The sequence below is a fragment of the Microbacterium limosum genome (genome assembly GCF_036324365.1).
Lineage (GTDB): Bacteria > Actinomycetota > Actinomycetes > Actinomycetales > Microbacteriaceae > Microbacterium > Microbacterium limosum.
Window position 1 is genome coordinate 1 of the sequence record NZ_CP137080.1, and the last position, 112608, is coordinate 112608.

The 112608-nt window shown below is 70.7% G+C and carries 106 protein-coding genes and 3 tRNA genes; 59 read left to right on the plus strand and 50 right to left on the minus strand.

Going from position 1 to position 112608, the window contains the following annotated elements; translation table 11 throughout:
• Positions 1-157: 157 nt before the first annotated feature.
• The 7 genes from dnaA (at position 158) to RYJ27_RS00035 (ending at position 10162) form a co-directional block, all read left to right on the plus strand.
• Entirely contained in the window at positions 158-1600 is a 1443-nt protein-coding gene (dnaA, locus tag RYJ27_RS00005; RefSeq protein ID WP_330170767.1) for a chromosomal replication initiator protein DnaA, read from the plus strand.
• Between the two features lie 443 nt (positions 1601-2043).
• Positions 2044-3192: a DNA polymerase III subunit beta gene (dnaN, locus tag RYJ27_RS00010; RefSeq protein WP_330170768.1), complete on the plus strand. Its 1149-nt coding sequence runs from the start codon at positions 2044-2046 to the stop codon at positions 3190-3192.
• A gap of 50 nt (positions 3193-3242) precedes the next feature.
• On the plus strand, positions 3243-4412 hold the full coding sequence (gene recF / locus RYJ27_RS00015) for a DNA replication/repair protein RecF (RefSeq protein ID WP_330170769.1): 1170 nt from the start codon (positions 3243-3245) through the stop codon (positions 4410-4412).
• Entirely contained in the window at positions 4405-4890 is a 486-nt protein-coding gene (locus RYJ27_RS00020; protein ID WP_330170770.1) for a DciA family protein, read from the plus strand. The genes recF and RYJ27_RS00020 overlap by 8 nt, the downstream gene beginning before the upstream one ends.
• A 122-nt stretch (positions 4891-5012) precedes the next feature.
• Positions 5013-7046, plus strand: a complete 2034-nt coding sequence (gene gyrB / locus RYJ27_RS00025; protein ID WP_330170771.1) for a DNA topoisomerase (ATP-hydrolyzing) subunit B — start codon at positions 5013-5015, stop codon at positions 7044-7046.
• A 134-nt stretch (positions 7047-7180) separates the two neighbouring features.
• The gene (gene gyrA, locus RYJ27_RS00030) at positions 7181-9754 is read left to right on the plus strand and encodes a DNA gyrase subunit A (RefSeq protein WP_330170772.1); all 2574 of its coding nucleotides are present in this window, start codon (positions 7181-7183) and stop codon (positions 9752-9754) included.
• 3 nt (positions 9755-9757) lie between these two features.
• Positions 9758-10162, plus strand: a complete 405-nt coding sequence (locus tag RYJ27_RS00035) for a DUF3566 domain-containing protein (protein ID WP_330170773.1) — start codon at positions 9758-9760, stop codon at positions 10160-10162.
• A 16-nt stretch (positions 10163-10178) separates the two neighbouring features.
• Here RYJ27_RS00035 and RYJ27_RS00040 read toward each other — a convergent pair whose 3' ends face one another.
• On the minus strand, positions 10179-10901 hold the full coding sequence (locus RYJ27_RS00040; RefSeq protein ID WP_330170774.1) for a VIT1/CCC1 transporter family protein: 723 nt from the start codon (positions 10899-10901) through the stop codon (positions 10179-10181).
• A 110-nt stretch (positions 10902-11011) separates the two neighbouring features.
• Here RYJ27_RS00040 and RYJ27_RS00045 point away from each other — a divergent pair.
• The 3 genes from RYJ27_RS00045 (at position 11012) to RYJ27_RS00055 (ending at position 11668) form a co-directional block, all read left to right on the plus strand.
• Positions 11012-11085: transfer RNA gene (locus tag RYJ27_RS00045), tRNA-Ile, on the plus strand.
• A 14-nt stretch (positions 11086-11099) separates the two neighbouring features.
• Positions 11100-11175 (plus strand) — tRNA-Ala (locus RYJ27_RS00050).
• 70 nt (positions 11176-11245) lie between these two features.
• Positions 11246-11668 (plus strand): NUDIX hydrolase, encoded by a 423-nt coding sequence (locus tag RYJ27_RS00055; RefSeq protein WP_330170775.1) that lies wholly within the window; start codon positions 11246-11248, stop codon positions 11666-11668.
• Between the two features lies 1 nt (position 11669).
• Here the strand turns inward: RYJ27_RS00055 and RYJ27_RS00060 are convergent, their stop codons facing one another.
• Together RYJ27_RS00060 and RYJ27_RS00065 are read right to left on the minus strand one after the other, a co-directional pair.
• Entirely contained in the window at positions 11670-12158 is a 489-nt protein-coding gene (locus RYJ27_RS00060) for an aminoacyl-tRNA deacylase (RefSeq protein ID WP_330170776.1), read from the minus strand.
• Positions 12151-12741: a DNA helicase gene (locus RYJ27_RS00065; protein ID WP_330170777.1), complete on the minus strand. Its 591-nt coding sequence runs from the start codon at positions 12739-12741 to the stop codon at positions 12151-12153. The genes RYJ27_RS00060 and RYJ27_RS00065 overlap by 8 nt, the downstream gene beginning before the upstream one ends.
• Before the next feature lie 105 nt (positions 12742-12846).
• Here RYJ27_RS00065 and RYJ27_RS00070 point away from each other — a divergent pair, with 105 nt between their 5' ends.
• Entirely contained in the window at positions 12847-13404 is a 558-nt protein-coding gene (locus tag RYJ27_RS00070; RefSeq protein WP_330170778.1) for a peptidylprolyl isomerase, read from the plus strand.
• A 6-nt stretch (positions 13405-13410) separates the two neighbouring features.
• Positions 13411-14238, plus strand: coding sequence for a rhomboid family intramembrane serine protease (locus RYJ27_RS00075; RefSeq protein WP_330170779.1), 828 nt, complete (start codon positions 13411-13413; stop codon positions 14236-14238).
• Positions 14239-14305: 67 nt separating this feature from the next.
• Here RYJ27_RS00075 and RYJ27_RS00080 read toward each other — a convergent pair whose 3' ends face one another.
• Complete coding sequence (locus RYJ27_RS00080; RefSeq protein WP_330170780.1) at positions 14306-14539, minus strand: cell division protein CrgA; 234 nt, start codon at positions 14537-14539, stop codon at positions 14306-14308.
• 54 nt (positions 14540-14593) lie between these two features.
• Between RYJ27_RS00080 and RYJ27_RS00085 the strand changes: the two genes are divergently transcribed.
• Genes RYJ27_RS00085 through RYJ27_RS00095 form a run of 3 tightly spaced genes read left to right on the plus strand, consistent with a single transcriptional unit; the run spans position 14594 to position 16232 of the window.
• Positions 14594-15433, plus strand: a complete 840-nt coding sequence (locus RYJ27_RS00085) for a class E sortase (RefSeq protein WP_330170781.1) — start codon at positions 14594-14596, stop codon at positions 15431-15433.
• Positions 15433-15588 carry a hypothetical protein gene (locus tag RYJ27_RS00090; RefSeq protein ID WP_330170782.1) on the plus strand — a complete coding sequence of 52 codons (156 nt, stop codon included), beginning with the start codon at positions 15433-15435 and terminating at the stop codon, positions 15586-15588. The genes RYJ27_RS00085 and RYJ27_RS00090 overlap by 1 nt, the downstream gene beginning before the upstream one ends.
• On the plus strand, positions 15555-16232 hold the full coding sequence (locus RYJ27_RS00095) for an anthranilate synthase component II (protein WP_330170783.1): 678 nt from the start codon (positions 15555-15557) through the stop codon (positions 16230-16232). Before RYJ27_RS00090 ends, RYJ27_RS00095 begins: the two co-directional genes overlap by 34 nt.
• Before the next feature lie 17 nt (positions 16233-16249).
• Here the strand turns inward: RYJ27_RS00095 and pknB are convergent, their stop codons facing one another.
• The 7 genes from pknB to RYJ27_RS00130 form a co-directional block, all read right to left on the minus strand.
• Complete coding sequence (pknB, locus tag RYJ27_RS00100; protein ID WP_330170784.1) at positions 16250-17959, minus strand: Stk1 family PASTA domain-containing Ser/Thr kinase; 1710 nt, start codon at positions 17957-17959, stop codon at positions 16250-16252.
• A 68-nt stretch (positions 17960-18027) separates the two neighbouring features.
• Complete coding sequence (locus RYJ27_RS00105; RefSeq protein WP_330170785.1) at positions 18028-19821, minus strand: serine/threonine-protein kinase; 1794 nt, start codon at positions 19819-19821, stop codon at positions 18028-18030.
• Positions 19818-21275: a peptidoglycan D,D-transpeptidase FtsI family protein gene (locus RYJ27_RS00110; RefSeq protein WP_330170786.1), complete on the minus strand. Its 1458-nt coding sequence runs from the start codon at positions 21273-21275 to the stop codon at positions 19818-19820. The genes RYJ27_RS00105 and RYJ27_RS00110 overlap by 4 nt, the downstream gene beginning before the upstream one ends.
• On the minus strand, positions 21272-22675 hold the full coding sequence (locus tag RYJ27_RS00115) for an FtsW/RodA/SpoVE family cell cycle protein (protein ID WP_330170787.1): 1404 nt from the start codon (positions 22673-22675) through the stop codon (positions 21272-21274). Before RYJ27_RS00115 ends, RYJ27_RS00110 begins: the two co-directional genes overlap by 4 nt.
• A complete protein-coding gene (locus RYJ27_RS00120; protein ID WP_330172068.1) occupies positions 22672-23913 on the minus strand; it encodes a PP2C family protein-serine/threonine phosphatase in 1242 nt (413 codons plus the stop codon). Before RYJ27_RS00120 ends, RYJ27_RS00115 begins: the two co-directional genes overlap by 4 nt.
• A 4-nt stretch (positions 23914-23917) precedes the next feature.
• Positions 23918-24448, minus strand: coding sequence for an FHA domain-containing protein FhaB/FipA (locus tag RYJ27_RS00125; protein ID WP_330170788.1), 531 nt, complete (start codon positions 24446-24448; stop codon positions 23918-23920).
• Positions 24445-25191 (minus strand): DUF3662 and FHA domain-containing protein, encoded by a 747-nt coding sequence (locus RYJ27_RS00130; protein WP_330170789.1) that lies wholly within the window; start codon positions 25189-25191, stop codon positions 24445-24447. The genes RYJ27_RS00125 and RYJ27_RS00130 overlap by 4 nt, the downstream gene beginning before the upstream one ends.
• Positions 25192-25340: 149 nt before the next feature.
• Here RYJ27_RS00130 and RYJ27_RS00135 point away from each other — a divergent pair.
• A tRNA-Leu gene (locus RYJ27_RS00135) sits at positions 25341-25424 on the plus strand.
• Between the two features lie 369 nt (positions 25425-25793).
• On the opposite strand, the gene RYJ27_RS00140 is transcribed toward RYJ27_RS00135, so the two are convergent.
• The 6 genes from RYJ27_RS00140 to RYJ27_RS00165 all read right to left on the minus strand — a co-directional run bounded on the left by RYJ27_RS00140 (position 25794) and on the right by RYJ27_RS00165 (position 31827).
• On the minus strand, positions 25794-26285 hold the full coding sequence (locus RYJ27_RS00140) for a GNAT family N-acetyltransferase (RefSeq protein WP_330170790.1): 492 nt from the start codon (positions 26283-26285) through the stop codon (positions 25794-25796).
• Between the two features lie 31 nt (positions 26286-26316).
• Positions 26317-26961 (minus strand): GntR family transcriptional regulator, encoded by a 645-nt coding sequence (locus RYJ27_RS00145; protein WP_330170791.1) that lies wholly within the window; start codon positions 26959-26961, stop codon positions 26317-26319.
• Between the two features lie 111 nt (positions 26962-27072).
• Positions 27073-29142: a bifunctional lysylphosphatidylglycerol flippase/synthetase MprF gene (locus tag RYJ27_RS00150; RefSeq protein WP_330170792.1), complete on the minus strand. Its 2070-nt coding sequence runs from the start codon at positions 29140-29142 to the stop codon at positions 27073-27075.
• Positions 29143-29152: 10 nt separating this feature from the next.
• On the minus strand, positions 29153-29830 hold the full coding sequence (locus RYJ27_RS00155) for an HAD hydrolase-like protein (protein WP_330170793.1): 678 nt from the start codon (positions 29828-29830) through the stop codon (positions 29153-29155).
• Positions 29831-29862: 32 nt separating this feature from the next.
• Positions 29863-30558, minus strand: coding sequence for an endonuclease NucS (nucS, locus tag RYJ27_RS00160; protein ID WP_330170794.1), 696 nt, complete (start codon positions 30556-30558; stop codon positions 29863-29865).
• Between the two features lie 9 nt (positions 30559-30567).
• Complete coding sequence (locus RYJ27_RS00165; RefSeq protein ID WP_330170795.1) at positions 30568-31827, minus strand: MFS transporter; 1260 nt, start codon at positions 31825-31827, stop codon at positions 30568-30570.
• Positions 31828-31926: 99 nt separating this feature from the next.
• Here RYJ27_RS00165 and RYJ27_RS00170 point away from each other — a divergent pair, with 99 nt between their 5' ends.
• The 7 genes from RYJ27_RS00170 (at position 31927) to mnhG (ending at position 39323) form a co-directional block, all read left to right on the plus strand.
• Positions 31927-32994, plus strand: a complete 1068-nt coding sequence (locus tag RYJ27_RS00170; RefSeq protein ID WP_422732845.1) for a LacI family DNA-binding transcriptional regulator — start codon at positions 31927-31929, stop codon at positions 32992-32994.
• A gap of 112 nt (positions 32995-33106) precedes the next feature.
• Entirely contained in the window at positions 33107-36031 is a 2925-nt protein-coding gene (locus RYJ27_RS00175; protein ID WP_330170797.1) for a Na+/H+ antiporter subunit A, read from the plus strand.
• A complete protein-coding gene (locus tag RYJ27_RS00180) occupies positions 36031-36552 on the plus strand; it encodes a Na(+)/H(+) antiporter subunit C (protein WP_330170798.1) in 522 nt (173 codons plus the stop codon). The genes RYJ27_RS00175 and RYJ27_RS00180 overlap by 1 nt, the downstream gene beginning before the upstream one ends.
• Positions 36549-38102 carry a Na+/H+ antiporter subunit D gene (locus RYJ27_RS00185; RefSeq protein ID WP_330170799.1) on the plus strand — a complete coding sequence of 518 codons (1554 nt, stop codon included), beginning with the start codon at positions 36549-36551 and terminating at the stop codon, positions 38100-38102. The genes RYJ27_RS00180 and RYJ27_RS00185 overlap by 4 nt, the downstream gene beginning before the upstream one ends.
• The gene (locus RYJ27_RS00190) at positions 38099-38683 is read left to right on the plus strand and encodes a Na+/H+ antiporter subunit E (RefSeq protein ID WP_330170800.1); all 585 of its coding nucleotides are present in this window, start codon (positions 38099-38101) and stop codon (positions 38681-38683) included. Before RYJ27_RS00185 ends, RYJ27_RS00190 begins: the two co-directional genes overlap by 4 nt.
• Positions 38680-38946: an MrpF/PhaF family protein gene (locus tag RYJ27_RS00195; protein ID WP_330170801.1), complete on the plus strand. Its 267-nt coding sequence runs from the start codon at positions 38680-38682 to the stop codon at positions 38944-38946. The genes RYJ27_RS00190 and RYJ27_RS00195 overlap by 4 nt, the downstream gene beginning before the upstream one ends.
• A complete protein-coding gene (gene mnhG, locus RYJ27_RS00200) occupies positions 38943-39323 on the plus strand; it encodes a monovalent cation/H(+) antiporter subunit G (protein WP_330170802.1) in 381 nt (126 codons plus the stop codon). The genes RYJ27_RS00195 and mnhG overlap by 4 nt, the downstream gene beginning before the upstream one ends.
• A 174-nt stretch (positions 39324-39497) precedes the next feature.
• Here the strand turns inward: mnhG and ald are convergent, their stop codons facing one another.
• The gene (gene ald / locus RYJ27_RS00205) at positions 39498-40595 is read right to left on the minus strand and encodes an alanine dehydrogenase (protein WP_330170803.1); all 1098 of its coding nucleotides are present in this window, start codon (positions 40593-40595) and stop codon (positions 39498-39500) included.
• A gap of 115 nt (positions 40596-40710) precedes the next feature.
• Here ald and RYJ27_RS00210 point away from each other — a divergent pair, with 115 nt between their 5' ends.
• Positions 40711-41220: an Lrp/AsnC family transcriptional regulator gene (locus tag RYJ27_RS00210; protein WP_330170804.1), complete on the plus strand. Its 510-nt coding sequence runs from the start codon at positions 40711-40713 to the stop codon at positions 41218-41220.
• A 24-nt stretch (positions 41221-41244) separates the two neighbouring features.
• Here the strand turns inward: RYJ27_RS00210 and argG are convergent, their stop codons facing one another.
• Both argG and RYJ27_RS00220 read right to left on the minus strand, forming a co-directional pair.
• A complete protein-coding gene (gene argG, locus RYJ27_RS00215) occupies positions 41245-42687 on the minus strand; it encodes an argininosuccinate synthase (protein ID WP_330170805.1) in 1443 nt (480 codons plus the stop codon).
• A 10-nt stretch (positions 42688-42697) separates the two neighbouring features.
• A complete protein-coding gene (locus tag RYJ27_RS00220; RefSeq protein ID WP_330170806.1) occupies positions 42698-43441 on the minus strand; it encodes a Pr6Pr family membrane protein in 744 nt (247 codons plus the stop codon).
• Between the two features lie 97 nt (positions 43442-43538).
• On the opposite strand from RYJ27_RS00220, the gene RYJ27_RS00225 reads away from it, so the two are divergent.
• Positions 43539-44825 carry an adenylosuccinate synthase gene (locus tag RYJ27_RS00225; RefSeq protein ID WP_330170807.1) on the plus strand — a complete coding sequence of 429 codons (1287 nt, stop codon included), beginning with the start codon at positions 43539-43541 and terminating at the stop codon, positions 44823-44825.
• Positions 44826-44827: 2 nt separating this feature from the next.
• A complete protein-coding gene (locus RYJ27_RS00230; RefSeq protein WP_330170808.1) occupies positions 44828-46018 on the plus strand; it encodes a lactonase family protein in 1191 nt (396 codons plus the stop codon).
• A gap of 18 nt (positions 46019-46036) precedes the next feature.
• On the opposite strand, the gene RYJ27_RS00235 is transcribed toward RYJ27_RS00230, so the two are convergent.
• A complete protein-coding gene (locus tag RYJ27_RS00235) occupies positions 46037-47140 on the minus strand; it encodes an AI-2E family transporter (RefSeq protein ID WP_330170809.1) in 1104 nt (367 codons plus the stop codon).
• A 41-nt stretch (positions 47141-47181) separates the two neighbouring features.
• On the opposite strand from RYJ27_RS00235, the gene RYJ27_RS00240 reads away from it, so the two are divergent.
• The 4 genes from RYJ27_RS00240 to RYJ27_RS00255 all read left to right on the plus strand — a co-directional run bounded on the left by RYJ27_RS00240 (position 47182) and on the right by RYJ27_RS00255 (position 52129).
• Complete coding sequence (locus RYJ27_RS00240) at positions 47182-47493, plus strand: chorismate mutase (protein ID WP_396662891.1); 312 nt, start codon at positions 47182-47184, stop codon at positions 47491-47493.
• Between the two features lie 279 nt (positions 47494-47772).
• Entirely contained in the window at positions 47773-49152 is a 1380-nt protein-coding gene (locus RYJ27_RS00245) for an aminomethyl transferase family protein (protein WP_330170810.1), read from the plus strand.
• A gap of 69 nt (positions 49153-49221) precedes the next feature.
• Complete coding sequence (locus RYJ27_RS00250) at positions 49222-51051, plus strand: PEP-utilizing enzyme (protein ID WP_330172070.1); 1830 nt, start codon at positions 49222-49224, stop codon at positions 51049-51051.
• Between the two features lie 28 nt (positions 51052-51079).
• On the plus strand, positions 51080-52129 hold the full coding sequence (locus RYJ27_RS00255; protein ID WP_330170811.1) for a PEP/pyruvate-binding domain-containing protein: 1050 nt from the start codon (positions 51080-51082) through the stop codon (positions 52127-52129).
• Positions 52130-52150: 21 nt separating this feature from the next.
• On the opposite strand, the gene RYJ27_RS00260 is transcribed toward RYJ27_RS00255, so the two are convergent.
• Complete coding sequence (locus tag RYJ27_RS00260; RefSeq protein ID WP_330170812.1) at positions 52151-52930, minus strand: IclR family transcriptional regulator; 780 nt, start codon at positions 52928-52930, stop codon at positions 52151-52153.
• A 71-nt stretch (positions 52931-53001) separates the two neighbouring features.
• Here RYJ27_RS00260 and RYJ27_RS00265 point away from each other — a divergent pair, with 71 nt between their 5' ends.
• The 8 genes from RYJ27_RS00265 (at position 53002) to RYJ27_RS00300 (ending at position 59885) form a co-directional block, all read left to right on the plus strand.
• The gene (locus tag RYJ27_RS00265; protein WP_330170813.1) at positions 53002-53844 is read left to right on the plus strand and encodes an HAD-IIA family hydrolase; all 843 of its coding nucleotides are present in this window, start codon (positions 53002-53004) and stop codon (positions 53842-53844) included.
• A 78-nt stretch (positions 53845-53922) separates the two neighbouring features.
• Positions 53923-54873: an AraC family transcriptional regulator gene (locus RYJ27_RS00270; RefSeq protein WP_330170814.1), complete on the plus strand. Its 951-nt coding sequence runs from the start codon at positions 53923-53925 to the stop codon at positions 54871-54873.
• Positions 54874-54980: 107 nt separating this feature from the next.
• Positions 54981-55754 carry a 2-keto-4-pentenoate hydratase gene (locus RYJ27_RS00275; protein WP_330170815.1) on the plus strand — a complete coding sequence of 258 codons (774 nt, stop codon included), beginning with the start codon at positions 54981-54983 and terminating at the stop codon, positions 55752-55754.
• 15 nt (positions 55755-55769) lie between these two features.
• On the plus strand, positions 55770-56711 hold the full coding sequence (locus RYJ27_RS00280; RefSeq protein ID WP_330170816.1) for an acetaldehyde dehydrogenase (acetylating): 942 nt from the start codon (positions 55770-55772) through the stop codon (positions 56709-56711).
• On the plus strand, positions 56708-57769 hold the full coding sequence (dmpG, locus tag RYJ27_RS00285) for a 4-hydroxy-2-oxovalerate aldolase (RefSeq protein WP_330170817.1): 1062 nt from the start codon (positions 56708-56710) through the stop codon (positions 57767-57769). The genes RYJ27_RS00280 and dmpG overlap by 4 nt, the downstream gene beginning before the upstream one ends.
• Complete coding sequence (locus tag RYJ27_RS00290) at positions 57766-58551, plus strand: 2-keto-4-pentenoate hydratase (protein ID WP_330170818.1); 786 nt, start codon at positions 57766-57768, stop codon at positions 58549-58551. The genes dmpG and RYJ27_RS00290 overlap by 4 nt, the downstream gene beginning before the upstream one ends.
• 51 nt (positions 58552-58602) lie before the next feature.
• On the plus strand, positions 58603-59655 hold the full coding sequence (locus RYJ27_RS00295; RefSeq protein WP_330170819.1) for a VOC family protein: 1053 nt from the start codon (positions 58603-58605) through the stop codon (positions 59653-59655).
• A 14-nt stretch (positions 59656-59669) separates the two neighbouring features.
• The gene (locus RYJ27_RS00300; RefSeq protein ID WP_330170820.1) at positions 59670-59885 is read left to right on the plus strand and encodes a 2-hydroxymuconate tautomerase family protein; all 216 of its coding nucleotides are present in this window, start codon (positions 59670-59672) and stop codon (positions 59883-59885) included.
• Positions 59886-59910: 25 nt separating this feature from the next.
• Here the strand turns inward: RYJ27_RS00300 and purU are convergent, their stop codons facing one another.
• The 4 genes from purU to RYJ27_RS00320 all read right to left on the minus strand — a co-directional run bounded on the left by purU (position 59911) and on the right by RYJ27_RS00320 (position 63025).
• Positions 59911-60804, minus strand: a complete 894-nt coding sequence (gene purU / locus RYJ27_RS00305; protein WP_330170821.1) for a formyltetrahydrofolate deformylase — start codon at positions 60802-60804, stop codon at positions 59911-59913.
• 177 nt (positions 60805-60981) lie between these two features.
• The gene (locus RYJ27_RS00310) at positions 60982-61668 is read right to left on the minus strand and encodes a hypothetical protein (protein WP_330170822.1); all 687 of its coding nucleotides are present in this window, start codon (positions 61666-61668) and stop codon (positions 60982-60984) included.
• Entirely contained in the window at positions 61665-62624 is a 960-nt protein-coding gene (locus tag RYJ27_RS00315) for an ABC transporter ATP-binding protein (RefSeq protein WP_330170823.1), read from the minus strand. Before RYJ27_RS00315 ends, RYJ27_RS00310 begins: the two co-directional genes overlap by 4 nt.
• Positions 62621-63025 carry a GntR family transcriptional regulator gene (locus RYJ27_RS00320; RefSeq protein WP_330170824.1) on the minus strand — a complete coding sequence of 135 codons (405 nt, stop codon included), beginning with the start codon at positions 63023-63025 and terminating at the stop codon, positions 62621-62623. The genes RYJ27_RS00315 and RYJ27_RS00320 overlap by 4 nt, the downstream gene beginning before the upstream one ends.
• Before the next feature lie 314 nt (positions 63026-63339).
• Between RYJ27_RS00320 and RYJ27_RS00325 the strand changes: the two genes are divergently transcribed.
• The 3 genes from RYJ27_RS00325 (at position 63340) to RYJ27_RS00335 (ending at position 66655) form a co-directional block, all read left to right on the plus strand.
• Positions 63340-64680, plus strand: a complete 1341-nt coding sequence (locus tag RYJ27_RS00325; RefSeq protein WP_422732846.1) for a quaternary amine ABC transporter ATP-binding protein — start codon at positions 63340-63342, stop codon at positions 64678-64680.
• Positions 64680-65663 (plus strand): ABC transporter permease, encoded by a 984-nt coding sequence (locus tag RYJ27_RS00330; RefSeq protein WP_330170826.1) that lies wholly within the window; start codon positions 64680-64682, stop codon positions 65661-65663. The genes RYJ27_RS00325 and RYJ27_RS00330 overlap by 1 nt, the downstream gene beginning before the upstream one ends.
• 80 nt (positions 65664-65743) lie before the next feature.
• Positions 65744-66655, plus strand: a complete 912-nt coding sequence (locus RYJ27_RS00335) for a glycine betaine ABC transporter substrate-binding protein (protein WP_330170827.1) — start codon at positions 65744-65746, stop codon at positions 66653-66655.
• Between the two features lie 281 nt (positions 66656-66936).
• Here the strand turns inward: RYJ27_RS00335 and RYJ27_RS00340 are convergent, their stop codons facing one another.
• From RYJ27_RS00340 to purL, 4 genes are read right to left on the minus strand one after another with little or no spacing between them, the layout of a single operon-like run.
• On the minus strand, positions 66937-67842 hold the full coding sequence (locus RYJ27_RS00340) for a hypothetical protein (protein WP_330170828.1): 906 nt from the start codon (positions 67840-67842) through the stop codon (positions 66937-66939).
• A gap of 38 nt (positions 67843-67880) precedes the next feature.
• Positions 67881-68915: a hypothetical protein gene (locus tag RYJ27_RS00345; protein WP_330170829.1), complete on the minus strand. Its 1035-nt coding sequence runs from the start codon at positions 68913-68915 to the stop codon at positions 67881-67883.
• 53 nt (positions 68916-68968) lie between these two features.
• Positions 68969-69100, minus strand: a complete 132-nt coding sequence (locus RYJ27_RS00350; RefSeq protein WP_330170830.1) for a hypothetical protein — start codon at positions 69098-69100, stop codon at positions 68969-68971.
• Positions 69101-69108: 8 nt separating this feature from the next.
• Entirely contained in the window at positions 69109-71484 is a 2376-nt protein-coding gene (purL, locus tag RYJ27_RS00355) for a phosphoribosylformylglycinamidine synthase subunit PurL (RefSeq protein WP_330170831.1), read from the minus strand.
• Positions 71485-71763: 279 nt separating this feature from the next.
• Between purL and RYJ27_RS00360 the strand changes: the two genes are divergently transcribed.
• Together RYJ27_RS00360 and RYJ27_RS00365 are read left to right on the plus strand one after the other, a co-directional pair.
• Entirely contained in the window at positions 71764-72126 is a 363-nt protein-coding gene (locus RYJ27_RS00360; RefSeq protein WP_330170832.1) for an ArsR/SmtB family transcription factor, read from the plus strand.
• Between the two features lies 1 nt (position 72127).
• Positions 72128-73105: an SRPBCC family protein gene (locus RYJ27_RS00365; protein ID WP_330170833.1), complete on the plus strand. Its 978-nt coding sequence runs from the start codon at positions 72128-72130 to the stop codon at positions 73103-73105.
• Positions 73106-73174: 69 nt separating this feature from the next.
• Here the strand turns inward: RYJ27_RS00365 and sufU are convergent, their stop codons facing one another.
• The 5 genes from sufU to RYJ27_RS00390 are packed head-to-tail and all read right to left on the minus strand — an operon-like array spanning position 73175 to position 78907.
• Positions 73175-73615 carry a Fe-S cluster assembly sulfur transfer protein SufU gene (gene sufU / locus RYJ27_RS00370; protein ID WP_330170834.1) on the minus strand — a complete coding sequence of 147 codons (441 nt, stop codon included), beginning with the start codon at positions 73613-73615 and terminating at the stop codon, positions 73175-73177.
• Positions 73612-74895 (minus strand): SufS family cysteine desulfurase, encoded by a 1284-nt coding sequence (locus RYJ27_RS00375; RefSeq protein ID WP_330170835.1) that lies wholly within the window; start codon positions 74893-74895, stop codon positions 73612-73614. Before RYJ27_RS00375 ends, sufU begins: the two co-directional genes overlap by 4 nt.
• A 38-nt stretch (positions 74896-74933) precedes the next feature.
• Complete coding sequence (locus tag RYJ27_RS00380) at positions 74934-76148, minus strand: amidohydrolase (RefSeq protein ID WP_330170836.1); 1215 nt, start codon at positions 76146-76148, stop codon at positions 74934-74936.
• A gap of 9 nt (positions 76149-76157) precedes the next feature.
• Entirely contained in the window at positions 76158-77177 is a 1020-nt protein-coding gene (locus RYJ27_RS00385; protein WP_330170837.1) for a LacI family DNA-binding transcriptional regulator, read from the minus strand.
• A 41-nt stretch (positions 77178-77218) separates the two neighbouring features.
• Positions 77219-78907 (minus strand): glycoside hydrolase family 13 protein, encoded by a 1689-nt coding sequence (locus RYJ27_RS00390; RefSeq protein ID WP_330170838.1) that lies wholly within the window; start codon positions 78905-78907, stop codon positions 77219-77221.
• A gap of 222 nt (positions 78908-79129) precedes the next feature.
• Between RYJ27_RS00390 and RYJ27_RS00395 the strand changes: the two genes are divergently transcribed.
• Complete coding sequence (locus RYJ27_RS00395; protein WP_330170839.1) at positions 79130-79654, plus strand: adenine phosphoribosyltransferase; 525 nt, start codon at positions 79130-79132, stop codon at positions 79652-79654.
• 12 nt (positions 79655-79666) lie between these two features.
• Here RYJ27_RS00395 and hpxO read toward each other — a convergent pair whose 3' ends face one another.
• Genes hpxO through uraD form a run of 3 tightly spaced genes read right to left on the minus strand, consistent with a single transcriptional unit; the run spans position 79667 to position 81731 of the window.
• Positions 79667-80860 (minus strand): FAD-dependent urate hydroxylase HpxO, encoded by a 1194-nt coding sequence (gene hpxO, locus RYJ27_RS00400; protein ID WP_330170840.1) that lies wholly within the window; start codon positions 80858-80860, stop codon positions 79667-79669.
• A 23-nt stretch (positions 80861-80883) separates the two neighbouring features.
• Positions 80884-81222, minus strand: coding sequence for a hydroxyisourate hydrolase (gene uraH, locus RYJ27_RS00405; protein WP_330170841.1), 339 nt, complete (start codon positions 81220-81222; stop codon positions 80884-80886).
• Positions 81219-81731 carry a 2-oxo-4-hydroxy-4-carboxy-5-ureidoimidazoline decarboxylase gene (uraD, locus tag RYJ27_RS00410; RefSeq protein WP_330170842.1) on the minus strand — a complete coding sequence of 171 codons (513 nt, stop codon included), beginning with the start codon at positions 81729-81731 and terminating at the stop codon, positions 81219-81221. The genes uraH and uraD overlap by 4 nt, the downstream gene beginning before the upstream one ends.
• Before the next feature lie 82 nt (positions 81732-81813).
• Between uraD and allB the strand changes: the two genes are divergently transcribed.
• From allB to add (RYJ27_RS00480), 14 genes are all read left to right on the plus strand, one after another.
• Positions 81814-83217: an allantoinase AllB gene (allB, locus tag RYJ27_RS00415; protein ID WP_330170843.1), complete on the plus strand. Its 1404-nt coding sequence runs from the start codon at positions 81814-81816 to the stop codon at positions 83215-83217.
• Positions 83214-84419 (plus strand): acetamidase/formamidase family protein, encoded by a 1206-nt coding sequence (locus RYJ27_RS00420; protein ID WP_330170844.1) that lies wholly within the window; start codon positions 83214-83216, stop codon positions 84417-84419. Before allB ends, RYJ27_RS00420 begins: the two co-directional genes overlap by 4 nt.
• The gene (locus RYJ27_RS00425) at positions 84416-86038 is read left to right on the plus strand and encodes an AtzH-like domain-containing protein (protein WP_330170845.1); all 1623 of its coding nucleotides are present in this window, start codon (positions 84416-84418) and stop codon (positions 86036-86038) included. Before RYJ27_RS00420 ends, RYJ27_RS00425 begins: the two co-directional genes overlap by 4 nt.
• Entirely contained in the window at positions 86035-87264 is a 1230-nt protein-coding gene (locus RYJ27_RS00430; RefSeq protein ID WP_330170846.1) for a pyridoxal-phosphate-dependent aminotransferase family protein, read from the plus strand. The genes RYJ27_RS00425 and RYJ27_RS00430 overlap by 4 nt, the downstream gene beginning before the upstream one ends.
• On the plus strand, positions 87261-88565 hold the full coding sequence (locus RYJ27_RS00435) for an allantoate amidohydrolase (RefSeq protein ID WP_330170847.1): 1305 nt from the start codon (positions 87261-87263) through the stop codon (positions 88563-88565). The genes RYJ27_RS00430 and RYJ27_RS00435 overlap by 4 nt, the downstream gene beginning before the upstream one ends.
• Positions 88566-88589: 24 nt before the next feature.
• Complete coding sequence (locus RYJ27_RS00440) at positions 88590-89963, plus strand: amidohydrolase family protein (protein WP_330170848.1); 1374 nt, start codon at positions 88590-88592, stop codon at positions 89961-89963.
• Between the two features lie 176 nt (positions 89964-90139).
• Positions 90140-91210, plus strand: coding sequence for an ABC transporter substrate-binding protein (locus tag RYJ27_RS00445; RefSeq protein WP_330170849.1), 1071 nt, complete (start codon positions 90140-90142; stop codon positions 91208-91210).
• A 28-nt stretch (positions 91211-91238) separates the two neighbouring features.
• On the plus strand, positions 91239-92063 hold the full coding sequence (locus tag RYJ27_RS00450) for an ABC transporter ATP-binding protein (RefSeq protein WP_330170850.1): 825 nt from the start codon (positions 91239-91241) through the stop codon (positions 92061-92063).
• Positions 92053-92949 (plus strand): ABC transporter permease, encoded by an 897-nt coding sequence (locus RYJ27_RS00455; protein WP_330170851.1) that lies wholly within the window; start codon positions 92053-92055, stop codon positions 92947-92949. Before RYJ27_RS00450 ends, RYJ27_RS00455 begins: the two co-directional genes overlap by 11 nt.
• An 8-nt stretch (positions 92950-92957) precedes the next feature.
• Positions 92958-93833: an ABC transporter permease gene (locus RYJ27_RS00460; RefSeq protein ID WP_330170852.1), complete on the plus strand. Its 876-nt coding sequence runs from the start codon at positions 92958-92960 to the stop codon at positions 93831-93833.
• 65 nt (positions 93834-93898) lie between these two features.
• On the plus strand, positions 93899-94933 hold the full coding sequence (gene add / locus RYJ27_RS00465; protein WP_330170853.1) for an adenosine deaminase: 1035 nt from the start codon (positions 93899-93901) through the stop codon (positions 94931-94933).
• Between the two features lie 9 nt (positions 94934-94942).
• Positions 94943-95557, plus strand: coding sequence for a helix-turn-helix domain-containing protein (locus RYJ27_RS00470; RefSeq protein ID WP_330170854.1), 615 nt, complete (start codon positions 94943-94945; stop codon positions 95555-95557).
• Complete coding sequence (gene add, locus RYJ27_RS00475) at positions 95542-96705, plus strand: adenosine deaminase (RefSeq protein ID WP_330170855.1); 1164 nt, start codon at positions 95542-95544, stop codon at positions 96703-96705. The genes RYJ27_RS00470 and add (RYJ27_RS00475) overlap by 16 nt, the downstream gene beginning before the upstream one ends.
• The gene (gene add / locus RYJ27_RS00480; RefSeq protein ID WP_330170856.1) at positions 96605-97654 is read left to right on the plus strand and encodes an adenosine deaminase; all 1050 of its coding nucleotides are present in this window, start codon (positions 96605-96607) and stop codon (positions 97652-97654) included. Before add (RYJ27_RS00475) ends, add (RYJ27_RS00480) begins: the two co-directional genes overlap by 101 nt.
• 4 nt (positions 97655-97658) lie before the next feature.
• Here the strand turns inward: add (RYJ27_RS00480) and RYJ27_RS00485 are convergent, their stop codons facing one another.
• The 10 genes from RYJ27_RS00485 to RYJ27_RS00530 all read right to left on the minus strand — a co-directional run bounded on the left by RYJ27_RS00485 (position 97659) and on the right by RYJ27_RS00530 (position 110344).
• Positions 97659-99218 carry a GMC family oxidoreductase gene (locus RYJ27_RS00485; RefSeq protein ID WP_330170857.1) on the minus strand — a complete coding sequence of 520 codons (1560 nt, stop codon included), beginning with the start codon at positions 99216-99218 and terminating at the stop codon, positions 97659-97661.
• Positions 99218-99832, minus strand: coding sequence for a thiamine pyrophosphate-dependent enzyme (locus RYJ27_RS00490; protein ID WP_330170858.1), 615 nt, complete (start codon positions 99830-99832; stop codon positions 99218-99220). Before RYJ27_RS00490 ends, RYJ27_RS00485 begins: the two co-directional genes overlap by 1 nt.
• A complete protein-coding gene (locus RYJ27_RS00495; RefSeq protein ID WP_330170859.1) occupies positions 99829-100329 on the minus strand; it encodes a thiamine pyrophosphate-binding protein in 501 nt (166 codons plus the stop codon). The genes RYJ27_RS00490 and RYJ27_RS00495 overlap by 4 nt, the downstream gene beginning before the upstream one ends.
• A 106-nt stretch (positions 100330-100435) precedes the next feature.
• Complete coding sequence (locus RYJ27_RS00500; protein ID WP_330170860.1) at positions 100436-101827, minus strand: NtaA/DmoA family FMN-dependent monooxygenase; 1392 nt, start codon at positions 101825-101827, stop codon at positions 100436-100438.
• Positions 101824-103329, minus strand: a complete 1506-nt coding sequence (locus tag RYJ27_RS00505; protein WP_330170861.1) for an aldehyde dehydrogenase family protein — start codon at positions 103327-103329, stop codon at positions 101824-101826. The genes RYJ27_RS00500 and RYJ27_RS00505 overlap by 4 nt, the downstream gene beginning before the upstream one ends.
• A gap of 31 nt (positions 103330-103360) precedes the next feature.
• Positions 103361-104782, minus strand: a complete 1422-nt coding sequence (locus RYJ27_RS00510) for an amidohydrolase (protein ID WP_330170862.1) — start codon at positions 104780-104782, stop codon at positions 103361-103363.
• A 63-nt stretch (positions 104783-104845) separates the two neighbouring features.
• The gene (locus RYJ27_RS00515; RefSeq protein ID WP_330170863.1) at positions 104846-105913 is read right to left on the minus strand and encodes an ABC transporter substrate-binding protein; all 1068 of its coding nucleotides are present in this window, start codon (positions 105911-105913) and stop codon (positions 104846-104848) included.
• A 127-nt stretch (positions 105914-106040) separates the two neighbouring features.
• Positions 106041-106643: a helix-turn-helix domain-containing protein gene (locus RYJ27_RS00520; protein ID WP_330170864.1), complete on the minus strand. Its 603-nt coding sequence runs from the start codon at positions 106641-106643 to the stop codon at positions 106041-106043.
• A 90-nt stretch (positions 106644-106733) separates the two neighbouring features.
• Positions 106734-109508, minus strand: coding sequence for a molybdopterin-dependent oxidoreductase (locus RYJ27_RS00525; RefSeq protein WP_330170865.1), 2775 nt, complete (start codon positions 109506-109508; stop codon positions 106734-106736).
• The gene (locus RYJ27_RS00530) at positions 109505-110344 is read right to left on the minus strand and encodes an FAD binding domain-containing protein (protein ID WP_330170866.1); all 840 of its coding nucleotides are present in this window, start codon (positions 110342-110344) and stop codon (positions 109505-109507) included. The genes RYJ27_RS00525 and RYJ27_RS00530 overlap by 4 nt, the downstream gene beginning before the upstream one ends.
• Positions 110345-110446: 102 nt before the next feature.
• On the opposite strand from RYJ27_RS00530, the gene RYJ27_RS00535 reads away from it, so the two are divergent.
• On the plus strand, positions 110447-110575 hold the full coding sequence (locus RYJ27_RS00535; RefSeq protein WP_330170867.1) for a hypothetical protein: 129 nt from the start codon (positions 110447-110449) through the stop codon (positions 110573-110575).
• 7 nt (positions 110576-110582) lie between these two features.
• On the opposite strand, the gene RYJ27_RS00540 is transcribed toward RYJ27_RS00535, so the two are convergent.
• Both RYJ27_RS00540 and RYJ27_RS00545 read right to left on the minus strand, forming a co-directional pair.
• On the minus strand, positions 110583-111368 hold the full coding sequence (locus tag RYJ27_RS00540; protein ID WP_330170868.1) for a nucleoside phosphorylase: 786 nt from the start codon (positions 111366-111368) through the stop codon (positions 110583-110585).
• Between the two features lie 99 nt (positions 111369-111467).
• On the minus strand, positions 111468-112568 hold the full coding sequence (locus tag RYJ27_RS00545; protein WP_330170869.1) for an XdhC family protein: 1101 nt from the start codon (positions 112566-112568) through the stop codon (positions 111468-111470).
• Between the last annotated feature and the right edge of the window lie 40 nt (positions 112569-112608).

Genomic DNA, 112608 nt, shown 5'->3' on the forward strand with positions numbered 1-112608 from the left:
GGATCCACAGGATCGTGGAAGTGACACGCCTCGCCGTCCTATGGTGGATTTTGCGCCGCGGGGGCGCGTGGCTAGCGTGACCCGCGGCAGTTATCCACAGGTTCCGACGGTGTGCACGTCCCTGTGAGCCGATTCGCGATCCGACCCCGGGGGGCCCATGTCTCAGCACGATGTTCCAGATGTCTCCGTCTGGTCGGCTGTGCTGGATGTGCTGGCCTCGGACGAGCGCATCACCCCGCAGCTGCAAGGATTCCTCAATCTGGCCGTGCCGCAGGGAGTCATGGGCGGAACCCTCTATCTCGACGTCCCGAACGACCTGACGGCGGCGCAGTTCAACAAGCGAATGCGCACCTCCATCATGGAGGCCCTCGCGCACGTGGATCACAACACGGGCGCCGCGAGCTTCCGCGTCGTCGTCAACCCGGAGCTCGCGGACATCCACGTCTCGACGCGCGACAGCGACCCGGATCCGGAGCCCGCACCGGCGCCGGCCGCGGCACCCCCCGCGGTCGGCGGTCTGCGCGCCTACGTCGACGCTCCGAGCGAACCCGCCTCGACATCGCGCAACGACACCCGCCTCAATCCGAAGTACACCTTCGACAACTTCGTCATCGGCCAGTCCAACCGATTCGCCCACGCCGCGGCCGTCGCGGTCGCCGAGGCACCGGCGAAGGCGTACAACCCGCTGTTCATCTACGGCGACTCGGGCCTCGGCAAGACCCACCTGCTGCACGCGATCGGCGACTACGCCATCAACCTCTACACCGGCATCAAGGTGCGGTACGTCTCGAGCGAAGAGTTCACCAACGACTTCATCAACTCCATCGCCAACAACCGAGGGTCCGCCTTCCAGGCGCGCTACCGCGATGTCGACATCCTGCTCATCGACGACATCCAGTTCCTGCAGGGTCGCGCCGAGACCCAGGAGGCGTTCTTCCACACCTTCAACACGCTCCACGACCATGACAAGCAGGTCGTGATCACGAGCGACGTGCCCCCCAAGCACCTCACCGGCTTCGAGGACCGCATGCGGAGCCGGTTCGAATGGGGGCTCATCACAGACGTGCAGGCGCCCGACCTCGAGACCCGCGAGGCCATCCTCCGCAAGAAGGCGCAGAGCGAGCGGCTCCACGTCCCCGACGACGTGCTCGAATACATCGCCACGAAGGTCTCGAGCAACATCCGGGAGCTGGAGGGCGCACTCATCCGCGTCTCCGCCTTCGCCAACCTCAACCGCTCGCCCCTCGACGTGCAGCTCGCGCAGACCGTGCTCCGGGACATCGTCGACCAGGATGACGCGAACGTCGTCTCCCCGACCGACATCATCACCGCGACCGCGCAGTACTTCCAGCTGACCGTCGACGACCTGTACGGATCGAGCCGTTCGCAGGCGGTCGCCACCGCACGCCAGATCGCCATGTACCTGTGCCGCGAGCGCACGAACCTCTCGCTCCCCAAGATCGGGCAGCTCTTCGGCAACCGCGATCACACGACGGTCATGTACGCGTACAAGAAGATCAGCGACCTGATGAAGGAGCGACGCTCCCTCTACAACCAGGTCACCGAGATCACGACGCAGCTCGGCCGCAACGCCCGCTGAGAGCCATCGCCCTCGCGGCATCCGGAAGCCTCGCGCTTCGTCCCCCGTGGTGCGTCCCCACCCTCCCGGGCCACTATGATCGCGCGACTCAATGGTGTGGATAACTTGTGGATAGATTCCCGGAACGCCGGAATCAGTGTGCACATCGGGGTGTGTCCTGTGGATAAACCGGCACGGCGACCGATCGTCCACAGGTCGTCCCACCACAGATATGCGAACCCGTTCCACATGTCACACGCGTGTAGTTCCCTACTCGCTCCGGCACTCGCGACGGTTGTCCACAGTTTCCACAGCTGTTAACACCGTTAACGAGAGAAGTCTTTAGGTAAGGGATTCCCATGACCTCCAGTCGGGGGGCTCGAGCCTCGCGCCCCGCGTAACAGCACTCGCAACACGGCACTAGCATGGGTAAGCCCACCCCCAGGACGACAAGGGAGCGCCCCGTGAAGTTCCACGTCAACCGCGATGTCTTCAGCGAAGCGGTCTCCTTCGTCGTGAAGCTGCTTCCCCAGCGCAACCCCCAGCCGATCCTGGCCGGTGTGCTGATCGAGGCATCCAGCGACGGGCTCTCGCTCGCCGCGTTCGACTACGAGGCATCCGCTCGCACCGTCATCGAGGCGACGGTCGATGAGCCGGGCACGATCCTCGTGCACGGGCGCCTGCTCTCCGAGATCGCCAATCGCCTTCCCAACGCGCCGATCCAGGTCTCTCTCGACGACGAGGGCGGAATCCTCGTCACGTGCGGTTCCGCACGGTTCACCCTCCCCGCGATGCCGGTGCAGGAATACCCCGCCATCCCCGAGGTCTCGGCCGAGCCCGGGCTCGTGCCGTCGGAGGACTTCGCGACCGCGATCGCCCAGGTGGCCTTCGCGGCGTCGCGCGACGACGTGACCCCGGTCCTGACGGGTGTGCAGCTCGAGGTCACCGGAACGACCCTCAGCCTCGTCGCGACCGACCGCTACCGCGTCGCGCTGCGCGAGATCCCCTGGGACGGCGGCTCGGCGGTCGCCGAGGACGCCGCAGCCCTGGTGCCCGCACGTACCCTGCAGGAGGTCGGCAAGACCTTCGCCCACGGCAGCGACATCCGCATCGCCTTCTCCGGCTCGGGCGACCGGGAGATCATCGCCTTCTCCTCGGGGGAGCGCACGGTGACCTCGCTGCTCATCAAGGGCAACTTCCCGCCCGTGCGCCGGCTCTTCCCCGAGCAGAACGACCACTACGCCGTCGTGAACACGGCCGAGCTGGCCGAAGCCGTGCGCCGCATGCAGATCGTGCTCGACCGCTCCGCCCCGCTGCGCTTCACCTTCGGGCCCGACGGCGTGACGATGGATGCGTCGGGCGGCGACCAGGCACGGGCCTCCGAATCGGTGGACTCGCACCTGCAGGGCGAGGAGGTCGTGCTCGGCCTGAACCCGCAGTACCTGCTCGAAGCCCTCGCCGCCGTGCGCAGCGAGTTCGTGCGGATCACGTTCACGGCATCCGAGAACGCGAACAAGCTCTCGCCCGTGCTCATCACGAGCCAGACGTCGGTCGACCAGGCCGGCGGCGACACCTTCAAGTACCTGCTCCAGCCGAACCTGTTGCTGCGCTGACCGCGGGCGCAGGCCGGTGCGGCGTCGTCGCACGTCGTTAGGGTTGATCCGTGATCGTGGAGCATGTCAGCCTCGTCGACTTCCGCAACTATGCGGTCGCCGACGTCGCACTCTCCCCGGGCGCGAACCTCTTCGTCGGAAGCAACGGCCAGGGCAAGACGAACCTCGCCGAGGCGATCGCGTTCGTCGCCACCCTCGGCTCGCACCGCGTGTCGAGCGACCAGCCGCTCGTGCGCGCCGGCTCGGACGCCGCGATCCTTCGTGTGAGGGTGGCCCACGCGGGCAGGAGTGTCCAGCTCGAGGCGCAGATCAACAGGCAGGGAGCCAATCGGGCCCGCATCAACGGATCCGATGTGAAGCCGTCCGAGCTGCCGAGGTATGCGCAGGTCGTGGTGTTCGCGCCCGAAGACCTCGGCATCGTCCGGGGCGACCCCTCGGCGCGCCGCCGCTTCGCCGATCAGCTGCTCATCCAGCGCGCCCCGCGGATGTCGGCGGTCATCGCCGACTACGAGCGCGTGCTCCGGCAGCGGGGTGCGCTGCTCAAGTCCGCGCGTGCGCGGGGCATCCGGGGCGACGCGCTGTCGACGCTCGACGTCTGGGACGACAAGCTCGTCGCCCTCGGCTCCCAGCTGATCGACGCCCGGATCTCGCTCGCCGCCGACCTCGCGGGCCCGCTCGCCGCGGCCTACCGGCAGATCGCCGGCGAAGACCACGGTGCGGCAGCGGCGTGGGCGCTCTCCATCCGGGGGGGTGACCCGGAGGAGGGGGACGATGCGTCGGCCGATTCCGGCGAGGGCGCCACCCCCGACCTGTTCCGCCGAGCCCTCGCCGCCAAGCGCTCCTCGGAGCTCGAGCGCGGCGTGAATCTCGTGGGACCCCACCGCGACGACCTCCTCCTGCAGATCCGGGGTCTTCCGGTCAAGGGCTACGCCTCCCACGGCGAATCCTGGTCGGTCGCCCTCGCCCTCCGGCTGGCGTCAGCCCAGCTGCTGCGTGCCGAGTCGCGGGCCGGCGATCCCGTGCTGATCCTCGACGACGTCTTCGCCGAGCTGGATGCCGGGCGCCGGGCGCGGCTCTCGGAGGTGACCGCCGACTACGAGCAGGTGATCGTCACGGCCGCCGTGCTGGATGACGTGCCTGCCGATCTCCGGCGGCGTACCGTTCGCATCGAGGCCGGGACGATCCACGAAGACGCGGGATCCGGTGCCCCCGATGCCTGAGCTCGACGACGAGGCCCCCCTCACGATCGCGACGTATCTCAGGCTGCGGGGGATCGCGGTGCCCAAGCGGCGCCGTCGTCGCCGGTTCGATCCAGACGACGAGAACGCACCCTTCACACCGGGCCGCGATCCACGAGGGCTCGCCGACGTCGTCGCCGAACTCACGCGCGACGCGGGATGGAACACCCAGCTGGCCCGCGAGGACCTCGTGCTCCGGTGGGAGGAGGTCGCCGGCGCGCAGACGGCGGCGCACGCACACCCCGTGGCCCTCGTCGACGGCGTGCTGACGGTGCAGTGCGACTCCACGGCATGGGCCAGGCAGCTCTCCCTGCTGCGCGCGGAGATCGTCACCCGGCTCGTGCGCGCCCACCCCGAGGCGGGCATCGAAGCGGTGCGCTTCATAGGCCCGGACGTCCCCTCCTGGAAATGGGGTCCCAGGACCATTCCTGGGCGCGGCCCGCGCGATACCTACGGTTGAGTGGGCATTTGGGGTGCCTCGTGCGATTCCATCGCGTCAGAGGGGCGATTCGGCGGCGTGAGCGGACTCCGCTCCGATAGGATGGGAAGGTCGCCTTCCCCCTACCTGGAGCGCCATCACCTATGACTTCCGATTCGCCCGACAGCGCCCCTGACAGCGGCCCCGCAGACGGCGCATCGGTGCCGAACGAGTACGGTGCGGATGCCATCCAGGTTCTGGAAGGGCTCGAGGCCGTCCGTAAGCGCCCCGGCATGTACATCGGCTCGACCGGGCCGCGGGGGCTCCACCACCTCGTGTACGAGATCGTCGACAACTCCGTCGACGAGGCGCTTGCAGGCTACTGCGACACGATCGATGTGACGATCCTCCCCGACGGCGCCGTCCGCGTGATCGACAACGGCCGCGGCATCCCCGTCGACATGCACCGCACCGAGGGCAAGTCCACGGTGGAGGTGGTGTTGACGGTCCTGCACGCCGGCGGGAAGTTCGGCGGCGGCGGATACGCGGTCTCGGGCGGCCTCCACGGCGTGGGCTCCTCGGTCGTGAACGCCCTCTCCACCCGCCTCGACGTGGAGGTGCGCCGGCAGGGCTATGTCTGGCGGCAGTCGTTCCGCGACGGCGGGGTCCCGCAGGCTCCGCTCGAGCGCGGCGAGGAGTCCGAGGAGACCGGCACGTCGATCACGTTCTGGCCCGATCCCGAGATCTTCGAGACCGTCGACTTCGACTACGACACGCTCCGCACGCGGTTCCAGCAGATGGCGTTCCTGAACAAGGGGCTTCGCATCGCGCTGCGCGACGAGCGCGAGGGCAGCGCCTTCGAGGACGACGTCGAGGGTCAGCTCGTCTCGCACCAGCCCTCCGACGAGTTCCTGTACGAGCGCGGCCTCGTCGACTACGTCGAGTACCTCAACCGGGTGCGCAAGGCGGAGCCGGTCAACGAGGAGATCGTGTCGTTCGAGTCCGAGGCGTCCGATAACAGGATCGCGATGGAGATCGCGATGCAGTGGACGACGAGCTACACCGAGAACGTCTTCACGTACGCGAACACGATCAACACGCATGAGGGCGGCACGCACGAGGAGGGCTTCCGCGCGGCGCTCACGACCCTCGTCAACAAGTACGCGCGCGCGAACAACCTCCTGAAGGAGAAGGACGACAACCTCTCGGGCGACGACGTGCGCGAAGGCCTCACCGCCGTCATCTCCGTCAAGCTCTCCGAGCCGCAGTTCGAGGGCCAGACGAAGACCAAGCTCGGCAACACCGAGGCGAAGGCGTTCGTGCAGAAGGTCGTTGGCGATCAGCTCGGCGACTGGTTCGACCGACACCCCGCACAGGCGAAGAACATCATCCGCAAGTCGATCGATGCCGCCACGGCGCGCCTTGCCGCGCGGAAGGCGCGCGAGACGGCGCGCCGCAAGAGCGTCTTCGAGTCGGCGTCGATGCCCGACAAGCTCAAGGACTGCACGAGCAAGGACCCCTCGATCAGCGAGATCTTCATCGTTGAGGGCGACTCGGCCGGGGGATCGGCCGTGCAGGGCCGCGACCCGCACACTCAGGCGATCCTCGCCCTGCGCGGCAAGATCCTGAACGTCGAGCGCGCCCGGCTCGACCGCGCCCTCGGCAACAACGAGATCCAGGCGATGATCCAGGCCTTCGGCACGGGCATCGGCGAGGAATTCGACATCGCCAAGGCGCGGTATCACAAGATCGTCCTCATGGCGGATGCCGATGTCGACGGTCAGCACATCACGACGCTGCTGCTGACCCTGCTGTTCCGGTACATGCGCGGACTCATCGAGGCCGGCTTCGTCTACCTGGCCCAGCCGCCGCTCTACCGTCTGAAGTGGTCGAACGCGCCGCACGAGTACGTCTACTCGGACCGTGAGCGCGACGCGCTGCTCGAGGCGGGCATCGCGGAGGGCAAGCGCATCCCGAAGGACAACGCCATCCAGCGGTACAAGGGCCTCGGCGAGATGAACGACAAGGAGCTGTGGGAGACCACGATGAACCCCGAGTCGCGCACCCTCCTCCAGGTGACCATCGACGACGCCGCGGCGGCCGACGAGATCTTCTCGACGCTCATGGGAGAGGATGTCGAATCCCGCCGTCACTTCATCCAGCGCAACGCCAAAGACGTCCGCTTCCTCGATATCTGATCGCCGCCATGCGTCCCGGCCATCGCTTCGCCCCCGGTCCCACGGGCGCGCCCCGCGGTCCGATTCGCGCCGAGCAATGACCGAGCGACACGAGACGACACGACACCGCCTCCCGGCTCCACGAAAGTGACACGATGACTGACGAAGAACGCCCCGACGTGACGCCGGAGCACGACCACGGCAGGATCGACCAGGTCGATCTGCAGTCCGAGATGCAGCGCAGCTATCTCGACTACGCGATGAGCGTCATCGTCGGGCGCGCCCTCCCCGATGTGCGCGACGGGCTCAAGCCCGTGCACCGGCGCGTGCTGTACGGCATGTACGACGGCGGGTTCCGCCCCGACAAGTCGTTCAGCAAGTGCGCCCGTGTCGTCGGCGAAGTGATGGGTCAGTACCACCCTCACGGCGACTCGGCGATCTACGACGCACTCGTGCGGCTCGTGCAGCCGTGGTCGATGAGATACCCGCTCGCGCTCGGCCAGGGCAACTTCGGCTCGCCCGGCAACCAGGGCGCCGCCGCCCAGCGGTACACGGAGACGAAGATGTCGCCGCTCGCTCTGGAGATGGTGCGCGACATCGAAGAGGAGACCGTCGACTTCCAGGACAACTACGACGGCCAGACGCAGGAGCCCGTCGTCCTGCCCTCGCGGTTCCCCAACCTGCTCGTCAACGGCTCGGTCGGCATCGCGGTGGGAATGGCGACCAACATCCCTCCTCACAACCTCCGCGAAGTGGCCGACGGCGCGCTGTGGGCGCTCGATCACCCCGAGGCGGAGCACGAGGAGCTGCTCGAGGCGCTCATGCAGCGCATCAAGGGACCAGACTTCCCCACGTCGGCGCAGATCCTCGGAACCCGCGGCATCCACGACGCCTACCGCACGGGTCGCGGATCGATCACGATGCGCGCGGTGGTGAACGTCGAGGAGATCCAGGGCCGCACGTGCCTGGTCATCACCGAGCTGCCGTATCAGGTCAACCCCGACAACGTCGCCATCAAGATCCGCGATCTCGCCCGCGACGGCAAGATCACGGGCATCGCCGACATCCGCGACGAGACCTCGGGCCGCACGGGTCAGCGCCTCGTCATCGTGCTTAAGCGCGACGCCGTCGCGAAGGTCGTGCTGAACAACCTCTACAAGCACACCCAGCTGCAGGAGAACTTCGGCGCCAACATGCTGGCGATCGTCGACGGCGTGCCCCGCACCCTCGCGCTTGACGGCTTCATCACGCTGTGGATCGCCCACCAGATCGAAGTGATCGTGCGTCGCACGACCTTCCGGCTGCGGCGTGCCGAGAGCCGGATGCACATCCTGCGCGGCTACCTCAAGGCGCTCGACGCGCTCGACGAGGTCATCGCGCTGATCCGCGCCTCGGCCTCGGCCGACGACGCCCGAGAGGGGCTCAAGGGCCTGCTCGACATCGACGACCTCCAGGCGCGGGCGATCCTCGAGCTCCAGCTGCGGCGCCTGGCGGCTCTCGAGCGCCAGGCGATCATCGACGAGGCCACCGCGCTCGAGGCGCAGATCGAGGACTTCCGCGACATCCTGGCCCGCCCCGAGCGCCAGCGAGCGATCGTGCGCGACGAGCTGAGCGAGATCGTCGCCAAGTACGGCGACGAGCGTCGCACCGAGATCCTGCTCGGCTTCGACGGCGACATGTCGATGGAGGACCTCATCCCCGAGGAGGAGATGGTCATCTCCGTCACGCGGGACGGGTACATCAAGCGCACGCGCAGCGACAATTACCGTTCGCAGCACCGCGGCGGCAAGGGGGTCAAGGGCGCCCAGCTGCGGGCGGATGACGTGGTCGAGCACTTCTTCGTCACGACGACGCACCACTGGCTGCTGTTCTTCACGACCAAGGGCCGTGTCTACCGCGCGAAGGCCTACGAGGTGCCGGAGGCCGGGCGCGACGCCAAGGGCCAGCACGTCGCGAACCTGCTCGCGCTGCAGCCGGGCGAGGAGATCGCGCAGGTGCTCGACATCCGCGACTACGGCGTCGCGACCTACCTCGTGCTGGCCACCCGCGGCGGCCTGGTGAAGAAGACGCGTCTCACCGAGTACGACACCAACCGCCAGGGCGGCATCATCGCGATCAGCCTTCGCGAGGGCGACGAGCTCGTCTCGGCCCTCCTCGTCGAGGCCGACGACGACATCCTCCTCGTCTCGCGGCACGGGATGTCGCTGAGGTTCACCGCCGACGACGACGCCCTGCGACCGATGGGGCGTTCGACCGCCGGCGTGAAGGGCATGTCGTTCCGCGGATCCGACAGCCTGCTGGCGGCGCGCGTCGCGCGCGAGAGCGTGGACGGCGGTCGCGGCTACGTCTTCGTCGTGACGGAGGGCGGCTACGCCAAGCGCACGTCCGTCGACGAGTACCGGGGACAGTCGCGCGGCGGGCTCGGCATCAAGGTCGCCAAGCTGAGCGAGGATCGGGGCGACCTCGCCGGTGCGCTCATCGTCGGCGACGACGACGAGGTCCTTGTGGTTCTTGCCAGCGGCAAGGTGGTACGCTCCTCCGTGGCCGAGGTGCCCGCGAAGGGTCGCAACACGATGGGTGTCGTCTTCGCCAGGCTCGGCGACGAGGATCGCATCATCGCGATCGCTCGCAATGGCGAACGGGGCATCGACGCGCAAGAGGCCGTCGCGCCCGTTGCGGAAGTGATTCCCGCAGACCTCGCCCCCGAGACGTCCCCCGAGGAGAGCTGACGTATGAGTAGTGTCGCCGACAAGCTGGCCAAGAAGTCCAGCCGGCAGACCAGTGCCAAGCAGGTGCGCCTGCGGCTGGTCTACATCGACTTCTGGTCGGCCGTGAAGCTGTCGTTCCTCGCGTCGGTCGCGCTGGCGATCGTGACCGTCGTGTCGTTCTTCCTGATCTACATGGTCGTGCAGACGACCGGACTGATCGCGCGGGTCGACGAGTTCTTCCGCAGCTTCTCGGAGAACGGCGTCTCGATCACCGAGTTCGTGGGCCTGCCCCAGGTGATGGCCTTCGCCGCGGTCGTCGCGATCCTCAACCTCATCGTCGTGACGGTGCTCGGTGCCGTCGTCGCGGGCATCTACAACCTCGCCGTCAAGGTGACGGGTGGACTGCTCGTCGGCTTCACGTCCAACTGATCACACGCCCGACTGGTCACACCATCACGGTCGTTCCCAGCAGGGAGCCGATCAGGAAGGTCGTGGCGAGGGCCAGCGCCCCGCCGATCACCAGCCGGATCGACGCCCGCAGCGGCCCCGTGCCCCCGAGTCGTGCCGACACGACGCCCGTCAGGGCGAGCGCGATGAGCACCGCGGCGAACGTCACGGGTGCCCGCCAGTCCGGCGGGGGCACCAGGATCGCGAGCAGCGGCAGAAGAGCGCCGACGGTGAACGCGATCGCGGACGAGAAGGCCGCCTGCCACGGGCTGACCAGATCGCCCTGGTCGATTCCGAGCTCCACTTCCAGGTGGGCCGACAGCGCGTCGTGGGCGGTCAGCTCCCGTGCCACCCGCTCGGCGGTGTCGTCGGAGAGGCCTCGCGCGCGATAGAGGCCGGCGAGCTCCTCGAGCTCCTCCTCCGGCATGTCCCGCAGCTCCCGGCTCTCCTTGGCGATGAGCGCGCGCTCGCTGTCGCGCTGACTGCTCACCGACACGTACTCGCCGAGAGCCATCGAGATCGCCCCGCCGACCAGGCCGGCCGCACCCGCCGTCAGCAGCGCCGCGCTGTCGGTCGTTGCGCCCGCCACGCCGACGACGAGAGCGGCAACCGAGACGATGCCGTCGTTGGCGCCGAGCACGCCGGCTCGCAGCCAGTTGAGCCGGCGCCCGATCGCGCCGCCGTGCGCTTCGCCGGGATGCGCGCGTGAGGGGCCTGTCATGGGGCCAGTCAACACCCACGCGGGGGCGGTTGTCCGCCGGCGGACCGGGAGAATCCGTGGCCACTCGATTCGAGAAATCGGCGGGGGTCCGGTAAAGTCTTGGAGGTTGCGGGGCTATAGCTCAGGCGGTTAGAGCGCTTCACTGATAATGAAGAGGTCCCAGGTTCAAGTCCTGGTAGCCCCACTCCTCACCCGCACGGGGCCTTAGCTCAGTTGGTAGAGCGCCTGCTTTGCAAGCAGGATGTCAGGAGTTCGAATCTCCTAGGCTCCACCACTGCCTGGTCGGCCCCGGCGAGGCCATCCGCTCGGTCCCTCGGCAGGCCCCGGCTCGGTAGGGTGGGCGGATGGACATGCGGGTCGCGGCATACGCCGTCATCGTCGAGGACGACCGCATCCTGCTCGCGCGGTGGACGGAAGGACTCCGTCCCGCGTGGACCCTGCCGGGCGGCGGCCTCGATCCGGGTGAGGATCCCGCTGCCGCCGCGCGACGCGAGGTTCGGGAGGAGACCGGCCTCGACGCCGTCATCGGCGAGCTGCTCGGCATCCACTCCCGCGTCATCCCCGCCGCCAAGCGGGTGACGGCCGGGGCGGCGGCCCCGCTCCACACGCTGCGCATCGTCTACCGCGCGAGCGTGCGGGGCGGAACCTTGCGCAACGAGGTCGGCGGTTCGACCGATCGCGCGGAGTGGGTGCGCCTCGACGAGCTGGACCGACGCCAGCGCGTGAGCCTCGTCGGCATCGGCCTGAAGATGGCCGGCCTGCGCTGACTCAGTTCGAGATGTCGGCGATCGTCGCGCCGAGGGCGCTCAGCAGCTCGGCGGAGTCGACGAAGAGGCTGAACCCGTGCGCGCCCGCGCCCATCGCGATGCGGCCGGAGATGCGCTCGTCGGCGAAGACGGGCCACGCGGTCGTGCTGCCAAGCGGCACGATCGTGCCCCGCTCGTAGCCGGTCGCCGCGAGGGCGACCTCGGGTTCCGGCAGCCTCAGCTTGTTGACGCCCACGACGCCCCGCAGCTTGGGCCACGCGATCTGGCGATCACCGGGCACCAGTGCGAAGAGGAACGTGTCGTCGCTGCGTTTCACGACGAGCGTCTTGACGATGCGCGCGGGTTCTATCCCGAGTCCGGCCGCGGCCTCCTCGAGGGAGTGGGCGGCCGGTCGCGGTACGACGCTGACCGCAAGCCCCAATGCGGATGCCGCGTCCCGCACTCGTGCGGTCGCGGCATCCGTCGTCGTGTCGGTGTCCGGATCAGGCATCCGGAGCGGCGAGCGGGTCGTCGGCAACCCAGAGCTCGTCGTCGGCGCGCAGCGTCTGCCACGCGGCGTACAGGACTCCGGCCGCGGCGAGCACGCCGAAGACGATGGCGATGACACCGCCGACGCCGGGTCCCGACTTCTTGGGGGCCGGCTCGAGCGCGGCGAGGCGCTTCGCGATTGCCTTCGTCGCCTGCTTGCGGTACTTGTCGGCGTTCTTGCCGACCTTCCTCGTGTCGGGGAACTCGAAGCCCTTGCCGGAGGCGATCCGGGCGCGCGTGTCGTTGGCGGCGTCCCACACCGAGAGGGCCGAGCCCACGACGGTGCCGACGGCGGGAACGACCTTGTGGTCGAGCGCGTGACGACCGGCGCGCACTCCCCTGTCGACGACGGGGAGGACTCGGTCGGTGTAGGTGTGCTGCACGGTCGGAACGATCTGCTCACGCGAGTAGTTGCCGAGCTGGCGGCCGGCCTCGCGGGCCATCCCGGCGGCCTCTCCGACCAGCACCTGCTGTGACTCCCACAGTTTGGTGGCGGAATCCTGCAGCTTGCGGAGTTCCTTCTTGCGCTTACGGCTCAGGCTCACGGGGCCTCCTCGATCGCTGGTGGACGACAGGCGTCGTGCCCCCATCTTGCCACGTGCATGCCCCGGGGCCGGGCTTCCTCCCGATTCCTATGGGAGAATGGCGGGATGCCGCACCACTCCGCTGTCGCAACCCTGCACACCAATCACGGCGACATCGTCGTCAATCTCTACGGCGACCACGCCCCCCGCACGGTCAAGAACTTCATCGGGCTGGCCGACGGCACGGGTGAGTGGACCGATCCCGCGACGGGCAAGCCCGGCGAGGGTCCCCTCTACAAGGACGTCATCTTCCACCGCATCATCCCCGGCTTCATGATCCAGGGCGGCGACCCGCTCGGTCAGGGCACCGGCGGACCCGGATACAACTTCGACGACGAGATCCACCCCGAGCTCACCTTCGGCTCGCCGTACGTCCTCGCCATGGCCAACGCGGGACTGCGACGCAACGCGATCACCGGCAAGGCCGAGGGCACGAACGGATCGCAGTTCTTCATCACGACCGATCCGACGCCGTGGCTGCAGGGCAAGCACACGATCTTCGGCGAGGTCGCGGACGACGCGTCCCGTTCGGTCGTCGATGCGATCGCACAGGTGCCGACGGCCTCCGGGGACCGCCCCATCGAGCCCGTGGTCATCCAGTCGATCGACGTCGTCTCGCTCTGACGACGCGTGTCCGCCGGCCAGCCGCGCAACGCAGAGGACTTCTGCTACCGGCATCCTGATCGGCGCAGCTATGTGCTGTGTCAGCGCTGCCTGCGCACGATCTGTCCGGAGTGCCAGACCCAGGCGGCGGTCGGCGTCATCTGCCCCGAGTGCTTGGCGCAGCAGCGCCAGCAGACGCCGCCGCGCGTCAAGCGGGCGGCACGCAGGCTCGATTCGCGCCCGCTGGTCAGCTACTGGATCGTCGGGATCACCGCGGCCCTCTTCGTCGTCGCCCTCTTCGTTCCGCTGACCGGGTTCCTCGCCTTCAACAGCCTGTATCTCATGCCCGAGCTGGGCGCCTTCCAGCCGTGGCGGCTCTTCACGGCCCTGCTGGCGCACGGCAGCTTCTGGCACCTGGCGCTGAATATGCTCGCCGTCTGGCTCATCGGGCGCAGTCTCGAGCCCCTCCTCGGGCACATGAGATTCCTGGCGCTCTATCTCATCGCCGGGCTCGGCGGCTCCGTCGCCGTGGCGCTGCTCGCTCCGGGCACGTTCGTCATCGGAGCATCCGGCGCGGTCTTCGGGCTTCTCGGCGCGCTGCTCATCATCGGACGCCACATCGGGGCGAACATCACCGGCATCCTCGTGATCCTCGGCATCAACCTGGTGCTGAGCTTCCTGCCCGGATCATCGATCTCGTGGCAGGCGCACGTGGGCGGCCTGGCGGTGGGCGCGCTTCTCGGTCTGATCTACGCGCGCACCCGCGCCGCGAGCCAGGCGACGATGCAGAACCTGCTGGTGGGCGCTGTCGCCGCGGGTCTCGTCGTGCTCTGCGCAGTGCCGGCGCTCACCTGAAGCGTCGACTTCTCCACACCTTTATCCACAGTGTGGAGAAGTTACACGCGTGTAGTTCCTCGCCGCGTCAGCGCCAGCGGGTGGTCATCAGGAACCCGATGAGCGCGATCCCGAAGCCGATCGCGAGGTTCCACGCGGCGATCCCGGGGATCGGCAGGTTGCCGCCGCTGATGTAGAAGACGAGCACCCACACCAGTCCGAGCAGCATGAAGCCGACCATGAGCGGCTTGAACCACACGGGGTTGGGGGCGTCGGCGTCGCGTCGGGGCGCCTCGGGATCGACCTCGTCGGAACGTGCCATGCCTCCCAGTCTACCGGGCACCCGGCGTCCAGCCGGGTGCCTTAGGATCGCCGCGTGGACTCTGACGACACGGGGAGGCGCTCGGAGCACCCCGAAGGCGCGCCGATCACGCGCGGTGAGCGATCGCGCCGCCGTGCGGGTGCCGCCCCGCGGCGGCGCGCGAGCGTCACCGGGGTGATCGGCGAGGTCCTGTTGACGGCCGGCGTTCTCGTGTTCCTCTTCATCGCCTGGCAGATGTGGATCGGCGATCTCATCGGCGCGGCGCGCAACACCGCCGAGGCGCAATCGCTCGCGCAGGAGTGGGAGCAGCAGGCGCAGTCGCAGACCCCGTCCGCGCAGCCCACGCCGGATGCCACGGCCGCCGAGGCCCCGGTCGCTCCCGTCGAGCCGGTCATCGCGCCAGAACCCGCCGATGGGCAGGAGTTCGGGATCATGTACATCCCCCGCTTCGGCCCCGACTACCAGGTGCGCATCGGCGGCGGCGTCTCTCGCTCCCGCACCCTCGACACCATCGGCATCGGCCATTACCCCGACACCCAGATGCCCGGCGAGGTCGGCAACTTCGCGGTCGCGGCCCACCGCACGGGCTACGGCGGCGCCCCCTTCTACCGGATCGCGGAGCTGCACGCGGGCGACCCCATCATCGTCGAGACCCAGGACGGCTGGTACACTTACCGCTTCCGCAACCTGGAGTATGTGCGCCCGAGCGCCGTCGAGGTGCTGAACGCCGTGCCCCAGGACACGGTCGAGGGCACGGGCGAGCGTTACCTCACGATGACCAGCTGCTCCCCCAAGTACACGATCATGGAGCGCATCATCGGCTACAGCGTCTTCGAGTCCTTCACGCCCCGTTCCGCGGGCGCGCCCGCCGAGCTCGCGGGACGGGGGGCCTGATGTACGCGGCGCTGTGGCGCGTGCTTCCGGGACCCTGGTGGGTGCGGCTGCTCATCCTCCTCGTTCTCGCCGCCGCGATCGTGTATGTCCTGTTCTTCTACGTCTTCCCCGTCGTGGGTCTATGGCTGACCCCGGAGGAGGTGACGGTCGAGTGAGCTTCCGCGTGCTCGTGGTCGACAACGACGACAGCTTCGTACACACCCTCTGCGACTACCTCGAGCAGCTGGGTGCGCAGGTGCACGTGCGGCGCAGCCGTGAGATCGCGGCGGATGCCGCGGCATCCGCCCTCGCCGTCGCCGACGCCGACGCCGTGCTCGTCTCCCCGGGCCCCGGACGCCCCTCAGACGCGGGGGCCTCGATCTCGGTGATTCACGCGGCGGCCGAGTCCGGCGTGCCCGTGCTGGGTGTCTGCCTCGGCCATCAGGCGCTCGCGGAGGCGTTCGGGGGACGCGTCTCCGTCGCCCCCGAGCTCATGCACGGCAAGATCTCACGCGTGACGCACGCGGGCGAGGATCTGTTCGCCGGGCTCCCCGAGCCGGTGACGGTCGGCCGGTATCACTCGCTCGCCGTCGAACCCGACTCGGTCCCCCCGGTGCTCCAGGTCACGGCAACGACGGAGAGCGGGACCATCATGGCCCTCGCGCATCGCACGCTCCCGCTGTGGGGAGTGCAGTTCCATCCGGAGAGCGTGCTCACCGAGGGTGGACATCGCCTGCTGGCGAACTGGCTCGCGGTGGCCGGGATGCCGGGTGCCGTCGCGGCCTCCCTCGGGTTGCACCCGCTGGTGGTCGCCTCCTGAGGGACGCCCGGTCGTGATCAGCCTGAGGCGGGGCCGGTGCAGTACGTCAGCGAGATCGTCGACCCCACCGGCGCCTCTCCCGGGGGGAGGGACTGCTGCGAGACCGTCGGCGGCTCGGTCGCCGGGCAGTTCGGGTCTTCGATCTGTTCGACGGTGAGGGCGACGTCGGGCCCCTCGATCTCGGCCGTCGCCGATTCGAGCGTGAAGCCGACGTAGTTCTTCAGCGCCACGCGGCCCGTCGCGGTGACGAGGTTGACCACCGAGCCGACGATCACCTCGTCGCCCGCGACCGGGGAGGATGAGATGACCTGGCCCTCCGCCAGGCCGGGCACGCTGCGCGCGGAGATCTGCCCGATCTGCAGGCCGGCCGATTCGAGGGCCGCGCGCGCGTCGTCGGTCGAGAGGCCTTCCACGGGGGGCACCGAGACGGTCTCGGCCCCCGTCGAGACGTAGACGGTGATGTCCTGCCCGACGTTCACACTCGTGCCGGCGCCCGGTGTGGTGCGGATGACCGAGCCGTCGGGCACGATATCACTCGCCTCGCTGCGGCGCACAACACCGAGGTCCTCCTCCGCGAGGGCGCGTTCGGCCGACTCGAAGGTGGAGCCGACGACGTCGGGCACGATGCGCGACGTGGACGGGACGTCCGATCCCGGCTGGATGGTGACGATCCAGAAGAAGAGGGAGATGATGACCACCGCGAGCACGGCGAGCCCCGTCCAGATCCACGCGGCGGGAGGACCGCTCTGCGTGCGCGCCATCGTCGTGTCGGTGCTCAGCTGACGGAGCGAACGAGCCGTCTCGGCCGCCTGCCGCGGGTTCGCGCCGTAGAGCTCGCTGGAGAGGGCCGTCACCTGGCGCTTGCTGGGCGCGGCGCCGGCCTGGGTCTCGGCGAGGGCCTCGCGGAACTGGGCGGCTGTCTGGAAGCGCTGGTAGGGGTCCTTCGCGAGAGCCCGGAGCACGATCGCGTCGAGGGCGCGCGAGACCTCCGGTGCGATCTCTGACGGAGCCACCGGCGCTTCGCTCACGTGCTGGTAGGCCACGGCGACCGGCGAGTCACCCCGGAACGGCGCTCGGCCGGTGAGCAGCTCGAAGAGGACGACGCCCGCCGAGTACAGGTCGGTGCGCGCGTCGACCGTCTCGCCCTTGGCCTGCTCGGGCGAGAAGTAGGCCGCGGTGCCGAGGATCGTCGTCGTCTCGGCGACCGTCGACGAGGAGTCGGAGACGGCGCGCGCGATGCCGAAGTCCATCACCTTCACCTGCCCGGAGGGGGTCACCATGACGTTCCCGGGCTTGATGTCCCGGTGGACGACGCCCGCCCGGTGGGAGTACTCGAGCGCCTCGAGGATGCCGTCGACGTAGCGCACCGCGTCGGCTTCCGGAACCGGGCCCTCCGCGACGATGTCCTTCAGCAGGCGCCCCTGGACGAGCTCCATCACGATGTACGGCACGGTGTGGACGGCGCCCGAGGCATCCGTCTCGTCGTCTTCCCCCGCGTCGTAGACGCGCACGATCGTCGGGTTCGCCATGCGCGAGGCCGCCTGGGCCTCGAGGCGGAAGCGGGTGCGGAATCCCGTGTCGTCGGCGAGCTCGCGCTTGAGGATCTTGATCGCCACGGTTCGGCCGAGGGTGAGGTCGAAGCCCCGGTAGACGCTGGCCATGCCGCCACGGCCGATGAGGTCGTCGACCCGATAGCGGCCGGACAGCACACGTGGCTCGGTCGTCACGAAGTACTCCTCGGCGGGTGAAACGGGTGTCTGCCTAGCCTACGTGGCCGCGGGCGATCGGGTGAGCGCTACTCGTCGTTCTGGCCGTTCCCTGAGCTGCTTCCGTTGCCGTTTCCGTTCCCGTTGCTGGCGCCGGACGCTTCCGCGATGGTCGCCTGCGCCTCGGGCGAGGTCGGCGAGATGCGCTCCCCGCCGCTGCCCCCGGCACACGTGACCGTGTAGGAGACGATGAGCGACTGCCCCTCCGCATCGGCGACGGTCACGTCGATCGGCCGCTCCGACGGTCCTGCGGAATACGTGGACTGTCCGTTGGAGAAGAGACCGTTGACCGCCGTGACGGTGTACGAGACGACCGATCCGCTTCCGGACGGGCAGCTGTAGCCGGTCCAGTTGACGGGCACCGACGATCCCGCCTCGACGGAGGAGGCGCCGCCGTCGATCGTCGGCGCGCTCGGGTCGGGCATCGGCGTGAGCGCGGCGTAGCGGGTGAGCGTGAGCGTCGTGCCCTCGGGGACGCGCGGCCCCGACGGGTCGACCTCGTAGACGATGCCCACCTCGCCGTCGTTGGATGCCGCGTTCCCGTTGACGCACGAGGCGTTCAGGCCCGCGTCGGAGGCGATCTGGCGCGCCTGCTCGCACTCCATGCCCTCGAGCCCCAGCGCGTCGACGTCCACGGTCGTGGGCGTCGGCGTCTCGTCGGGAGTCGACTGCGACGGGCTCGGCGCCGAACTCGTGGGCGAGCCGCTCGGGCCGCCTCCGCCTCCGCGGTCGGAGAGCAGCGCCCACAGCGAGAAGCCCAGCACGAGAAGAAGCAGCGCGATGAGCGCCACGAGCGGCCACGTCCAGGGGCTGCGCTTGCGCTTCCCGGTCTCGGGGGGAAGCGCGCCGCCGGCGCCCGCACCGAGGCCGGCCGCCGCGGCCGCCGTCGGCGTGAGCACGCGCGTGGCGTCGTCGCCCGCGGAGGGGGTGAGCAGCTGGGTGGCGTCGTCGCCCGCGAACCCCGCCCCCGCGATGGCGGGCACCGCCGCGATCGCCGCGGTGAGGTCGCCCCGACGCAGCGCGGAAGCGGCGCGAGCCACGGCGGCGGCGGACGCGGGGCGGTCCTCGGGCTTCTTGGCGATCATCGCCATCACGAGGTTGCGCACGGGCTCGGCGACCGTGGGGGGCAGCGGCGGAGGCTGCTCGTTGATCTGCGCCATGGCGATCGCGACCTGCGACTCGCCCGTGAAGGGGCGCTTACCGGCCAGGCACTCGTAGGCCACGATGCCGAGCGAGTAGATGTCGGTCGCCGGGGATGCCGGGTGGCCCGACGCCTGCTCGGGCGACAGGTACTGCACCGTTCCCATCACCTGGCCGGTGGCCGTCAGGGGCACCTGGTCGGCGATGCGGGCGATGCCGAAGTCGGTGATCTTCACCCGTCCGTCGGGGGTGATCAGCAGATTGCCCGGCTTGATGTCGCGGTGCACGAGCCCCGCGGCGTGCGCGGCCTGCAGAGCGGCGGACGTCTGGGCGGTGATGTCGAGCGTCTTGTCGCTCGACAGGGCCCCCTCGCGCTCGAGGATCGTCGAGAGCGCCTCGCCCGGAACCAGCTCCATGACGAGGAAGGCGCTGCCGTTCTCCTCGCCGTAGTCGAAGACGCTCGCGATGCCCTCGTGGTTGACGAGCGCGGCGTGACGGGCCTCGGCGCGGAAGCGCTCGAGGAACCCGGGGTCGCCCATGTACTCGTCTTTGAGGATCTTGATGGCGACCGTGCGTCCGATGACGTGGTCGGTGGCTTCCCAGACCTCGCCCATGCCGCCGATGGCGATGCGCGAGATCAGCTCGTAGCGTCCCCCGAAGGACACACCCTGTGTCGGTCTCATCCGTTCAGCACCGCCTCCATGACCGCCTTGCCGATCGGGGCGGCGATCCTGTTGGAAAGCCCCGACTGACCCAATCCTCCGCCGTCCTCGATCACAACGGCGACCGCGACCTGCGGGTCTTCGGCGGGTGCGAAGCCTGTGAACCAGAGCGTGTACGGGTCATCCGGTCCGTTCTCCGCCGTCCCGGTCTTCCCGGCCACCTCGACGCCCTCTATTCTTGCACCCGACGCGATGCCGTCCCGGACATTGGCCACCATCATCTGCGTCATCGTCGCGGCATCCTCCTCGCTCAGGGCACGCTGGAACTCGCTGTCCTCGAAGACCTGCTGCGTGGACAGATCCGGACCGATCACGCGGTCGACCATCCGCGGGTTCATCACGACGCCCTCGTTCGCGACGCCCGCCGAGACCATCGCCATCTGCAGGGGCGTCGCGCGGACGTCGCCCTGTCCGAAGCCGCTGAGAGCGGTCTGCGCGTCGTCGAGGGCACGCGGGTACGTCGAGGCGGTGGAGACCAGGGGAAGCTCGAATGAGCTGTTGAAGCCGTACTTCTCGGCCTCCTCGCGGATGGCGTTGTCGCCGAGCTGCACCGCGAGCTGCGCCATCGGGATGTTGCACGACAGGGCCAGCGCGGTGGCGAGGGTCACCGTCTCGCCGGGACCGCAGGTGCCACCGCCGGAGTTGCTGATCGAGTCGGAGGACCCGGGCAGCTGCCACCGGGCGGGGTTGTCGAAGGTCGACTCCGGCGTGTACTCGCCCGAGGCGAGCGCAGCCGAGGCGAGGACGAGCTTGAAGGTCGATCCGGGCGGGTTCAGGGCGCCCGCGATCGCGCGGTTCCCGAGCGGGTCGAGGGGGTCGGTCTCCAGGGCGGCGTACGTCTCGGTCACCGCCGCGTCGTCGTGCACCGCGAGGAGGTTCGTGTCGAAGCTCGGCGAGCTCACCATTGCCAGCACGCGGCCGGTGTCGGGCTCGATCGCGAGGACGGCGCCCTGAAGGTCGCCGAGAGCGTCGTATGCCGCGCGCTGCACCTGGGGATCGAGGCTGATCGACACGTTGGACCCCCGGGGGGTCTGACCGGTGAAGATCTGCTCGACACGCTGGAAGAACGCGGAGCCGCTGGACCCCGAGAGCTCCTGATTCATGGCCGCCTCGAGCCCCGTAGCCGATCCGAGCATCGGGTTGATGTAGCCCGTGACGGGGGCCCACATCTCGGCATCGGTGTAGACGCGCTGGAACGAGTAGATGTCGTTCGACGGCACCGAGTAGGCGATCGCCGCACCCTCGGCGAGGATCGCGCCGCGCTGCACCTGGTAGCTGTCGTAGAGCGCACGGGTGTTGCGGGGGTTCTCCGACAGGGCCTCGGCCTGAACGACCTGGATCCAGCTGGTCGCGCCGAACAGCGCGAGGAACATCGCGAGGATGACGATGGAGAGGCGCCTCAGCTCCTTGTTCATCCGATCACCACCCGGGGCTTGGAACGCACGGCATCCGACAGGCGCAGCAGCAGGGCGACGATGATCCAGTTCGCGATCAGCGACGACCCTCCGGCGGCCAGGAACGGCGTGGTGAGCCCCGTGAGCGGGATGACGCGGGTGACGCCGCCCACCATGATGAACACCTGCAGGGCGATCGTGAACGACAGGCCCGTCGCGAGCAGCTTGCCGAAGTCGTCCTGGCCCGCCATGCCGATCCGGATTCCGCGGCTGACGAAGATCATGTAGAGGCAGAGGATCGCGAACACCCCGATGAGGCCGAGCTCCTCGCCGAGGCTCGGAAGGATGTAGTCGCTCTGCGACAGCGGGGTGAGGTACGGCCGTCCCTCGCCGAGGCCGGTGCCGAGCAGCCCGCCCTGCGCGAGCCCGAAGATGCCCTGCACGAGCTGGTAGCTGCCGCGCGGCGCGTCGATCATGGCGGGGTCGAAGGCATTCAGCCAGGCCGAGAACCGCGACCCCACGTACGACATCACCTGCGAGGCCAGGAGCACCCCGGCGATGGCGAGGCCGAGGCCGATGAGCACCCAGCTCGTGCGGCTCGTGGCCGTGTAGAGCATCGCGATGAACATGCCGAAGATGAGCACGCTCGTGCCGATGTCGCGCTGGAGCACGATGATGCCGAGCGAGATGAGCCAGAGGACGAGGAGGGGACCGAACTCCCGCGCCCGCGGCCACGTGAGTCCGAGGAACCGGTGACCGGTGGAGGCGAGGCTCTCGCGGGTGCGTACGAGGTAGCCGGCGAAGAAGATCGCGAGCGAGATCTTCGCCAGCTCGGCGGGCTGGAACGTGAAGAATCCGCCGATCGACACCCAGACCGCGGCGCCCGCGCCCTCCGCGGCGAGGCCCGGGATGACGGGGAGCAGCAGCAGCGCGAGGCCCACGAACCCGGCGATGTAGGTATAGCGGAAGAGCACGCGGTAGTTGTGCAGGAAGAACACGACGGCCACGGCACCGGCGATAGCGATCGCCGTCCACGCCATCTGCCGGGTGGAGTAGGCGTTCCACCCCTCCACGTCGGTGGCGAGGTCGATGCGGTAGATCATCGCGATGCCCAGACCCGTCAGGGTCGTGGCGATCGGGACGACGAGCGGGTCGGCGTTCGGCGCGCGAAGACGCAGCACGACGTGCAGCACCAGCACCAGCGCCGCGAGCACGCCCGCGTAGATGAGGATCGACCAGTCCACCGCGCCGAGCGCACCCAGCTGCACGAGCGCGATGGCGCCGCCGGAGACGGCGAAGGCGAGCACGAGCAGACCGAGCTCGCGATTGCGGTGGGTCTGCGGCATCCGCAGCTTCTTGAGGGCGCGGATGACGGTGGTGTCCGCCGCTACGGGCGCGGTGTCGTTCGTCGACGCGGTCATCCTGCCGCCTCCGCCTGTCGCCGGAGCCGGTCGACGATCTCGCGGGCCTCGGTCAGGGAGCCCGCCGAGATCGTCGTCTCGACGGTCTGACGGGTGAACTCGGGCAGGTCGGCGAGGTCGATGCCGGTCTGCTCGTACTCGCTCGACAGCGCGATGGGCCCGATGTCCTGCTGCACCCCGCGGTAGATCACGACGGAGGTCTCATCGGCGCCCACGAAGAAGCGCGTCTGCGTCCAGTTGTATGCGAGAACGAGCCCGCCCATCATGAGCGCGATCACGACGACCGCCCCCACGATCCAGCCGATCCGCCGGCGCCTGGCGCGTCGCCGGTCCTCCTCGATCAGCTCCTCGAGGAACTCCGCGTCGGGTTCGAAGTGCGTCGGCTCGTTCGCGGCCTGACGATTCGGGTGCAGCCAGCCGGTCCATCCCGGGCGGGCGGAGCTCGGCACGTCGATATCGAGCGGGGTCGATGCCGAACCGACGATCGTGGGCGTGCCCGTGACGACCGGGTGCGGGCCGCCGACGTCGACGATGACGATCGTGACGTTGTCGGGGGCCCCGCCATCCAGCGTCTGCTTGAGAAGCAGGTCGCACGTGCGGGCCGGGGTGAAGCCCTGCGAGAGGATCTTGGTGGTGTGGGCGTCGTCGACGACGCCCGAGAGGCCGTCGGAGCACAGCAGCCAGCGGTCGCCCGGCTGGGTCGCCATGATGAACGTGTCGACCTCGGGGTCGGGGTCCATGTCGCCGAGCACGCGCATGAGCACCGAGCGACGCGGGTGGTACCGCGCCTCTTCGACCGTGATGCGGCCCGAGTCCACGAGGCGCTGAACGAACGTGTGGTCGGCCGTGATCTGGGTGAGCTGTCCCTCGCGGAAGAGGTAGACCCGCGAGTCGCCGATGTGGGCGATGACGGCGTGCTGGTCGACCATCATGAGAGCGCTGACGGTGGTGCCCATCCCCGAGAGCTCGGGGCGGCGGCCCACCATGGCGATGATGTCGCCGGCCGTCCCCGTGATGGCCTCGCGCAGGCTGCGCTCCGCGTCGCCGCTCGAGGCGAACGGGCGATCGAGATCCTCGAGTCGGCGGATCGCCAGCGACGACGCGACGTCGCCGCCCGCGTGGCCGCCCATGCCGTCGGCGACGACGAAGAGATTGGACCCGGCATAGCCGGAATCCTGGTTGTTCGAGCGCACCTTTCCCGTATGGGAGAGCGCCGCGGAGGAGCCCTGGAAGATGATCGGCCTACTTCCGCAGCTCGAACGTCGTGGCGCCCACCTTGATGGGCGCACCGATCTGCACGGGCGTGGGCGTGTGCACGCGCGCGCCGTCGTGCCACGTTCCGTTGGTGGAATCGAGGTCCTGGATCATCCACTGATCTCCCCACAGCACGAGCCGCGCATGGTGGCTCGAGGTGTAGTCGTCGCGGATGACGAGGCCCGACTCGCTCGAGCGGCCGATCGTGAGGGGCTCGGTGCCGAGCGGAAGCTCGAGACCCGTCTTCGGGCCCGACGTGATGACGATGCGCTGCACCGTCTCGATGGTCGCCGCGCCGCCCTTGCCCGGCGAGGGGGCGCGGCGGGGGGCCGCGGCGGGTTCGGCTCGGGGTGCCGGTGTGGCCGGTGCGGGCGGCGCCGCGGCCTCGGCGGGAACCGGCATCTGCCGCACCTTCATCCCGAAGAGATCAGCGCGCATCGAATACACGACGACGAACACGAAGCCCCACAGCAGCACGAGGAAGCCGATGCGCAGGAGTAAGAGGGTGAGCTCGCTCATCCGCGCCCTCCTCTGTCCCGCGCGTCGAACACCTGGGTCGCGTCCGAGGGCCGCGGGGGTCGGGGCGGGGCGCTCGGACGCGCCTGCGCCACGACGCGGAACACGATCTGGGTGCGACCGATCCGGATGGTGGAGTCGGGGGTGAGCGGAGCCTCGCTGATCTTTCGACCGTCGAGCGTCGTGCCGTTCGTCGATCCCAGGTCGCGGACCATCGCGCGCTCGCCGTCCCACAGGATCTCGACGTGCTTGCGGCTGGTCCCGGAGTCGGCGAGTGTGATGTCGGCGTCGCTGCCGCGCCCGATGACGGTGCGACTGGCCGAGAGGGGATGCCGCGTGCCGTCGATATCGAGCACCGCGCGCCACGACACCTGACCCTCCTGGGTCGCGGAGGCGACGCGCAGGGTCCCGGGCGAGAGCTGCGGGTCCGCCGTGAGGGAGACGGAGACGGGGCCGGCGAACGAGTAGCCCTGCGCCTTGGCGTGGGACTCGACGAGCGTGTGGAGCTCGGTCAGCAGCGCGGTTCCGAGCCCCGCCATGCGCGCGTGGTCGTCGGGCGAGAGGGAGACCTCGAGCGTGTTGGGCGCGAGGATGCGGTCGCGGCTGACGACGGCGGCCTTCGTGTCGATCTCGCGGCGCAGGGCCGAGGCGATCTCGACAGGCTGGATGCCGCTGCGGAAGGTCTTCGCGAAGGCGCCGTTCACGGCGCGCTCGAGACCCTTCTCGAAGCTGTCAAGTAGTCCCACGGGGCTCCTCAGGCCGGGCGGATGGTAGGCCCATCGTAGCCAGCCACCCTGGCAGGGCCCGCAAAAGGGGTGCGGATGGCGGCGAAATGCGGGTTCGGCGCCGTGATATCCTCGGAAAGTTGAGGTGCGGGCGAAGGCCTTCTCTCGATGCGCGAGTGGCGGAATAGGTAGACGCGCTGGCTTCAGGTGCCAGTGCCCGCAAGGGCGTGGGGGTTCAAGTCCCCCCTCGCGCACAGTGTGTCCTGGGTCGCGACATCGTTTACGAACGTGTCGTGGCTCAGGGCTTTTTTGTGGGTTCAGCGGGTTGACGGTGACGGGCTGTCGGTGAGTCGGGTCATCGTGGACGGGGCGGTTCATGGCTGGCGGGGTTGGTAGTCGCGTGCCGGCTCCGGCGACCGCGAGCTGGCGTTGGTGGAGTCGCAGGAGTCGTACGCGAGCCCCCCGATGCAGTTCGCCGTCACGCGGGTGCGCTGACCCCGCCCCGAGGCAGGCGAACGCCCGAGGACAGGAGGATCCTGGGCGAATTCTCCTGTTCCGGGGCGAACGCCTGCGCCCGCCCTGCCACCGTGATCATGCCAGCGGGCGGGAATCTACAATGCCGCCTACCGGCCGTCGAGGGTGGGCAGGAGCGTGTAGACGAGTTCGTCCACGTCGTCCCCGACGCCCGGGGCGAAGACCGTCGAGCGGGAGACCTCGGTGAAGCCGCCGTGCTCGAGCACGGCGACCGCCGCACCATTGTGGGCGGCGACGCGCGCGTAGAGCGGCCGGTCGGGCTCACGGTCCACAAGGAGCCTCAGCGCCTCCGAGGCGACGCCGCGATGCCATGCGTGTGCGGCGATCCAGAGCGTCACCTCGCGGTCGTCGTCGACCGTGAACAGCGCCGCCGTGCCGGCGAACCCGCCGTCTTCGGTGACCACGAACATGTCGACGCCCGGCGCATCGCGATGACGCACGATCCACTCGTCGAACTCGGCGCGGTCGTCGGGGTGCTCGGCGGTGAAGGCAGCCATCCGCCGCGCGTCTGGTTCGCGCATCATCTCGAAGATCGCGTCGAGGTCGTCGTCCTCGACACCGCGCAGGGACACGTGGGCCATGACGGACACCCTACGCGCGGCCGCGCCTCTGTCAGGCCAGACCGTGCTGGTCGCGCACGATCCGCTCTGCCTCGTCGGCGTCGCGGGTCTGGACGGCCCGATGCAGCGACCGGAACGATTCGGCGGCGCGCTCGCTGTCTCCGTCGTAGGGGAGCCAAGCGCCTACGACGCGGATGACGGGGACGTGGGTCTCGCGGATGACCGACGTCAGCATCCGGTTGCCGCTCGCGATGGTCGAGATGCGGTGGAAGGCGACCATGCGCTCCATGAACCGGGCGGGATCGGCCGCCTCGGCGGCATCCACGATCTCATCGATCAGACCGCAGAGCTCCGCGATCTTGGCGTCGTCCGCACGCCGGACGGCCTGCCGGAGCGCGGCGGCCGAGACGTAGCCGATGTACTCGGTCGCCTCCGCGGCGGCGGCGTCGTCGGGGGTCGTGACCCGCGTGTAGCGGTGGGCCGCGATCTCGACCAGCCCCTGTCGTTCGAGGCGCTGGATCGCCTCCCGCACGGGCGTGCGGGAGATGCCGTACAGCTGGGCGATCTCGACGTCGCGGATGTGCTCGCCACCGGCGAGGCGTCCGTTGACGATGGCGCTGGCGAGGAGGTCGTAGACCTCGTCGGCAAGGGCGGAGCCGTGGGCTTCCAGACGACGTTCGGGCGCGTCAAGGGGCATGGTGGAGCAGCCTTCGTTAGAGGCATGGCGGGAGAACCGCCGTTCGGGTGGTGGCGTCATCATACGACGGCGATCGCGCCGTCGCACATACGCGGCCCGTTCGGCGGCGGGTCACCCGTGGCGCACCATGTCGATCCCGGCCGCGGCGAACTGGCGGAGCGTGGCGTCGGGGAGGAAGGCCCGGGTGAGCCCGGCGGCGATCACCGGCAGGTCGCCCTCGTCGCGGTACAGGAGGTAGATCGGCTCGTAGCGAGGGTTGAACTTGGTCTTGAACCGATGCAGGGAGCGGAACCCGTAGACGGGCTCGAGCGCCTCGGACAACGACGACAGCAACCCGGCGATCGCGCCCTCGTCGCGTGTGGCCTCGTGGGCCAGGGGGGCGCCCGACAGCGACAGGACGCTCGCCCCCTCCGCCGCGAAGTCGCGCGCGGATGCCCCGATCAGATACTCCATCACCGGCCCGAAACCGCCCTCGCGCCGACGCATGAGATCGAGGGTCCAGCCGCGGATCGTCCCCTCCGGCCCGAAGACCGGCAGCCACGAGAGGAACCCGTCGACGTCGCCGTTGGGCGCGATCGCGAGCGCCAGGCGCACCTCGGGGTCCTCCGCCTCCTGCAGGGTGCCCAGCGTGAAGCGCATCTCGGGCAGGCCCTTGTCGCCGACCCAGGACTCCGAGATGGCGCGGATCTGCTGGCGCACACCCCACGGCTCGTCGCCGAGGCGGGTCAGGCGGAACGACATCCCGTCGCGCTCGCCGCGGTTGAGGGCCTGGCGCACCGACGACCACGCCTTGCCGGTGAAGGCGAGGCCCTCGAGGTCGACGATCGTGTCGTCGGCGATGATCAGCGATCGCCATCCGGCGGGCGCCGCGTCGTGTGTCGCCGCGCCGCAGCTGAAGAAGCAGGGCGCCAGACCGGCGTTCTCGCTCTCTCGCACGAAATCGCGCACGGAACCGGGGATCGTCTCCGGAGCCCCGAGGGGATCGGCGAGGGCGATCGCCGCCCCCAGGCGCTCCTGGAAGGGGACGAGACCCCCCTCGGTGCGCAGGTAGCGCAGTCCGTCCCACGTGGCCATCCACGAAAGGGTCCCGCCGCCGTCGGCGCGGATCAGGTCGCGGACGTCGTCGGCGGTGACCGGCGCCTGGCCCGCGAAGCGCTTGCGACGGCGTACCCGGAACGCGCGGCGAGTCGCGATGAGGTAGACGCAGAAGCCCGCCCACAGGATCGTCGTGGCGAGGGTGGCGTCGGGATCGCCGTAGCCGTCGTGCATCTCCCGCGGTGCGGCGATGAACAGGGCGATGATCACCGCCGCCACCGCCAGGTTGACCCCCGACCAGATGACGGAGAGCACCCACGCCCAGCGGCGGCCGCCTCGCAGGCCGCCGCCGACGAGCAGTATGACGACCGTGTCGATCGCGACGTCCAGCCAGGGCCCCGCGAGGGGCTCGGTGGGGCCGAACGGGCCGTCGGTGGGGAGCACGAGGGTGAGGATCTGGATGACGCCGAGCGAGACGATGATGGCGAACGCGAGCAGACGCTGCTCGCGCACCGTCGTGCGCTGGATGCGGAACGAGCGGTCGACGAAGAGCACCAGCAGGATCGCGAAGGCGTGCTCGACGTCTGCGAGGTCGCCGAGCAGGAACATGCTGATCGCGGCATACGCGAAGACGATCACCCAGCCGCGCTGCCGCCAGGGCGCCGCGAGGAGGCCGATCGCGGCCGCGATGCAGGCCATCGAGCCGCCCGACGGTCCGACATCCAGCTGCAGCGCCAGGGCGTCCGCCCAGGGCCACGGCAGCAGGCTCCCCAGCATGAGGAATGCGGACGCGGCGAAGATCGCGAACAGTTGACCGAAGGCGAAGTAGAGCAGGGCGACGCGGGAGCCCCGGCGCCACTCGAGGTACGCCATCCCGGCGAAGCTGAGGAGCGTGGGGATGTACACCAGAGGGTGCGCGACGAAGAAGGTGCCGGTGAGGGGCGTCCACCAGCGACCCTGCTCGAGGGCGGGCAGGCCGTAGGCGATCGCGTCGAACCAGGGCTGCTCGCGAGTCGGCACCCAAAGTCCCTGACCTATCGCGCCGACCGCGATCAGGAGGAGGACGAGCGCGAGCGTGGCGGGGATGCGGTGCAGCACTCGCGCCGCGCGCGAGGGAGGGGATGCCGTGGCGGGGGACGCGGTCACGCGCCCCAGGCTAGCGAGCCGGGGGTAGCAGGAGGGAGCGAAGCGCCGAGACGTCGTCGGCGACCGCAGCCGCGCCCTCGGACTCGTGCGGCCAGCTGAAGCCCCACCGCACGAAGATGACGGGCAGGCCGTGCTCGGCGCCGCCCTCGACGTCGTGGTGCCGGTCGCCGACGAGCACGGGTCGCGAGGTGTCGATGCCCGCGGCATCCAGGCGTCGCAGCGCCTCGGCGACGATGTCGGCCTTGCGGCTCAGCGTGCGCTCGTCGGGCGTCGCGCCCACGAGGGTCGCGAAGCAGGGCTCGAGGGCGAAATGCTCCATGAGTATGCGCACCTGGCGTTCCGGCTTGCTGCTCGCGGTCGCCTGCGGCACACCGGCATCCGAAAGCTCGTGGATGAGGTCGGCCATGCCGTCGAAAACCTTGGCTCCCGCGGTGAAGCCCTCCGCTGCGCCGAGCTCGCGGTACCAGCTGACGGCGGTGGCGGCCAGCTCGGGGTCCATGCCTGCCTGCGCCTGGAAGGACTCGAACATCGGGGGGCCGATCCAGTGAACCAGCTCGGCGCGGGTCGGCGCGGGTCGGCCGAAGTGCTCGAGGGTGGTCGTCAGCCGGCGCAGGATCCCCTCCGACGCATCGATGATCGTGCCGTCGACGTCCCAGAGGACGCAGGACCAGGGGGATTTCTCGGGCATGTCACCCAGCCTATGGGGGCGGGCGGACGTGCTCAGAACAGCCGGGGCGCCCCGGAGTCGATCCCCTTCATCTCGTCGTAGTCGAGAGTGAGGCAGCGGATGCCGCGGTCGGTGGCCAGCACGCGGGCCTGCGGCTTGATCTCCTGGGCCGCGAACACGCCGCGCACGGGAGCGAGATGGGGGTCGCGCCCCAGCAGCTCGAGGTAGCGGGTGAGCTGCTCGACGCCGTCGATGTCGCCGCGCCGTTTCACCTCCACCGCAATCGTGCCGCCGGCCGGGTCGCGCACGAGGAGGTCGACGGGTCCGATCGCGGTGGGGAACTCCCGCCGGACGAGGGCCACCCCTTCGCCGATCAGCCCCACCTGCTCGGCGAGCAGCCGCTGCAGGTCGGCCTCGACGCCGTCCTTCTGCAGCCCCGGGTCCATTCCCAGCTCATGGGCGGAGTCGTGCAGCACCTCGTAGATGCTGACGAGGAGCGCGTCGCCGCTCTTGCCGTGGGTGACCCGCCACCGTTCGATGACGCCGACGGACGTAGCCTCCTCGTCGGGCTCCTCCCGCACGAGAGTGCACGGCGGGCTCATCCAGTTGAGGGGCTTGTAGCTGCCGCCGTCGGAGTGCACGAGCAGGCTGCCGTCGCTCTTGTGCATCAGCAGACGCGTGGCGAGCGGGAGGTGGGCACTCAGACGACCGGAGTAATCGACGGAGCAGCGGGCGATGACGAGGCGCACCGCACGAGCCTAACGGCGCCGTCGGCGACGGGGGGACGTGTCGGCGGCGCTGCCCGCGAGGGGACGCGCGGCCCCCGAGGCGAAGCCCGACACCACGATGAGCGCGACGACCACGTACAGGGTGTTGAGCAGCCCGACGTGCTCGCTGATGAGGCCGAGGATCGGAGGGCCGCACAGGAACGCGACATAGCCGATCGTGGCCGCGGCGCTCACCCGCGCCGCCGCGCGCGCCGGGTCGTCCGCGGCTGCGGACATGCCGAGGGGGAATCCCAGCGACGTGCCCGCCCCCCACAGCGCCGCGCCGACGAACACCAGCGGCACCGTCGGCGCGAGGATGAAGAGGAGGAGCCCGAGGGCCGAGGTGAGAGCGAGCACGCGCAGCACGGCGACACGGCCGAAGCGGTCGACCAGCGGGCCGCCGAACAACCGCACGACGGTCATGCTCACGGAGAAGACGGCGAGCCCGACGGCTCCCAGGGCCTCCTCGCCGCCGTGTCCTTCCACGACGCCGAGCGCGAGCCAGTCGTTGGCCCCGCCCTCGGCGAACGACATGCCCAGCATGACCAGCCCGAGCGCATAGGTGCGCGGCTCGCGCCACGCGGAGAGCGCGACATCAAGCCGTGCGCGCCACCCCTGCGGCGCGGCCGGGTCGTCGGGGGCGTCGGGATCCATCGTGGCTGCGCGCGGGGGGACCTGCGCGATGCTGACGAGGGCGATCGCGCCGATCACCGCCGCGATCGCGAGCGTGTGTGCGAGGACGCCGGTGCCCGTGGCGGCTGCGAGGGCCCCGATGCCGGCCCCGATCACGGTCCCGAAGCTGAAGAAGGCGTGGAAGAGCGGCAGAATCGTCTTCTGCACCTGCTTCTCGATGGCCGCGCCCTCGACGTTCATCATCACGTCCACTGCCCCGTTGCCGAGGCCGAAGAGGACCAGCCCGAGCACGACGACGGCGTAGGACGGCACGAGGTCGGTGCCGATGCCGATGGTGGCGACGCCCGCGCCGAAGGTGAGCATCGCGCCGAGCATCCCGCGCCGGGCACCGAAGCGGGCGAGGATGACGGAGCTGAGCGAGAGTCCCGCGATCGAGGCGATGCCCGCCATCAGGAGCATGAGACCGACCTGGATGTTGTCGATGCCGAGGGCGTCCTTGATCGCGGGCACCCGCGACGCCCAGGTGGCGATCGAGAGGCCGCTGGCCGTGAAGATCGCGAAGATCGCCAGGCGCCACCGGCGCAGGGTCGTCTCAGCGAGGGGGGAAGCGGTGCTCACCGCGCCAGTATATCGAATCGATTCGATACCTGCGCCGAAGGGGGCTACCATCGAGGAACCGCACCCCGATCCCGGCGCGATCCGCTCGACGGAGGAATCATGGCGTCAAGACGCCCGACGATCGCCGACGTGGCACAGGCCGCAGGCGTGTCCCCGTCGACCGCGTCCCTGGTCTTCAGTGGCCGCGGCAGGGTGAGCGACGCGACCCGTGATCGAGTGCTCGCCGCGGCGAGCGAACTCGACTACACGGGTCCGGACCCCCGCGCGGCGTCGCTGCGGCGCGGTCGCAGCGGCGTCGTCGGCGTCGTCTTCGAGGGGCGCCTCGGCAGCGCCTTCCTCGATCCGGTCAACACCGTGATGATGGACGGCCTGGCCGAGGGGGTCGCGCCCCTGGGTGCCGGACTGCTGCTGCTGCGGGACGATGCCCCGGCGGAGACGATCGACGGCCCACCGCCCGCGTCGCTCGAGACGGCCCCCGTCGACGCCGTCGTGCTGGTCGGATGCAGCGGACGCCTCACGCAGTCGCTCGACACGGTGCGCCGTCGCGGCATCCCCGTCGTGGTGATCGAGGGGGATGCGGGAGACGGGATCCCGCGCATCGAGCTCGACAACACGGAGGCGCAGCGGCAGGCCGCCAGTCACCTGCGCACGCTCGGGCACGAGCGCGTGACGATCCTCACCCTGCCCTGGACGGCCGAACGGGTGGCGGGGTGGCACGACGCCTCGCGGGAGCGACCCGTCGTCGACGTGACGCGCGACAGGCTCGCGGGTGCGCGCGACGTGTATCCGGATGCCGCGGTGTTCGCGGCGCGGGAAAGCACGATCGATGCGGGTGTGGAGGCCGCCCGCGTCATCCTCGGCACCGAACCGGGCGATGCGCCCACCGCGGTCATCGCGCAGAGCGATCTGCTCGCGGCGGGAGTCATCCGCGCCGCCGTCCAGCGCGGGCTGCGGATTCCGGAGGACCTGAGCGTCACGGGCTTCGATGGCGTGCGGCTCGACGGCTTCGCGCCCTATGTGCTGACCACGCTGGAGCAGCCCGCCGCCGCGAAGGGCCGCGCCGCCGGTAAGGCGGTGGCGCGGATGCTGGCGGGCGACGTGGCGCCCTCGATCCGGTTCACCTGCGCGTTCCGCGCGGGCAATACGACCGCTCCTCCGCGCGGCTGAGTCCCGGCCCCGCCTCGACCCGAGGGCGGGGCGCCTGCGGGCGGTCCCGTAGGATGGGAGGACGACGCCCGCCCCGAGCCACCGCCGGGCCGACGAGACCGAGGAGACGCCCATGCTGCTGATCCTCGCGCTGTTCTGCCTGACGCCGCTGCTGATGCCGGTGCTCGTCCGCTGGATGGGGGCGCGAGCGTTCTACGTGTCGGCGCTCATCACGGCCGGCGCGTTCGCCCACGCCGTGGTGCTGGGTCCGGAGGTGATTGCGGGCGGTATTCCGTTCGAGACATATCACTGGATCCCCACGCTCGATATCCAGATCTCGATGCGGATGGACGTGCTCGGCTGGATCATGACGCTCGTCGTCACCGGCGTGGGGGCGCTGGTCATGCTCTACTGCCGCTGGTACTTCCGAGGGAAGACGGAGGGGCTCGGGCAGTTCTCCGCCGTCCTGCTGGCCTTCGCGGGCGCGATGTACGGGCTGGTGCTGACCGACGACATCGTCGTGCTCGTGATGTTCTGGGAGATCACGAGCGTTCTCTCGTACCTTCTCATCGGCTACTACCACCGGCGCGCTGGCAGCCGCCGCTCGGCCCTCCAGGCGCTCCTGGTGACGACCCTGGGCGGACTGGTCATGCTGATCGGGGTCGTGCTGATCGTCGTCGACACGGGCACGTCGAGCCTCTCCACGATCCTGTCCCTGGCGCCCGCCGGACCGGTGATCGACGCCGCCCTCGTGCTGCTGCTCGTCGGCGCCCTCAGCAAGTCCGCCATCTTCCCGTTCCACTTCTGGCTGCCGGGCGCGATGGCCGCACCCACCCCCGTCAGCGCTTACCTGCACGCCGCGGCGATGGTGAAGGCGGGCATCTATCTCATCGCCCGGCTGGCTCCCGTCTTCGCGGACGCACCGGTCTGGCGGCCGCTCGTCATCGGCCTCGGCGTCTTCACGATGCTGCTCGGGGGCTTCCAGGCGCTCCGCGAGCGCGACCTGAAGCGCATCCTCGCGTTCGGGACGGTCAGCCAGCTGGGCTTCCTCACGGTCGTCCTGGGCTTGGGCACGAGGGACGCCGCGCTCGCCGGGCTCGCGCTGCTGCTCGCCCACGCCCTCTTCAAGTCCTGCCTCTTCCTCGTCGTGGGAGTCATCGACCGCCAGCTGTCCACGCGCGATGTCGACGAGCTGTCGGGCCTGTGGCGGCAGGCGCCCACCCTCGCCATCACGTCTGCCGTCGCCATCGCCTCGATGGCCGGGGTGATACCCACGCTCGGCTTCGTCGCGAAGGAGGGCGCGCTCACGGCCCTGCTGGATGCCGCGACGGCGGGGGACGCGTGGGGACTGGTCGCCCTCATCGGCGTGGTCCTCGGATCGGCGCTGACGGCGGCCTATGGACTCCGCTTCCTCTGGGGCGCCTTCGCGACCAAGCGCGGGGTCGCCCCGACGGCGTGGCCGGACCCGCCCCTCGGCTTCCTCTCCGCGCCCGTCGCGCTCGCGGCCCTTACGCTCGCCGGCGGATTCGCCGCCCCCTGGCTGGACGTCGCCCTCACGCCCTACGCCGACACCGCGCCCGCCGCGCCGGCCGGCGTCGCCGCGCCCGAGTACGCCTACCATCTCGCGCTCTGGCACGGTCTAGAGCCGGCGCTCTTCCTCTCCCTCGGCACGCTGATCGTGGGGGCCGTGGTCTTCTGGCTCGCCCTGCGAGTCGGCTTCGACCGACGCACGCGGGCGTTGCCCGTCACGGCCGCCGACATCTACAACATGGCGCTGCGAACGGTCGACCGGCTCTCCGTCATCACCACGACCTTCACGCAGCGCGGCTCGCTCCCGATCTACGTCGGCACGATCTTCGTCGTCCTGGTGGCCGCCGAAGGCACCGTCATCCTCGCCTCTCCGACGTGGCGCGCCCAGCTGGAGGCCTGGCAGTCGCCGTGGCAGCTGCTCGTCGCCCCCGTCATGATCGCCGCCGGCATCTTCGCGGTGCGGGCGCGCAAGCGCTTCTCGGGCGTCGTGCTCGTCTCGGGCACGGGGCTCGGGATGGTCGTCCTCTTCGCCACGAGCGGGGCGCCCGACCTCGCGCTCACGCAGGTGCTGATCGAGACCGTGACACTCGTGGCCTTCGCCCTCGTGCTGCGCCGGCTCCCGGCCCGCATGGGCGATCACAACGCCTCCGTCGCGCCCATCTTCCGCGGCGTGCTCGCTCTCGCCGTCGGCGCGACGATGGCGATGATCGCGATCATCGCGACCGGCGCCCGGATCCACGTTCCGATCTCGGAGCCGTGGCCCGAGCTGGCCTACGAGATCGGTTACGGCCAGAACGTCGTCAACGTCGCGCTGGTCGACATCCGCGGGTGGGACACGATGGGCGAGCTGTCGGTGCTCATCCTCGCGGCGACGGGTGTGGCATCCCTCGTCTTCGTCACCAACCGCTCGGACAACCTGCAGTCCCTCACCTCGGGTCTTCCCGTCGCGCCTCGCCGCCGTTCCCGGCGTCCGCTCGTCGAGACGGTCGACGGGCCGCGCCCCCAGACCGGAGCGACCCCGACGCAGCCGCGCACGTGGCTGCTCGGCGGGCAGCGACTGCGGCCGGAGAGCCGGTCGCTCATCCTCGAGGTCGTCGTGCGGGTGCTCTTCCACTCGATCATCGTCGTCTCGATCGATCTTCTGTTCGCCGGCCACAACCTCCCCGGTGGAGGCTTCGCGGGCGGGCTGGTCGCGGGCATGGCGCTCGTCATGCGCTACGTCGCGGGAGGCCGGTACGAACTCGGGGTGGCGGCGCCCACCGACGCCGGAATGCTCCTCGGCGTCGGCATGACGATCGCCGTCAGCTGCGCCATCGTCCCCCTCTTCTTCGGTGCGGCCCCCCTCACGAGCACGTACTGGGAGGGCGAGCTGCCGCTGCTCGGCCACGTGGAGTTCGTCACGACGACGATCTTCGACGTCGGGGTCTACCTGGTCGTCATCGGCCTCGTGCTCGACGTGCTGCGCAGCCTCGGTGCCGAGGTCGACCGGCAGGCGCAGTCGGCCCGCCGGCAGGAGGTGAGCGTCTGATGGATGTCTCGCTCGTCCTCATCGTGATCATGGGTGCGCTCTTCGCGTGCGGCGTCTACGCGATGCTGGAGCGCAGCCTCACGCGCGTCCTGATCGGCTTCCTGCTGCTGGGCAACGCCGCGAACCTGCTGCTGCTGATCGTGCTCGGCGCGCCGGGTGCCGCGCCGTTCTACGGCACCGAGGGCGTCTCCGATCCGTTGCCGCAGGCGCTCACGCTCACGGCGATCGTCATCACCTTCGCCGTGTCGGCCTTCCTGCTCGCGCTGATCTACCGCTCGTGGCAGTTGGGCACGGCCGATACGGTCGTCGACGACGAGACCGACATCGCCCTGCGCGAGCGGACGCCCGACACCGACGAGGGCATGGACGAGGGCGCGGATGCCGAGGCATCCACCGACTTCGTCGGCGTCGACACGGCGCCCATCACGGTGCTGCACAGCCGTGACTTCTCCGCGCTGCACGACGACGCCCCGACGGACCGGCCCTACGTCGGTCGCGACGAAGAGGGGGAGCGGTCATGAGCGCCCTCATCCCGCTGCTCGTCACGCTGCCGTTCCTCGGAGCGGCGGTCACGCTGATCTTCGGACGCCGCCCGCGCCTGCAGGTGGCCGTGTCGGTGGTAACGCTCTCGCTCGTCGTCGTGATCGCGAGCGTGCTGCTGGCGACGGTGGACCAGGGGGCCCCGATCGCGGTATCGGTCGGGGGGTGGCCGATTCCCATCGGCATCGTGCTCTACGTCGACCGCCTGGCGGCGCTTCTGGTGCTGGTCTCGAGCATCGTGCTGATCGCCGTCCTGCTGTTCTCCGTCGGTCAGGGTGCCGCCGACGGCGACCAGGAGACGCCGGTGTCGATCTTCTATCCCTCGTACCTGATCCTCTCGGCCGGGATCTTCACGGCGTTCGTCGCGGGCGACCTCTTCAACCTCTACGTGGGCTTCGAGATCCTGCTCGTGGCGTCGTACGTGCTGATAACCCTGGGCAGCACGGAGTCCCGCATCCGCGCGGGCGTCGTCTACATCGTCGTCTCGCTCGTGTCGTCGATCCTCTTCCTGTCGGCGATCGCCGTGATCTACGGCGCGCTCGGCACGGTCAACATGGCGCAGATCGCCGATCGCATGGCCGAGCTCCCCGGCGAGGTGCAGATGGTCCTGCACCTGCTGCTGCTCGTCGCGTTCGCGATCAAGGCGGCCGTCTTCCCGCTGTCCTTCTGGCTGCCCGACTCCTATCCCACGGCGCCGGCGCCGGTGACGGCGGTGTTCGCCGGCCTGCTCACCAAGGTGGGCGTCTACGCCATCATCCGCACCGAGACCCAGCTCTTCCCCGGTTCCGACGTCAACATGCTGCTCATGGTCATCGCGCTGGCGACGATGATCGTCGGCGTGCTCGGCGCGGTCGCCCAGGCGGAGCTCAAGCGGATCCTGTCGTTCACGCTCGTGAGCCACGTCGGCTACATGATCTTCGGGCTCGCCATCGCGACTCCCGAGGCCTACGGCGCGACGATCTACTACATGGTCCACCACATCATCGTGCAGACGACCCTGTTCCTCGCCGTGGGGCTCGTCGAACGTCGCGCCGGCAGCACGTCGATCCTTCGCGTGAAGGGGCTCATGCGTGCCGCCCCCGTCATCGCGGTTCTCTTCTTCATCCCCGCGGTCAACCTCGGCGGCCTGCCGCCGTTCTCGGGCTTCATCGGCAAGTTCGCCCTCTTCGAAGCCGCCGCGGAGGTGGGCACGCCGGTCATGATGGTGCTGATCGTGGGCGGCATCGTGACCTCGCTGCTGACCCTGTACGCCCTGATGCGGGCGTGGAACCTCGCCTTCTGGCGCGAGGAGGACGACTCCGCCGAGACCGAGGCGCGCATCGCCTACCTGGGCGATGCGCCGGCCGCCGGCGTCGAGACGGGCCGTCGGGTCACGCCGCGGATCATGACGGGGGCGACCGCCCTGATGGTGTCAGCGACCGTGGCGCTGACCGTCTTCGCCGGTCCGCTGCTCGAGATCTGCATGCGAGCCGGTGAAGGCCTGGCGCAGCCCGTGGTCATCACACAGCTGAATGAGGAGGCCGAGCAATGAGCGGCTCTCCGCGCACGCACCGCAGCACCCTCTGGGTCCAGCTGCCCTTCTTCCTGTGGCTGATCGCCCTGTGGATGCTGCTGTGGGGGCAGTTCACCGTGCTCGCCTTCATCACGGGGCTCGCCGTGGCCGTCGTCGTCACCCGCGTGTTCCGGCTGCCTCCCGTCGAGCTGTCGGGGCGGGTCAACGTCTGGTACGGGCTCGTCTTCGTCGTCACGTTCCTCGCGGCGCTCGTGCGCGGCTCGCTGCTGGTGGCGTGGCAGGTCCTCGATCCGCGAAAGCTGCCGGGCACGGCGATCATCGCCGTGCCCCTGCGGGTGGACGACGACCTCATCATGACCCACACGGGCGTGACCGCGTCGCTCATCCCGGGATCGCTCATCGTCGAGGCGGACCGCGAACGCCGCGTGCTCTACCTGCATGTCATCGGGGTGGACTCCGACGCGGACGTCGAGAAGCAGCGTCGTGCCGTCCTCGGGTGGGAGGCGCGCATCGTCCGCGCCGTCGGCTCCCGGGGGCAGCTCGAGCTCATCCGTCGCAGCGGCATCGACACACCGCGGAAGGGAGGGGCTCCCACGTGAGCGTCGTGATCATCGTCATCCTCGTGCTGTTCGTCGCGGCGGCCCTGCTCGCGCTCGTCCGCATCGTGCGCGGCCCGTCCATCCTCGACCGCGTCGTGGCCGCCGATGTCCTCCTCACCGAGGTGATGTGCATCATCGGGGCCGAGATGGTCATCAACCACCACACCCGCAGCCTTACGCTGCTGCTTATCATCGCCGCCGCCGGGGTGTTCGGATCCATCTCGGTCGCCCGCTTCGTCGCCAGAAGGGACAACCCGCGATGACGGATGACGTGGTCTTCGACCTGCCGGCGGTGCTCGACGGCGCCGCGATCGTGCTGGTGTTCATCGGTGCGGTGCTGTGCCTCACGGCCTCGATCGGCCTGCTGCGCTTCCGTGACGTACCCAGCCGTCTCCACGCCGCGACGAAGCCGCAGGTGCTCGGCCTCATCCTCATCTGCATCGCCGTCGCGCTGTCGCTGCGCTCGTGGGCGGCGCTCGCATTCCTCGTGCCGGTCGTGGTGTTCCAGCTCGCTACTGCCCCCCTGTCGGCGCACATGGTCGCCCGCGCCGCGTATCGCAACGGCACCTTCGACGAGCGCGGGCTGCATGTCGACGAGCTGCGGGAGTCGAAGGAGACGCCGCCCGCCGCCGGCGGCTGAGCCCGTCCGTCCGGACCTGGGCGGGCGCCCGCGTGACCGCAGCGGACAACACTCCGGAGAAGTATGCTCTGCGCGGGACGCGGACCCCGTCGTTCCGGGGAGGCCGACGGCGCGGACGCGGTTGTCTCCGGAGTGTTGTCGGGCTGCGGCGCGCGGCCGAGATGATCCCGCGCGTCAGCCGTCGGCGGGAAGGCCGAACGCCGCCGCGACCGCGGCGTTCACGATGGCGCCCGCGCGGGTGTTCAGGCCGGCTGCGAGAGCAGGATCGGCGTGCAGGGCGCGGTCGACGCCGCGGTCGGCCAGGGCCAGCAGGTACGGCAGGGTGGCACCCGTGAGGGAACGGGTGGACGTCACCGGGACGGCGCCCGGCATGTTCGCGACGCAGTAGTAGAGGGAGTCGTGCACGGCGAAGGTCGGGGCGTCGTGGGTCGTGGGGCGGGAACCCTCGAAGCATCCGCCCTGGTCGATCGCGATGTCCACCAGCACGGACCCCGGCTTCATCGCCGCCACCGTGTCGTCGGCCACCAGGCGCGGCGCGGCCGCCCCCGGAACCAGGACGGCGCCGACGACGAGATCGGCGCGCCGCACCTGCTCGGCGATCTCGTAGCGGCTCGAGACGCGGGTCTGCAGCGCCGTGCCGTAGCGCTTCTCGAGCTCGCGCAACCGGGGCAGGGACACGTCGATGACGGTCACGCCCGCGCCGAGTCCCAGGGCGTTCACGATGGCGCTCTCGCCGGCGACCCCGCCGCCGATCACGACGACCTCGGCGCGGGGCACGCCCGCCACGCCGCCGACGAGCGTCCCCCGTCCGCCCGCGGGGCGCATGAGCGTCTGCGCGCCGACGATGACGGAGAGCCGACCGGCGATCTCGCTCATGGGCGTCAGCAGGGGCAGGCTCCGATCACCCGCCTGCACCGTCTCGTACGCGATCGCCGTCGTTCCCGCGGCGCAGAGGGCTTCGGTGAGGGGTCGGTCGGCGGCGAGGTGCAGGTACGCGAAGAGGGCGAGGTCCTCGCGCAGGTAGCCGTACTCGGCGGCGACCGGCTCCTTCACCTTCGTCACGAGTTCCGCGTCGTGCCACACATCGGCGGCATCCGGCACGATGATCGCGCCCGCGGCGGCGAAGTCCTCGTCGCGGACGCCCGCACCCAGGCCCGCCCCCGCCTGAACCAGGACGGTGTGCCCGTGCGCCGCGAGCGCATCCACGCCCGCGGGCATGATGGCGACCCGGTACTCGCCGTTCTTGATCTCGGTGGGGATGCCGATCCTCATGCTGCTCCCTCGCTGGGTGACCCGATGCGAGCTCCAGGTTCGCAGGCGCGCCCCCGTTCGGCCACTGCGCGCGAAAGACATTCGGCCGGGCGGCCTTCCCCGTAGGCTTCGGTGCATGGATGACGGAGCACACGCCGGGTTGCCGAATTATCTACGGTCATTCACGGTGGATGCCGTGGATGTCGAGATCATCCGCATCCTCGCCGCCGACGGCCGCATCACCAACGTCGATCTCGCCGCAGCCCTCGGCCTCGCCCCCTCGACCGTGCACGCGCGCGTGCGCTCCCTGGTCGAGCGGGGGGTGATCACGGGCTTCCATGCGGCCGTCGATCAGCGGGCGCTCGGCAAGGGGCTGCAAGCGATCATCGGGGTGACGCTGCGACCCGGGGCGCGGGCCGGCAGCATCCGCGCGTTCGCGGACGACGTGCGACGTCTGCCGCAGGTGCTGCAGGTGTGGTTCGTCGGCGGGACCGACGACTTCCTCGTGCACATCGCGGTCGAGGGAACGTCTCAGATGAGGGAGTTCGTGGTCGAGCATCTGTCGGCGCAGCAGAGCGTCGCCTCGACGCGAACGAGCATCGTGTTCGAATATCACCGCAATACGGTGACGGCGCCCTTCCGCTGAGTCCTTCCCCTCCCGCGGGCCGGGTCAGTCGGTGCCGGCGTCGAAGGCCGCGCTCTCCGAGGCGCCCTCCACGGCGTCCGCGAGCGCGTCGCGGTCCGCGTCGTGCGGCGTCGCGCTCTCGATGATGTCGTCGGCTCCCCCCGCGGAGATCTGCCCGACGAGCGCTCCCGTGGCCCCGCCGATGAGGCCGAGACCCGCGTACTGCTCGAGGCGCGAGCGGGAGTCCGCGATGTCGAGGTTGCGCATCGTGAGCTGGCCGATGCGGTCGATCGGACCGAACGCGGCATCCCCCACCCGCTCCATCGACAGCTTCTCCGGCGCGTAGGAGAGGTTGGGACTCGTCGTGTCGAGGATCGTGTAGTCGTCGCCGCGGCGCAGGCGCAGCGTGACCGAGCCGTTGATCGTCGAGCCGACCCACTTCTGGATCGACTCGCGCAGCATGAGCGACTGGGGGTCGAGCCAGCGGCCCTCGTACATGAGGCGTCCGAGGCGACGGCCCTGCGCGTGGTAGGTCGCGAGGGTGTCTTCGTTGAGGATGCCGTTGACCAGGCGCTCGTAGGCGATGAACAGCAGGGCCATTCCCGGCGCCTCGTAGATGCCGCGCGACTTCGCCTCGATGATGCGGTTCTCGATCTGGTCGCTCATGCCGAGGCCGTGGCGTCCGCCGATCGTGTTCGCCTCGCGCACGAGAGCGACGGGGTCGCCGTACTCGACGCCGTTGATGGCCACCGGCCGGCCGGCCTCGAAAGTGATCGTGACGTCCTCGGTCGCGATCGCGACCGAGGAGTCCCAGAAGCGCACGCCCATGATGGGCTCGACGGTCTCGAGCGAGACGTCGAGGTGCTCGAGGGTCTTGGCCTCGTGCGTCGCGCCCCAGATGTTCGCATCGGTCGAGTACGCCTTCTCGGCGGAGTCGCGGTACGGGAAGCCGTGGGCGACGAGCCACTCGCTCATCTCGGTGCGGCCGCCGAGCTCCGTGACGAAGGTTGCGTCGAGCCACGGCTTGTAGATGCGCAGGCGGGGATTGGCGAGGAGGCCGTAGCGGTAGAACCGCTCGATGTCGTTGCCCTTGTAGGTGGAGCCGTCGCCCCAGATGTCGACCCCGTCCTCCTTCATGGCGCGCACGAGGAGGGTGCCCGTGACGGCACGACCGAGCGGGGTCGTATTGAAGTAGGTCTTCCCGCCCGAGCGGATGTGGAACGCGCCGCACGCCAGGGCGACGAAGCCCTCCTCGACGAGCGGGGCCTTCGCGTCGATCAGGCGCGAGATCTCGGCGCCGTACTCGAGGGCCCGGCCGGGGATCGCCTCGATGTCCGGCTCGTCGGGCTGGCCGAGGTCGCCCGTGTACGTGCAGGGGACGGCGCCCTTGTCACGCATCCAGGCGACGGCGACGGAGGTGTCCAGGCCCCCCGAGAAAGCGATGCCGACGCGCTCGCCGACGGGGAGGGACTGAAGGACCTTCGACATGCGCTCAAGTCTAGTGATCGCGCGCGGTGCTCCCCGGCCGCGAGCGGACCGGCCCGGGGGTGGATGCCGCGGCCGCCGCCGCGCGCCAGCGTCCGATCGCGATCACCCCTGTCGCGACCACGATGATCCCCACCGCGATGCCGACCACGTAGGCGGTCACGCCGAGGTATCCGCCCGCGACGGCGTTCGGGTCGAGGAAAGGATACGGATACCAGTACGGGACCCCGGTGCCCGGGTTCGTGATGAAGGGGGCGCGAGCGAGCGTGTAGAGCGCCCACACGACGGGGTAGATCGCCACGATCCCGGCGGCCGACCAGCCGAGCGCGCGCCGACGGTACCCGACCAGCGCGTCCACGAGCATGAACACGGGGATCCACACGTGGAGGATCTCGTTCGACCAGCCGACGACCGCGCCCGGCGCCTGCTCGATGCCGCGCAGCAGGAGATTGTAGACCACCCCGGTGACGATCATGTAGGTCGCGACGCACGTGAGCAGGACCGCGAACCACCGCGGCTCCTGCAGGCGATCGTGCCGGTGCCGGATGGCCCAGACGGCGCCCACCACCAGCGTCACGGCGGTGGCGAGGTTGGACTGGATCGTGAAGAAGCTGAAGAAGTTCGCGACCATCGTGGGGAGGTCGGACCCGTAGGGCGTCGTGCTCACGAGCGCGAGGGAGAAGGAACGCTCGAACTGTGCGAAGACGGCGGCGACGCCGGCCAGCGCGACGATGATGCGCACGACGGGGTAGAACATGACCCTCCTGCTCGTCGACGACGGGCCAAGAATACTGGCCCGGTAGGATCGACAAGCGCGTTCTGCGCCCGTCCCCCACCCATGAGGAGCCCTCCACATGCCAGGAATCGTCATCGTCGGCGTCCAGTGGGGCGACGAGGGCAAGGGCAAGGCCACCGATCTGCTCGGCGAGCGCACCGACTGGGTGGTCAAGTTCAACGGCGGCAACAACGCCGGTCACACCGTCGTGATCGGCGACGAGAAGTACGCGTTGCACCTGCTGCCCTCCGGCATCCTCTCGCCCGGCGTCAACGCCGTCATCGGCAACGGCGTCGTCGTCGATCTCGAGGTGCTCTTCTACGAGCTCGAGGCGCTCCACGCCCGCGGCGTGGACACTTCGCGCCTGAGGATCAGCGCGAACGCGCACATCATCACGCAGTACCACCGCACGCTCGACAAGGTCACCGAGCGCTTCCTCGGCAAGCGTCAGATCGGCACGACGGGCCGGGGCATCGGTCCCGCGTACGCCGACAAGATCAACCGCGTCGGCATCCGCGTGCAGGATCTCTTCGACGAGAACATCCTCCGGCAGAAGGTCGAGGGCGCCCTCGACCAGAAGAACCACCTCCTCGTCAAGGTTTTCAACCGCCGCGCGATCACCGTCGACGAGATCGTGGAGGATCTGCTCTCCTACGCCGAGCGCGTGCGCCCGATCGTCGCCGACACCGGTCTCCTGCTCAGCGAGGCGCTGGACGCCGGCGAGGTCGTCGTCTTCGAGGGCGGACAGGCGACGATGCTCGACGTCGATCACGGCACCTACCCGTTCGTGACCTCGTCCTCGGCCACGGCCGGTGGCGCGGCGACCGGTTCGGGCATCGGCCCCAATCGCATCGACCGCATCGTGGGAATCGTCAAGGCCTACACGACCCGCGTCGGGTCGGGCCCGTTCCCCACCGAGCTGTTCGACGAGAGCGGCGACTGGCTCCGCTCGCGCGGGTTCGAGTTCGGCACCACCACCGGTCGTCCGCGGCGCGTGGGCTGGTACGACGCACCCATCACGCGCTACGCGACCCGCATCAACGGGATCACCGATCTCGTGCTCACGAAGCTCGACATCCTCACGGGGCTCGATCAGATTCCGGTGTGCGTCGCCTACGACGTCGACGGGGAGCGGTTCGACGAGGTGCCCGTCAACCAGACCGACTTCCACCACGCCAAGCCGATCCTCGAGTACTTCCCCGGGTGGAAGGAAGACATCACCGGCGCCCGGGCGTTCGGGGACCTGCCGGTCGCCGCTCAGGACTACGTGCTCGCCCTCGAGAAGATGAGCGGCACGCGCATCTCGGTGATCGGCGTCGGGGCGGCCCGCGACGCCGTCGTCGTGCGCCACGATCTGCTGGACTGACCGTGCTGCTCTGGCTCGGCGGCTGGGGCGCGGCGATGGACTCCGCCGCCGAGGGCATCGGGGTGCTCGCGGCCGGTGAGGCGGATGCCGGGACGGCGGGCGGCCCGCTCGGTTTCGTCGGCACGGCGGCGCGCGCCGAGTCCCCGTCGTGGCTGGCCGCGCACCCCGTGCGCGACGTCGTCTACGCGGCCCTCGAGAGCGAGGGCCGCGTGCAGGCCTTCCGCCGCACGGACGAGGCGAGCCTCGCGCCGCTCGGCCGCCCGGTCGAGGTGGGCGAGGCCGTCTGTCACGTCGCCGTGTCGCCGGATGCCGGGTTCCTCGTCGCGACGTGCTGGGGCGACGGCCGCGTCGTGCGCGTGGCCCTCTCCCCCGAGGGAGCGCCCGGCGATATCGCGGCGGCCGCCGCCGCGACGGATCCGCATGCGCCGGAACGCGCCGATCGGGCGGATGCCGCGGCATCCACCGGCCCCGCCGACATCGACCTGCGCGCCGCCGTCCGCGCCCTGCGCGAGGCCGCAGGGGAGGAGTACGCGCACCTCGTCCCCGCGATCGACGAGCCCGCGGATCATCCCGGCTCCCCGCAGACGCAGGAGCGCGTCTCGCGGGCCCACGCCAGCTTGTTCCTCCCTGACGGGCGCATCGCGACGACCGACCTCGGCTTCGACCTCGTGCGCATCTGGCGCCGCGGCACCGACGGGCTGCGCGCCGACCACGAGGTCGTCCTGCCCGCGGGCTCGGGACCGCGGCACCTCGTGTGGCACCCGAGCGGCCATGTCTACGTCGTGACGGAGTTCTCACGCGAGGTGTTCGTGCTCGCGGCCGACGAGACGGGACGGTGGCGGCTCGTCGCGGGAGCCGCGGCATCCGCGGCATCCCTCCCCGACGACACCGGCGCCGAGATCACGCTCTCCCGCGACGGGGAGTACGTCTATGCGGGCCTGAGGGGCAGCAACACGATCGCCGTGCTGCGCGTGCGGGGCGGTGGCGAGTCGCTCGCCCCGGTGGCCCTCGTCGATGCCGGGGTCGACTGGCCGCGCCATCACCTCGTGGTGCGCGACACGCTGCTCGTGGCCGGTCAGCGCTCCAACGACGTGGTGTCGATGAGCCTCGACATCCGCACCGGCGTGCCCGGGCGCGTGCGCCATCGCACCGCGGCGCCGTCGCCGACGCGGCTGCTGCCCGCACGCCCCTGAGCCCTCCGACGATGCCCGTCAGACTTTGGCGTCCTGCCGCGGTACCCAGACCTGCTTGATGATCAGCAGGATGGATGCCGAGACCGGGATCGCGACGAGGGCGCCGATCAGCCCGAGCAGCGTGCCGCCGACGAGCGCGCCGATCACCACGAGCGCGCCCGGGATCTCGATCGTGCGGTTCATGACCCGCGGCGTCAGCACGTATGCCTCGACCTGTATGTACGCCAGGTACAGGCCCGCGAAGATGAGGGCCGTGACGGGGTCGGAGAAGAGCGCGATCACGCTCGCGATGATCCAGTAGAGCACCGGTCCGATGAGCGGGATCAGCGTGATGAGGAAGGCCACGACGGCCATGAGCGCCGGGAACGGCAGCCCGAGGATGAGGTGCAGGATGAACGCGAAGATCGCGTTCGCCATCGCGAGCACGACCATGCCGATGAGGTATCCGCCGATCGAGCCGGTGATCTGCTCGGTCATCGTCTCCAGGCCCGGGCGGTTGCGCGCGGGCGCGAGGCGGTAGAAGGCCTGCTTGATCGCCGGCATCGAAGCGATGAAATAGAGCGTCAGGACGAGGGTGATGAACGCGCCCGAGATGCCCGACACGATCGAGATGCCCACCTGCACCGCGCCGCCGCCGATCGCGGCGATGTTACCGGGGTCGGTGAGGAACGACTCGATGTTGTTGACGATGTCGGGCACGGCGGCGCCGAACTGCGCCTGCAGGAAGGCGAACCACTCCGACTGCTCGGCGGCGGTGACGAGCCCCGGGATGTCGCGGATGAACTGAGAGATCTGCTCCACGACCGTGGGGATCACGAGCCACAGGATGCCGACGAGGACGACGGCGACGCCGAGGAAGACGATTGCGATGGCCCATCCGCGCTTGACGCCGCGGTTCATAAGCCAGTCGACGACGGGCTCGAGACCCAGCGCGGCGAAGAGTGCCAGCACGATGTAGATGATCACGGTGGCGAGGTTGCTGGCCGCGAGCCCCAGGAGAAGTGCCGCGAGACCGCCGAGGGTGAGGGTGAAGCCCACGGTGAAGGGGCGGTCGATCTTCGCCCAGAACGAGCGGATCCCCGACGACGAGGAGGGGTGCGCGGGGGGCGCGGGGTCGGTCATGGTCACACTCTAGGGCGGTCGGGCCCGGTACCCTCGACACCGTGAGCGAATCGGTGACCGGGAACGAGGAGGCGCGCGCCGAGCTGCTCCGGCTGCGCGCGAGCATCGACAACATCGACGCGGCGCTGGTGTACATGCTGGCCGAGCGGTTCCGGTGCACGAAGCAGGTCGGCGTGCTCAAGGCCACCCACGAGATGCCCCCCTCCGATCCCGCCCGCGAGGAGCACCAGGTCGCCCGGCTCCGCCGGCTGGCCCTGGACGCCGACCTCGATCCCGCCTTCGCCGAGAAGTGGTTCAACTTCGTCGTCGCCGAGGTCATCCACCACCACGAGCAGGCGGCCAACGGGCGCTGAGGCTCCGCACCCGCTCTGCATATCGGCGCCCGCCCACTCGGGCGACCGCAGTGAGCCACTGTCCGCCGGTCCGATCGCCAGACGCCGGATGTTCCGATGAGCGAGACGCTTGCCGTCCGTATCGATCAGCGAGACGGGCCCGTGACGACGGAACGCGCCTCCAGTAACGTCCCGAGCCAGTTGGGCGCCCGCGGACCATCCCGGACGCCGTTGTCGAGCGATGAGGCTCCGGTGACCGAACCCTCCCGCTCGTCCCGAAACGAGGAAACGAGGAAACGGATGGGATCGCTGACCGAGGCCGTGAAGAAGGCCGGAAGCCCAGTGGAGCTGCTCCGCAATTCGACGGCGAGCCCGCAGGTCGTGCCGATCGAGGTGCCCCGCGAGTACACCAACTGGGAATCGGAGCAGCTCGCGTGGCACACCACGTGCGGACTTCTCGACCAGAGTCACCACATGGTGACCATCACGCTCGAAGGGCCGGACCTCGTGCCGTTCCTGGCGCGCATCGGCATCAACACATTCGCCAACTTCGGCGTCAACCGCGCGAAGCAGCTCGTCGCGTGCTCCCCCGATGGCTTCCTCATCGGCCAGGGGATCCTGTTCCGCATCTCCGAGGAGAAGGCGATCCTCGTCGGCCCGTGGGGCGTCATGGACTGGGTCGAGTATCAGTACGCGATCACCCCGAACAGGCTCCGCTTCCGCCGCGAGGGCACCTCGTTCTCGCGTGCAGGGGACCCCGAGTACTTCCGCTACGAGGTGCAGGGACCCACCGCGCCCGACGTCGTCCGCGACTTGCTCGGGGGCGAGCTCCCCGAGCTCGGCTTCTTCCACATGTCTCAGGCGAGCGTCTACGGCCGGGAGATCACCTTCCTCCGGCACGGCATGGTCGGCCAGCCCGGCTACGAGATCTTCGGCAAGTGGGAGGACAAGGACGTCGTCACGCGTGCCCTCCTCGCCGCCGGCGAGAAGCACGGGATGACTCGCACGGGCGCCTACGCCTACTTCACCACCGCTGTCTACTCGGGATACCTGCCGGGCGTCCTGCCCGCGATCTACACGAGCCCCGAGCTCGCCGACTACCGTGACTGGCTGAGCGATCGGTCGTTCGAGGCGACGGCGCCGCTCGGCGGCAGCTTCTTCTCCGACAACGTCGAGGACTACTACCTCACCCCGTTCGCGCTCGGCTACGACCGAGCGCTGAAGTTCGACCACGACTTCATCGGCCGCGAGGCGCTGCAGAGGATGGTCGACGACGGCGTCCCGGCCCGGAAGAAGAAGGTCACGCTGATCTGGAACCCCGACGACGTCGCATCGATCTATCGCTCGTGGTTCAACGAGGGCGAGAACGCGAAGATGCTGCAGCTGCCCGGCGGACCCGGCTACACGACCTTCCGATACGACTCGGTGCGCGCCGACGGGGTTCACGTCGGGACCTCGGGATACCCGGGCGCGGCGTCGATCTACCGGAAGGTGCTCTCGGTCGCGATCCTCGACAGCGAGTACGCCGTCGAGGGGCGAGAGCTGACTCTGCTGTGGGGCGAGGAGCCGAACTCGGGCAAGGCCCGCGTGGAGAGCCACCGCCAGAAGGAGATCCGCGTCACCGTCGCGCCCGCGCCTTACAGCGACTACGCGCGGACCGACTACCGCACGAAAGCGTGACGAGACCGGCGCCGCCTTCGGGCGGCGCCGGTTTCCCTTTCCACCCCATCCAGAGATGACAAAGGAGTTATCAGACATGACCATCGAGAGTTTCGAGATCCCGTCCTCGGTGACGACGCCGAGGGCGCGGAGGGCTGGGAGCGGATGTACCCCGCGTACATGCGCTTCTCGCCCGAGAACCGTGATGACGAAGACGCCACCCTGTGGTTCTGGGATTCCATGCATCACATGGAGGCGCTTCCGCCGTTCGACATGATCAGCCACGAGGCATGGGGGGTGGGCCTCGGCGAGTTCAACTCGCGCATCTTCCCGGTGCCGCCCGCATACGGGATCGACCAGCGCATCCTCAACGGCTACCTGTACATCCGTCCCGTCGCGGTGAGCGACGTCGAATGGATCGGTGAGCGGGCGCGGCTGTTCGCAGAGCGAGCCACCTACTACTACGAGAACTGGGACGACCTGTTCGAGAAGTGGAAGGAGAAGATGGAGGCGGTCATCCGCGAGGTCGAGGCGCTCGAGATCCCCGATCTCCCGCGGCTCGAAGACGAGAAGATCGTTACCGGCGCCACGGGAGTCAGCAGCGGGCATCTCCTCATCGGCGCGTACGACAAGCTGATCGAGAGCATCTTCCTCGCCTACCAGTACCACTTCGAGATGCTGAACCTCGCGTACGCCGCGTATCTCAACCTCCTCACCTTCTGCAAGGAGTCCTTCCCGGGCATCAAGGACGAGACGATCGTCCAGATGGTCGCGGGCAACGAGATCCTGTTCTTCCGTCCGGACGACGAGATCAAGGCCCTCGCCCGTCTCGCGATCGAGCTCGGCATCCACGAGGAGCTCACCGACGGCGCCGACGACCCGCAGGCCACGATCGCGCGGCTCGCGGGGACGCCCGAGGGCGACCAGTGGATCGCGCGGCTCGAAGCGGCCAAGGAGCCGTGGTTCAACTTCTCCGGCGGCACGGGTCTCTACCACCACGAGCGTTCGTGGGTCGACGACCTCACGGTCCCGTGGGTCGCGCTCACCGGGTACATCGGGAAGCTCCTCGCAGGCGAGAGCATCGACCGCCCCACCCAGGAGATCCTCGCCCGCCGCGAGCGGGTCACGAGCGAGTACCGCAATCTGCTGCCCAACGACGAGGAACGCGTCATCTTCGACCAGAACGTCGACCTCGCGAGGCTCGTCGATCCGTATGTCGAGGACCACAACTTCTACATCGAGAACTGGTTCCACACGATCTTCTGGAACAAGATGCGCGACGTCGGCGACCGACTGGTGACCGGCGGGTTCATCGAGGACCGCGAGGACGTGTTCATGCTGAACCGATGGGAGGTCGGCCAGGCGCTCTTCGAGATGGTGTTCGGCTGGGCGACCGGCGCGCGCAAGCGTCACACCCCGTGGAAGGCCGAGATCTCGGACCGCAAGCGGATCCTCGCCGCCCTGCGAGGCTGGACTCCGCCGCCCGCGCTCGGCCCGATCCCGGATGAGATCTCGGAGCCGTTCACGGTGCTGCTGTGGGGCATCACGACCGACCGGATCAAGGTCTGGCTGGGCGACGGCGACGACGATCCCGATGCGCTGCGGGGCGTTCCGGCGTCGCCGGGCGTGCGAGAGGGCACCGCACGCGTGATCCGCGACGCGAGCCAGCTGAGCGAGGTCGTTCAGGACGAGATCCTGGTCTGCCCGATCACCGCGCCCGCGTGGGGCGCGATCTTCAACAAGATCCAGGCCGCCGTCTCCGACATCGGCGGCATCATGAGCCACGCGGCGATCGTGAGCCGCGAGTACGGCCTGCCCGCGGTCGTCGGGACGGGCAACGGCACCACGAAGATCAAGACGGGAGACCGGATACGGGTCGATGGGGACACGGGACTGGTGACCATCCTGGAGCGCGCGTAGCGCCCGGGCCGGTCTGAGAGGAGAAGACATGAGCGAGCAGATCATCTGGTTGACCCCCTCCACCCCGCCCGACCCGGCAGTGCTGGGCGGCAAGGGCGTCGGCCTCGTCCGGCTGATCGGATTGGAGGCGCCCGTGCCCTCGGCCTTCGTGGTGACGACGGGCGCGTACCTCGACCACATCCGCCGGACGGGGCTGGACGAGCGGATCGTGGCGATCTCGAGCGGGGCGGAGTCGGTCGAGGAACAGGCGCGGGCCTCGCAGGAGATCGAAGAGCTCTTCCTCTCGACCCCTCTCTCCCCCGAGCTCGCGGACGGCCTCCGCGAGGCATACGGGCGGTACGACGACGCACCGGTCGCCGTGCGCTCGAGCGCGACGGCGGAGGACACCGCGGAGGCGTCGTTCGCGGGCCAGCAGGAGAGCTACCTGTGGGTCCGCGGCGGCGACTCCGTGGTCGAGCACGTCGCGAAGGTGTGGGCGAGCCTCTTCACGCCGCAGGCCATCGCCTACCGCGTGAAGAACGGCGTCGACGTGCGCGAGGTCTCGATGGCGGTCGTCGTCCAGGAGATGGTCGAGTCGAGCGTCGCGGGCGTCATGCTCACGCTGAACCCGACGACGGGCGACGCGTCGGAGATCTACGTCGAGGCGACCTACGGGCTCGGGCTCGGCCTGGTCTCGGGCGAAGTCACGCCGGACAGCTTCGGCGTCGACCGGGTGACCCTCGGCTTCCGGTCGAGGGCCGTGGGATCGAAGGAGAAGGCGTACCGACTCGATCCGGAGGCCGACGAGGTCGTCCTCCGGATCGTCTCGGACGAGGATCGAGCGGTCGCGTGCGTGACCGACGACGAGGCGCTCGCGATCGCCCGGATGGGCAAGTCGGTCGACGAGCGGCTCGGGTCTCGGCAGGACATCGAGTGGGCTCTCGGTCCCGGCGAACCCGGCGTGCGGGAGCTGTTCCTGCTGCAGACGCGTCCCGAGACGGTGTGGAGCAACCGTGTCGCCACCAAGCGCGCGCGCGGAGCAACGCCCGTCGACCGCATCCTGGCGATGATGCAGACGCCGATGCGCCTGCACGACTGATCCTGCTCGCGCCGGCCGGGCTCACTCCGCCGAGCCCGGCCGGCCCGGTGCGCCCAGCTGCCGTGACAGCGCGCGGGCCGCCACGGCGACGGCGGGTCCCATCTTGGTGAGGTCCGTGGAGGACAGATGCACCGATACCGACAGGGCTGCGACGGCGCGGCCGTTCGCGTCGAGCACCGGAGAGGCGGCGCACCCGACATCCGCGACCGACTCCTCCCGCTCGTATGACAGTCGGTTCATTCGGATCGTGTGGAGCTCGCTGCGCAGGACTTCCGGGTCGGTGATGGTGCGCGGCCCGAGCGCCGCGAGAGGGGGATCGCCCAGGCGATCGAGTTCCTCCAGCGGCCTGAACGCGAGCAGCACCTTCCCGACACCGGTCGCGTGCGCCGGAAGTCGACCGCCGATGCGGGAGGGCAGCGGCGGTGTGAGCTTGCTGCGGAGCCGGTGAACGTAGACGACCTCGGTGCCCTCCAAGACCGCGAGGTGCACGGTCTGCTTCGTGGCCGACATGAGTTCGTACATGTAGGGCGCTGCAACGCGCCTGAGATCCGTCGTCCGGCTCGCCTGCTGGCCGAGCTCGAACAGCCGGATCCCGAGGCGGAAGTGGTCCCCGTCGCGCTCGAGGATGCTCTCGTCGACCAGGTCGCGTGCGATCCGCGAGACCGACGCCTTCGGGATGCCGGTGCGGCGGCTGAGCTCCGACACCGTGAATTCGCTCTCCTCGCGCAGGTAGAGCCGCAGGATCGTGGACACGCGGCTGATCATCGACGGCATCGTCGTGTCTCGCTCAATGGAACGCATGCGCAGAGTGTCGAGGCCCTGTCGATTCATCGTCAACCCCCCTATCCGATTCGCGAACCCGAGGAGACGTCATGACCCCCAGCACCCCCGGCCGCCGTGGCTGGATCATCGATGTGGACGGCTGCCTCGTGCGTGCGGCCCGCTACGGCGGCGACGGTGGACAGCCGATCGAGGGCTCCGCCGAGTTCATCGCGCTCCTCGATCGCGTCGGCGAGCCCTATGTCGTCTGCACGAACGCGTCCGGCAACCCGCCGGACACGTACGCTGCAGGTCTGCGAGCCGAGGGCATCCCGGTCGACGACGCGCACTTCGAGACGGCGGGCAGCATGACCGCCGATCTCATCGCCCGACGGCATCCCGGGGAGACCGTCGCCGTCGTCGGCAGCCCCGCGTTCGCCGACACCGTCCGGTCATACGGCGTCGATGTCGCCGTGGGCGAGCGTGCGAGGTCCGCGAGTGTCGTCGCCGTAGGCGACGGCGTCGAGTTCCGAACGGCCGACCTCGACGCGGCGGCGCTCGCGGTCGACGCCGGGGCAGCCTTCTACAGCACGGTCGGCCAGCGCTGGTTCCATGGCGGGATGCAGAAGGGCATCACGAGCTCGGCATTGATCGCGGCCGGCATCGCCTGGACGACGGGGGTGCAGCCGGAGGTCACCGGAAAACCCTCCCGCGAACTCGGGCTCGCGCTCGCCGCGCGGATGGGAGTGGCTCCAGAGGACGTCGTCGTCGTCGGCGACGCGCTCGCCGAGGTCGAGCTCGCGCGCGTGATCGGCGGGACGTCGTACCTCGTGCTGACGGGCGGCGTCGACCGCGCGACCGCCGACGCCCTGCCGGCGGCGCGCCGCCCGGACGCCGTCTTCGAGGACATCGGTGGGGTTCTCGCGCACACCCGGGCGGAACTCGGCGACGTGTAGCCGGCCCGTAACGTAACCGCTGGCGCATCCCATGCGCCGGAGGAGATACTGAACGGTGGGATCGTCGAAGGAGACGACGTGGGACCCGACCCGCTGCAATATCACGTCCTCGCCAGCGCCGACGAAGACGAGCTTCGTGATGCCGGGAGCCGGATGTTCTCCCCGCACCGGCTGAGGCTCGGGGCGGGGGAGGCGCGCCTCGGGGCCGTCGATCTCGACGAGCTCCTCATCGGTCGCCTCCGCTACGGCTCCGACGCCGTGGTCGCGACGGATCCCATCCACTACTACTCCGTGCAGCTTCCGATCACGGGGCGCGGCGGCGCGCGCGTCCTCGACGAGGCGGTCACGATGCGCCGCGGGCAGGGACTCGTGCTCAATCCCGGGGATGCCGTGGCCTTCGAGCTCGACCGCGACCTGGATCGCATCGCGCTGAAGATCCCGGAGGCGGTGATCACGCGGCACCTTGCGATCCTGCTCGGGTATCCGGTCGGCGGTCCCCCGCGGTTCCGGCGGTCGTCGGAGTCCCCCCGTTCCCCCTGGGTGTCCGCGCTCTGCCTCCTCGCGCGCGAGGTCGATCCGTTCGGCACGCACCCGGTGCCTCGACCGCTCGCCGGCCGGGTCGTGGATGCCTTCCTCACGAGCCTGCTTCTCAGCCAGACGCACGACTGGTCTGCGCGGCTGCACGACGCACCGCCCTCGGAGCGCAGCGCGGTGACATCCGTGGTCGACCGAATCGAGGCGGACCCGCAACTGCCCTGGTCGCTCGCCACCCTGGCCGCGGAGGCGGGCGTCGGCGGGCGGTCGCTCCAGATCGCCTTCCGGCGCGAGCTCGGGGTATCCCCGATGCGGTACCTCCGCAACGTGCGTCTGCGCAGGTGCTATGCGGCGCTGCGCGACCCCGCGTTCGCGGGCATCTCGGTCTCCGACGTGGCGGCGGCGAACGGGTTCACCCATCTCGGCCGTTTCGCGCAGGTCTTTCGCGACACGTACGGGCTGCTGCCGTCGGAGGTGCGCCGCTCCGTGCGGTAGCCGGAGGCGACGGTCGAGACCGGGGGCTGTCTCGGTGAGCGGATCGCCTCCTTGGCGGATTCGGCGGCGGACGCGACAGTGGCATCACCCGACAGCGAGGTCGCACTATGACAGCCCCACTCCTCTCCGATACCGCCGAACGTCTCCTGGCCGCGCGACGTGATCGTCGACCGATCGCCCCGCTGGGTCTGGACAGCATCGACGCGGCGTACGGGGTCCAGCTGGAGCAGGTCGAGGTGTGGCGGGCGGCGGGCGGCCGCATCGCCGGGTACAAGGTGGGGCTCACGTCCGCGGCGATCCAGCGCCAGCTCGGCGTCGATAGCCCCGACTTCGGTCATCTCCTCGAGGACGACTTCGTGCTCAGTGGCGCGCCGATCTCGGCGGACCGCTTCATCCAGCCGCGCGTCGAACCCGAGATCGCCTTCATCCTGGGGCGCGATCTCGCCGGACCCGGGGTGACCGCCGCGGACGCCGTGCGCGCGATCGACGCCGCCGTCGCCTCCCTCGAGATCATCGACTCCCGCATCGCCGACTGGAAGATCTCCCTCACCGACACGATCGCCGACAACGCCTCCGCCGGGGGCGTCGTGCTCGGCAGCACGCCCCGTTCGCTGGACGGCGTCGATCTCCGCCTGACCGGCGCCGTCCTGCGGCGGAACGGCCGGATCGCGCACACGGGAGCGGGGGCCGCCGTGCTCGGATCGCCGATCTCGGCACTGGTCTGGCTCGTCAACACGCTCGGCGCCCTCGGCACCACCATTCCGGCCGGATCGGTCGTGCTTCCCGGCGCGGTAACCGCCGCCGTCTCCGCGGCTCCCGGCGACATCATCACCGCTGAATTCGCCGGGCTCGGCTCCGTCACGGCGCGGTTCGCCGGCTGAACCGAAAGGACACATGTGGATACGGGGACGCGGCGACCGCGGGTCGCCATCGTCGGTCCGGGCAACATCGGGACCGACCTGCTCATCAAACTCATCCGCCGCGACGTCTTCGACGTGCGCTACATGGTCGGTGTCGACCCCGAATCCGACGGTTTGGCGCGCGCGCGACGACTCGGTCTCGAAGCGTCGGCGGGCGGTGTCGACTGGCTTCTCGCGCGGCCTGAGCTGCCGGACATCGTCTTCGAGGCGACCGCCGCCGGGCCGCATCTTGCCAACGCGCCGCGCTACGCCGAGGCGGGAATCACCGCGATCGACCTGACGCCCGCCGCGGTCGGGCCGTTCGTGTGCCCGGCGGTGAATCTCGACGTACACCGCGACGCCGACAACATCAACATGATCACGTGCGGCGGCCAGGCGACCATTCCGATCGTGCACGCGATCAGCCGGGTCACGCCCGTTTCCTACGCCGAGATCGTCGCGTCGATCTCGTCGCGCTCCGCCGGTCCCGGCACGCGCGCCAACATCGACGAGTTCACCGCCACGACCGCGCGGGCGATCGAGCAGATCGGCGGCGCACAGCGCGGAAAGGCCATCATCATCCTCAACCCCGTCGATCCGCCGCTGGTCATGCGCGACACGGTTTTCGCCGCGATCGGCGGGGATGCCGACCGCGATGCGATAACCGCCTCGATCCACGACGCCGTGGCCGCCGTACAGGAGTACGTGCCCGGCTACCGGCTGAAGGCCGACCCGCAGTTCGACGACCCGCATGAGCGCTGGCACGGCTATGGCCGCGTCGCCGTGTTCCTCGAGGTGGCCGGCAACGGCGACTACCTGCCGCCGTGGGCGGGCAACCTCGACATCATGACCGCCGCCGCGAACCGCGCGGCCGAGCTCCTGATCGGGGAGCCCGAGACCGGTGCGGCGCACCCGCGCGGGATGGAGGCCCCGGCGTGAACGAATCGCCTCGCGTCCGGATCACGGACACCACGCTCCGCGACGGTTCGCACGCCGTCGCCCACCGGTTCACCGTCGAGCAGGTCACGGCGGTGGCTGCCGCGCTCGACGCCGCCGGCGTCGATGTCATCGAGGTGACGCACGGCGACGGACTCTCCGGCTCCTCGTTCAACTACGGCTTCAGTGCCGTGCCGGAGCTCGAGCTCATCGCCGCCGCCGCCGGCTCGGTGAAGCGGGCGCGGATCGCCGCGCTGCTCCTGCCCGGGGTCGCGACGGTGAAGGACCTGCGGGAGGCGGTCGCGGCGGGCGCCACGTACGTACGGATCGCGACCCACTCGACCGAGGCCGACGTCAGCATCCAGCACTTCGGGGCGGCGCGCGAGCTCGGTCTGCAGACGGCCGGGTTCCTCATGCTCTCGCATCGGACGCCACCCGGCGAGCTCGCGCGGCAGGCGCGCATCATGGCGGATGCCGGATGCCAGTGCGTCTACGTCGTCGATTCCGCCGGCGCGCTGCTGCCCGACGGCGTGCGCGACCGGGTCACCGCGCTCGTCGACGAGCTCGGCACGGACGTCGAAGTGGGCTTCCACGGACACATGAACCTGGGCCTCGGCGTCGCCAACTCGCTCGCGGCCTACGAGGCGGGAGCGCGCCGCATCGACGGTACGCTGCGGGCGCTCGGTGCCGGTGCCGGCAACACCCCGACGGAGGTCCTGGTAGCCGCCTTCGACGCTGCGGGCGTGCCCACCGGCGTCGACCTCCCCTCGATCCTCGTGGCCGCGGAGGACGTCGCCGCACCGCTCATCCCGACCGTGCCGAGGATCGACCGCGACGCGATCGTTCAGGGCCGGTACGGCGTCTACAACTCGTTCCTCCTGCATGCGCAAGTCGCGGCGCAGCGCTACGGCGTGCCGTCCCACGAGATCCTCCGCCGTGTCGGGGAGGCCGGTTACGTGGGCGGTCAGGAGGACATGATCATCGACGTCGCGATCGAGCTCGCGGCCGAGACCGGCCCTCCCGATGCGAACAATCCCGACGCGATCGGAGTGACACGATGAGCATCCAGGACATCTCCTCCGCGGTCGCGGCACTCCGCCGCGCGGAGGCGACGCGGACGCCCCGGGGCCGTCTCACCCGAGAGTGGGAGGGTCTCGACCTCGACACGGCCTACAGGGTGCAGAACGCCCTCGTGGAGGAGCGTGTCGCCGCCGGCGAAACCGTCGTCGGCATCAAGCTCGGTCTGACCAGCCGCGCCAAGCAGGAGCGGATGGGGATCTCCTCCCCGCTGACCGCAGTGCTCACCGACGCATACATCCTCCCGGCCGATGTCCCGGTGCCGCTCGACCGGCTCATCCAGCCGCGGGCCGAACCCGAGCTCGTCTTCGTCATGGGACAGCCGCTCCGCGGTCCCGGGGTGACGGCCGCCACGGCGCTCGCCGCCGTGGACCGGGTCTACGGCGGGTTCGAGATCATCGACAGCCGGTACGTCGATTACGACTTCGGGCTCCCGGACGTCGTCGCCGACAACGCGTCATCCGCCTTCTTCGTGGTCGGCGGCGTCGGCCGGCGACCCGACGAGCTCGATCTCGCGCTCGAAGCCGTCGTCCTCTCGGTGGGCGGCGACGTCGTCGACACCGCCACGGGCGCGGCCGTGCAGGGGCACCCGGCCGAGGCGCTCGCGCTCGCAGCGAACGCGCTGGGCGCGCGCGGGCAGGAGATCCCGGCGGGCGCGATCGTGCTCACGGGGGGTCTCACCGACGCCATCGCGCTCACGCCCGGCGCATCTCTCGCGGCGGAGTTCACTCACCTCGGCACCGTCCATCTGAGCGTCGGGCGGTAGCACCGCCGCGCCGTATTCACCCGCCACACCGCATTCGAAGGAGAACGCACGATGAGCGCTTCAGCGCACGACTTCCCGGAGCCGATCTTCGACGTCGCCGACCTGTCGACGTTCGAGCTCTTCTCTCCGGTCGTCGACGAGACCGTCTGGTTCTTCACGAACCTGCTCGGCATGATTGAGACCGCCCGTTCGGGCGACTCCGTCTTCCTGCGCGGCTACGAGGATCCGTACGCGCACTCCCTGAAGATCACCCATCGCGAGAAGCCGGGGATGGGATACGCGGGCTGGCGGGCGACGTCGCCGCAGGCCCTCGAACGCCGCGTGGAGGCCATCGACCGGTGCGGGCTCGGGCGGGGCTGGGTGGAGGGCGAGGTCGGAGTCGGCCCCGCGTACGAGTTCACGACGCCCGATGGATCGGTGCAGCGCATCAACTGGGAGGTGGAGTACTACCGTCCCGAGAAGGATCAGCGCAGCGTCGTGCTGAACCGCGTGCAGCGCCGCCCGCTCTCCGGGGTCCCGGTGCGGGCGCTCGACCACGTCAATCTGCTGTCGCTGGATGTGACCGCGAACAAGCGTTTCTTCGCCGAGCAGCTCGGGTTCAAACTGAGCGAGCACATCGTTCTCGGCGACGACGTGGAGGCCGGTGCGTGGCTGCGCAGCATGACGCGATCCCACGACGTGGCGCTCGTGAAGGATGCCGGAGGGGGCGGCCGCCTGCACCACGTCGCCTTCCTCTACGGCAACACGCAGCACCTCATCGATGCGTGCGACGTGCTCACCGACCACGGCATCGAGTTCGAGGCCGGTCCCGCCGCGCACGCGATCAGCCAGGCGCAGTTCATCTATGTGTTCGAACCCGGCGGCAACCGCATCGAGCTCGTCGGCACGCCGGGGTATCAAGTCACCGACCCGTCGTGGGAGCCGGTGCGCTGGGCTCAGGACACGATCGACGACGCGATCATCTGGTACGGCTCTCCGCTGCCCGCCGAGTTCGACACCTACGGCACGCCCCACTCCGGGCCCACCGCCTACCGCACCCCGAATCGCTATGTCACCGCGGAGGCCGGCATGATTCTCCGCGCCGACCCGCCCGCGCGGTTCTGAGGATCGAGGCCGCCATGCCGTTCGTCCAGATATCCATCGCCGAAGGGCGAGATCCCGAGCAGATCCGTGCGCTCATCGGCGGCGTCACCGACGCCGTCGCCGAGTCCCTCGCGGCGCCCGTCGAGAGCATCCGCGTGATCGTCACGGAGGTGCCGTTGACGCACTGGGGCTCCGGGTCCGTCACCCTCGCCGAGAAGCGGGGCGCGCCGCCGCCGCCGGTGACCGGCTGACGGCGCCCGCGTCAGGATCCGGCCGTCACGAGAAGACGATGGTCTCCCGGCCGTTGCGGATGACGCGGTCTTCGCAGTGCGCGAGCACGGCGCGCGAGAGCACCTCGCGCTCGACGTACGCGCCCTTGCGCTGGAGGCCGGCTGCAGAGTCCGCGTGCGTGACGCGGACGACGTCCTGCTCGATGATGGGACCCTCGTCGAGTTCTTCCGTCACGTAATGGGCCGTGGCGCCGATGAGCTTCACTCCGCGCTCCTTCGCCTTCCGGTAGGGGCCGGCGCCGATGAAGGCGGGCAGGAAAGAGTGATGGATGTTGATCACAGGCACCGCGACGTCGCCCAGGAAGGCGGGGCTGAGGATCTGCATGTAGCGCGCGAGCACGACGGCGTCGACGTTTCCGCTGAGCAGCTTCACGATCTCCGACTCGGCGTCCGACTTGTCGGGGCCCTGGCTCGGCACGTGGATGAAGGGGATGCCGAAGCTGCGCACATCCTCCGCGACGTTGGTGTGGTTGGAGATCACCATCGGCACCGTCATCGGGATCTCGCCGCGGCGGTGTCGCCACAGGAGGTCGAGGAGACAGTGGTCAGACGTCGACGTGAGGATCGCGACGCGCTTCGGCTGCGAGCGGTCGACGAGACGCCACTGGAGGCCGAGGGTGGTCAGCTCAGCCTCCAGCGACGCCTCCAGCGACGGGCGCATCGCGAAGAACTCGTTCATGTGGAAGACCGTGCGCTGGAAGAACGCGCCGCCCCCGGGGTCATCGGTGTACTGGTCGAGCGAGACGATGTTCGCTCCGTGTGCCGCGAGGACGCGGGTGACGGCGGCCACGATGCCAGCGCGGTCGGCTCCGTGGACGATCAGGACGCCGGTATTCGTGCTCGCGGCAGCTTCCCCTCGAGCCTGCGTCGGATCTTCCACTGCACCTTGCCTCCCGTCCTCGCCGGCACTGCGCGGTCAGCGTCGACGCGGGCGAGTATATGGAAGCCGTACGGTCGCGATCGCGGCTCGTATCGGTGAGCGGAACGGCCACCGGCGACGGTCGGATTCGTCACGGGCGGGCGCGCCCGGGGCGCGCCGCGGCATCCGCGCCCCGGTTCAGGGAACGGCGCGGCGCAGGGTCGCGAACGCCGATGCGGCGAGAACCGCGACGAGCAACACTCCCCAGAGCGCCAGCCCGGTGGAGCCTTGCGCCGCGAACCACCCGAAGACGCCGGCCCAGGCGTTCAAACGCCCGGTGAGCCACATGAGCCCGACGAGGACGAGCCCCACCCCGACGAGGGTGATCGTGAGCCACGTCGCACCGAAACGCTTGTAGATGGTGGCGGCCCAGAATCCCACCACGAAGAACAGCATCGCCACGACGAAGTAGAACAGCGCAGCCCCCAGCGGTCCGGCCTGCCAGATCCAGTCGAGGAAGAAGAAGTAGCCGTTCAGCCCCCACCCGACGGTCGCCTGCTCGATGAGCCCGCCGACGACGAAGATCGCGGAGAGGATGCCGGCGGTCAGCCCCGCGGTGAGGAAGGTGCCGAGCGCGAACTCCCGGCGGGTGACGCTCATGGCCTGGGAGAACGGGAACGTGAGCGTCAGCGCCTGCACGCCGACCACGCCGAAGTACCACAGGGGCGCCTGCGCGCCGCCGCTGTACTTCTCCGAACCGGGCGGAAGCATCGCCCAGATCAGCATCGTGATCACGAGGGAGCCGCCGAGCACGATCAGCGGCACCCAGAGGTAGGTCTGCCGGTTGATCAGCTGCATGCGGACGACGTTCAGGGTGCGGCTCATCGGAGTGCTCCATCGTCGAGATCGGAGGCGATTCGGGGGGTGCCGGACGGGACGGCGCCGCCGAGGGATGCCGCGGCGCGGTCGTCGGCGGCCTTCTGCGTCACACGGACGATCAGCTGCTGCAGGGACACGGGAGCGACATCGAGCCCGGCGGCGTCGAGGCGTGCCCGATCCTCGACACTCAGCGCGCCGAGGACCGTGACCGACGCGACGCGCCCGAGGCTCTCGCGGTGCAGCACTTCGCGTCCCGCGGTGAAGGCGTCGACCGCGACCGCATCGCCGACGATCGTGGCCGCCCGGTCGCGGACGGCGTCGGTGTCCTCGTCCATGAGGATGCGGCCCTGGTCGATGACGATGATCTTCTCGATGAGGTTGGAGACCTCGTCGATGAGGTGGCTCGAGAGGATCACGGTGCGCGGATGCTCGGTGTAGTCCTCGAGCAGGCGGTCGTAGAAGATCTGGCGGGCCACGGCGTCGAGGCCCAGATAGGGCTCGTCGAAGAACGTGATCTCCGCGCGGGATGCAAGGCCGATGATGACGCCGACGGCCGAGAGCTGACCCCGCGAGAGCTTCTTGATGCGGCGCTTGAGGGGCAGCTGGAAGTCTGCGACGAGCCGGTCGGCGAGGCCCTGGTCCCAGTTCGGGAAGAACAGCCGCGCGGTGCGGAAGGCGTGCAGCGGCAGCGCGTCGTCGGGGTACTTCTGGCCTTCCCGCACGAAGCACATGCGCCGCAGCACGCGGCTGTTCTCGTACGGGTGCTCGCCGAAGATGTGCACATCGCCCGAGGTCGCGAAGTTCTGCGCCGTGAGGATCGACATGACGGTGGTCTTGCCGGCCCCGTTGCGGCCGAGCAGGCCGTAGATGCAGTCCTTCTCGATGCGGAAGCTCACGTCGTCGACGGCGAGGGTGTCGCGGTACCTCTTCGTGAGGTTCTGCACCTCGATCACGGAGGTCATGCGTCGGTCCTTTCGGGGTGGTCGGGGGAGGGGGCGGGCAAGGCGGATCCTGCACGCTCTCGGATCAGCGCGGAGAGGTCCGAGGGGCTGATCCCGAGCCGCCGTGCCTCCGCGAGGAGAGGCTCAAGGTAACGATCTGCAAACGCTTCACGCCGAGCCGAGAGCACCCGATCGCGCGCTCCGGCGGTGACGAACATGCCGACGCCGCGTCGCTTGTACAGAACTCCCGAGTCGACGAGCACGTTCACTCCCTTCGCGGCGGTCGCGGGGTTGATGCGGTAGAAGGCGGCAAGCTCGTTTGTGGACGGGGCCTGGGATTCTTCGCCCAGACTCCCGTCGACGATCTGGTCCTCGATCGCCTCGGCGATCTGCAGGAAGAGCGCTCTGCCGTCTTCGATCACGTACTCTCCTCGTGCCCAGCTCCCTGGTTAGTTACCTAACTAATGAACCATGCAGGAGGGCTGCGTGTCAACCCCGTCTGCGGAGGGTCCCCGAACTTGACCGAGGCATCCATCTCTGATTCCCTCGAAGTCGGGCCTTCACGGCCCACAAGACCAGTCCGCGCCCCCGCCGCCCCCGAGAACTTCGGGTGAGGAGACGGGGACGTACGGTCGATGATCTGGGCGGAGAACCCGATGTACTCCGCCGGTAGCGATGCCGCCGGGGCCACCCGAAGGCCCCTGCATCGCCGGTGATCATCACCCGGGCGTAACCGATGCGGCCCCACGAAGCGCAGCGGGCCGTCGAGGTGTCAGCAGTGACCGTCGCGCACGCAATCGAGGTAGAGAACCTCTACAAGGTCTTCGGGAAGAACCCGAAGCAGGCCGTCAAGCGGCTGAGCGCCGGAGAGAGCCGCACACAGGTCGCGGATGCCGGGACCGCCGCCGTCATCGACGCCAGCTTCACCGTCTCCCCCGGCGAGATCTTCGTCATCATGGGCTTGTCCGGATCCGGCAAGTCGACCATCATCCGGATGCTCAACGGCCTCCACGACGCCACCGCCGGCACCATCACGGTGCAGGGCGAGACCATCACCGACATCCCGCCGAACAAGCTGCGCGAGATCCGTCGTGACCGCGTCTCGATGGTCTTCCAGCACTTCGCCCTGCTGCCCCACCGCACGGTGGCCGACAACGTCGCCTACCCGCTCGAGTTGCGCGGGGTCGGCAAGTCCGAGCGGCTCGCGAAGGCCGAGGAGATCCTCGGCATGGTGGGGCTCGAAGGGTGGGGCGACAAGCTCCCCTCCGCGCTCTCGGGCGGAATGCAGCAGCGCGTGGGCATCGCCCGCGCCCTCGCCGCCGACACCGACATCCTGCTCATGGACGAGGCGTTCAGTGCGCTGGACCCCCTGATCCGTCGCGAGATGCAGGAGCAGCTGCTCTCGCTGCAGCAGAAGCTGCAGAAGACGATCGTGTTCATCACGCACGATCTCAACGAGGCGATGTTCCTCGGCGACCGGATCGCGGTCATGCGCGACGGGCGCATCGTGCAGATCGGCACGCCCGAGGACATCCTCACCGACCCCGCCAACGACTACGTCGAGCAATTCGTGCAGGACGTGGACCGGGCCCGCGTGCTGACGGCGGCGAACGTCATGGAGCGTCCGCGCCCCGTCGTGAGCGAGAGCGGCGGACCCCGCACGGCGCTGCGGCAGATGCGCGACGCCTACTCGTCGGCCGCATACGTCGTGGGCCGCGATCGGCGCCTGCTCGGCATCGTGACCGACCGGGATGCCGTCAAGCTCGTGCGTCGCGGCGAGAACTCGCTCGCCTCGATCATCTCCCCCGTGCCGCAGAGCGTGTCGCAGGACGAGGTCCTGATGAACCTCTTCGTCCCGGCGGTCGAGTCGCAGCTGCCGCTCGCGGTGACGGATGACGAGGGCCGCCTCGTCGGCGTCATCCCGCGCGTCACCCTGCTGGCGGCCCTCGGCCCCGGCCCCAACGAGACCTCGGAGATCACCATCCTTCCGCAGCCGATGCCCTCGACCGAGATCGATGCCCTCCTGGCGGACTCCGCCGACGGAGCGTCGACCGGCGAGAGCGAGGGGGTGCGCTGATGGACGGGTTCCGCATTCCTCTCGGAGACTGGATCGACACGGCCGTCGACTGGCTGCGCGACAACCTCGCGGGGCTGTTCGACGTCATCACCGTGGTCGTGCGCTTCCTCGTCGACGGCCTCACCGACGGACTCACCGCAATTCCCGCGTTCGTGGCGATCGCCCTCTTCGCGCTGCTGGGCTGGTTCTTCCGGTCCTGGCAGATGGCACTGGGCACCGCACTGACGTTCACCCTCATCGTCGCGATGGACCTCTGGGTGCCGGCGATGCAGACGCTCTCGCTCGTGCTCGTCGCGACGCTGGTGGCGCTGCTGATCGGCATCCCGCTGGGCATCTGGTCGGCGCGCAACGACACCGTGCGCGCCATCCTGAAGCCGATCCTCGACTTCATGCAGACGATGCCCGCGTTCGTCTACCTGATCCCCGCGATCACGTTCTTCAGCATCGGGGTCGTCCCGGGCCTCGTCGCGACGGTCATCTTCGCGCTGCCCCCGGGCGTGCGCCTGACCGAGCTGGGCATCCGAGGCGTCGACTCCGAGACCGTCGAGGCGGGGCACGCATTCGGGGCCACGCCGGGACAGATCCTGCGCGGCATCCAGCTGCCCCTCGCCACCCCGACGATCATGGCGGGCGTCAACCAGGTCATCATGCTCGCGCTGTCGATGGCCGTCCTCGCGGGCATCGTCGGTGCCGACGGGCTCGGCAAGATCGTCGTGCAGTCGGTCTCGACGGTCAACCTCGCGCAGGGCGTCGAGGCGGGCCTGGGCGTCGTCATCCTCGCGGTCTTCCTCGACCGCGTCACGGCCGCGCTGGGCAATCCCGCCGACTATCCGAGTTCGCTGCGACGCGCCCTCGGCCGCCGTCGTGCGGCGCAGGGGTCGAGCGGTGACGCGCCCGAGGGCGGTTCGAACGCCGTGGCCGAGCAGACCGAGCGCGAGGTCGCCTCGCCGCGGCGCGCGCCCGTCGGCGGCGGTGCCGTCTGACGCGTGCAGCCGACGAAGACTCACAACTGAAGACCCATACGGAACGAGTGCAATCACACATGAAGATGAAGGGACGCACCATGAGAAATCGCAAGCTGACAGGAATCCTCGCCCTCGGCGCGGCCGCGACGCTCACGCTCGCCGGCTGCTCGAGCGACGCCGGTGACAACGGAAACGGCGACAACGGCTCGGAGGACATGGGCACGATCACGCTCGGGTTCCTCCCCTCGTGGACCGACGGACTCAGCACCGCCTACCTGCTCCAGAACCAGCTCGAGAAGATCGGCTACACGGTCGAGATGCAGGAGCTCACCGAGGCGGGCCCGCTGTACGCCGGGCTCGCGCAGGGCGATGTCGACATGTACCCGTCGGCCTGGCCCGAGGTCACGCACGCCTCGTACATGGAGGAGTACGGCGACGACATCGAGGACATCGGCGCGTACTACGAGGGCGCCGTGCTCACGATCGCGGTTCCCGACTACGTCGAGATCTCCTCGATCGAAGACCTCAAGGGCAACGCCGACATGTTCGGCGGCCAGATCATCGGCATCGAGCCCGGCGCCGGCCTCACCGGCGTGACGCAGGACTCGATGATCCCCGCCTACGAGCTGGGCGACGAGTACGAGCTCGTCACCTCGTCGACCGCCGCGATGCTCACCGAGCTCGAGAACGCGATCGCCGGCGAGGAGAACATCGTCGTGACCTCGTGGCGCCCGTTCTGGGCCAACGACGCGTACAACCTGCGCGACCTCGAGGACCCGAGGGGCGCTATGGGCGAGCCCGAGGCGCTGCACTTCCTCGGCACGAGCGACTTCTCCGAGCGCTTCCCCGAGGCGGCCGAGCTGATCGCCGGCATCCAGCTGGATGACGCGCAGTACGCCTCGCTCGAGGACATGGTCGTGAACGAGTACGGCGAGGGCAACGAGGCCGAGGCCATCGAGGCCTGGCTCGAGGCCAACCCCGACGCGTTCGACACGATCATCACCGAGTGATCCGGTCCTAGCGATCCTGTGAGCGGGTCCCGGCTTTCGGCCGGGGCCCGCTTCTTCGTGGAGGCGGGGCGGGGGCGTGCGCCGGCATCGGTGCCGCGTACGACGTCGCCCGGCACGCGGTTCGTCGCTTGGTCGACGCCTCGGGCGGGACAACACTCCGGAAGCAACGTGGCCGGGCGGGGTGGACAGGCGGCAGGGGCCCATGGCCGCGCGAAGTCTCCGGATTGTTGTCACGCGGGACGGTGCTAACCCGCGATGCGGCCGCCGGTCCGGATGCGGGATCAGGCGCGCGGACGGGTGATGCGCCCCGGAGGGGGCGGCGTCCCCGGTCCCGTGCGTCTTCTCACGGGTGGGTCCTCGGCGGAGGGCGACGCTTCCTCGGATGCCGGAGCCCGCGGCGCTCCCGGTTCGCCTGCGCCGTCCGCGGGCTCGCTCACGGCACCCGCCGCCCCCGCACCCGCTGCCCCCGGGTCCGGCGGCTCCGCAGCCGAGGTGAGCTCCAGCGCAACGCGCTTCTCGAGCACATCGATGGCCTCGTCCGACACGGAGATGAGCCCGTCGAGTTCCTCGCGCACGCGTCGGTAGGCCAGCTGGCGCTCGGCCGGGGTCGCGGCCTGGTCGACGGCGACCGTCAGCAACTGCTTCGCGGTGTCGAGCCGCTTGCGCTCCGCCTCGGTGAACGATCGGTCCCGAAGCCGCCGCGCGTCGCGCTCGGCGATGTCGAACGCCGCCTCGTACTCATGCACGGCATTGCGATAATCGGCGAAATCGTCCTTGCTGATCCTCGCCTTCGCCGACGCCGGGCGGAACCCGTCCGCCGTGCGCTTGGCCCGAAGGAATGCGGCGGTGAGCGGCTGGCGACCGTCGCTCATCGCGGGGAAGGCGATCAGCTTGGCGACATCCAGCTCGTACTCGAGCCATCGAGCGGTCACCGCGTCATGCGCCTCGAACAGGCGCTGGAGCCGGGCGGCGGGGGAGTCGTCGACGCGGGTGGCGCGGTCGGGGCTCACGGCGCCTGCCGGGGCCTGCGACGCGGCGCGCAGTCCGCTCTTGGCCCGCAGCACCTCGAGCCGGCGGACGTGTCGGCGCTCGAGCGCCTTCTGCCAGGCGCCCCCGATGCCGCCCGCCATCGCCATGACGGGGAAGATCAGCCACCAGTAGTTGGCGAACAACTCCCCGAAGTCCACCCCGTCATGCTACGCGTCAGCGGCGAGCGCGCGGGACGTCATTCCGCGGAACGGCGGGGCACCGGCCACGTCGGGCGGCGCGGCGAGGAGGGGGGAGGCGCTGCCCCCGCGTCGGGCTGCGGCGCCGCCTCCGCGGGCTGACCGGCAGCGGTCCCCCGCGATGCCGGGGGCGCCGCCTCCTCCGGCGCTCCCGCGCGGGCGGCGGATGCCGCGGGTCCCTCCGCGCCCGGATCCCGGTTCGCGGCCCGCCAGACGGCGTCGCGCGCCGCCTCCGCCGCTGCGGCCGCGGCCGAGGCGGCGACTGCCCGCGTGCCCTCGAGGAAGCCGTTCCACGCTCCGCGCAGCAGCGGCGGCAGGCCGCCGCGCGCGTCGCCGCCGTCGGGTCCCGGTGTTCCCGCGCCCGCCGCGCGCCAGGCCGCGGCCTCGGCGACGCGGAAGGCCGTCTCCACCTCGGTCACGGCCGCGCGGTAGCGGGCGAACTCCTCCGGCGTCAGCGTCGGGCGCCCCGGGCGGGGGCGCAGCCACCATGCCCGATCCATGGCCGTCAGCAGGGTCGCCGTCGCGGGCACGTGGGCGTCGCTCATCGTCGGAAACGCGATGGCCTTCGCCGGGTCGGTCTCGTAGGCCATCCATCGGGCGACAACGGCGTCGTGCTCGGCGACCAGCCGGGCCAGCGGCAGGTGCTCGTCGCCCCGCGGCATCCCGCGCAGCAGCGCCCTGGCCGCCTTCACCTGCACGCGTCGGCCGCGCAGTGCGGTGTGGGCGGCGCGCGCCTCGCGCTGGGCGTCGCCGACGGCCGTCCGCGCCGCTTCGACCTCGCCGGGCGCGCCCCGACCGCTCTGCCGATCGCTCTTCGCCACGAGCAGGGCCGCTTGAGCGGCCTTCGCCCGCGCCCGCGCCGCCTGCAGCCGTGACCGCGCCACCGTCAGCTCGTGCCGCGCCCCCGCGTACTCCAGGGTGCGGGCGCGCCGCCGGCGACCGTACCGGAGGCCCGCGAAGGACGCGGCGGCGCCGGCGATCGCCGCGGGGCCGAGCCACCACAGCTCCGCGGCGAACGCGAAGAGAGGCTCCATGCCGCCATGCTAACCGCGCCGCCTGGGCGCGTCAGCAGGCTCGGTGCCGCGACTCAGCCGAAGAAGATCGATACGACGGTCGCCCCGCCACCGCCGAGGATGAGCGCGACGATCACGACCCACGCGACCACCCTCATGCGCTTCTGACGCTTCGCGCCGAGATCGCCGTAGTCGTCGTCCGACATCGGCCCGCTCACGTGACCGGGGGCACCGCGGGCGCCACGAACTCGCCGACGGTGGGGCCGAAGGCCGCGGGAAGCGTCTCGCGCCACGTGCGCGAGAGCTCCGACACGGGCACGGTGAACAGGTCTTGGATCTCCAGCTCGGCCTCGCCCGTGGGTGGGGCGTCGGTCACGCCGATGCGCAGCACGGGGTACCCGCGCCCCTCGCACAGGCCGCGGAACTTCACGTCGTCCTCGCGGGGGACGGTCACGATGACGCGACCGGTCGACTCGGAGAAGAGCGCGGATGCGGCATCCACCCCGTCGCGCTCGATGATCTCGCGCAGCCACACCCGTGCGCCCACGCCGAAGCGCAGCACGGCCTCGGCGAGGGCCTGACCGAGGCCACCACCCGACAGGTCGTGCGCGCTCGAGACGAGCGACTGCTGGGATGCCGCGTGGAGCAGCTCGGCGAGCTGCTTCTCGGCCTCGAGGTTGACCTTGGGGGGGCGGCCGCCCAGGTGTCCGTGCACCGCGGCGGCCCACTCGGAGCCGCTCAGCTCGGTGGCGGTCACGCCGAGGAGGTAGATGTTCTCGCCGGCGTCCTGCCACCCGCTCGGGATGCGGCGGGCGACGTCGTCGATGATGCCGAGCACGCCCACGACGGGGGTGGGGTAGATCGGCTGGTCGCCCGTCTGGTTGTAGAAGCTCACGTTGCCGCCCGTGACCGGGATGCCGAGCTCGCGGCATGCGTCGGCCAGGCCCTCGACCGACTGCTGGAACTGCCACATCACCTCGGGGTTCTCGGGGCTGCCGAAGTTGAGGCAGTCGGTGACGGCGGTGGGCACGGCGCCCGTCACGGCGACGTTGCGGTACGCCTCGGCGAGGGCGTGCTGCGCTCCCGCATAGGGGTCGAGCTGGCAGAAGCGGCCGTCGCAGTCGGTGGCGATCGCGAACCCGAGGCCGGACGCCTCGTCGACGCGCACCATGCCTGCGTCGTCGGGGAACGACAGGGCGGTGTTACCCATGACGTAGTAGTCGTACTGGTTGGTGATCCACGACTTGTCGGCGAGGTTCGGGCTGCCCAGCACCTGGAGGAACTGCGCGCGCAGGGTGTCGGCATCGTTCGCGCGGGGCAGCGCGCTGGCCGAGTCCTCCTGCAGCGTCTCGATCCACGTCGGGTAGGCGACGGGGCGCTCGTAGACGGGTCCGTCGACGGCCACCGTCGAGGGGTCGACGTTGACGATCTCCTCGCCGTGCCAGTTGATCAGCAGGCGGCCGTCGCCGGTCACCTCGCCCAGGACGCTCGTCTCGACATCCCACTTCCCGGTCACGGCGAGGAAGGCGTCGAGCTTGTCCGGCGCGACGATCGCCATCATGCGCTCCTGGCTCTCGCTCATGAGGATCTCCTCGGGCGTGAGCGTGGGGTCGCGCAGCAGCACGTTCTCGAGGTCGACCTTCATGCCCGATCCGCCGTTGGCGGCCAGCTCGCTCGTCGCGCACGAGATGCCGGCCGCGCCGAGGTCCTGGATCGCCTCGACGAGCTCGCCGCGGTACAGCTCGAGGCAGCACTCGATCAGCACCTTCTCGGCGAAGGGGTCTCCCACCTGCACGGCGGGGCGCTTCGTCGGGCCGCCGTCGGCGAACGTGTCGGAGGCGAGGATCGAGGCGCCCCCGATGCCGTCGCCGCCCGTGCGGGCGCCGAAGAGCACGACCTTGTTGCCCACGCCGCTCGCGTTGGCGAGCTTGAGGTCCTCGTGGCGGAGCACGCCGACCGCGAGGGCGTTCACGAGCGGGTTGCCCTGGTACACCGGGTCGAAGTACGTCTCGCCCCCGATGTTGGGCAGGCCCAGGCAGTTGCCGTAGAACGAGATGCCGCTGACCACGCCGTGCACGACGCGTGCGGTGTCGGGGTGGTCGATCGCCCCGAAGCGCAACTGATCCATGACGGCGACGGGGCGTGCGCCCATCGAGATGATGTCGCGCACGATGCCGCCGACGCCGGTCGCGGCGCCCTGGAACGGCTCGATGTAGCTCGGGTGGTTGTGGCTCTCGACCTTGAAGGTGACGGCCCAGCCCTCGCCCACGTCGACGACGCCGGCGTTCTGTCCCATGCCGACCATGAGCCTCTCGCGCATCTTGTCGGTCATGCGCCGGCCGAATTCGCGCAGGTAGATCTTGCTCGACTTGTAGGAGCAGTGCTCGCTCCACATGACGGAGTACATCGCCAGCTCGGAGCTCGTGGGACGACGCCCGAGCAGCGCGCGGATGCGGTCGTACTCGTCGGGCTTGAGTCCGAGGGCCGCATACGGCTGCTCGCGCTCGGGCGTGGCGGTGGCGTTCTCGACCGTGTCGGTCGCGGGCCGGGGGGAGACGGCGGCGCGGCCGTCGGGAGTGGGGATGGTCACGCGGCTGGGCTCCAAGATCACGGGATGCCGGACCGCCCCAGTCTAGCCCGGGCCGTCGCCGCCCCCGGCGCTCCGCCCCGTCGCCGCCCCGCCCCCGCCCCGCCCCCGGCGCTCCGCCCCGTCGCCCGCCCCGCCCGTCGCCCCGCTCCCCTGTCGCAAAGCGACGCATCGCCGGCCGCGGCGGAGCGTTCCGTGACAGGGGAGCGGGGCGGGAGCGGGCGCCGCGTGGACACGACACGTGCTTGACGGCCGCGGCATCCTGCCATAACGTACAACCAAATGGTTACATATCCTCTGAGCGACACCGAGATCGACGCCGTCTTCCACGCGCTCGCCGACGCGACGCGACGCGACATCCTGCGCCGGTCCCTCACGCGCGAGCACTCGATCTCGTCTCTCGCCCGCGAGTACTCGATGTCGTTCACGGCCGTGCAGAAGCACGTCTCCGTCCTGACCGCCGCGGGGCTGGTCGTCAAGCGCGCCGAGGGGCGGGAGCGGCTCGTCCGTGCCGACCCCGCCCGGATCGCGCGCGCGCGACTGCTCCTCGAGGGCTACCAGGAGATGTGGCGGGCGCGCATCGACCGCCTCGACGAGATACTCGCCGAACCCGCGCCGCCCCCGGCATCCATCGAAGGAGAATGACATGCCCGTGACCGACGTCACCACCGACCCCGAAGCCCTCACGATGACCCTCACGGCGGAGTTCGCCGCCCCGCCCGAGCGGGTGTGGCGGGCGTTCACGCAGCCGCGCGAGCTGGAGCGGTTCTGGGGTCCTCCCGGCTGGCCGGCGACCTTCACCGAGTTCGACCTCAGCGTCGGCGGGCGTGCGGCGTACTACATGACCAGTCCCAGAGGCGAGCGCGCCCCCGGAGCGTGGGAGTTCCTGGCGATCGAGGAGCCGCACCGCTTCGAGGTGCTCGACAGCTTCACCGACGAGCACGGCGATCCCGTCGAGGGGATGCCGTCGATGCGCACGACGTACGAGTTCACGGCGGTGGATGCCGGCACCCGCATGACGAACGTGACCTACTTCACGTCGGGCGAGGCTCTCGAGCAGGTCGTCGCGATGGGCGCCGTCGAGGGCTCGACGATGGCGATCAACCAGCTCGACCGCGTGCTCGCCGGGCTGCGGGAATACGCGCAGGGGAAGGGCACGCGCAGCGAGATCCTCGACGACACGCACGTGCGCATCACGCGGCTGATCGAGGGACCCCGCGACCTCGTCTGGCGCGCCCACACCGAGCCGGAGCTCATGAAGAGGTGGCTGCTCGGCCCCGACGGTTGGCGCATGAGCGTGTGCGAGATCGACCCGACCCCCGGCGGTCGCTACCGGTACGCGTGGGAGCCCGTGGGCGAGACGGAGGGCGAGGGGTTCGGCTTCGACGGCGAGACGGTGCTCGCCGAGCCCCCGCGGAGGGCCGTGACGACCGAGCACATGACCGGCACCGACTTCCCCGCGACCCTCAACGACATGATCCTCGACGAGGAGGACGGCGCGACGCTCATCGTGCTCGTGATCGAGTACCCCGACGCGCAGACGCGCGACGCCGTGCTCGCGACGGGCATGACCGACGGCATGGAGGCCTCGTACGCCCGGCTCGAGACGGTGCTGGCGGGCTGACGCGCGACCGGGGGTGTGCCCGGACGCAGCAGCGACGCCCACGGTGCTCCCGCACGCGGTCCCGCCGGGTCAGGCGCGCGAGAGTGCGTCCTCCAGGGCGACCCACGCGAGCATCGCGCACTTCACCCGGGCGGTGTACTTCGACACCCCCGACAGCGCCGCGGCATCCCCGTAGTCGTCGATGTCGAGCTCGCGCGCCCCGCGCGAGCGCATGACGTCGCGGAAGCCGTCGATGAGGGCGGATGCCTCGGCCCGCGTCAGCCCGGCGGAGAGATCCACGAGCATCGACGCGCTCGCCTGCGAGATGGAGCATCCCGCGCCCTCCCACGTGACGTCGCGGATGCTGCCGTCGTCCGCGAGCCGCGCGCGGAGGGTGATCTCGTCGCCGCACACCGGGTTGCGCTGGTGGGACGTGGCGTGGGGGCCCTCCTCCGGCGCGAGGGTGCGCCCGTGCGGGTGCTTGGAGTGGTCGAGGATGAGCTCCTGATAGAGCGATTCCAGGCCGCTCACGAGGTCACCCCGAAGAATTCGCGTACGCCGCTGACCGCCTCGAGCATCCGGTCGACCTCATCCTCCGTCGTGTAGAGCGCGGCGCTCGCGCGCACGGTCGCGGTGAGCCCGAACCGCCGGTGCAGCGGCTGGGCGCAGTGGTGGCCGACGCGGACCGCGACGCCGCGGGAGTCGAGGAACTGACCCACGTCGTGCGCGTGAACGCCGTCGACATCGAACGACCAGAGCGCCACGCGCTCGGCGTCGGCGGCGTCTCCCAGCAGGCGCACGCCCTCGATCCCGCGCAGGCCGTCGCGCATGCGCAGGGCGAGGGATGCCTCGTGCGCCGCGATCGCGTCGTGCCCGATCCGCCCGAGGTACTCCACGGCGGCCGCGAGGCCCACCGCCTGCGAGACGGGCTGCGTGCCCGCCTCGAACCGCTGCGGCGGATCGAGGTACTCCGCCTCGTTGAGCGTCACGGTCGTGATCATCGATCCGCCCGTGAGGAACGGGGGCAGCGCCTCGAGCACGTCGGTGCGGCCGTACAGCGCGCCGACCCCGTAGGGGCCGAACAGCTTGTGGCCGGAGAACACGGCGAGGTCGACCCCCAGGGCGGGAAGGTCGAGGCGCAGGTGCGGCGCCGACTGGCAGGCGTCGAGAACCGTCGTGGCCCCCACCATCCGGGCGAGCTCGACGAGCTCCGCGACCGGATTGACGATGCCGAGCACGTTGGACACGTGGGCGAAGGCCACGACGCGCGTACGGTCGCTCACCAGGCGGGCCGCGGCATCCATGTCGAGGGTGCCGTCCTCGCGCACGGGGATGTGGCGCAGGCGTGCGCCGGTGCGGGCGGCCAGCTCCTGCCACGGGATGAGGTTCGCGTGGTGCTCGGCCTCGGTCAGGAGGATCTCGTCGCCGGCGAAGAGCCGGAATCGGGATGCCGCGCGGCCGCCGCGCCCCGCCGAGGCGTTGCCGATCGCGTAGGCGGCGAGGTTCAGCCCCGCCGTCGCTCCCGAGGTCCACGCGAGCTGCTCGGGCGCCGCCCCGACGAAGCCCGCCACGACCTCACGGGCGGACTCGAAGGCGTCGGTCGCATCGGCGGCGAGCGTGTGCGCGCCGCGGTGGACGGCGGAGTTCGACGATTCGAGGAACGCGATCTCCGCGTCGAGCGCGGCGCGCGGGCGCTGTGCGGTCGCGGCCGAATCGAGGTAGGCGAGGGGGTGCTCGTGAAGAGTCCGCGCGAGGATCGGGAAGTCCTCCCGCACGGCGGCCACGTCGAAGGCGGGGGCGCTGGTGCTCATCCGTCCAGGCTACGCCGCGCCGCGGGCCCGCGCCGCGCCTACGCCAGGAACTCGCGTGCGGCGGCCGTCAGGGCCGTCACGCCCACCTCGATCGTCGGGCCCGCCACGGGCGCGAAGAAGGGCGAGTGGTTCGTCGGGATGACGCTCTCGACCGTGCCCGAGGCGACGGCTCCTGCGTAGAGCGCGGGGTCGATGCCGCCCCAGAACCAGAACACCAGGGGCACCCCCGCATCGCGGGCGAACCACGAGACATCCTCGCTGCCGGTGAACATCCCCGGGTCGATGACGGAGCCCTCCCCGAGCGCCGCGTCGATCGCGGCCGACACCCGCGCCGTCGGTGCGGGGTCGTTGATCGTCGGCGGCAGGGAGTGGTCGTTGACGATCGTCGGGGGCGTGAGCGCGCCGGATGCCTGGGCCTCGGCGGCCACGATGCGCTCCACCTTCTCCAGCACCCGCTCGCGCGTCTCGTCGTCGGGATAGCGAAGGCTCAGCTCGAGCACCGCCTCCGCCGGGATGATGTTGTGCTTGAGTCCCGCGTGGATGGAGCCCACCGTCACCACCGCGACATGGCGCGGATCGATCTCGCGGGAGGCGATCGTCTGCAGCCGCATCACCGTCGCGGCGGCCATGACCACGGGGTCGACCGTCGCGTGCGGGCGGGACCCGTGCCCGCCGCGTCCGTGCATCGTGACCGTGAGTCCGTCGGAGGCCGCCATCTGCGTCCCCGGACGAACCCCGACGGTGCCCACCGGCAGGGGGGTCACGTGCTGGCCGAGCACGATGTCGGGACGGGGGAACCGCTCGAGCACGCCGTCGGCGATCATCGCCTTCGATCCGGCACCGAACTCCTCCGCGGGCTGCAGGACGGCGACCACCGTGCCCGCCCACTCCGTGCGGGTCGCGACGAGCGCCTCGAGCGCGCCGATCAGCGCCGTGACGTGCATGTCGTGTCCGCACGCGTGCATGACGGGCACCTCGACGCCCGCGGGGCTGATGCCGCGGGCCGTGCTCGCATACGGGAGTCCCGTCTGCTCCTCGACGGGCAGGGCGTCCATGTCGGCCCGCAGCCACACCACCGGACCGGGGCCGTTCTCGAGCACTCCCACGACGCCCGTGATGCCGATGCCCTCCTCCACCCGCAGGCCGAGATCGCGCAGGTGTGCGGCCGCGACCGAGGCGGTGCGCGTCTCCTGGAACGACAGCTCCGGGTGGGTGTGCAGGTCGACGTAGAGGGCTTCGAGGTCGATCGTCATGACCCGAGCCTACGGGCGGGCCCGCGCCGTGGTTCCCCGGACGACCAGCTCGTAGGGCAGGTCGGCCGCGGACGCGGGGACCGCGGCATCCGCCCCGCCCTCCAGCTGGGCGAGCATCGTCTCGGCGGCGCGCTCGCCCTGGCCCTGGGGGAACTGATCGACGGTGGTCAGCCGGAAGAACTCGCCCAGCTCGTGGCCGTCGATGCCGACGATCGAGAGGTCCTCGGGCACCCGGAACCCCAGCTCGCGCGCGGCGAGCACGGCGCCGATGGCCATCTCGTCGCTCGCGGCGAAGATCGCGGTCGGGTGCGCTCCGGGCCTTCCGAGCAGCTGCTTCGCGGCGCGGAATCCGCCGTCCAGCGTGAAGTCGGCCGGCTCGTACAGCTCGGGGCGCGCGGGCATCCCCGCCTCGGCGAGGGCCAGCTCGAAGCCGCGCCTGCGGTGGGTGGGGATGTGGAAGTCGCGGTCGAACTCGGGGTTCGCGCCGATGTGGGCGATGCTGCGGTGCCCGAGCCCGATCAGGTGCGAGGTCGCGAGCCGCGCGACGGCCACGTCGTCGACCGTGAGGCTCGGGAACGACGGATTCGGCCCGCCGAGGCCGATGAGCGGGATGCCCAGCTGCACCAGTTCCGCCGACTCCTCCGCGCCCAGCTCGATCGAGATCGCGATCACGCCGTCCACGCGCTGACGGCGCAGGAAGGTCTCGAAGATCTCGCGCCGCTCGCCGGCATCGGCGGTGAGGGAGTACAGCGTGATGTCGAACCCCGCGCGGGCCAGCGCCGCGGCGACCCCGCTCAGCACGGTGCTGAAGAACCAGCGGTCGAGGAAGGGTACGAGCACGCCGATGTTGCGGGTGCGGCCGGTCGCCAGGCTCGATGCCGACGCCGAGACGACGTAGCCCAGGTGCTTCGCGGCGGCGGCGACCCTCTCGCGCGTCATCGCGGAGACGTGCCCGCGGCCCGAGAGGGCGCGCGAGACCGTCGCCGTCGACACGCCCGCCAGATGTGCCACTTCATCGATGCTCACCATGCGCGGTCTCCCTTGATCCGCCGGATGCCGCGCGGTCGCGCTCAGCTCGCCGAGGTGATCCAGACGGCGGTGTCGACCGGGAGGGTCGCCCCGTCGATCGGGCCGCTCGCGACGAGTACGCGCGCGCCCGCGGGCAGCTCGACGGGCTCGGCGCCCGCGTTCGCCACGACGGTCACCGCGCCGTTGCGGAACGCCACAACGTCGTCGCCGTAGCCCTCGACCCACGAGAGGTCGCCCGCGCCGAGACCGTGCTCGCGACGCGTCGCCAGCAGCGTGCGGTACAGCTCGAGCGTGGAGCCTTCCACCCCGACCTGCCGGTCACGGGCGAGCCGGGCCCACTCCGCGGGCTGGGGCAGCCACGACTCGCCCGAGTCGTTGAAGCCGTATGCCGGGGCATCCGCGGTCCACGGGATGGGCACGCGGCAGCCGTCGCGACCGTAGCGCTCACCGTTCGTGCGGAACCACGTGGGGTCCTGACGCGCGGAGTCGGGCAGGTCGATGACCTCGGGAAGCCCGAGCTCCTCGCCCTGGTAGAGGTACGCCGAGCCGGGCAGCGCGAGCATGAGCGTCGTCGCGGCGCGCGCACGTGCGAGGCCCACGTCGGGGATCGGCTGACCGGCCGAGTCCGGACCGATGCCGTGGCCCTGCGGGTTCTCGGCCGTGAGGGCGAGACGGGAGGCGTGGCGCACGACGTCGTGGTTGGAGAGCACCCACGTGCTGGGGGCACCCACGGCGGGGAAGGCCCGAAGCGATTCGGTCACGACATCGCGCAGCGCCGCGGCATCCCACCCCGTCTGCAGGTAGGGGAAGTTGAAGGCCTGGTGCATCTCGTCCGGCCGCACCCACAGGGCGGTCTTGTCGGGCGTGGGCAGCCACGCCTCGGCGCACAGCGCACGGTCGCCGGCGTAGCCCGCGAGCAGCTCGTGCCAGTCGCGGTAGACCTCGTGCACGCCCTCCTGCCCCCAGTAGGGCACGTCGGTCTCGCCGCCGCCCATCGAGTCGGACTCGGCCGGCGGGGTGTAGTCGGGCAGTCCGTCGGCCTTGATGAGGCCGTGTGCCACGTCCACGCGGAAGCCGTCGACGCCGCGGTCGAGCCAGAAGCGCAGGACGCCGCGGAAGTCCTCGCGGACGACCTCGTTCGACCAGTCGAAGTCGGGCTGCGACGAGTCGAACAGGTGCAGGTACCACTGGCCGGGCTCGCCGTCGGCCTCCTTGATGCGGGTCCACGCCGGGCCGCCGAAGACGGACTCCCAGTTGTTGGGCGGCAGCTCGCCGTTCGCGCCCTTGCCGTCGCGGAACATGTAGCGGGCGCGCTCGGGGCTGCCCGGGGCGGCGGCGAGGGCCTCCTGGAACCAGGCGTGCTGGTCGGAGGAGTGGTTCGGGACGAGGTCGACGATGACCCGGATGCCGCGGGCGTGGGCGGCCTCGAGCAGATCGTCGAAGTCGGCGAGCGTGCCGAAGAGCGGGTCGACGTCGCAGTAGTCCGCGACGTCGTAGCCGGCGTCGCGCTGGGGCGAGGTCATGAAGGGGCTCAGCCAGATGGCGTCGACGCCGAGCGTGCGCAGGTCGTCGAGGCGGCTCGTGATGCCGGGCAGGTCGCCGATGCCGTCGCCCGAGGCGTCGGCGAAGGACCGGGGGTAGATCTGGTAGATGACGGCGGTGCGCCACCACTCGGTGCCCGGCTCGGCGTCGACGTGCAGGGCGGAGGGGTTCTCCTGCGTGGAAGTCATCTCTCCAGGATAATGCAAGCGCTTACACGGGGTCGCGCTCCGTCCGGCCCGGGGCGCCGGCGCTGCGCCCCCGGACAACACTCCGGAAAGATGCGGACGGACGGCTGGTCGGCCGGCGTCGTTCCGCGGGTCGACCGGAGCCGGGCGGCAACGTTGCCGGAGTGTTGTCCCGCCCGCGGCGCCCGCGGGCCCCCGGACCCGCCCGCGGCTAGGGTGAACCCCGTGCCAGAGAACGATGCCCTCGCCCGTGCCGAATCGCTGATCGGCGTCATCCCCGACTACCCGAGCCCCGGCATCCTGTTCCGAGACATCACCCCGATGCTGGCCGACGCCGCGGCCCTGCGCGCGTGCATCGGCGCCCTCGTCGAGCCGTTCGCGGGGCGGTTCGACGTCGTCGCCGGCATCGAGGCGCGCGGGTTCCTGCTGGCCGGGGCGGTCGCGGCGGCGGCGGGCGTGGGACTGGTCCCCATCCGCAAGGCGGGCAAGCTGCCGCGGCCGGCCGTCTCGGTCGACTACGCCCTCGAGTACGGCACCGCCACGATCGAGGCCCACGACGACCTGCCCGAGGGATGCCGGGTGCTCCTGCTCGACGACGTGCTCGCCACCGGCGGCACCCTCGCGGCCGCCCAGCGGCTGGTGGGCAGGCTCGGCTGCGTCGTCGCGGGGTCCGCCGTGCTCCTCGAGCTCGACGGGCTCGGCGGTCGCGCGCTCGCCGGCGACGACGTGCACACGCTCTTCCACGCCTGACCGGGGGTCGGCTCAGGTCAGGATGCCGCCGCCCAGGTTCACGGGCGAGTCGACGATGTTGCCGACGATGCCCCGGATGACGCCGCTGCCGTCCTCCGTGCGCAGCTCGTCGTACCAGGCCTGCGTCGCAGCGGGATCGAACGCGTGCGTCTCGAACGCGCGCTTGCGGGCGCGACGCACCAGCTCACCCGCCCGCTCGGCGCGGATCTTCTCGTAGCGCTTCAGCGCATCCGCCACCCCCAGCGTGTTCGTCGCGAAGACGATGCCGAGCGCGAAGCTGTCCTCCAGCGCGGAGCACGCGCCCTGTCCGATGTCGGGCGCGGTGTTGTGCGCCGAGTCGCCGAGGAGCGCCACGCGGCCGTGCACCCATGTGTCGAACGGATCGATGTCCCAGATCTCCACCCGGTTGAAGGATGCCTCGGGGTCGATCGAGTCCAGCAGCGCCCGCACGCCGGGCGCCCAGCCCCCGAACGCCTCGCGCAGCGGGGCGATGCCCTCGGCCCGGTCGTAGGGGACGCCCGCGGGCTGCGGCACGTCGAGGAAGAAGTAGAACCGGTCGCCCGCGACCGGCATGACGGCGCAGCGCTTGCCGTCGGCGACGTAGGTCGTCCACTGGTCGAGCGGGCCGACGGCGGGGTCGGCGGGCACGAGGCCGTTGAAGTTCGTGTAGCCCGAGTAGGTGCGCTCGATCGGGTCGAGCCCGAGGACGCCGGTCAGGTACTCGCGGGTGAAGGAGCGGGCGCCGTCCGCGCCGATGAGCAGGTCGGCGGTGTCGGTCGAGCCGTCGGCGAAGGTGGCGGTGACGCGCTGCCCGTCGTCCTCGATGCCGACCAGCCGCATCGACAGGCGGATGTTCTCGGAGCCGACCCGGTCCATGAGCAGCGCCTGCAGCTCCGCGCGGGCGACGGGGTACGCGCGCTGGCCCGTCTGCGCCGTGACGGGCTCGAGGCTGAAGCGGCACAGCTCCTCGCCCGTGTGGCCGTCGTAGTAGGCCATGTCGTCCATGCGACCGCCGAGGGCGGCGACCTCGTCCGCGAGCCCGAGCCAGTTGAGCACCTTCACGCCGTTGGACCACAGCGACAGCGCCGCACCGACGGGCTTGTTCTCGCGCATCTGGTCGTACACGACGACGTCGTGTCCGAGGCGCTGCAGCGCGATCGCCGCGCTCGTGCCGCCGATTCCGGCGCCGATGACGATGACCTTCATGGGTTTCCTCCGTGCGGGCGGGCTCAGCTGCCGCGGTAGGTCGAGTAGGCGAACGGGCTCAGCAGCAGCGGCACGTGATAGTGCCTGCTGGTGCCGTCGTCCGCGACCTCGACGGTGAAGGTCACGGTGACGTGGGGGTAGAACGAGGCGATGCCCCGTGCCGCGAAGTACGCGCCGGTGGCGAACGTGAGGCTGTAGTCGCCGGACTCCAGCAGCTCCGGGCCGAGGCCGGCCCGCCCGTCCCGATCGGTCGTCGCGCGGGCGATCACCGGCCCGGATGCCGCGGAGAGCGTCACGTCGACAGCGGGCGCCGGCGTTCCCGTCGCGGCGTCGAGGATGTGGGTCGTCAGGTGCGGGGTCATGCGCCCATCCTGTCGTCGCGGACGGCCGAGCGCAGGCGCAGCACCGCGATCTCGCCCAGCTGCGCCGCCGCCTCGCGCCACTCCGCGTCGGGGTCGGCGGTGAGACGCCGCTCGAGCTCGGCGAGCATCTCGTGAGGGGAGCGGCCGGCCGCGCGGATGAGGAAGACGCGGCCGAACCGCCGTTCGTAGGCGGCGTTGCCCGCCGCGATCCGTGCCGTGACACCGGCGTCGGCGCCGGTCATGGACGCCTGCTCGCCGCGGGATGCCTCGGCCTCCGCGCCCGACCCGGCCGGCTTCTCGCCGATGCGGGGGTGGTGCGCGAGGGCGGCGTCGAGGTCCGTCTCGGACCATGTCGCGGCCAGTCCGGCGGCGCGTGCCGCGAGCTCGTCGACCGATCCGTAGGGGCGGGCGGCGAGGATGCCGTCGACGAAGGAGGGCACATCGGCCCACACCCGCACGAGGGCGGCGGCCTCCGCGGCATCCGCCGTGTTGAATTGCGTCAGGAGCACCCGGCCACGCTAGCGCCGGGACGTTTCCCGAATGTTGCTGTGAGTAACATCCGGGAAACGCGGGGGCCCTAGCGTGGGGGCCATGACCGCACTCCCCGACGCCCCGCGGGCGTTCGCCGCTCGCCGCGTCTGGATCGACGGTGTCTTCCGCCCGGCCCTCCTGCGCATCGAGGACGGGCGCATCGCTGCGATCGACCCCCTCGAGCCGGCTGCGGCCCTCCCCGACGGGTTCGACGTCGTCGCGCTGCCCGACGAGGCGGTGCTCCTGCCAGGACTGGTCGATTCGCACGTGCACCTCGACGAGCCCGGCCGCACCGAATGGGAGGGCTTCGAGACGGGGACCGCGGCGGCCGCCGCGGCAGGCATCACGACGATCGTCGACATGCCGCTCAACAGCGATCCCGTCACGACGACCGTGGCGGCTCTCGCCGTCAAGCGAGAGGCGACGCGCGGCAAGCTCGCGGTCGATCTGGCCTACTGGGGCGGCGCGGTGCCCGAGAATCTCGGCTCCCTCGCCGCGCTCGCCGCCGCCGGGGTAGTGGGGTTCAAGTGCTTCCTCTCGCCCTCGGGCATCGACGAGTTCGGCAACCTCGACGCCGCGCAGCTCGAGGCGGCGCTCGCGGAGATCGCGGCCTTCGACGGCCTGCTGATCGTGCACGCGGAGGACCCCGCGCAGCTGCACGGCGACGGTGCCCTCGGTCCGCAGTACGACACCTTCCTCGCGACCCGCCCGCCCGAGAGCGAGCGCGAGGCCATCCGGCGCGTGATCGACGCCGCGCGACGCACGGGAGCGAGAGCGCACGTCGTGCACGTCAGCGACGCCGGCTCGCTCGCCGACGTGCGCGCGGCGAAGGCGGAGGGCGTGCGCCTGAGCATCGAGACCTGTCCCCACTACCTCACCCTCGCCTCGGACGACGTGCCGGATGCCGCGCCCGAGTTCAAGTGCTGCCCCCCGATCCGGGACGCCGCCAACCAGGACCTGCTCTGGCAGGGCGTGGTCGATGGCACGATCGACGCGATCGTCAGCGATCACTCGCCCTCCACCGCCGAGATGAAGAACCAGGGCGGCGGGGACTTCGGGCTGGCGTGGGGCGGCATCTCGGGGCTGCAGACCGGGTTCGCGTCGGTGTGGACCGAGGCGAAGCGGCGCGGCATCCCGCTCGCGGCGCTCCTGCCGCTGTTCACGACGGGGCCCGCGAAGGTGGCGGGGCTCGCCGGGGCGGGGACGATCGCCGTCGGCGGCCCCGCCCACCTGGCGGTCTTCGCCCCCGAGGAGGGCTTCACGGTGGATGCCGCGGCCCTCGAATACCGAAACAAGATGTCGCCGTGGCACGGGCGCGCCCTCGTGGGGGTCACGGAGGCGACGTATCTCGCGGGCCGGCGCGTCTTCGCCCGCGGTCGGGGCGTGCTGGCCCGCGGCGGGCGGGAGATCCTGAGCGCGGAAGCGGCCGTCGCCGCGACCGACGTCGACGAGGAGGTCGTGTGAGCATCACCATCCTGCAGCCCGGCACGGGGGAGGTCCCCGGCGACCACTACCTGCGCGCGTCCGCGGAGACCGTCCACTGGGGCCGCCTGCCCTGCGCGCGGGATGCCGCGGTGCTGGAGATCGCCGCGGGCGAGACCGTCACGATCGACACCGTGAGCCACGAGGGGATCCTCGAGGACCAGGGCAAGGATCCGCTGGCCTACTTCACCGGCAAGGGCGTGCCCGCGGCATCCGTCCTCTCCGACGCGATCGAGATCGCGCGGGAGCTCGCCCGGGACACGCTCGCCGACGGCCCGCACGTCGTGACGGGGCCGATCCGGGTGGCGGGGGCGATGCCCGGCGACCTTCTCAAGATCACGGTGGTGCGGCTGCAGCCGCGCGTGCCGTACGGCGTGATCTCGAACCGGCACGGCAAGGGAGCGCTCGTGGGGGAGCTGCCCCGCGGCGAGCACAACGTCAGCGTCTTCACGCCCGTCGAGGAACGGGAGGGGCGCCTCGTCGGCGTGCTCCCGGTGACGGAGGGAGGCCCCGGCGTGGTTGAGTTCCCCCTCGCGCCGTTCCTCGGCACGATGGGCGTCGCCGTCGCGGGCGATCAGCGCCCGCACTCCGTGCCCCCCGGCGAGCACGGCGGCAACATCGACATCAACCTGCTGGTCGAGGGCAGCGTGCTGTACCTGCCCGTGCAGGTCGAGGGCGCGCTGGCGTACGTCGGCGACCCGCACTTCGCGCAGGGCGACGGCGAGGTCGCGCTCACGGCGCTCGAGGCATCCCTGCGCGCGACGCTGCGCTTCGAGGTCGTTCCGAGCGAGGAGGCGCTCGCCGAGTTCGGCGCGTTCACCGGCCCGCTGGTGCGCACCGACGAGTACCTCGTGCCGACGGGGCTCGACCCCGACCTCGGCGAGGCGATGCGCCGCTGCGTGCGGGCGGCGATCTCGCTCATCCGCGCCCGCTGGGGGCTCGACGAGCACCTCGCCTACGCGTACCTGAGCGCCGCGACCGACTTCGACATCTCGCAGGTCGTCGACATCGTGTGCGGCGTGCACGCCCGCATCCGCGAGGCCGACTTCGCGGGCGTCGAGCGCACGGGGCATCCGTCCGCCGACTCGCTGGGAACAGGAGATCGCGCGGGCACAGGAGAAACCCCGGCGAGCGCTCCTGTCTCCGGCGGATCGCCTGCTCCCGGGCGGGAGCACGCGCGATGACGGATGCCGCGGCCCGCGGCGCGGAGACGGTCCCGGCCGACCTGCTGCGGGCGTTCGAGGCCTACGAGCGGGCGATCATGGCGAACGACCTCGACGCGCTCGACGCGGCCTTCGCGCCCGGCGAGGGCACGATGCGCGGGGATGCCGCGGGCCTGCTCGTCGGCCACGACGCGATCAGCGCCTTCCGCGGCGTGCGTGGGGGAGTGCCGCCGCGATCGATCGAGCGGATCGAGCACCGCGAGCTCGCCCCGGATGTCGCGCTGCTCGTGTCGATCTCGCGGTACGCGGGCGGGGGCACCGGCCTGCAGACGCAGATCTGGCAGCGGATCGAGGGCCGGTGGCTCATCACCGCCGCGCACGTGACCCCGCGGGCCCAGGCGCTCGACCGGTCGGTGTGGCGCACCGTCGGCGACCCGCTCTTCCAGGGCGCGTGGGAGGGCCCGCTCGAGGGCCTGACGGTCGCCGTCAAGGACCTCTTCGCGATCAAGGGCTACCGCATCGGCGCCGGAAACCCCACCTATCTCGACTCCGCGCGCGCCGAGACGACCACCGCCGCGGCGGTCTCCGACCTGCTGCGCGCGGGGGCCTCCCTGCGGGGCATCGCGCGCACCGACGAGTTCGCCTACTCGGTCGCGGGCGACAACGCCCACTACGGCACGCCCCCCAACGGGGCGCTGCCGGGGGCCCTGCCCGGCGGCTCGTCGAGCGGCCCGGCGTCGGCCGTCGCCACGGGGCAGGCGCAGATCGGCCTCGCGACCGACACTGCCGGTTCCATCCGCGTCCCCGCGTCGTATCAGGGCCTGTGGGGCCTGCGCACGACCCACGGGCTCGTGCCTCGGCAGGGGCTGCTCCCCCTCGCGCAGACCTTCGACACGATCGGGTGGCTCACGCGCGACGGCGAGACGCTGCAGAAGGTCGTCGACTGGTGCCTCAGCTACGACGGCTCGGAGTCGACCGAGAGCGTCTTCGGGGAGTCGGGGCGCGACCTGCCGTGGAGCTTCGCCGTCCCCACCGAGGCGCGCGACTCGCTCGAGCCGCAGACGCGCGAGGCGTTCGACGCGTTCGTCGAGGCGCTGCGCGCCGGGCCCGACGCGCCCGAGGTGGCCGAGGCATCCCTCGGCGATCTCGACGAGTACCTCGCCGCGTTCCGCACGGTGCAGGGCGCGGAGGCATGGCGCAACAACGGCGAGTGGCTGCGGGAGCATCCCGGCGCCGTCGGGGCGGCCGTGGCCGAGCGGTTCCGCATCGCCTCGGAGGTGACCGCCGACGCCGAGTCGGGCGCACGCACCGCGGTGGAGTCGCTCCGCGAGCGGATGCACGACGCGACCCGCGACACCGTCCTGATCATGCCGACCGTCCCCGGTCCCGCGCCGATGCGCACGCACCGCGGCGAGCGCGTCGACGCGGTGCGCACGGCGACGCTGCGCATGACGACGCCCGCGGCGATCGGGGGCATGCCCGCGATCTCGATCCCGCTCCTGACCGTGCCCTCGACGCTCGGCCCCGCTCCCGTGGGCGTCAGCCTCATCTCGCGCGCGGGCACCGATATCGCCCTCGTCCGCCTCGCGCGCCGCCTCGCGCGCGCGGCGGCCCCCCTCCCTCCGAAGGACCCCGCATGACCCTCCTCCCCGGCCCCATCGACCCGCCCACCCGCCTGCTCATGGGCCCCGGGCCGATCTCGGCCTACCCGAGCGTGCTCACCGCGATGTCGGCGCAGCTGGTGGGCCAGTACGACCCGTTCATGACCGGGGCGATGGCCGAGACGCAGGAGCTGTACCGCCGGATCTGGGCGACCCGGAACGACGCGACCCTGCTCATCGACGGCACCTCGCGCGCCGGCATCGAGGCGGCGATGATCTCGCTCGTCCGCCCCGGCGACCGTGTGCTCGTGCCCGTCTTCGGCCGCTTCGGGCATCTTCTGGCCGAGATCGCCGAGCGCGCGATGGCGGAGGTGCACACGATCGAGGTGCCGTGGGGGCAGGTCTTCACCCCCGCCGCGATCGAAGAGGCGATCGTGCGCGTCAGGCCTCACCTGCTGGGTCTCGTGCAGGGCGACACGTCGACGACGATGCTGCAGCCGCTCGACGAGATCGGCGCGATCTGCGACCGGCACGGCGTGCTGTTCTACTCCGATGCCACCGCGTCGCTCGGCGGCAACCCCTTCGAGGCGGATGCCTGGGGCCTGGATGCCGCGACGGCCGGGCTCCAGAAGTGCCTCGGCGGGCCCTCGGGCTCGGCCCCGATCACGCTCTCGGAGCGCGCCGTGGAGATCATCCGGTCGCGCAAGAAGATCGAGGCGGGCATCCGCGAGCCGGGCGACGAGGACGCGCCCGACTTCGTGCGCTCCAACTACTTCGACCTCGGCATGATCCTCGACTACTGGGGCCCGCGTCGCCTGAACCACCACACCGAGGCCACGTCGATGCTCTACGGCGCGCGCGAGTGCGCCCGCGTGCTGCTGGGCGAGGGCCGCGACGCCGTCATCGAGCGGCACGTGCTGCACGGCGAGGCGATGCTCGCCGGCGTGCGGGGGCTGGGACTGGTCGTCTTCGGCGATGTCGCGCACAAGATGTCGAACGTCGTCGCCGTCGAGATCCCGGAGGGGGTCGCGGGGGATGCCGCGCGACAGGCCATGCTCGAGGACTTCGGCATCGAGATCGGCACCTCGTTCGGGCCCCTCCACGGCCGCGTCTGGCGCATCGGCACGATGGGCTACAACGCCCGCAAGGACGCCGTGCTGACGACCCTCGCGGCGCTCGAGCAGGTGCTGCGCCGCTTCGGCGCGAAGGTCCCCGCCGGGGGCGGCGTCGAGGCGGCGCTCGACGTCTACGCGGGGGCGCGATGATCCGCACCCTGCTCGAGGACCTCACCCCCGACCGCGTCGCGGCCGCCGCGCGGCGCGTCATGGCGCGGTGCGACGAGCTCGCACGCGTCACGGCGACGCCCGGCGGGATCGAGCGGGTCTACCTCTCCACCGAGCACGCGCGGGTGAACCGCCTCGCGGCGGAGTGGATGCGCGAGGTCGGCATGTCCACACGGCAGGACGCGGCCGGAAACCAGATCGGCCGGCTCGCGGCATCCGACCGCGACGCGCCCGCGCTCATGCTCGGCTCGCACCTGGACACCGTGCCCGACGCGGGACGCTTCGACGGCATCGTCGGCGTGCTGATGGCGCTCGAGGTCGTCCGGCTGCTGCGCGTTCCGGCGCCCGTCGGGGAAGGCAGCCTGTCGCCCCTCCCGTTCGCGCTCGAGGTCATCGCCTTCTCCGACGAGGAGGGCACGCGCTTCGGCAAGGCCCTGCTGGGCTCGTCGGCCGTCGCCGGCACGTGGGACGAGGACTGGTGGCAGCTGACGGATGCCGACGGCATCACGCTGCGTCAGGCGTTCCTGGAGTTCGGGCTCGACCCCGGTCGCGTGGGCGAGGCCGCACGCCGGCCCGAGCAGCTCGTGGGGTACCTGGAGGCCCACATCGAGCAGGGGCCCGAGCTCGACCGTCGGGGGGAGTCGCTCGCCGTCGTCTCGTCCATCGCGAGCGCCCGACGCTTCCAGCTCGTCGTCGAGGGCGAGGCCCGGCACGCCGGTGGCACCCCCTACGACATGCGCCGCGACGCCCTGCTCGGGGCGAGCGAGGCCGCACTCGCGGTGGAGCGGATCTGCTCGGGCGAGCACCACGTCATCGGCACGGTCGGCCAGCTCGAGGCCTTCCCCGGCGCGGTCAACATCGTGCCGGGCGAGGCGCGCTTCAGCCTCGATCTGCGCGGCGAGTTCGACGAGTCCCGCGACCGCGTGTGGAGCGCGATCTCGCGCGACCTCGACGCGGTCATGGGCCGGCGCGGACTGCGCTGGCGCGCGCGCGAGGTGCACAACGCCCCCGCCGTGATGTGCGCCCCGCTGCTGCAGGACGTCGTGCGAGAAGGCATCCGCGGCGCCCTGCCGGAGGCGCCCGGCGACCCCGCGACGCTGTTCAGCCCCGCGGGGCACGACGGCATGTCGATGGGCGCGATCACCGGCGTCGGGATGCTCTTCCTGCGCAATCCCGACGGCATCAGCCACCACCCCGACGAGGCGGTGAGCGCCGGGGACGTGGCCCTCGGCATCCGCGCCCTCGCCGAGTCCGTGCTCCACCTGGGCGCCGAGCCCCGCTGAGAACACCTCACCCGTTAGGAACCCATGTCTCTCCTCGTCATCAACGCACGCCTCATCACGATCCCGACCGGCAGCGACGACCCCGGCTACATCGAGCGCGGGTGGATGCGCGTCGAGGACGGCCGCATCGCCGGGATCGGTGCGGGAGACCCGGGAGATGCGACCGCCGACGAGGTGCTCGACGTCGACGGCGCGTTCGTCGCCCCCGGCTTCGTCTCGAGCCACAGCCACCTGTTCACGAGCGGACTGCGCGGCCTCGGCGTCGCCGACACCCTCTACGGCTGGTGCGACTCGATGCTCGGCATGACCGCCCACGCGACGCCGGAGGACGTCTACTGGTCGACGCTGCACGGCGCCCTCGACTTCCTCGGCAACGGCGTCACGACCGCCTACAACTTCACCGATCCGCAGCAGGCGTGGGAATCGATGGTCGACGGCAAGCGCGTCGGCGACGCGCCCCTGCGCGGCACCGAGTACCACACGCGTCAGGCCGACGGATGCCTGGATTCCGGCATCCGCTTCGTCGACTCGATCGGCATGGACGTCACCGCGGGGACGGATGACGAGATCTTCGCGCGCTTCGAGGCATCCGTCGCCCACACCCGCGCCATGGACCCGGACTTCGCGCTCGGCGCCTCGATCATGGGCCAGGTGCAGTGGTCGCCCCGGCCCGAGGCGGCCGAGATCGAGGTCGAGGCGATGCGGCGGTTCGGCGTGACCAACCAGGCTCACTTCCTCGAGTCGCCAGAGGCCGTGCCGCTGCAGCAGTCGAAGTTCGCGCTGTACCGGGATGCCGGGGCCCTCGGCGAGGGCATGATGTTCGGCCACTTCATCCAGACGACCCCCGAGATCATCGAACAGGCCGCCGCGGGCGGCGCCTCGATGTCCTGGCAGCCCGCCTCGAACGGGCGCCTCGCCTCCGGTACGGCGCTCGTGCCCGAGATGATCGCGATGGGCATGAAGGTCGGCATCGGGCTCGACGACCAGGCCTGCACCGACGTCTCCGACCCGTGGCAGAACATGCGCATGGGCATCGCGATGCAGCGGGCGCGAACGAAGGACCCGCTGTCGATGATGCCCGAGCTCGTGCTGCGTCTGCACACGCTGGGCTCGGCCGAGATCATGGGCGTCGCCGACCGCGTCGGCAGCCTCGAGGTGGGCAAGTTCGCCGACTTCGTCGTGGTCGATCCCCGCCGCCCCGACGTGGGCCCCCTGTGGCACCCCGTGCGCAGCTACGTGCTGTCGATGAGCCTGCGGAACCTGCTCGGCGTCTACGTCGGCGGCGAGCTCGTCTCGCGGGCGGGGGAGTCCACGAATCCGCTGGCCGCCGAGGCATCCGCCCGCATCCACGCCGACCTGCCCGCGGTCGCCGAGCGCCGGGGGCGCCACCCGCACTGACTCGCCGCTGGGCCGCGCTTCCGCCTGCGCAACGGCGGGGCCGAAGGTGTAACGGCGCCGAAACATCCGGCCAGTGTTCGTGAAATCTACATCCCATACCGTCGGAGGCGTCGCTCACCGCCGAGGCCGTGGCGACATACCCGAGTGCACACACCGTCCTGATGGAGACACAGCACATGACCTTCTTCGCATCCTCGCGTCGCCGCTTCGCGGCCGCAGGCGCCGGCATCGCCGTCGCCGCCCTCGCTCTGACCGCCTGCGCGGGCGGCAGCGGCTCCGAGACCTCCGAATCGCCCGCCGGCGAGGAGGGCTACGGCGACCTCACCCTCCAGCTCAGCTGGATCCTCAACGAGGAGTTCGCCGGCGAGTACTTCGCCGACTCGAACGGCTACTTCGACGAGGCGGGTTTCAGCTCGGTCAACCTCGTGCCCGGCCCCTCGACCGGTGTCGCCGAGCTCGTCTCCGGCACCGCCGACATCGCGCTCAGCGACTCCGTCTCGATCGGCTCCGCCGTCGCGAACGAGGGCGCGCCCCTCAAGATCATCGGCGCCACGTTCCAGGCCAACCCCTTCACGATCCTCTCGCTCGCCGACGGCGGCGACATCGCGACGCCGGAGGACCTCATCGGCAAGCGCATCGGCGTGCAGGACTCCAACACGACACTCTTCAACGCGCTGCTGGCGGCCAACGACATCGACCCGTCCGAGCTGACGATCGTCCCCGTCCAGTACGACCCGGCTCCGCTGGTCAACGGCGAGGTCGACGGATTCGTGGCATACCTGACGAACGAGGCCATCTCCGTCGAGATGGAGGGCCTGGCAACGACGAACCTCGCGTTCGCGGAGAACGGCCTGCCGTTCGTCGCCGAGACCTTCACCGTCACCGACGAGCAGATCGCGAACAACCGGGAGATGCTCAAGGCGTTCCTCGTCGCCGAGATCAGGGGCTGGACCGACGCGCTCGCCGACCCGCAGGCCGCCGCCGACCTGGCGGTCGAGGTCTACGGCGCCGACCTCGACCTCGACCCCGCGAAGACCCTCGCCGGTGCCGAGGCGCAGAACCTCCTGATCGTCTCGGACGAGACCGAGGCCAACGGCCTGTTCACCATCTCGGAGGAGCTGCAGGCCCAGACGATCGCGAGCCTCGAGCGAGCGGGCATCGAGATCGAGGCCAGCGACCTGTTCGACCTCAGCCTGCTCGCCGAGGTCTACGAAGAGAACCCGGACCTCATCGCCTACGCGGGCTGAGCTCCCCACCTCGATCGAGAGATTCACTGTGACCGATACGGCCACCCAGACCGGTGCCCAGGGGACGACCCTGGGCACCGGCCTGCAGATCACCGGACTGAACAAGGTTTTCAGCGTGGGACGCAAGAGCGTCGTCGCGCTGCAGGATGCCGACCTCCACACCGAACAGGGCAGCTTCCTGGCGCTGCTCGGCCCCTCGGGCTGCGGCAAGTCGACCATCCTGCGCATCCTCGCGGGCCTGGAGGACCCCACCAGCGGCACGACGCGCGTGGACGGCAAGAGCCCGAAGGAGCTCCGACGAGGCAACGAGCTGGGCATCGCGTTCCAGGACTCGGCGCTGCTGCCCTGGCGCAGCGTGCAGTCCAACATCCAGCTGCCCTTCGAAGTCGCGGGCAAGCCCGTCGACAAGGAGTACGTGCGCGAGATGATCGCGCTCGTGGGCCTGACCGGCTTCGAGAAGGCCAAGCCCGCGCAGCTGTCGGGAGGCATGCGCCAGCGCGTCTCGATCGCGCGCTCGCTCATCATGAAGCCCTCCGTCCTGCTCTTCGACGAGCCCTTCGGCGCACTCGATGACATGACCCGCCAGAAGCTCAACCTCGAGCTCCTGCGCATCTGGACCGAGAAGCCGGCCACGACCCTCCTCGTCACGCACGGCATCTCGGAGGCGATCTTCCTCTCCGACCAGGTCGCCGTCATGAGCCCCCGCCCCGGTCGCATCAAGGAGGTCATGACGATCGACCTCCCCCGTCCTCGCACCCCAGAGATGATGCGGAGCCCGGAGTTCCACGCCTACGTGGACCAGGCCTCCGAACTGCTCTTCGGCGTCGGAGGCGCCGCCGCGGATGACCACTGACGTGGCGGAGAAGGGCACGGATGCCGCGTCGGGCGCTCCCATGCCCAGTCCCGAGACCGGCACGGGCAAGGCCCGCAGCATCCAGTGGGAGGACGTGCGTCTTCCCGCCTGGGTGACCGGCCTCATCGGCGGCGTCGGCATCATCGCCGCGTGGTGGATCCTCGCGGCCACCGTCTTCTCCAACGTCGGTCCCGGAGGGGTGCAGGCGATCCCGACCCCGCCCCAGGTGATCATCGAGTTCGCCGACACGGGGTGGGAGTTCTACGTCAAGAACTTCAGCGTCACGCTCGCGGAGGCGGGCATCGGGTACCTGTGGGGCAACGGCCTCGCGCTCGTGCTGGCCGCGCTCGTGCTGATCGTCCCGCGGCTGGAGGGCGTCGTGATGCAGGTCGCGATCATCACCTACTGCATCCCGATCGTCGCCCTCGGCCTGCTGCTCTCGGTCATCGTCCCTATCCCGACGGCTGGCCAGCCCTCGACCACCGCCATCTTCCTCGCGGCGCTCAGCTGCTTCTTCACGACCGTCGTCGGTGCGCTGCTCGGCCTCAAGGCGGCCGACAAATCCAGCCTCGACCTCGTCACCGTCTACGGCGGGTCGCGCCTGACGCAGCTGCGCAAGGTACGCCTCATCGCCTCGCTGCCCGCCATCCTCAACGCCCTGCAGATCGCGGTCCCGGCCGCGTTCCTCGGCGCCGTGCTGGGGGAGTTCTTCGGCAAGGTCACCCTCGGGGTGGGTCCCGCGATGATCGCCGCGCAGCAGGCCCTCAACTCCGCCCGCGTCTGGGACATCGCGCTGGCCTCGGGAGCCGTCGCGCTCGCCGGCTACGGCCTGCTCGGGCTCGTCTCCCGAGCGATCGCGCCCTGGTCGAAGGGAGCCTCGAAGTGACCGCGCTCATGACAAGCCCGCAGCCCACGGCATCCACGTCCGCGTCGTCCTCGACGCAGCCCCTCGACGTCGAGATGCGCCGTGAAGTGCGCCGGGCCACCCTGCGTGCGCTCGGCCGGAGCGTCCTCACGTTCGTGCTGACGATGGTCGCCGTCGTGGTGATCTGGGTCGGCTCGCTCTGGGCGTTCCAGATCTCGCCGTACGTCGGCAAGGGCCCCGTCGACGTGTGGAACTTCCTCGTCACGGTCCCGGCCGCCGAGGCCAACCGCGAGCAGATGTTCGGCCAGCTCTGGGTGACCCTCGGGCACGCGTTCGTCGGCTTCGTCGCGGGGCTCGTCGTGGCGCTGATCGTCGCGATGGTGTTCCAGCTCAGCAAGGGCGTCGAGCACGCCCTCATGCCTCTCGCGATGCTGCTGCGTTCCGTGCCGCTCGTCGCGATGGCGCCCGTCATCATCCTGATCTTCGGGCGCGACTTCGCGTCCGTTGCCGTCATCGGCGGCATCGTGGTGCTCTTCCCGGCGCTCGTGAACATCGTCTTCGGCCTCAAGTCCGCCTCGCCTCAGATGAACGACCTGGTGACCGTCTACGGAGGATCGTCGTGGACGCGCCTGCGCAAGGTGGCGCTGCCCAGCTCGCTGCCCGAGTTCTTCGCCGCCGTGCGCATCTCGGTGCCCGGCGCGATCACGGGCGCGCTCCTCGCCGAGTGGCTCGCGGTCGGCGGCGGGATCGGCGGGGCGGTGGGCGGCTACATCGCCGGCGCGCAGTTCAGCGCCGTGTGGACCGCCGTCGTGCTCGTCACCGGCACGGCGCTCATCCTCTACAACCTCGTGCAGATCGTCGAGTCGGTCGCCCTCGCCCGCATGGGCATGGCGAACCGCGCCTGACGACGGGATGCCGCGCCCGCGCGCGCGGCGGCATCCTCCCCGTCGTCCCTCCCGAAAGGACCCCCATGACCGTCGACCTCGTGTCCTTCGCCCACGGACTCCCGAAGGCGGAACTGCACCTGCACCTGGAGGGAACGCTCGAGCCCGAGCTGAAGTTCGCCCTCGCCGCGCGCAACGGCATCGACCTGGCGGAGAAAACCGTCGAGGAGGTGCGGGCGACCTACGACTTCACCGACCTGACGAGCTTCCTCGCCGTGTACTACCCCGCGATGCGGGTGCTCGTCACCCCCGACGACTTCCACGACCTCGCCTGGGCGTACCTGCAGAGGGCGCACGCGCAGGGGGTCGTCCACGCCGAGATGTTCTTCGACCCGCAGGCCCACACGAGCCGCGGAGTGCCGTTCGACGACGTGATCGCGGGCTACCGCCGCGCCGTCGTGCGTGCCGAGCGCGAGCTCGGGGTGAGCGCGGAGCTCATCATGTGCTTCCTCCGGGATTTCTCGGCGGAGTACGCGATGGCGACCCTCATGGACGCCGTGAGGTACAAGTCATGGATCGTCGGGGTCGGCCTCGACTCCGACGAGCGCGATCACCCGCCGGCGAAGTTCGCGGAGGTCTTCGCGCGCGCCCGGCAGGAGGGGTTCCTGCTCACGATGCACTGCGACATCGATCAGGTGGGTTCGATCGACAACATCCGCTCCGTGCTGAACCAGATCGAGGTCGACCGCATCGATCATGGCACGAACATCGTCGAGGACCCCTCCCTCGTGGCCCTCGCCAAGGAGCGCGGGCTCGGGTTCACCACGTGCCCCGTGTCGAACTCCTTCGTCACCGAGCAGATGAAATCGGACGAGATCGTCGCGCTCCTGCGCGAGGGAGTCAAGGTCACGATCAACTCCGACGATCCCGCCTATTTCGGGGCCTACGTGGGCGACAATTACGTCGCCCTCGCCGAGGAGGCGGGGCTGGCGGCATCCGACCTCGTTCAGCTCGCGATCAACTCCTTCGAAGCCTCGTGGCTCACCCCGGCCCGCCGTGCCGCCTACGTCGCGGCGGTCGAGGACTACGCACGCGCCGAAGGCGTCACGGTCGCCGCCTGAGGCGCAATCATGACGGCCACCATCGTCGAGGACGCCGCGGCCGGCGACGCGGCGGCGAGCCGGCGGCTGGGTGCCTGCATCCGGCAGCTCCGGCAGCGACGAGGGCTCACCCTCGTCAGGCTCGCCGAAGCCACCGGCCTGTCGCACCCGTTCCTCAGCCAGCTCGAGCGGGGGCTCGCGCAGCCGAGCCTGTCGTCGCTGCGACGGATAGCGGTGGCGCTGCAGACGAGCCCGATCGAGCTCATCGCCGCCGCCGACGCGCCAGACGGGGATACGGAGGCGGTGGAGGTGCACCGCCGCGGGGAGACCGCTCTCGACGCGTCGTTCGCATCGGGGTCCGCCCGCATGCTCGCGCACGGTCGGCGCGCGATCCACCCCCTGGAGGTCTCGGGCGACCAGACCGAGCCCGGCGAGACCTTCGTCCACGGCGAGGACGAGTTCCTCTACGTCGTCGAGGGGGAGGTGTGCGTCGAGCTCGACGGGACGCAGAGATGCCTGCGTCCGGGCGACTCCGTCTACTACGCCGGCGGTGTCTCGCACCGGTGGTGGTCGGCGGGCGGCGCGGCGTACCGCCTCGTCGTGGTCAAGCAGGGGCCGACGCTGCCGCGATGGGAGGGCGGGTGATCGTCGGGGCCGATTATCTCCAGCTCATCCCGAAGACCGAGCTGCACTGCCACTTCGTCTCGACCATGGATGCGACGCTCTTCCTCGAGCTTGCGCAGAAGTACGGGGTCGAGCTTCCCTCGCGGCATCCCGAGACCCTGTTCGACTTCTCGGATCTCGTCGACTTCCTCGTCGCGTTCCGGTACGCCCACGATGTCCTGCGGGAACCGGCCGACTTCGAGCGGGTCGCCTACGAGGGTGTGCGCCGGGCCGTCGCCGACGCGAACCTCCGCTACCGCGAGTACTACGTCAATCCGCAGTACTTCGCCGAACGCGGCCTCACCTACCCCCAGGTGATCGACCCGATCATCGCGGGGCTGGCCGCCGCGGAGCGCGACTTCGGCGTGGGGTTCGGCATCGTCGTGGCCATCAATCGTCGGGAGCCGGCGGATGCCGCGGTCGCGCTCGTCGAAGAGATGATTGCGCATCCCCGCCCGGAGGTGGTGGGCCTCGGCCAGGACGATCTCACGCCCGAGAACACCGAGGATCCCCTCCGCTTCGCGGACGCGTACCGCCTCGCGCGGTCGCACGGATTCCGGCTGACCGCGCACGCGGGGGAGACGGATGCCGCAACGTCCGACGCCGTGCGGGAGGCGATCGAGGTGCTCGGGGTCGACCGCATCGATCATGGCTACCGCATCGTCGATGACACCGACCTCGTCTCCCTCGCCCTCGAGCGTGGCATCGGGTTCACGGTCACCCCCGTCTCTACGACGATCTGCTCGGGGTGGACGCTCGACCCCCAGCACCGCATCCGCCGGATGATCGACGCGGGCCTCCCCGTCGCCGTCTCGACCGACGACGCGATGTTCTTTCGCACCGACCTCGGCCGCGAATACCGCGAAGGTCTCGCGGCCATGGGCGTCGATCTCGCCACCGCGCGGCGCGTGGCGTTCGAGGGCATCGACGTCGCCTTCTGCTCGGACGAGGAGAAGGCGACCCTGCGCGCGGACTTCCGTGCCCACTTCCTCGCTCTCGACGCCCTGCTCGCCCGAACCGGAGGACCCGATGATCTCGTACCCCGACTACCTGCGCCTGCTTCCCAAGGCGGAGCTGCACTGCCACTTCATAGCGACGATGCGACCGGGGATGATCCTCGAGCTGGCTGATCGCAACGGTGTGGTCCTGCCCACGCGCGACATCGACTCCCTCCTGGACTCGGATAATCTCCAGGACTTCCTCACGCTCTTCGTCACCGCCAACGACGTGCTGCGCACGGCGGACGACTTCGCCGACGTGGCGTACCAGGGCGTCGTCGACGCCGTGCGCGATGGCAACCTCCGCTACCGCGAGTACTTCGTCAACTCGCAGAACTCCCGCCGCTACCTCGCCTACCCCGACCTCGTCGACGGGGTTATCGACGGGCTCCGCCGCGCGGAGCGGGAGTTCGGTGTGGGCTTCCGCATCGTCAATGCGATCAACCGCGCTCTCTCGCCGGAGGACGCCGTGGCGATGGTGCGCGAGATGATCGATCATCCGCGCGACGAGGTGGTCGGCATCGGTCAGGACCATCTGACGGAGGACGGCCGGGAGGCGCCCGGGATGTGGGTGGAGGCCTACCGGCTGGCCGAGGCGAACGGGCTCCGGCGCACCGCCCACGTGGCGGAGACGCTTCCCGCCGACCCCGAGAGCGTCCTCGTCGCGATCGACGACCTGCACGTCGACCGGATCGATCACGGCTACCGGGCGGCCGACGACCCCGACGTGCTCGCCCGCCTCGTGGAGTCCCAGGTTCCGGTCGCGTGCACCCCGATCTCGACGCTCGTGCTCTCCGGGTGGGCTCCCGAGCCCGATCACCGCATCGCCCGCCTCATCCGCGCGGGGGCGAACGTCACGCTCTCCACCGACGACGCGGTGTTCTTCCGCACCGACCTCGGCCGCGAATACGTCGAGGGACTCGGCGGCATGGGGTTCGGTCCCGATGTCGCCAAGCGCGTCTCGCTCGCCGGCGTCGAGGCGGCGTGGTGCGACGAGGCGCAGAAGGCGCGGCTGCGCGCCGACTTCCGGGCCCAGCACCTCGCCCTGGATACCCTGCTCGATCCGGCCTCCGCCGCCTGAGGGCTCAGGAGGCGAGGAGCTCTGCGGCGCGTTCGGCGATCGCGACGGTCGGGGCCTGGGTGTTGCACGTCGGGATGGAGGGCATGACGGATGCGTCGGCGACCCATAGCCCGTCGAGTCCGCGCACCGCGAGTCGGGGATCCACGACGGCGAGGTCGTCGGTGCCGATGCGCGCGGTGCCCGAGCAGTGGAAGAACGAGCCGATGTTCTCCCGGACGAATCGCGTCTTCGCTGCCGTGTCGAGCCCGGCGGGCGGAGTGAGGGGGCCTTCGGCGAGGTCGCGGTACGCGGGCATGGAGACGAAGGCGTGTGCCGCATCGACCGCCTCGACCATCGCCGCCAGATCGACGGGATCGGCGAGATAGTTCGGGTGGATGTCTGCGGCGGCGCCCGGTTCGGCCGAGCGCACCCGCACCCATCCGACGCTCCGCGAGCGGTAGAGGCCCGGCACGAGGGCGAACACGCGATCGCCGGAGAGGTCGTGCCGGGTGTGCAGCGCCTCGTCGCCGCGCGAACCGTGTGCGATGACGGTGTGCAGGTCGGGCCCGGCCTCCGCGTGAGAGCTCCGCCAGTTCACCATCGCGCCTCCGCCGTTGCCGATCACCGGCCCCAGGTCGTGTCGGGCCCGGAAGTTCATGCCGAGGATGAGCGGGTGGTCCTGGAAGTTCTCGCCGACGCCGGGGAGATGATGGCGAACGGCGATGCCGGCCTCCGACAGGCGTCCGGCATCACCGATGCCCGACAACTGCAGCAGCCGCGGCGTGTCGATCGCGCCGGCGGCCAGCACGACGCGCGACGCGGCGGTCGTCACCCGCACCCCTCCGGCGAGGTGGCGCACGCCCGTGACGCGGGTGCCCGTGAGTTCGACGGCGTGGGCGGGGGAGTCGACGAGCACGTCGAGGTTCGGACGGGGAAGCGCCGGCTCCAGATACGCGCGGGCGGTCGAGAACCGTTGGAAGGATCCGTCCGGGCCCTCGACCGCGTTGTAATCGGGATAGACCGCGCCCTCATTCGCCCCGGCGTTGGCATCGTCGAGAACAGGGAGGCCGCGCTGCGCGGCGGCCTCGACCAGTGCGTGGGCGATCGGGTGCACCGCGGCAAGCGGTCCGACGCGCACGGGTCCGTCGAGCCCCCGGAAAGCGGGGTCGCCGCCCACCCGCGACTCCGAGCGGCGGAAGTAGGGGAGGAGGTCGTCGTACCCCCATCCGGTGGCGCCGGCATCCGCCCACGCGTCGTAGTCGGCCCGGTGCCCGCGGTACCAGAGCATCGCGTTCGTCGACGACGAGCCGCCGAGCACGCGGCCGCGGGGCATCGCCATCGAGCGGCCGAGCACGTGCGCGGTGGGGCGGGCGCGGTAGCCGTAGTCGTAGCGCGAACCGATCAGGGCGTCCCAGTGCGCCGCGTCGAGGATCTCCCGAAGCCCTTGGTGGTCGGGACCCGCCTCGATCAGCAGGACCCGGCGCGCGGGATCTTCGCTCAGCCGAGCGGCGAGCACGCACCCCGCCGCCCCTCCGCCCACGACGATCACGTCGTAGGCGGGTGCGGGCAGGCGCACGATCGGCATCAGTTGTGCTCGCTGGGTCCCATGATCGATACGCCCTCGGTCTGCTCGACATGGCGCACGAAGATGTACTTGTCCTCGCGGCCGTCCGAGTGCTTGCGCCGGATTCCCGGCTCGAGGATGCCGTCGGTCTTCGCGACCACGAGGTACGGCTCGCGCGCAGCGAGTCCCGCCGAGCAGTGCGCATCGAACTCATCGAGCGTCTGCGCCGTGAAGGCCTTCGCCACGCCCGCCCCACGTGCGATCGCCGCGAGGTCCACGCGACCCTTGGCCGTGTGCGTGGCGGGGCCGCCGATCGACTGGTACTGCTCGTTGTCCCACACCACGACGAAGAGATTCGACGGCTGCTCGTTGCCGAGGGTCGCGAGGATACCGAGGTTGAACAGGAGGCCGCCGTCGGTGTCGAGCGACACGATCCGGCGGTGCGGCAGGCCCACGGCGAGCCCGAATGCCTCGGGCGTCACGCAGCCGAGCTGCTGCTGGAACAGGCTTGCCTCGCGCATGTGTGGAGCGGCGTTGTACCACTCGTCGACCGCGCCCCCGAGGGAGAGGATGACGAGCTCCTTCTCGAGGCGCGCCCCGAGCAGCTTCATGGCTTCGAAACGGCTGTAGCTCATCGGACCAGATCCCCTCCGAGGACGACGGCGGCGTGGTAGTACGAGGCATACGCCGTCTCGTACGCGCGCACGACGGCCGTCTCGATCTCGTCCACCTCTCGGACGACCGTGTACGGAGTACGCAACGTCTGCAGGAGCGGCTCCATCGTGATGCCATGCGGGATCGCCCACCAGTTGTTCTCGCCCATCTCGCCGCGGTAGCTCATGATCATCACGACGGGGATGCCGGCGCCGAGCCCCATCCGGGCCAGATGCTCGGTCGCGGCCCGCAGCCCCGAGTTCTCCATCACGAGCACGGCGCGCTTGCCCGACAGGAAGACGCCTCCCGCGATCGCGGCGCCCTCGCCCTCGTTGGTGACGGGGATCGTGCGGATGTCGGGGTCGGCGTCGAGGGCCGGGTAGAGCTCCTTGAGCAGGGAGTCCGGCAGGTAGGTCGCAACGCTCACCCCCGCGCGCTTCAGTCCGCGGATGACCGCGTCGACGGCTTCGGCTTTCATGAGAGTGGCTCGCTTTCGTGACTGGTGGGGCGGAGGAGTCGCTCCCCTGTCGCGATTCGACGCCGTGCCCGACGACGGCGAGCGGTTCGTGACAGGGGAGCGGCGGTCATTTCGAGCGCGCGGAGAGGCGCCGCGCGCGGTGGCTGTCGGGCAGGCGCGGTCCGCCGTGCGGGTGGATCCGCTCGCGCAGGGTGCGGGGAGAGGACTCGGCATCCTCGGTGCCTGGAGGGTCGAGTCGCCCCCGCTCGCGCAGGATCGGCACGACGAGCTCGATGAAGGCGCGGTACGCGTGCGGTCCCCCGAAGGTGGGCTCGAGCATGATCCCGTCGATGCCGGATCCGTCGACGATCGCCTCGATCTCGTCGGCCACCTCGACGGGTGAGCCCGTGATCTGGAAACCGCGGATCGCCCTGGTGCGGAAGGAGTCGAGGATCTCGCCGACGCGCATGTCGGGGTTCTGTCGCGCGTAGCGCTGCACGAGGGTCTGCCCGAGGTCGGTGTGCAGATCGACGACACGGGTGGCAGGGTCCAGGCCTGTGAGATCGAGACCCGTGATGCCGGCGAACATCACCGCCGCGTCGTCGAGCGCCAGCAACCTCTCGTATTCGGTGCGCAGCGCGTGCGCCTCGGTCGAGGTGGGAGCGACGGTCACGGTCGCGCCGGTCACGACGGCGACATCCCTCGCGGCGCGTCCGCCCTTCTCCGCCTGCGCCCGGATGTCGGCGACGTGCGCCGCGGCTGACGCGATCGACTGCCCCTGGATGAAGACCGCCTCGGCGTTGCGCGCCGCATAGGCCCGGCCACGGTCGGAGGTCCCGGCCTGGAACAGCACGGGGGTGCGCTGCGGCGTCGGCGGCACGGCGAAGACGCCGCGGGAGCGCTGGTGGGCACCGGCCACCTCGACCCGGTGCAGCTTCGCGGGGTCGGCGTACACACCCCGGGCGCGGTCGCGCACTTCTGCGTCGTCGTCCCAGCTGTGCTCCCAGTAGCGCAGGCACGTGTCGAGGAAGTCGTCGGCGGCGTCGTAGCGCTCGTCGTGCGAGAGCTGAGCCGTGACGCCGAACAGCTCATCGGTCGTGGACTGGGAGCTCCCCGTGACGATGTTCCACCCGATGCGCCCGCCCGTCAGCCGATCGAGCGTCGCGAATCTGCGCGCGGTCGCGTACGGCTTCTCGACGGTCGTGGGCGAGGTCACGACGAAGCCGAGGTCGCGGGTCTCCCGTGCCAGCGCCGCGATCGCGAGCATCGGGTCGAGTGCGGGGAACTGGATGCCGTGGGCCGCGACCTGCTCGGGCATGATGCCCTCGAGGGTGGCGTAGCCGTAGGTGTCGGCGAAGAAGAGGAAGTCGAATCCCGCCGCATCCAACTCGCGGGCCAGAGCGATCCAGTACTCGAGCCGGTCCCAGTCGTCGCCGCGCCCGCGCGGATCGGTCCACGTGGGCATCCCGTTGCTCGGGTTCATCATCTCGAACACGCCGAGCGCGATCCGTGTGCTCATACGACCATCACCACCGACTTCGTCTCGAGGTAGTTCTCCAGCCCCTGAGGGCCGTTCTCGGTGCCCCAGCCCGATTCCTTGTAGCCGCCCTTGGGCAACTCGGGACCGAGGAACGAGTGGCAGTTGACCCACACCGTGCCCGCCTGCAGGCGGGCCGCGATGCGGTGGCCGTTGCTCAGGCCCTCCGTCCACACGCTCGCCGCGAGGCCGTAGTCGCTGTCGTTGGCCCACCCGACGACCTCATCCAGGGCGTCGAACGGGGTGACGACGGCGACCGGGCCGAAGATCTCCTCGCGCATCAGGCGGGCGTCGGGGCGCACATCGGTGAGCACGGTCGGGCGGTAGAAGGTGCCCTGTGCGCCGTCGCGCTCGCCGCCCGTCACGACGGTGACGCCCTCGCTGCGGCCCTCGTCGATGAACGACGCCACGCGCTCGGCCTGCGCGACGCTCACGAGCGGACCGAGATCGGTCGTCTCCGCGAGCCCGTGGCCGAGCCGCAGGCCTTCGCCCGTCCGCGCCATCCCCGCGACGACCGCGTCGTAGACGTCCCGATGGGCGTAGATCCGGGCGCTCGCGACGCAGACCTGCCCGCCGTTGTCGAAGATGCCCCGCGAGACGCCCTCGATCGCGGCGGGCAGGTCGGCATCGGGCATGATGATCGACGGCGACTTGCCGCCGAGCTCGAGGGTGAGCCTCGCGAGGCGATCGGATGCCGTGGCCACGAGTCGCTTGCCCACGGCCGTCGACCCCGTGAAGGCGACCTTGGCGACGCCGCGGTGCTCGGCGAGCGCCTGGCCCGCCTCCGCGCCGAACCCGGTCAGCACGTTGACGACGCCGTCGGGAAGCCCCGCCTCCTGCAGCAGTCGGCCCAGGTAGAGCGCCGTGAGCGAGGTGTTCTCAGCGGGCTTGAGCACGATCGTGCACCCCGCGGCAAGGGCGGGGGCGAGCTTCATCGCCGTCATGATGAGCGGCGAGTTCCACGGAACGATCGCGGCGACGACGCCCACCGGCTCGCGGCGCGTGTAGGCGAAGACCTCCTTCCCCGCGGGGGTGCGGGAGAGCGAGGTGGGGATCGTCTGACCCAGGATCTTCGTCGGCCAGCCGGCGTAGTAGCGGAACTGCGCGATCGCCGCCGGCACCTCGCCGAACCGGGACGTGCGCAGGCTCTTGCCCTGGTCGAGGGTCTCCAGCTGGGCGAGGTCGTCGAGGTGGGCCTCCATGAGGTCGGCGATGCGCCAGAGCAGGGCGGTCCGCTCGGCGGGGCGCATCGCCGCCCATGCGGGGGTGGCCGCCGTCGCCGCGGCGACGGCCCGGTCTGCGTCGGCGGCGGTTCCGCGCGCGATCTGCGCGAGCGTCTCTCCCGTCGCCGGGTCGACACTCACGAACCGCTCGCCCCCTGCGGCCTCGACCCAGCGGCCCCCGATCATCAGACGCCCGGGGTCGTCGGCGAGGAAGGCCGACACCCGCTCCCTCAGGGGGGCTCGTGTGATCTCGATCGTCATGCGGTACCTCGGTTCGGCCGGCGGGGAGCGGTCAGAGCGTAGGGCGCTCGTGTGACGGCGCGTCGTCGCTCGTGTGTCCGCGGTGGAACAGTCCGCTCGGGTCCTCCTGCTCATCGAGCCAGGCCGAGCGGCGGGCGAAGAGGTCGGGCACCAGCGCACGCACGCGGTCGATCAGCTCCGCGAGGTCGGCGTTCACGAGCCGGCCGTCCTTGACCACGACCCGCCCATCGACCATCGTCAGGTCCACGTCCGAGCCCCGCACTGCGTGCACGAGGTTGTGGTGGATATTGGCGTAGCCGCCCGAGGGGAGCAGGGGCGTCATCCGCGGCGTATCGGTGCGCACGGCGACGAGGTCGGCCTTGTGCCCGGGCAGCAGCGCACCCAGCTCGCCCCCGCGTCCGATGGCCGCCGCCCCGCCGCGGGTGGCCATGTGCAGGACATCCCACGAGTCCATGGCCGCGGCATCCATCGTGCGCAGCTTGCCCAGCAGGGAGGCGACCTTCATCTCCTCGAACATGTCGAGGTTGTTGTTCTCCTTCTCGCCGTCGGTGCCAAGACCCACGTTCACGCCCGCCGCGAGCATCTCGGCCACCGGCGCCATGCCGCTCGCGAGCTTCATGTTCGAGACGGGGTTGTGCGAGACCCCCACGCCGCGGGCTGCGATGAGGTCCACCTCGGCATGATCGAGCCACACCGCGTGAGCGATCATCGCGCGGGGGGCGTCGAAGAAGCCGAGCTTGTCGAGGGCGAACATCGGCCGGGTGCCGTAGCGCCCGACGAAGTCGGCCACCTCGATCTCGGACTCGCTGCAGTGCGTGTAGAGGCCGGTGTCGTAGGAGCGGGCCAGTGCCACGGCGCGCCGCTGGCCCGCCTCGTCGGCGTAGAACGGGTGCTCGAGTCCGACCCACGGCATGATCCGGCCGTTCGCCGCCCCGGTCCACTCCTGCAGCATCCGCTCGTTGTCATCGAGGGTGTCGAAGTAGTCGAAGTCGGGGTGCTCCCCCACGTAGTTCACGCTCACGAGTCGGTTGCCCAGAGCGGATGCCGCGCGGGCCGCGCCGTCCATGAAACGCCACATGTCGACGACCGTCGTGGTCCCCGACAGAAGCCCCTCGGCGTAGCAGAGCCAGGCGGCCGCCTCCGCCTCATCGGGTCGCAGCACCCGGTGCATCGGATCGATGTGCAGGCGCAGCCACTCCCACACCGGAAGGTGCTCGGCGGTTCCGCGCAGCATGCCGGAGTGGTGGTGCGCGTTGACGAGGCCCGGCATGAGGACGTGATCGGGCAGATCGATGTGCTCGGCGTCGGGGTTCTCCGCCGCGAGTGCGGTCGCGTCGCCGACGGCCCTTATCGTGTCGCCGGTCACGAGGACCGCGGCATCCGTCAGGACGGTGCGGGCGTCGTCCATCGGGACGACGACAGGGGCGGTCAGCAGGAGGGGGGTGGTGCTCATGGGGGCTCTCTCAAGAAGTGGGGTCTGTGGCGGGGCGGCGGGGGTCGCCCCGCCACAGACGTCTCAGCGTGCGTCGACGAGTTCGGGGTTCTCCTCGTAGACCTCGTCGAGCAGGCTGAGGTCGAAGATGTCCTCGGCCGACACCTCGAATCCGGATCTCGCGAGGCTCGCGATCGTCTGCTGCTGCAGGTCCTCGGAGATCGTGAACAGCCCGTTTTCGATCGTCTCCTCCGAGACGACGAGGAGTTCGGCCTGCGCGGTCGCGCTCGCGATCGAAGTCTCGAGGGACAGGCCCAGGTCGGCGCCGTACTCCTCGACGGCGAGCTCCGCGCCGATCGCGGGGTCGGCCACGGCGTCCCGCCAGCCGCGGATCTCGGCGACGAGGAACGCCTTCAGCCGCTCGCGATCGGAGGCGATCGTGTCGTCGGTGGCGGCGACGACGTGGCCGACGAAGGGCAGCCCGTTGTCGGCGAAGAGCAGGTCGGTCACTGCGATCCCCTGCACCTCGAGGGTGACGGACTGGCTCGTGACGAACGCGATCAGGCCGTCGACCTCGCCCGTGACAAGGGGGGCGGGATCGTACTGCACCGGCACGATCTCGATCTCGCTCGCGTCGATGCCGTTAGCGGAGAGGAAGGCGTCGAACACCGGGCGGTTGGAGTCCTGCACGCCGATCTTCTTGCCGATCATCTCCCCGGGCGTCGTGATGTTCGCGCCGTCGGTGAGGGAGGCGATCGTGAAGGGGTTCTTCTGGAACGTCGCGCCGACGACCTTGAGGGGCGCGCCCTCGTTGGCGACCGCGGCGCCGACCGAGAGAGCGTCGGTGAACGACACCTCGGCGGTGCCCGAGAGCAGCTCGGCGATGCCGCTCGAGGGTCCGGGGATGAGGTTGACCGACGAGAAACCGGCGTCCTCGTAGTAGCCCTCGGAATGGGCGATCAGCTCGCCCGACCACTCTTCGTTGAGGATCCAGCTCAGCTGAACGGACAGATCTCCGAGGTCGTCGCCGGCGACGGGCGAGCTATCGGTGGATGCGGCGCCGCCGGCGCACGCGGCGAGTCCGACGGAAGCGGCGATCAGCGCCGCGCCGACGGCGAGGCCGCGGGCGCGGCGCGGGAGGGCGAAGGACATGTGATGCTCTTTCTCTCGGGTGCAGCCGATAGTAGAGAGCAATCATTGATTGCACGTGGCAATCGTGTTTCCGCCGTGTTTCCCGTCCCGCTCCGCGCGGCTCAGGCGTCGGTCGCGTACGCGCGGCTCAGGCGTCGGTCGCGTACGCGAGGATGATGCGGATGGGGGACTCGCCGCGTGCGGTCCAGCGGTTGCGCAGCGCCCCGGGATAGGTCACGGCATCGCCCGGGCCGAGCTCCCAGGAGCCGCGTCCTTCGATGTCGACCGTGATCTCCCCGTCGACGACGTAGACGGTGACCTCGCCGTCCGATTCGTACCAGTCGCCCATGTACTGGCCGGGCTCGACCCGGTACTCCTGCATCGAGGCGGCGCCCGAGTGGACGACGCGCGTCGTGGCGGCGTTCTCGACCTCCGCGATCGGCACCCAGTGCGCCTGCTCGCGGCGGGAGACGTGGATCGGGTCGACCTCCGGCTCGGCGGGCAGGAGCGCGGACGGTGAGATGCCCAGCACCTTCGCGATCCGGTAGAGCGTGATGAGCGAGGGCATCGCGCCGCCGCTCTCGATCTGGCTCAGGAACGGCTGGCTGATCTCCGCCGCCGACGCCAGGGCGCGCATCGAGAGCTTCTTGCGCGTGCGCGCCTCGCGGATCGCCCGCCCGAGCGACGCGCCGATGAGGGCGTCGGGCGGCGCGGACGGCCGCGCGGCGTCGGAAGGGGAGCGAGCGGGCACCGCACCACCCTAGCGAGCACCCGGACCCGAGGCGGCGGCGATGCCCGCCGCCGGGCGCGCCCACCGCCGGAGGGTGGGGTCCGATCCGACTCAGCGGGCCTGCGCCAGGCGCCACACCCGGTCTCGCGAGAACGGCTGCTCGAACGGCCGCGTGCCGAGGGCGCGGGCGATCGCGTTGCCGATCGCCGGTGCCACGGGGTTGTAGGGCGACTCGCTCATCGACTTGGCGCCGAACGGGCCGAGATCGTCGTTCGTGTCGGCGAAGTGGATCTCCGTCTCCGGGATGTCGGCCATCTGCGGAACCCGGTACAGGCGGAACTGCCCGTTGACGACGGCCCCGGCATCCGTCATGACCTCTTCGTACAGCGCGCTGCCCACGCCCTGTGCCACGCCGCCCTCGATCTGACCGCGGCATTGCGCGGGGTTCATCACGAACCCGGCATCCGCCGCGTGCACCTGCTGCAGGATGCGCACCGACCCCGTCTCGGGATCGACCGCAAGCCGCACGGCGTGCACGTTGAAGGCGAGGGAGCGGTGCTCGCCGAGCTCGCTGCCCACCGCCGTCACGCCGCCGTGGGCGAGCTCGTCGGGGGATGCCGCGCCGACGAGCTCGGCGAAGCCCACCGTCCCCGACGGGGTCGCCACCCCGTCTGGAGTGAGGCGGCACTGCGCCGGCGGCACGGCTGTCACGCGAGCCGCGATCGCGACGAGGCGTTCGCGCAGCGCCAGGCAGGCGGCGTAGAGGGCCTTGCCGGCCACGGTCGTGCCCGCCGAGGCGAACGCGCCGGTGTCGTGCTCGACCTCGTCGGTGTCGGCGTGGGCGAGGGTCAGCCGGGCGGAGTCCACACCGAAGACGGATGCGGCGATCTGCCGCTGCACGGTCGTGGTGCCGTTGCCGAACTCGGCCGTTCCCGTGCGCAGGGCGTAGGTCCCGTCGGATCGGAGCGTCGCGCTCGTGTGCGAGATGTGGCCCCGGGGCGCCATCGTCGCGATCATCGAGGCCGCCATTCCCTCGCCGACGAGCCAGCCGTCGGGGGCCGTGGCGCCGTTGCCGCGCCGCAGGCCGTCCTGCGCGAGGTCGAGGCACTGATCGAGCCCGTAGCTGCCCCAGATCACCTCCTCCTCGATGACGCCGTCGGCGGTCCGCAGCCGGTCGGCCTCGGTCACGGCGTTGATGCGGCGCAGGTCGAACGGGTCGATGCCCAGACGCTCGGCGAGCATGTCCATCGCCGATTCCACCCCGAGCATGACCTGGCCGAGCCCGTATCCGCGGAACGCGCCGGAGGGCACGTTGTTGGTGTACACGGCCTCGGCGTCCACGCGCGAGACGGGCGTGCGGTAGATCGTCAGCGACTCGGCGCAGCCGTGGAACATGACGCCGATCGCGTGGTTGCCGTACGCGCCCGTGTCGCTGAGCACGTCGAGCTTGACGGCGGTGAGCCGGCCCGCGGCATCCGCCCCCAGTGTCACGCCGACCCGCATCGGGTGACGCACCGAGGCGCGCACGAACTGATCGGCGCGCGAGAACTCGTAGCCGACGGGCCGGCCGGTGCGCAGCACCGCGAGCGCGACGAGGTCTTCGGTGAAGATCTCCTGCTTGCCGCCGAACCCGCCGCCCACCCGAGGCGCGTAGACGCGCACCTTCTCCCGCGGGAAGTCGAGGATGCGGCACAGCTCGTCCCGGGTGAGGAAGGGCACCTGCGTGCTGGAGCGGATGACGAGGCGTCCGTCGTCGTCGAGCCACCCGACCGAGCCGTGGGTCTCGAGCTGCGCGTGGGAGACCCGCGATGTCTGCCACGTGCCCGAGACGGTGACCGCGCTCGCCGCGAGCGCCGCGTCGATGTCGCCGCCGTAGCCCGCGTGCAGGGCCGCGACCACGTTGCGGGAGGCTTCCGCGACGCGATCCTCCGGCGTGCGGTCGGGGTGCAGCAGCGGAGCGCCCGGTGCGCGTGCCTCGTCCGCGTCGAACACCGCGGGCAGAACCTCGTAGTCGATCCGGATGAGCCGGCAGGCCGCATCCGCGGCGGCGGCGGTCTCGGCGACGACGGCCGCGACCCGCTGACCGATGTGCCGCACGACGTCGTCGAGCATCCGGGTGTCGTCGGGGTCGTCGGTGCGATGCTCGTGGCGTCCGGTGGAGTAGCGCGTACGCGGGGCGTCCTCGTGGGTGAAGACGGCGACGACGCCCGGCACGGCGAGAGCGGCGGCCGTGTCGATCGAGCGGATGCGCGCGTGGGCGTGCGGCGATCCGACGACGCGCAGCACGAGGGTGCCCGGAGGCACCTCGTCGAACGTGTAGGGCTCGAGGCCCTGCACCACCCGGCGCGCGGCCTCGGGGGACACCGATGCGCCGACGCCAGAGCCCGTGACGGCGGGCGGGTGCGCGCACGCGTGCTCGGGGGCGCAGCCCGCGGCATCCGCGCGGCGACCGGTCTCCCGCACGGCGCCCATGATGGCCTCGCGGATCGGGCGGTAGCCGGTGCAGCGGCAGAGGCTGCCCTTCATGCGGCGGTCGAGGTCGGGCAGGTCGTCGGCGCCCAGCGTCGATGCCGTGACGCTCATCCCCGGCGTGCAGAAGCCGCACTGGAAGCCGAAGCTCTCGATGAGGGCGTCCTGCACCGGGTGCAGTTCGCCTTCCGGTGCCAGGCCCGCGGCGGTCGTGACGTGCCTGCCCTCCACTCGGGGGGCCGGGATGATGCAGGAGTGCACGGGCTCGCCGTCCAGCAGCACGGCGCAGGCGCCGCAGTCGCCCGAGTCGCACCCCTTCTTCACCTGGGTGCGCCCCGTCTCCCGCAGAAGCGTGCGCAGGCACTGGCCCGGTCGCGGCTGCGCCTCGACGGCCTCGCCGTCCACTTCGAATCTCATGCGCGGACCTCCCCGTCGGCGAGCTCGCGTCGCGCCCGTTCGGCGAGCACGATCGCCACCCCTCGGCGCCAGTCGGCGCTGCCGAGGGCGTCGGTGTAGTACCCGGATGCCGCCGCGATGTCGTCGGCGAGCTCCTGCGCGGACGGGATGCCGCGGTAGCGGAACACCGTGGGCCGCTGCGTCGCCGCGGTGATCCCGAACACCGTCCCGCCGTCGGCGTCGAGTCGGCCGGTCGTCACGGCTCCCGAGCGGCCCAGTTCGGCGAGGGCGATCTTGTGCAGGACGAGGCGGCCCCGCAGCGTCGCCGCCGGGACGTCGATGCGGCGCAGCACCTCTCCGGGCGCGAGGCCGTTCTCGCCGTTGCCCGTGACGAGGTCTGCGACGAGGGTCCGGCGTTCTCCGCCGTCCGGCGACCAGATCAGCGCGGTGGCGTCGAGGCCCGCCGCGAGCGAGACCATCGCGCCGGCCGCGAAGGAGCGGCAGATGTTGCCGCCCACCGTCGCGGTGTTCCAGATCTTGAACGACGCCAGCAGCGCGTTCGCCGCGTCGGGGAAGGCCGCGGTGGCGGCCCACTCGGCGGGCGGCGTCACGTGATGGCGCCCCTGCGCGAAGGCGACGAGCGTCGCGATCGTGCACGTCGCGCCGATCTGCAGGCCCTCGGGGGTGACGACGAGGTCCTCCCAGCCCATCGTGGTCAGGTCCACGAGACCGGTGACCCGGGGCTGCGGCTCGCCGTAGAGCCAGGTGCCGCCGCCGAGGAGGGTCTCGCCCGCCGCCAGCGCGAGGTCCTCCCGCCTCCGCGCGCTGCGGAAGGACGTCACGGAGGTGAGGTCCACGATTTCTCCCGAGCGGTCGAGTTGTTGATGAGGCGAACACCCCGAGTGAAGCAGGCGTGCATTTCGCCCGTGTTTCCTGTCGGCCGTATGTCGGGGACGGGCTTGATGCTCGCCGCGGCGGTCGTGCTCGCCCTCGCGGCGCCGGGACGGGGCCGGGCCGCTCTCGCCCAGGGCCTGTTCCCGCTTCTCGCCATAGCCCTGACGATCGCGGGTGCCCTGCTGCTGTCTTGAGGGCCGTTCAGAGATCCAGCTCGACCGCGGTCTCGAGCGCGGCCTCGATGGAGCGCATCCATCCCTCCTTCAGCGCCGCCTTCATGTCGTCGTACAGGGAGGCGCCGTCGACGAGGTTGCTCGAGCACGCGCACACCATGCCCGCTCGCAGGCCCCGCAGGCGCGCGACGATGTACAGCGCCGAGGCCTCCATCTCCACGTTGAGGATCCCCATGCGGTTGAGCTGCCCGATCCACTCCGGGGTCTCGGCGTAGAAGGCGTCGTCGCTCGCGCTGATGCCGCGGAAGGAATGCGTCCCGGATGCCGCGGCGATCCTGTCGGCGTGGCGACCGAGCGCGGCGGTGAGCTCGAGGTCGGGCACCGCCGGGAAGCCCTTGGGCAGATAGGCGTCCGTCGTGCCGTCGTTGCGGAAGCTGCCCTCGCTCACGAGCAGGTCGCCCGGCGCGATGCCCGGCTGCAGGCCCGCCGAGCTGCCGACGCGGATGAACGACGTCACTCCCACGCGGGCGAGTTCCTCGACGGCGATCGCCGTGGAGGGGCATCCCATGCCGGTCGAGGTCGCCGTGATGTGACGCCCCTTGTACCAGCCCGTCATGGTGCGATGCTCGCGGTTGTGGGCGACCTCGCGCACATCGGTCAGGAACTCCGCGACGAACGGCACGCGGAACGGATCGCCCGGCAGAAGCGCCACCGACGAGACCTCGCCGGGCGCGATCCCGATGTGGTACTGGCGGGCGTCGACGCCCGCCTGGGACTTGTCGACGGGTGCGGGTGCGGGTGCGGGTGCGGACATGAGGACCTCCGGGATGCTGTGACGAACGATGTCGCGACAGTCCCCGCCCTGAGCCGCCCGGCTCGTCGCTCCACCGCGAGCGGCGGGAGGTCATGGTTGTTAGGACACGCAGTGCGGGAGCGTAGCACGGTCGCCCGCGGCATCCGGGGCGTGGGAGTGGATCGGCCCGGAGAGCTCGTGCAGTGGGCGCGCCGTCGCGCCGTGGCGCACCGCCTGGATCTCGGCGAGCGCCGCGATCGCCGCTTCCTCGGGACTCGATCCGCCGAGGTCGAGCCCGAGCGGCGAGTGGATGCGGGCGAGATCGTCGAGCCCCACACCCCGCTCGCTCAGAAGCTCGCGACGCCGCGCGACCGTGCTGCGGGCGCCCATCGCGCCGACGAATCCGACATTCATGCCCAGAGCGGCATGAATCGCGGGGACGTCCAGTCGTTCGTCGTGGGTGAGGACGCACACCGCGGTGCGCATGTCGGTCGCACCCGGCTCGGCCGCCTGCGCGCGCAGGTACTCCGCGGGGTCGGCGACGACGAGGGTGGCGGCGCCGGGGAAGCGCTCGGGGGTGACGAGCAGCTCCCAGGGGTCGCAGACGGTGACCGCGAACCCCGCGGCCGCGCCGATGCGGCAGAGCGCCGCCGCGTGTTCGCCCGCGCCGGCGATGATCAGGCGCGGGCGGGGGGCGTGGCAGAGCACGAGGAGGGCGTCGCCGTCGGCGTCGATGCAGCGGGTCTCGCCCAGCAGGCGGGCCGCGTCGAGCTCCGCATGCACCGCCGCGCTCGCGAGCGGCGCCGCGGTGTCGAGGATCCTCCCCGCGCTGGGCCCCGTGAGGGGGAGCAGCACGCTCACGCGCTCGTCGTGCACGGCGCTGCGCAGCGCCCGCAGGGCCACGGCGTCCGTCGTGCGCACGAGATACGCGATCACCTCGACGGTCCCGCCGCAGGCGAGACCAGCCGCGTAGGCCTGCTCGTCGCTGAAGCCGAAGCGCGCCGTCCGGGCGCGCCCGTCGGAGCGCACCTCGTGGGCGAGGGCGATCGCGTCGGACTCCACGCACCCGCCCGAGATCGACCCGATCAGCTCGCGCGTCGCCGTCACGGCCATCGAGGCTCCGACCCCCCGCGGTGCGCTCCGGGCGACGCGCGTCACGGTTACGACGACGGCGTCGCCGGAGGGGAGGGATGCCAGCAGGCCGTCCGCGATGTCGAGCATGGGTTCACGCTAACCCGCCCCTGTTACGGGCGCGCTACGC

Bases quoted from the DNA above. Each gene is read 5' to 3' on its own strand.
- RYJ27_RS00095 (WP_330170783.1), top strand. From the start codon at position 15,555: ATGGCTGACCCCGGAGGAGGTGACGGTCGAGTGAGCTTCCGCGTGCTC.
- RYJ27_RS00070 (WP_330170778.1), top strand. From the start codon at position 12,847: ATGCCGCACCACTCCGCTGTCGCAACCCTGCACACCAATCACGGCGAC.
- RYJ27_RS00210 (WP_330170804.1), top strand. From the start codon at position 40,711: ATGGATGACGGAGCACACGCCGGGTTGCCGAATTATCTACGGTCATTC.
- RYJ27_RS00055 (WP_330170775.1), top strand. From the start codon at position 11,246: ATGGACATGCGGGTCGCGGCATACGCCGTCATCGTCGAGGACGACCGC.
- RYJ27_RS00545 (WP_330170869.1), bottom strand. From the start codon at position 112,568: ATGCTCGACATCGCGGACGGCCTGCTGGCATCCCTCCCCTCCGGCGAC.
- RYJ27_RS00295 (WP_330170819.1), top strand. From the start codon at position 58,603: ATGAGCGCTTCAGCGCACGACTTCCCGGAGCCGATCTTCGACGTCGCC.
- add (WP_330170856.1), top strand. From the start codon at position 96,605: ATGATCTCGTACCCCGACTACCTGCGCCTGCTTCCCAAGGCGGAGCTG.
- RYJ27_RS00380 (WP_330170836.1), bottom strand. From the start codon at position 76,148: ATGACGATCGACCTCGAAGCCCTCTACGTCGACCTGCACACCCACCCG.
- RYJ27_RS00430 (WP_330170846.1), top strand. From the start codon at position 86,035: ATGACCCTCCTCCCCGGCCCCATCGACCCGCCCACCCGCCTGCTCATG.
- add (WP_330170855.1), top strand. From the start codon at position 95,542: ATGGGAGGGCGGGTGATCGTCGGGGCCGATTATCTCCAGCTCATCCCG.
- RYJ27_RS00485 (WP_330170857.1), bottom strand. From the start codon at position 99,218: ATGCCGATCGTGCGCCTGCCCGCACCCGCCTACGACGTGATCGTCGTG.
- RYJ27_RS00190 (WP_330170800.1), top strand. From the start codon at position 38,099: ATGAGCGGCTCTCCGCGCACGCACCGCAGCACCCTCTGGGTCCAGCTG.
- hpxO (WP_330170840.1), bottom strand. From the start codon at position 80,860: ATGAAGGTCATCGTCATCGGCGCCGGAATCGGCGGCACGAGCGCGGCG.
- ald (WP_330170803.1), bottom strand. From the start codon at position 40,595: ATGAGGATCGGCATCCCCACCGAGATCAAGAACGGCGAGTACCGGGTC.
- RYJ27_RS00225 (WP_330170807.1), top strand. From the start codon at position 43,539: ATGCCAGGAATCGTCATCGTCGGCGTCCAGTGGGGCGACGAGGGCAAG.
- RYJ27_RS00140 (WP_330170790.1), bottom strand. From the start codon at position 26,285: ATGGCCCACGTGTCCCTGCGCGGTGTCGAGGACGACGACCTCGACGCG.
- RYJ27_RS00455 (WP_330170851.1), top strand. From the start codon at position 92,053: ATGACCACTGACGTGGCGGAGAAGGGCACGGATGCCGCGTCGGGCGCT.
- RYJ27_RS00170 (WP_422732845.1), top strand. From the start codon at position 31,927: ATGGCGTCAAGACGCCCGACGATCGCCGACGTGGCACAGGCCGCAGGC.
- RYJ27_RS00360 (WP_330170832.1), top strand. From the start codon at position 71,764: ATGGTTACATATCCTCTGAGCGACACCGAGATCGACGCCGTCTTCCAC.
- RYJ27_RS00260 (WP_330170812.1), bottom strand. From the start codon at position 52,930: ATGCGTTCCATTGAGCGAGACACGACGATGCCGTCGATGATCAGCCGC.
- uraH (WP_330170841.1), bottom strand. From the start codon at position 81,222: ATGACCCCGCACCTGACGACCCACATCCTCGACGCCGCGACGGGAACG.
- RYJ27_RS00265 (WP_330170813.1), top strand. From the start codon at position 53,002: ATGACCCCCAGCACCCCCGGCCGCCGTGGCTGGATCATCGATGTGGAC.
- RYJ27_RS00090 (WP_330170782.1), top strand. From the start codon at position 15,433: ATGTACGCGGCGCTGTGGCGCGTGCTTCCGGGACCCTGGTGGGTGCGG.
- gyrB (WP_330170771.1), top strand. From the start codon at position 5,013: ATGACTTCCGATTCGCCCGACAGCGCCCCTGACAGCGGCCCCGCAGAC.
- RYJ27_RS00510 (WP_330170862.1), bottom strand. From the start codon at position 104,782: ATGAGCACCACCCCCCTCCTGCTGACCGCCCCTGTCGTCGTCCCGATG.
- RYJ27_RS00220 (WP_330170806.1), bottom strand. From the start codon at position 43,441: ATGTTCTACCCCGTCGTGCGCATCATCGTCGCGCTGGCCGGCGTCGCC.
- RYJ27_RS00300 (WP_330170820.1), top strand. From the start codon at position 59,670: ATGCCGTTCGTCCAGATATCCATCGCCGAAGGGCGAGATCCCGAGCAG.
- RYJ27_RS00470 (WP_330170854.1), top strand. From the start codon at position 94,943: ATGACGGCCACCATCGTCGAGGACGCCGCGGCCGGCGACGCGGCGGCG.
- RYJ27_RS00505 (WP_330170861.1), bottom strand. From the start codon at position 103,329: ATGACGATCGAGATCACACGAGCCCCCCTGAGGGAGCGGGTGTCGGCC.
- RYJ27_RS00500 (WP_330170860.1), bottom strand. From the start codon at position 101,827: ATGAGCACACGGATCGCGCTCGGCGTGTTCGAGATGATGAACCCGAGC.
- RYJ27_RS00330 (WP_330170826.1), top strand. From the start codon at position 64,680: ATGGACGGGTTCCGCATTCCTCTCGGAGACTGGATCGACACGGCCGTC.
- RYJ27_RS00315 (WP_330170823.1), bottom strand. From the start codon at position 62,624: ATGACCTCCGTGATCGAGGTGCAGAACCTCACGAAGAGGTACCGCGAC.
- RYJ27_RS00020 (WP_330170770.1), top strand. From the start codon at position 4,405: ATGCCTGAGCTCGACGACGAGGCCCCCCTCACGATCGCGACGTATCTC.
- RYJ27_RS00435 (WP_330170847.1), top strand. From the start codon at position 87,261: ATGATCCGCACCCTGCTCGAGGACCTCACCCCCGACCGCGTCGCGGCC.
- RYJ27_RS00155 (WP_330170793.1), bottom strand. From the start codon at position 29,830: ATGCCCGAGAAATCCCCCTGGTCCTGCGTCCTCTGGGACGTCGACGGC.
- RYJ27_RS00345 (WP_330170829.1), bottom strand. From the start codon at position 68,915: ATGGAGCCTCTCTTCGCGTTCGCCGCGGAGCTGTGGTGGCTCGGCCCC.
- argG (WP_330170805.1), bottom strand. From the start codon at position 42,687: ATGTCGAAGGTCCTTCAGTCCCTCCCCGTCGGCGAGCGCGTCGGCATC.
- RYJ27_RS00515 (WP_330170863.1), bottom strand. From the start codon at position 105,913: ATGTCCTTCGCCCTCCCGCGCCGCGCCCGCGGCCTCGCCGTCGGCGCG.
- RYJ27_RS00540 (WP_330170868.1), bottom strand. From the start codon at position 111,368: ATGTCCGCACCCGCACCCGCACCCGCACCCGTCGACAAGTCCCAGGCG.
- RYJ27_RS00125 (WP_330170788.1), bottom strand. From the start codon at position 24,448: ATGAGCGAGCTCACCCTCTTACTCCTGCGCATCGGCTTCCTCGTGCTG.
- RYJ27_RS00035 (WP_330170773.1), top strand. From the start codon at position 9,758: ATGAGTAGTGTCGCCGACAAGCTGGCCAAGAAGTCCAGCCGGCAGACC.
- add (WP_330170853.1), top strand. From the start codon at position 93,899: ATGACCGTCGACCTCGTGTCCTTCGCCCACGGACTCCCGAAGGCGGAA.
- RYJ27_RS00145 (WP_330170791.1), bottom strand. From the start codon at position 26,961: ATGCCCCTTGACGCGCCCGAACGTCGTCTGGAAGCCCACGGCTCCGCC.
- mnhG (WP_330170802.1), top strand. From the start codon at position 38,943: ATGACGGATGACGTGGTCTTCGACCTGCCGGCGGTGCTCGACGGCGCC.
- RYJ27_RS00310 (WP_330170822.1), bottom strand. From the start codon at position 61,668: ATGAGCCGCACCCTGAACGTCGTCCGCATGCAGCTGATCAACCGGCAG.
- allB (WP_330170843.1), top strand. From the start codon at position 81,814: ATGACCGCACTCCCCGACGCCCCGCGGGCGTTCGCCGCTCGCCGCGTC.
- RYJ27_RS00335 (WP_330170827.1), top strand. From the start codon at position 65,744: ATGAGAAATCGCAAGCTGACAGGAATCCTCGCCCTCGGCGCGGCCGCG.
- RYJ27_RS00390 (WP_330170838.1), bottom strand. From the start codon at position 78,907: ATGACTTCCACGCAGGAGAACCCCTCCGCCCTGCACGTCGACGCCGAG.
- RYJ27_RS00275 (WP_330170815.1), top strand. From the start codon at position 54,981: ATGACAGCCCCACTCCTCTCCGATACCGCCGAACGTCTCCTGGCCGCG.
- RYJ27_RS00180 (WP_330170798.1), top strand. From the start codon at position 36,031: ATGGATGTCTCGCTCGTCCTCATCGTGATCATGGGTGCGCTCTTCGCG.
- RYJ27_RS00105 (WP_330170785.1), bottom strand. From the start codon at position 19,821: ATGAGACCGACACAGGGTGTGTCCTTCGGGGGACGCTACGAGCTGATC.
- RYJ27_RS00185 (WP_330170799.1), top strand. From the start codon at position 36,549: ATGAGCGCCCTCATCCCGCTGCTCGTCACGCTGCCGTTCCTCGGAGCG.
- RYJ27_RS00175 (WP_330170797.1), top strand. From the start codon at position 33,107: ATGCTGCTGATCCTCGCGCTGTTCTGCCTGACGCCGCTGCTGATGCCG.
- RYJ27_RS00110 (WP_330170786.1), bottom strand. From the start codon at position 21,275: ATGAACAAGGAGCTGAGGCGCCTCTCCATCGTCATCCTCGCGATGTTC.
- RYJ27_RS00325 (WP_422732846.1), top strand. From the start codon at position 63,340: ATGCGGCCCCACGAAGCGCAGCGGGCCGTCGAGGTGTCAGCAGTGACC.
- RYJ27_RS00445 (WP_330170849.1), top strand. From the start codon at position 90,140: ATGACCTTCTTCGCATCCTCGCGTCGCCGCTTCGCGGCCGCAGGCGCC.
- RYJ27_RS00425 (WP_330170845.1), top strand. From the start codon at position 84,416: ATGACGGATGCCGCGGCCCGCGGCGCGGAGACGGTCCCGGCCGACCTG.
- RYJ27_RS00080 (WP_330170780.1), bottom strand. From the start codon at position 14,539: ATGGCACGTTCCGACGAGGTCGATCCCGAGGCGCCCCGACGCGACGCC.
- RYJ27_RS00440 (WP_330170848.1), top strand. From the start codon at position 88,590: ATGTCTCTCCTCGTCATCAACGCACGCCTCATCACGATCCCGACCGGC.
- RYJ27_RS00350 (WP_330170830.1), bottom strand. From the start codon at position 69,100: ATGTCGGACGACGACTACGGCGATCTCGGCGCGAAGCGTCAGAAGCGC.
- RYJ27_RS00525 (WP_330170865.1), bottom strand. From the start codon at position 109,508: ATGAGATTCGAAGTGGACGGCGAGGCCGTCGAGGCGCAGCCGCGACCG.
- gyrA (WP_330170772.1), top strand. From the start codon at position 7,181: ATGACTGACGAAGAACGCCCCGACGTGACGCCGGAGCACGACCACGGC.
- RYJ27_RS00040 (WP_330170774.1), bottom strand. From the start codon at position 10,901: ATGACAGGCCCCTCACGCGCGCATCCCGGCGAAGCGCACGGCGGCGCG.
- RYJ27_RS00495 (WP_330170859.1), bottom strand. From the start codon at position 100,329: ATGAAAGCCGAAGCCGTCGACGCGGTCATCCGCGGACTGAAGCGCGCG.
- RYJ27_RS00245 (WP_330170810.1), top strand. From the start codon at position 47,773: ATGGGATCGCTGACCGAGGCCGTGAAGAAGGCCGGAAGCCCAGTGGAG.
- RYJ27_RS00375 (WP_330170835.1), bottom strand. From the start codon at position 74,895: ATGAGCACCAGCGCCCCCGCCTTCGACGTGGCCGCCGTGCGGGAGGAC.
- RYJ27_RS00490 (WP_330170858.1), bottom strand. From the start codon at position 99,832: ATGAGCTACAGCCGTTTCGAAGCCATGAAGCTGCTCGGGGCGCGCCTC.
- RYJ27_RS00460 (WP_330170852.1), top strand. From the start codon at position 92,958: ATGACAAGCCCGCAGCCCACGGCATCCACGTCCGCGTCGTCCTCGACG.
- RYJ27_RS00290 (WP_330170818.1), top strand. From the start codon at position 57,766: ATGAGCATCCAGGACATCTCCTCCGCGGTCGCGGCACTCCGCCGCGCG.
- RYJ27_RS00385 (WP_330170837.1), bottom strand. From the start codon at position 77,177: ATGGTGAGCATCGATGAAGTGGCACATCTGGCGGGCGTGTCGACGGCG.
- dnaA (WP_330170767.1), top strand. From the start codon at position 158: ATGTCTCAGCACGATGTTCCAGATGTCTCCGTCTGGTCGGCTGTGCTG.
- RYJ27_RS00115 (WP_330170787.1), bottom strand. From the start codon at position 22,675: ATGACCGCGTCGACGAACGACACCGCGCCCGTAGCGGCGGACACCACC.
- RYJ27_RS00235 (WP_330170809.1), bottom strand. From the start codon at position 47,140: ATGACCGACCCCGCGCCCCCCGCGCACCCCTCCTCGTCGTCGGGGATC.
- RYJ27_RS00255 (WP_330170811.1), top strand. From the start codon at position 51,080: ATGAGCGAGCAGATCATCTGGTTGACCCCCTCCACCCCGCCCGACCCG.
- RYJ27_RS00365 (WP_330170833.1), top strand. From the start codon at position 72,128: ATGCCCGTGACCGACGTCACCACCGACCCCGAAGCCCTCACGATGACC.
- RYJ27_RS00060 (WP_330170776.1), bottom strand. From the start codon at position 12,158: ATGCCTGATCCGGACACCGACACGACGACGGATGCCGCGACCGCACGA.